The 115343-nt window shown below is 56.1% G+C and carries 96 protein-coding genes and 10 tRNA genes (2 of these 106 cut by a window edge); 26 read left to right on the top strand and 80 right to left on the bottom strand.

The genetic code is table 11. The features are described from left to right. Positions 1 to 675 carry the 5' portion of a phytanoyl-CoA dioxygenase family protein gene (locus ABEA08_RS02920; protein WP_345333143.1) on the bottom strand. Its footprint begins 354 nt before the window's first position, so only the first 675 of its 1029 coding nucleotides appear in the window; its start codon is at positions 673 to 675; its stop codon lies off the left edge, out of view. 160 nt (positions 676 to 835) lie between these two features. Here ABEA08_RS02920 and ABEA08_RS02915 point away from each other — a divergent pair, with 160 nt between their 5' ends. Further along, entirely contained in the window at positions 836 to 1426 is a 591-nt protein-coding gene (locus tag ABEA08_RS02915; protein ID WP_345333141.1) for a pentapeptide repeat-containing protein, read from the top strand. On the opposite strand, the gene ABEA08_RS02910 is transcribed toward ABEA08_RS02915, so the two are convergent. Continuing rightward, positions 1423 to 1845 (bottom strand): CopG family ribbon-helix-helix protein, encoded by a 423-nt coding sequence (locus ABEA08_RS02910; RefSeq protein ID WP_345333139.1) that lies wholly within the window; start codon positions 1843 to 1845, stop codon positions 1423 to 1425. The two genes, ABEA08_RS02915 and ABEA08_RS02910, sit on opposite strands and share 4 nt — an antisense overlap. Before the next feature lie 140 nt (positions 1846 to 1985). Here ABEA08_RS02910 and ABEA08_RS02905 point away from each other — a divergent pair, with 140 nt between their 5' ends. The 10 genes from ABEA08_RS02905 (at position 1986) to ABEA08_RS02860 (ending at position 13665) form a co-directional block, all read left to right on the top strand. Next, positions 1986 to 2891 (top strand): ABC transporter substrate-binding protein, encoded by a 906-nt coding sequence (locus tag ABEA08_RS02905; RefSeq protein WP_345333137.1) that lies wholly within the window; start codon positions 1986 to 1988, stop codon positions 2889 to 2891. Continuing rightward, positions 2891 to 3883, top strand: a complete 993-nt coding sequence (locus ABEA08_RS02900; protein WP_345333135.1) for a FecCD family ABC transporter permease — start codon at positions 2891 to 2893, stop codon at positions 3881 to 3883. The genes ABEA08_RS02905 and ABEA08_RS02900 overlap by 1 nt, the downstream gene beginning before the upstream one ends. A gap of 18 nt (positions 3884 to 3901) precedes the next feature. Beyond that, positions 3902 to 4651: an ABC transporter ATP-binding protein gene (locus ABEA08_RS02895; protein ID WP_345333133.1), complete on the top strand. Its 750-nt coding sequence runs from the start codon at positions 3902 to 3904 to the stop codon at positions 4649 to 4651. Further along, the gene (locus ABEA08_RS02890; protein WP_345333132.1) at positions 4648 to 6570 is read left to right on the top strand and encodes a TonB-dependent receptor plug domain-containing protein; all 1923 of its coding nucleotides are present in this window, start codon (positions 4648 to 4650) and stop codon (positions 6568 to 6570) included. The genes ABEA08_RS02895 and ABEA08_RS02890 overlap by 4 nt, the downstream gene beginning before the upstream one ends. 36 nt (positions 6571 to 6606) lie before the next feature. Beyond that, positions 6607 to 7353 carry a PIG-L deacetylase family protein gene (locus tag ABEA08_RS02885; protein ID WP_345333131.1) on the top strand — a complete coding sequence of 249 codons (747 nt, stop codon included), beginning with the start codon at positions 6607 to 6609 and terminating at the stop codon, positions 7351 to 7353. Positions 7354 to 7922: 569 nt separating this feature from the next. Then, positions 7923 to 8906 (top strand): 5'/3'-nucleotidase SurE, encoded by a 984-nt coding sequence (surE, locus tag ABEA08_RS02880; RefSeq protein ID WP_345333129.1) that lies wholly within the window; start codon positions 7923 to 7925, stop codon positions 8904 to 8906. Positions 8907 to 8920: 14 nt separating this feature from the next. Then, complete coding sequence (locus tag ABEA08_RS02875; RefSeq protein WP_345333127.1) at positions 8921 to 9505, top strand: hypothetical protein; 585 nt, start codon at positions 8921 to 8923, stop codon at positions 9503 to 9505. A 209-nt stretch (positions 9506 to 9714) separates the two neighbouring features. Then, complete coding sequence (locus ABEA08_RS02870; RefSeq protein ID WP_345333125.1) at positions 9715 to 12201, top strand: DMSO/selenate family reductase complex A subunit; 2487 nt, start codon at positions 9715 to 9717, stop codon at positions 12199 to 12201. A 4-nt stretch (positions 12202 to 12205) separates the two neighbouring features. Beyond that, positions 12206 to 12877, top strand: coding sequence for a DMSO/selenate family reductase complex B subunit (locus tag ABEA08_RS02865; protein WP_345333124.1), 672 nt, complete (start codon positions 12206 to 12208; stop codon positions 12875 to 12877). 158 nt (positions 12878 to 13035) lie between these two features. Continuing rightward, entirely contained in the window at positions 13036 to 13665 is a 630-nt protein-coding gene (locus ABEA08_RS02860; protein ID WP_345333122.1) for a TorD/DmsD family molecular chaperone, read from the top strand. A 22-nt stretch (positions 13666 to 13687) separates the two neighbouring features. Here the strand turns inward: ABEA08_RS02860 and ABEA08_RS02855 are convergent, their stop codons facing one another. From ABEA08_RS02855 to ABEA08_RS02760, 20 genes are all read right to left on the bottom strand, one after another. After that, positions 13688 to 14932: a glycosyltransferase gene (locus ABEA08_RS02855; protein WP_345333120.1), complete on the bottom strand. Its 1245-nt coding sequence runs from the start codon at positions 14930 to 14932 to the stop codon at positions 13688 to 13690. A 189-nt stretch (positions 14933 to 15121) separates the two neighbouring features. Beyond that, on the bottom strand, positions 15122 to 15463 hold the full coding sequence (locus ABEA08_RS02850) for a hypothetical protein (RefSeq protein WP_345333118.1): 342 nt from the start codon (positions 15461 to 15463) through the stop codon (positions 15122 to 15124). A 111-nt stretch (positions 15464 to 15574) separates the two neighbouring features. Next, a complete protein-coding gene (locus tag ABEA08_RS02845; RefSeq protein ID WP_345333116.1) occupies positions 15575 to 15847 on the bottom strand; it encodes a hypothetical protein in 273 nt (90 codons plus the stop codon). A 595-nt stretch (positions 15848 to 16442) separates the two neighbouring features. Continuing rightward, the gene (locus ABEA08_RS02840; protein WP_345333114.1) at positions 16443 to 16790 is read right to left on the bottom strand and encodes an MreC domain-containing protein; all 348 of its coding nucleotides are present in this window, start codon (positions 16788 to 16790) and stop codon (positions 16443 to 16445) included. Between the two features lie 128 nt (positions 16791 to 16918). Further along, positions 16919 to 17953 (bottom strand): hydrogenase expression/formation protein HypE, encoded by a 1035-nt coding sequence (gene hypE, locus ABEA08_RS02835; protein ID WP_345333112.1) that lies wholly within the window; start codon positions 17951 to 17953, stop codon positions 16919 to 16921. Then, complete coding sequence (gene hypD / locus ABEA08_RS02830; protein WP_345333110.1) at positions 17954 to 19063, bottom strand: hydrogenase formation protein HypD; 1110 nt, start codon at positions 19061 to 19063, stop codon at positions 17954 to 17956. It abuts the gene before it with no gap. Continuing rightward, entirely contained in the window at positions 19060 to 19338 is a 279-nt protein-coding gene (locus tag ABEA08_RS02825; protein ID WP_345333108.1) for a HypC/HybG/HupF family hydrogenase formation chaperone, read from the bottom strand. The genes hypD and ABEA08_RS02825 overlap by 4 nt, the downstream gene beginning before the upstream one ends. After that, the gene (gene hypB, locus ABEA08_RS02820) at positions 19329 to 20471 is read right to left on the bottom strand and encodes a hydrogenase nickel incorporation protein HypB (protein WP_345333106.1); all 1143 of its coding nucleotides are present in this window, start codon (positions 20469 to 20471) and stop codon (positions 19329 to 19331) included. The genes ABEA08_RS02825 and hypB overlap by 10 nt, the downstream gene beginning before the upstream one ends. Before the next feature lie 2 nt (positions 20472 to 20473). Beyond that, positions 20474 to 20815, bottom strand: coding sequence for a hydrogenase maturation nickel metallochaperone HypA (gene hypA / locus ABEA08_RS02815; RefSeq protein WP_345333104.1), 342 nt, complete (start codon positions 20813 to 20815; stop codon positions 20474 to 20476). Further along, positions 20808 to 21752, bottom strand: a complete 945-nt coding sequence (locus ABEA08_RS02810; protein ID WP_345333102.1) for a hypothetical protein — start codon at positions 21750 to 21752, stop codon at positions 20808 to 20810. The genes hypA and ABEA08_RS02810 overlap by 8 nt, the downstream gene beginning before the upstream one ends. A gap of 673 nt (positions 21753 to 22425) precedes the next feature. Continuing rightward, positions 22426 to 22537 (bottom strand) — tRNA-OTHER (locus tag ABEA08_RS02805). Between the two features lie 375 nt (positions 22538 to 22912). Next, positions 22913 to 22988: transfer RNA gene (locus ABEA08_RS02800), tRNA-Phe, on the bottom strand. Positions 22989 to 23010: 22 nt separating this feature from the next. Then, a tRNA-Phe gene (locus ABEA08_RS02795) sits at positions 23011 to 23086 on the bottom strand. Positions 23087 to 23118: 32 nt separating this feature from the next. Further along, positions 23119 to 23194, bottom strand: a tRNA-Asn gene (locus ABEA08_RS02790). Positions 23195 to 23233: 39 nt separating this feature from the next. Next, positions 23234 to 23320: transfer RNA gene (locus ABEA08_RS02785), tRNA-OTHER, on the bottom strand. A gap of 22 nt (positions 23321 to 23342) precedes the next feature. Continuing rightward, a tRNA-Phe gene (locus ABEA08_RS02780) sits at positions 23343 to 23418 on the bottom strand. A gap of 32 nt (positions 23419 to 23450) precedes the next feature. Beyond that, positions 23451 to 23526 (bottom strand) — tRNA-Asn (locus tag ABEA08_RS02775). 39 nt (positions 23527 to 23565) lie between these two features. Continuing rightward, positions 23566 to 23652 (bottom strand) — tRNA-OTHER (locus ABEA08_RS02770). A gap of 32 nt (positions 23653 to 23684) precedes the next feature. Next, positions 23685 to 23760, bottom strand: a tRNA-Asn gene (locus ABEA08_RS02765). A gap of 46 nt (positions 23761 to 23806) precedes the next feature. Beyond that, positions 23807 to 23882 (bottom strand) — tRNA-Phe (locus tag ABEA08_RS02760). Positions 23883 to 24375: 493 nt separating this feature from the next. Here ABEA08_RS02760 and ABEA08_RS02755 point away from each other — a divergent pair. Further along, complete coding sequence (locus tag ABEA08_RS02755; RefSeq protein ID WP_345333100.1) at positions 24376 to 25950, top strand: ShlB/FhaC/HecB family protein; 1575 nt, start codon at positions 24376 to 24378, stop codon at positions 25948 to 25950. A 385-nt stretch (positions 25951 to 26335) separates the two neighbouring features. On the opposite strand, the gene ABEA08_RS02750 is transcribed toward ABEA08_RS02755, so the two are convergent. After that, positions 26336 to 27025 (bottom strand): nucleotidyltransferase family protein, encoded by a 690-nt coding sequence (locus tag ABEA08_RS02750; protein ID WP_345333098.1) that lies wholly within the window; start codon positions 27023 to 27025, stop codon positions 26336 to 26338. An 809-nt stretch (positions 27026 to 27834) separates the two neighbouring features. On the opposite strand from ABEA08_RS02750, the gene ABEA08_RS02745 reads away from it, so the two are divergent. Next, on the top strand, positions 27835 to 29235 hold the full coding sequence (locus ABEA08_RS02745; RefSeq protein WP_345333096.1) for an MBL fold metallo-hydrolase RNA specificity domain-containing protein: 1401 nt from the start codon (positions 27835 to 27837) through the stop codon (positions 29233 to 29235). 624 nt (positions 29236 to 29859) lie between these two features. Here ABEA08_RS02745 and galU read toward each other — a convergent pair. The 20 genes from galU to cysD all read right to left on the bottom strand — a co-directional run bounded on the left by galU (position 29860) and on the right by cysD (position 55392). Further along, on the bottom strand, positions 29860 to 30810 hold the full coding sequence (galU, locus tag ABEA08_RS02740; RefSeq protein ID WP_345333094.1) for a UTP--glucose-1-phosphate uridylyltransferase GalU: 951 nt from the start codon (positions 30808 to 30810) through the stop codon (positions 29860 to 29862). Positions 30811 to 31292: 482 nt separating this feature from the next. After that, entirely contained in the window at positions 31293 to 32339 is a 1047-nt protein-coding gene (locus ABEA08_RS02735) for an acyltransferase family protein (protein WP_345333092.1), read from the bottom strand. Between the two features lie 85 nt (positions 32340 to 32424). Then, positions 32425 to 34158, bottom strand: coding sequence for an SLC13 family permease (locus ABEA08_RS02730; RefSeq protein ID WP_345333303.1), 1734 nt, complete (start codon positions 34156 to 34158; stop codon positions 32425 to 32427). 586 nt (positions 34159 to 34744) lie between these two features. Then, entirely contained in the window at positions 34745 to 36961 is a 2217-nt protein-coding gene (locus ABEA08_RS02725; protein ID WP_345333090.1) for a polysaccharide biosynthesis tyrosine autokinase, read from the bottom strand. A 13-nt stretch (positions 36962 to 36974) separates the two neighbouring features. Further along, the gene (locus tag ABEA08_RS02720) at positions 36975 to 37412 is read right to left on the bottom strand and encodes a low molecular weight protein-tyrosine-phosphatase (RefSeq protein ID WP_345333088.1); all 438 of its coding nucleotides are present in this window, start codon (positions 37410 to 37412) and stop codon (positions 36975 to 36977) included. Next, positions 37412 to 38524: a polysaccharide export protein gene (locus tag ABEA08_RS02715; RefSeq protein ID WP_345333086.1), complete on the bottom strand. Its 1113-nt coding sequence runs from the start codon at positions 38522 to 38524 to the stop codon at positions 37412 to 37414. The genes ABEA08_RS02720 and ABEA08_RS02715 overlap by 1 nt, the downstream gene beginning before the upstream one ends. 164 nt (positions 38525 to 38688) lie before the next feature. Continuing rightward, complete coding sequence (locus ABEA08_RS02710; RefSeq protein ID WP_345333084.1) at positions 38689 to 39654, bottom strand: DHH family phosphoesterase; 966 nt, start codon at positions 39652 to 39654, stop codon at positions 38689 to 38691. Between the two features lie 533 nt (positions 39655 to 40187). Then, on the bottom strand, positions 40188 to 40781 hold the full coding sequence (gene cysC / locus ABEA08_RS02705; protein ID WP_345333082.1) for an adenylyl-sulfate kinase: 594 nt from the start codon (positions 40779 to 40781) through the stop codon (positions 40188 to 40190). An 846-nt stretch (positions 40782 to 41627) separates the two neighbouring features. Further along, positions 41628 to 43007 carry an undecaprenyl-phosphate glucose phosphotransferase gene (locus ABEA08_RS02700; RefSeq protein ID WP_345333080.1) on the bottom strand — a complete coding sequence of 460 codons (1380 nt, stop codon included), beginning with the start codon at positions 43005 to 43007 and terminating at the stop codon, positions 41628 to 41630. Between the two features lie 25 nt (positions 43008 to 43032). After that, positions 43033 to 44304, bottom strand: coding sequence for an oligosaccharide flippase family protein (locus ABEA08_RS02695; RefSeq protein WP_345333078.1), 1272 nt, complete (start codon positions 44302 to 44304; stop codon positions 43033 to 43035). A 58-nt stretch (positions 44305 to 44362) separates the two neighbouring features. Further along, a complete protein-coding gene (locus ABEA08_RS02690; protein WP_345333076.1) occupies positions 44363 to 45748 on the bottom strand; it encodes a phosphohexomutase domain-containing protein in 1386 nt (461 codons plus the stop codon). After that, the gene (locus ABEA08_RS02685; protein ID WP_345333074.1) at positions 45741 to 47174 is read right to left on the bottom strand and encodes a mannose-1-phosphate guanylyltransferase/mannose-6-phosphate isomerase; all 1434 of its coding nucleotides are present in this window, start codon (positions 47172 to 47174) and stop codon (positions 45741 to 45743) included. Before ABEA08_RS02685 ends, ABEA08_RS02690 begins: the two co-directional genes overlap by 8 nt. A 2-nt stretch (positions 47175 to 47176) precedes the next feature. Continuing rightward, positions 47177 to 48295, bottom strand: a complete 1119-nt coding sequence (locus ABEA08_RS02680) for a glycosyltransferase (protein ID WP_345333072.1) — start codon at positions 48293 to 48295, stop codon at positions 47177 to 47179. Beyond that, positions 48282 to 49334, bottom strand: coding sequence for a glycosyltransferase family 4 protein (locus tag ABEA08_RS02675; protein WP_345333070.1), 1053 nt, complete (start codon positions 49332 to 49334; stop codon positions 48282 to 48284). Before ABEA08_RS02675 ends, ABEA08_RS02680 begins: the two co-directional genes overlap by 14 nt. Before the next feature lie 15 nt (positions 49335 to 49349). Further along, a complete protein-coding gene (locus ABEA08_RS02670; protein ID WP_345333068.1) occupies positions 49350 to 50378 on the bottom strand; it encodes a hypothetical protein in 1029 nt (342 codons plus the stop codon). 190 nt (positions 50379 to 50568) lie between these two features. Further along, positions 50569 to 51465, bottom strand: coding sequence for a glycosyltransferase family 2 protein (locus ABEA08_RS02665; RefSeq protein ID WP_345333066.1), 897 nt, complete (start codon positions 51463 to 51465; stop codon positions 50569 to 50571). Continuing rightward, the gene (locus ABEA08_RS02660; RefSeq protein WP_345333064.1) at positions 51447 to 52373 is read right to left on the bottom strand and encodes a sulfotransferase domain-containing protein; all 927 of its coding nucleotides are present in this window, start codon (positions 52371 to 52373) and stop codon (positions 51447 to 51449) included. Before ABEA08_RS02660 ends, ABEA08_RS02665 begins: the two co-directional genes overlap by 19 nt. A 25-nt stretch (positions 52374 to 52398) precedes the next feature. Then, entirely contained in the window at positions 52399 to 53811 is a 1413-nt protein-coding gene (gene cysN, locus ABEA08_RS02655) for a sulfate adenylyltransferase subunit CysN (RefSeq protein ID WP_345333301.1), read from the bottom strand. 149 nt (positions 53812 to 53960) lie between these two features. Next, positions 53961 to 54302, bottom strand: a complete 342-nt coding sequence (locus ABEA08_RS02650) for a four helix bundle protein (RefSeq protein ID WP_345333062.1) — start codon at positions 54300 to 54302, stop codon at positions 53961 to 53963. Positions 54303 to 54477: 175 nt separating this feature from the next. Next, the gene (gene cysD, locus ABEA08_RS02645; RefSeq protein WP_345333060.1) at positions 54478 to 55392 is read right to left on the bottom strand and encodes a sulfate adenylyltransferase subunit CysD; all 915 of its coding nucleotides are present in this window, start codon (positions 55390 to 55392) and stop codon (positions 54478 to 54480) included. Positions 55393 to 56581: 1189 nt separating this feature from the next. Here cysD and ABEA08_RS02640 point away from each other — a divergent pair. Continuing rightward, positions 56582 to 58411, top strand: coding sequence for a hypothetical protein (locus ABEA08_RS02640; RefSeq protein WP_345333058.1), 1830 nt, complete (start codon positions 56582 to 56584; stop codon positions 58409 to 58411). On the opposite strand, the gene ABEA08_RS02635 is transcribed toward ABEA08_RS02640, so the two are convergent. Further along, complete coding sequence (locus ABEA08_RS02635; protein WP_345333055.1) at positions 58408 to 58680, bottom strand: hypothetical protein; 273 nt, start codon at positions 58678 to 58680, stop codon at positions 58408 to 58410. The two genes, ABEA08_RS02640 and ABEA08_RS02635, sit on opposite strands and share 4 nt — an antisense overlap. Positions 58681 to 58683: 3 nt before the next feature. On the opposite strand from ABEA08_RS02635, the gene ABEA08_RS02630 reads away from it, so the two are divergent. From ABEA08_RS02630 to ABEA08_RS02620, 3 genes are all read left to right on the top strand, one after another. Then, positions 58684 to 60900, top strand: coding sequence for a YjbH domain-containing protein (locus ABEA08_RS02630; protein WP_345333052.1), 2217 nt, complete (start codon positions 58684 to 58686; stop codon positions 60898 to 60900). Between the two features lie 908 nt (positions 60901 to 61808). Then, positions 61809 to 62927 (top strand): TonB-dependent receptor, encoded by a 1119-nt coding sequence (locus ABEA08_RS02625; protein ID WP_345333049.1) that lies wholly within the window; start codon positions 61809 to 61811, stop codon positions 62925 to 62927. A 220-nt stretch (positions 62928 to 63147) separates the two neighbouring features. Next, the gene (locus ABEA08_RS02620) at positions 63148 to 63429 is read left to right on the top strand and encodes a hypothetical protein (protein WP_345333046.1); all 282 of its coding nucleotides are present in this window, start codon (positions 63148 to 63150) and stop codon (positions 63427 to 63429) included. Positions 63430 to 63543: 114 nt separating this feature from the next. Here ABEA08_RS02620 and ABEA08_RS02615 read toward each other — a convergent pair whose 3' ends face one another. Beyond that, a complete protein-coding gene (locus ABEA08_RS02615) occupies positions 63544 to 64608 on the bottom strand; it encodes an MBL fold metallo-hydrolase (protein WP_345333043.1) in 1065 nt (354 codons plus the stop codon). Positions 64609 to 65155: 547 nt separating this feature from the next. Here ABEA08_RS02615 and ABEA08_RS02610 point away from each other — a divergent pair. Then, positions 65156 to 65785 (top strand): TetR/AcrR family transcriptional regulator, encoded by a 630-nt coding sequence (locus ABEA08_RS02610; RefSeq protein WP_345333041.1) that lies wholly within the window; start codon positions 65156 to 65158, stop codon positions 65783 to 65785. An 81-nt stretch (positions 65786 to 65866) separates the two neighbouring features. On the opposite strand, the gene ABEA08_RS02605 is transcribed toward ABEA08_RS02610, so the two are convergent. From ABEA08_RS02605 to ABEA08_RS02585, 5 genes are all read right to left on the bottom strand, one after another. After that, a complete protein-coding gene (locus ABEA08_RS02605) occupies positions 65867 to 66640 on the bottom strand; it encodes a phenylacetate--CoA ligase family protein (protein ID WP_345333038.1) in 774 nt (257 codons plus the stop codon). Continuing rightward, positions 66637 to 66927 carry a response regulator gene (locus ABEA08_RS02600; RefSeq protein WP_345333035.1) on the bottom strand — a complete coding sequence of 97 codons (291 nt, stop codon included), beginning with the start codon at positions 66925 to 66927 and terminating at the stop codon, positions 66637 to 66639. Before ABEA08_RS02600 ends, ABEA08_RS02605 begins: the two co-directional genes overlap by 4 nt. Positions 66928 to 67081: 154 nt before the next feature. Continuing rightward, entirely contained in the window at positions 67082 to 68290 is a 1209-nt protein-coding gene (locus ABEA08_RS02595; protein WP_345333032.1) for a PGAP1-like alpha/beta domain-containing protein, read from the bottom strand. A gap of 222 nt (positions 68291 to 68512) precedes the next feature. Then, positions 68513 to 69865 carry an APC family permease gene (locus ABEA08_RS02590; protein ID WP_345333030.1) on the bottom strand — a complete coding sequence of 451 codons (1353 nt, stop codon included), beginning with the start codon at positions 69863 to 69865 and terminating at the stop codon, positions 68513 to 68515. Between the two features lie 207 nt (positions 69866 to 70072). Beyond that, positions 70073 to 70639 carry a DUF4202 domain-containing protein gene (locus ABEA08_RS02585; protein WP_345333028.1) on the bottom strand — a complete coding sequence of 189 codons (567 nt, stop codon included), beginning with the start codon at positions 70637 to 70639 and terminating at the stop codon, positions 70073 to 70075. A 368-nt stretch (positions 70640 to 71007) separates the two neighbouring features. On the opposite strand from ABEA08_RS02585, the gene ABEA08_RS02580 reads away from it, so the two are divergent. Then, positions 71008 to 71514: a hypothetical protein gene (locus ABEA08_RS02580; RefSeq protein WP_345333025.1), complete on the top strand. Its 507-nt coding sequence runs from the start codon at positions 71008 to 71010 to the stop codon at positions 71512 to 71514. A gap of 54 nt (positions 71515 to 71568) precedes the next feature. On the opposite strand, the gene ABEA08_RS02575 is transcribed toward ABEA08_RS02580, so the two are convergent. Continuing rightward, a complete protein-coding gene (locus ABEA08_RS02575; protein ID WP_345333023.1) occupies positions 71569 to 72954 on the bottom strand; it encodes a CehA/McbA family metallohydrolase domain-containing protein in 1386 nt (461 codons plus the stop codon). Between the two features lie 267 nt (positions 72955 to 73221). Between ABEA08_RS02575 and ABEA08_RS02570 the strand changes: the two genes are divergently transcribed. Beyond that, positions 73222 to 73860, top strand: a complete 639-nt coding sequence (locus ABEA08_RS02570; RefSeq protein ID WP_345333021.1) for a hypothetical protein — start codon at positions 73222 to 73224, stop codon at positions 73858 to 73860. 47 nt (positions 73861 to 73907) lie between these two features. Here ABEA08_RS02570 and ABEA08_RS02565 read toward each other — a convergent pair whose 3' ends face one another. The 3 genes from ABEA08_RS02565 to ABEA08_RS02555 form a co-directional block, all read right to left on the bottom strand. After that, entirely contained in the window at positions 73908 to 74327 is a 420-nt protein-coding gene (locus ABEA08_RS02565) for a hypothetical protein (RefSeq protein WP_345333019.1), read from the bottom strand. A gap of 464 nt (positions 74328 to 74791) precedes the next feature. Continuing rightward, positions 74792 to 76006, bottom strand: coding sequence for a sodium/glutamate symporter (gene gltS / locus ABEA08_RS02560; protein ID WP_345333017.1), 1215 nt, complete (start codon positions 76004 to 76006; stop codon positions 74792 to 74794). 157 nt (positions 76007 to 76163) lie between these two features. Next, positions 76164 to 76607, bottom strand: coding sequence for a DUF3010 family protein (locus tag ABEA08_RS02555; protein ID WP_345333014.1), 444 nt, complete (start codon positions 76605 to 76607; stop codon positions 76164 to 76166). A gap of 232 nt (positions 76608 to 76839) precedes the next feature. Between ABEA08_RS02555 and ABEA08_RS02550 the strand changes: the two genes are divergently transcribed. From ABEA08_RS02550 to ABEA08_RS02540, 3 genes are read left to right on the top strand one after another with little or no spacing between them, the layout of a single operon-like run. Beyond that, entirely contained in the window at positions 76840 to 77130 is a 291-nt protein-coding gene (locus ABEA08_RS02550) for a BufA1 family periplasmic bufferin-type metallophore (protein ID WP_345333013.1), read from the top strand. A 5-nt stretch (positions 77131 to 77135) separates the two neighbouring features. Then, on the top strand, positions 77136 to 77975 hold the full coding sequence (locus tag ABEA08_RS02545; RefSeq protein WP_345333011.1) for an MbnB/TglH/ChrH family RiPP precursor modification enzyme: 840 nt from the start codon (positions 77136 to 77138) through the stop codon (positions 77973 to 77975). Further along, the gene (locus ABEA08_RS02540) at positions 77972 to 78751 is read left to right on the top strand and encodes an HvfC/BufC family peptide modification chaperone (protein WP_345333009.1); all 780 of its coding nucleotides are present in this window, start codon (positions 77972 to 77974) and stop codon (positions 78749 to 78751) included. Before ABEA08_RS02545 ends, ABEA08_RS02540 begins: the two co-directional genes overlap by 4 nt. 44 nt (positions 78752 to 78795) lie before the next feature. Here the strand turns inward: ABEA08_RS02540 and ABEA08_RS02535 are convergent, their stop codons facing one another. The 4 genes from ABEA08_RS02535 to ABEA08_RS02520 form a co-directional block, all read right to left on the bottom strand. After that, positions 78796 to 80733, bottom strand: a complete 1938-nt coding sequence (locus ABEA08_RS02535) for a family 43 glycosylhydrolase (protein ID WP_345333006.1) — start codon at positions 80731 to 80733, stop codon at positions 78796 to 78798. Positions 80734 to 80830: 97 nt separating this feature from the next. After that, positions 80831 to 82366 carry an alpha-L-fucosidase gene (locus tag ABEA08_RS02530; RefSeq protein WP_345333004.1) on the bottom strand — a complete coding sequence of 512 codons (1536 nt, stop codon included), beginning with the start codon at positions 82364 to 82366 and terminating at the stop codon, positions 80831 to 80833. 58 nt (positions 82367 to 82424) lie between these two features. Then, a complete protein-coding gene (locus tag ABEA08_RS02525; RefSeq protein WP_345333001.1) occupies positions 82425 to 84365 on the bottom strand; it encodes a family 43 glycosylhydrolase in 1941 nt (646 codons plus the stop codon). A 69-nt stretch (positions 84366 to 84434) separates the two neighbouring features. After that, positions 84435 to 86369: an alpha-L-fucosidase gene (locus ABEA08_RS02520; RefSeq protein ID WP_345332999.1), complete on the bottom strand. Its 1935-nt coding sequence runs from the start codon at positions 86367 to 86369 to the stop codon at positions 84435 to 84437. A gap of 543 nt (positions 86370 to 86912) precedes the next feature. Between ABEA08_RS02520 and ABEA08_RS02515 the strand changes: the two genes are divergently transcribed. Further along, positions 86913 to 88568, top strand: coding sequence for a hypothetical protein (locus ABEA08_RS02515; RefSeq protein WP_345332997.1), 1656 nt, complete (start codon positions 86913 to 86915; stop codon positions 88566 to 88568). 88 nt (positions 88569 to 88656) lie between these two features. On the opposite strand, the gene ABEA08_RS02510 is transcribed toward ABEA08_RS02515, so the two are convergent. The 7 genes from ABEA08_RS02510 to ABEA08_RS02480 all read right to left on the bottom strand — a co-directional run bounded on the left by ABEA08_RS02510 (position 88657) and on the right by ABEA08_RS02480 (position 98272). Next, on the bottom strand, positions 88657 to 89547 hold the full coding sequence (locus tag ABEA08_RS02510) for a hypothetical protein (RefSeq protein ID WP_345332995.1): 891 nt from the start codon (positions 89545 to 89547) through the stop codon (positions 88657 to 88659). Further along, on the bottom strand, positions 89547 to 90557 hold the full coding sequence (gene parM, locus ABEA08_RS02505) for a plasmid segregation protein ParM domain-containing protein (protein ID WP_345332992.1): 1011 nt from the start codon (positions 90555 to 90557) through the stop codon (positions 89547 to 89549). The genes ABEA08_RS02510 and parM overlap by 1 nt, the downstream gene beginning before the upstream one ends. Positions 90558 to 90958: 401 nt before the next feature. Continuing rightward, the gene (locus ABEA08_RS02500; protein WP_345332988.1) at positions 90959 to 92140 is read right to left on the bottom strand and encodes a lipocalin-like domain-containing protein; all 1182 of its coding nucleotides are present in this window, start codon (positions 92138 to 92140) and stop codon (positions 90959 to 90961) included. Continuing rightward, positions 92140 to 94512 (bottom strand): FtsX-like permease family protein, encoded by a 2373-nt coding sequence (locus tag ABEA08_RS02495; protein WP_345332985.1) that lies wholly within the window; start codon positions 94510 to 94512, stop codon positions 92140 to 92142. Before ABEA08_RS02495 ends, ABEA08_RS02500 begins: the two co-directional genes overlap by 1 nt. After that, positions 94509 to 95177, bottom strand: a complete 669-nt coding sequence (locus tag ABEA08_RS02490) for an ABC transporter ATP-binding protein (RefSeq protein WP_345332982.1) — start codon at positions 95175 to 95177, stop codon at positions 94509 to 94511. The genes ABEA08_RS02495 and ABEA08_RS02490 overlap by 4 nt, the downstream gene beginning before the upstream one ends. 199 nt (positions 95178 to 95376) lie before the next feature. After that, entirely contained in the window at positions 95377 to 97005 is a 1629-nt protein-coding gene (locus ABEA08_RS02485; RefSeq protein WP_345332980.1) for an alkaline phosphatase, read from the bottom strand. A 136-nt stretch (positions 97006 to 97141) separates the two neighbouring features. Next, positions 97142 to 98272, bottom strand: coding sequence for a S41 family peptidase (locus ABEA08_RS02480; protein ID WP_345332977.1), 1131 nt, complete (start codon positions 98270 to 98272; stop codon positions 97142 to 97144). Between the two features lie 284 nt (positions 98273 to 98556). On the opposite strand from ABEA08_RS02480, the gene ABEA08_RS02475 reads away from it, so the two are divergent. After that, positions 98557 to 100461 (top strand): alpha/beta hydrolase family protein, encoded by a 1905-nt coding sequence (locus ABEA08_RS02475; RefSeq protein ID WP_345332975.1) that lies wholly within the window; start codon positions 98557 to 98559, stop codon positions 100459 to 100461. Positions 100462 to 100538: 77 nt separating this feature from the next. Here ABEA08_RS02475 and ABEA08_RS02470 read toward each other — a convergent pair whose 3' ends face one another. Further along, on the bottom strand, positions 100539 to 101957 hold the full coding sequence (locus tag ABEA08_RS02470) for a YfcC family protein (protein ID WP_345332972.1): 1419 nt from the start codon (positions 101955 to 101957) through the stop codon (positions 100539 to 100541). Between the two features lie 245 nt (positions 101958 to 102202). Then, entirely contained in the window at positions 102203 to 103042 is an 840-nt protein-coding gene (locus ABEA08_RS02465; protein WP_345332970.1) for a LysR family transcriptional regulator, read from the bottom strand. A gap of 100 nt (positions 103043 to 103142) precedes the next feature. Here ABEA08_RS02465 and ABEA08_RS02460 point away from each other — a divergent pair, with 100 nt between their 5' ends. Further along, a complete protein-coding gene (locus ABEA08_RS02460) occupies positions 103143 to 103403 on the top strand; it encodes a DUF2798 domain-containing protein (RefSeq protein WP_345332968.1) in 261 nt (86 codons plus the stop codon). A 63-nt stretch (positions 103404 to 103466) separates the two neighbouring features. Here ABEA08_RS02460 and ABEA08_RS02455 read toward each other — a convergent pair whose 3' ends face one another. From ABEA08_RS02455 to flhF, 13 genes are all read right to left on the bottom strand, one after another. Further along, positions 103467 to 105407 carry an alpha/beta hydrolase family protein gene (locus ABEA08_RS02455; protein ID WP_345332966.1) on the bottom strand — a complete coding sequence of 647 codons (1941 nt, stop codon included), beginning with the start codon at positions 105405 to 105407 and terminating at the stop codon, positions 103467 to 103469. 140 nt (positions 105408 to 105547) lie between these two features. Then, the gene (locus ABEA08_RS02450) at positions 105548 to 105958 is read right to left on the bottom strand and encodes a DUF2802 domain-containing protein (RefSeq protein ID WP_345333299.1); all 411 of its coding nucleotides are present in this window, start codon (positions 105956 to 105958) and stop codon (positions 105548 to 105550) included. Further along, positions 105958 to 106452: a chemotaxis protein CheW gene (locus ABEA08_RS02445; RefSeq protein WP_345332964.1), complete on the bottom strand. Its 495-nt coding sequence runs from the start codon at positions 106450 to 106452 to the stop codon at positions 105958 to 105960. The genes ABEA08_RS02450 and ABEA08_RS02445 overlap by 1 nt, the downstream gene beginning before the upstream one ends. Before the next feature lie 4 nt (positions 106453 to 106456). After that, positions 106457 to 107185: a chemotaxis protein CheW gene (locus ABEA08_RS02440; protein WP_345332961.1), complete on the bottom strand. Its 729-nt coding sequence runs from the start codon at positions 107183 to 107185 to the stop codon at positions 106457 to 106459. Continuing rightward, on the bottom strand, positions 107154 to 107960 hold the full coding sequence (locus ABEA08_RS02435) for a ParA family protein (RefSeq protein ID WP_345332958.1): 807 nt from the start codon (positions 107958 to 107960) through the stop codon (positions 107154 to 107156). The genes ABEA08_RS02440 and ABEA08_RS02435 overlap by 32 nt, the downstream gene beginning before the upstream one ends. A 3-nt stretch (positions 107961 to 107963) precedes the next feature. Continuing rightward, the gene (locus tag ABEA08_RS02430; protein WP_345332955.1) at positions 107964 to 108320 is read right to left on the bottom strand and encodes a hypothetical protein; all 357 of its coding nucleotides are present in this window, start codon (positions 108318 to 108320) and stop codon (positions 107964 to 107966) included. Beyond that, a complete protein-coding gene (locus tag ABEA08_RS02425) occupies positions 108301 to 109422 on the bottom strand; it encodes a protein-glutamate methylesterase/protein-glutamine glutaminase (RefSeq protein ID WP_345332952.1) in 1122 nt (373 codons plus the stop codon). The genes ABEA08_RS02430 and ABEA08_RS02425 overlap by 20 nt, the downstream gene beginning before the upstream one ends. A gap of 29 nt (positions 109423 to 109451) precedes the next feature. Beyond that, entirely contained in the window at positions 109452 to 111617 is a 2166-nt protein-coding gene (locus tag ABEA08_RS02420) for a chemotaxis protein CheA (RefSeq protein WP_345332949.1), read from the bottom strand. Between the two features lie 10 nt (positions 111618 to 111627). Further along, complete coding sequence (locus tag ABEA08_RS02415) at positions 111628 to 112353, bottom strand: protein phosphatase CheZ (protein WP_345332947.1); 726 nt, start codon at positions 112351 to 112353, stop codon at positions 111628 to 111630. Positions 112354 to 112367: 14 nt separating this feature from the next. Continuing rightward, the gene (cheY, locus tag ABEA08_RS02410; RefSeq protein WP_345332944.1) at positions 112368 to 112751 is read right to left on the bottom strand and encodes a chemotaxis response regulator CheY; all 384 of its coding nucleotides are present in this window, start codon (positions 112749 to 112751) and stop codon (positions 112368 to 112370) included. 43 nt (positions 112752 to 112794) lie between these two features. Continuing rightward, the gene (locus tag ABEA08_RS02405) at positions 112795 to 113508 is read right to left on the bottom strand and encodes an RNA polymerase sigma factor FliA (protein WP_345332942.1); all 714 of its coding nucleotides are present in this window, start codon (positions 113506 to 113508) and stop codon (positions 112795 to 112797) included. Then, entirely contained in the window at positions 113501 to 114391 is an 891-nt protein-coding gene (locus ABEA08_RS02400; protein WP_345332939.1) for a MinD/ParA family protein, read from the bottom strand. The genes ABEA08_RS02405 and ABEA08_RS02400 overlap by 8 nt, the downstream gene beginning before the upstream one ends. After that, positions 114384 to 115343 carry the 3' portion of a flagellar biosynthesis GTPase FlhF gene (flhF, locus tag ABEA08_RS02395; protein ID WP_345332936.1) on the bottom strand. 486 nt of this gene lie beyond the right edge of the window, so only the last 960 of its 1446 coding nucleotides appear in the window; its start codon lies off the right edge, out of view; its stop codon occupies positions 114384 to 114386. The genes ABEA08_RS02400 and flhF overlap by 8 nt, the downstream gene beginning before the upstream one ends.

Below are 115343 nucleotides of genomic sequence, written 5' to 3'. Positions count from 1 at the left end.
ATCCCAATGCAGATCGGGACCAGGAAAAGGCCAACCCGGCCGCTGAGGAGGGTGAAAACTGCAGCGATCGGCACTGGGCCACAGATCCGCACTGCCCCAAAGTTGAGAGAAGGCTTTACGGATCCGAGCACTGCCACGAATGGCACGCAACGCTGGATGCTGGATCAGCTCCACCATGATCCCGTTGGCTCGGCCATACCAACTGTCAGCGTCATTGGGGGATGCTTGCAGCGTGTGCCAAACAGCCTCCGCAGCCACATCAGCCTGCGCCTTACTGATCGCCTGGCGCAGCACCAGATAACCGCGTGCCTGCCAATGCTGCAATGCCTCCGGCGTCAACACCGGGGCTGCCGCGGTGATCTGCGCGAGTTGACGCTGTACCTCCCTGGACATCTTCGCTGCATCCATAGCAGCATTGAATCGGGACACAGTGGCCTCTACCGGTAGCCCAGCCGTTGCAACGATCCAGCGTTCAAAATCGGCAAAACTGGGTCGTTGCCCATACAGGAACACCAAACATTGATGCAGTCCAATACCGAGTGCATTCATCAATGCCAGATCTCGATCCGCGCGCCAACGGCACACGCTTTGCCCGGCCATTCGATCCCGCCAGAACTCGCCAAGTGCCTCAATGCCTATGGTGCTGGCGTTCGACCCTGTTGCCCCGTTATGCATATAGACAGACTCTCCTTCGTCTCTATTCCATTGCGCCCGTGGCCAACCGAACCTTTGTCCTAACCCAAAAAGGATCAGCCGATCTAATCCAATAGGCCGTTGTTCCCGTTAAGCGAAGCCATTAGCATTGGGGGCACATTTTCTTGAGCCCTGCAGTAGCATGTTTAAACAACACGAATACCAGTCCCAACGGTTTGAAAAGTTGGATCACTCCTACGAGGAACTCAATGACAAACGGTTCGATGACTGCACCTTCATCGACTGTAACTTCAGTGAAGCGACCTTCGACGCCTGCCAATTCATCGACTGCCACTTCATCCGCTGTAACCTCAATCTAGTACAGCTCGGCTATAGCCAACTGCGCGACGTACGTTTTGAGCACTGCAAGCTACTGGGGATCGACTGGACTCGGGTCAACTGGCCCAACTTCCTGTTCAGCGCCCCGGTCCAGTTTGACCAGTGCCTGCTCAGCGAAGGCAGCTTCTACGGACTGAAACTCAATGAGTTACAGATGCTTGAGTGCAAAGCCCACAACCTGGATCTGCGCGAAGCCGATCTCAGTGACGCCGATCTTAGCCACACCGACTTTACCGGCGCCCAGTTTCATAACACCAACCTCAGTAACGCCAACTTTGCCGAAGCGATCGCCTACGACATCAACATCTTCAATAATCCGGTCAAAGGAGCAAAGTTCAGCCGGTTCGAGGCGACCAGTTTGTTGGAAAGCTTGGAGATCGAGTTGCTGGATTAGGCTGGCTGATCATGCATTACGGGGATCAAGTGCAGATGGCAATTCTCCACACCACTAAGGGTCTGCACCTCATTGTTGATCTGCAACAACACATCGGCCGGCCCTTTCAGTGACAGGGTTTCCATCACCTGCAGATCATCCACCGGGATCTGGGTCGAGGCAATCACCCACTCACGCTGCGCCTGCATCACGTCACTGATCCGCCCTATCACCAAATTAGAGCTACGCCGGTAGAGAAACGTGAGTGTTCCAATGCATAGGATCTTCGGCCGATGCATAAGCTCCTTCTGCCGGCTCTGCTCACGTACCAGATCTCGAAACAACTCAGACCGGTTGTTGTACTGTCCCTGCCGCGCCAATTCATCGGCCAATCTCAAAAGATCGGCACTCATAGATAACGTGATCCGCTCAACCGCCATACGCTTCCTGTCGTAACTCCACCAACATCACACGAAATCATTTTTCTTCATACCGGCTAGTAAAACTTTGATATATATCAAATCAATCTCATTTGGGCGCGAACATAATCGGCCAACCATAGAGATAATCAGGGATCTGTGTGCTTCGTCTTTTTCTGCTATTGCCGCTCTGGCTTGTGCCTTTTGGTGTCTGGAGTCAGCTCCCACTGCCACCAACGAGTGCAGATCACTACCAGCGGATCATCAGCCTCAACCAGCACAGCACCGAACTGTTGCTGCAACTAGGCCTGGCGGATCGCATGGTCGGCAGCGCCTACGCCGACGAGGCGATCTGGCCACCGCTGGCCAAACAGTACGCCCAAGTTCCTGTGCTCTCGCGCTATTACCCGAACAAAGAAACCCTACTGCTGCAGCAACCGGATCTGCTGATCGGCGGCTTTGCCAGCGCCTTCACCACGGCCGGGATCGGCCCGCAGCAATGGTGGCAGGCGCGCGGCATCGACTGCTATCTGATGACGCCCCCCGCGGATAGCCCGGCCGATCTGGCCACCCTGTTTGAGCAGATCCGATCCCTAGGGGAACTGCTCGGTGTCGAGCAAGCCGCCCAAGCGGAGATCGCCCGCCAGCAAGCGCAGCTGGATCAGCGCCACACCTTGCCCTATCAACCCACGGTGATCCTCTGGCTCCGTGGCGACGACGCCCCCTACGTCGCAGGCGGAACCGGCTTTGCCCATAACTTGATCGAACAAGCCGGCGCCATCAACGGCGCCGCAGCGATCCCACGCCCATTCGCGACCCTGTCCTGGGAACAGGTGATCGCCGCCCAGCCGGATCTGATCGTACTGGTCGATTCCAACTGGTCACCCGCCAAAGCCAAACAACAGCTACTCAACCAACAAGCCGGATTGAGCCGAGCCTTAGGCCACATTCCAACCCTGAGCCTGCCCTTTTCCGAAACCATGGACGGCGTCCGATCCAGCCAAGGGATCCTGCATCTCAATCAGGCACTCGCCCAACTGCCGACACCCTCAAAGGAGCTCCGGTGATGTTCAATCAATACCGCAACGCCGCCCTGCTGCTGGGCTTGGCACTGTTGCCACTGTCACTGCTGGCCGGACTGATGCTGGGCAGCGTGCCTCTACCGGCAGACACCCTCTGGGCCGTCCTGCAAGGCGATGACAGCGCCGTCTCGGGCCTGATCATTACCGATCTGCGTCTGCCCCGAGTGCTCGCTGCTGCACTGGTCGGTGCCGCACTGGGCCTGGCTGGCGCCCTAGCCCAAACCCTGCTGCGTAACCCGCTGGCCGATCCCTACCTGCTCGGTGTCGCCAACGGCGCCAGTCTGATGGCGGTCATGCACCTGCTTGGCTGGCCGCTGATCACCCTGTTGCCGCTGCCACTGGCGGCCTTTATCGGCGGCTTGCTGGCCTTCTCAATGGTGTGGTTCTGCGCCCGTGGCCGCGGCGATCAGATCAACCCGCTGATCCTCACCCTGTCGGGGATCGCCATCGCCGCATTGCTCTCCGCCTTAACCACACTGGTGATGCTGCTGGGCGATCAACGCGCACTCGGTCCGACCCTGCGCTGGATGCTGGGCTCCTTAGCAGGGGTCGAATTAGGCCAGCTGCCTCTGCTTCTGGTGCTGCTGATCGGCTGTGCCGCGGTGGCGTGGCAACGCCGCCAACAACTGGACGCGCTGCTGATGGGCTGGAACAAGGCCCAGACCCTCGGGGTCAATATTCGCCGTGAGCGCCTGCTCTGGTGCGGGATCATCGTCCTGTTGGCCTCCGCCTCGGTAGCCCTAGCCGGCGCCGTCAGTTTTGTTGGCTTGGTGGTGCCCCATCTGGCCCGGCTGCTGCTTGGCCCGGGTCATCGCGCTCTGATCCCCGCCAGCCTATTGATCGGTGCACTGCTGCTGATCTGGGTCGATATCCTCTGCCGCACCGCACTGGCCCCCGAAGAGCTGCCACTGGGCATTCCCATGGCCGTGTTGGCCGTCCCCCTGCTGCTGTCGCTGTTGCGCAAGCAGGCCCAGTGATCACCGGAACCTCGTACTATGTGTATTGAACTGCATCAATTAACCCTCAACCAAGGCCACCGCACCGTGGTGCAGCCCACCGACTTGCACCTGCACCGGGGCGAAAAGATCGGGCTCATTGGCCCCAACGGCAGCGGCAAAACCACCCTGCTCAAAGCCATCGCCGGACTGCATTCCCCCGCCAGCGGTCGGATCAGCCTCGATTGCCACTGTCTCAGTGGCCTAGCACCGCAGGATCTGGCCCAACAAATGGCCATCTTGTTGCAGGATCAGCCCACGGATCTGCCCCTGAGCGTGCACGACACCATCGAGCTGGCTGCGATGGCACGACCAGATGGACGAGCCGGCCCCAGCGTCGCCGAGCTGCTGGCGATCGCCCATCTCACCCCGCTGGCCCATACTCCGGTCAGCCGCCTCTCCGGTGGCGAGCGACAACGGGTATTCCTGGCTCAAGCGCTGTTTCAGGCGCCGCAGATCCTGCTGCTCGATGAGCCCAGCAACCATCTGGATGTGCGTCACCAGTGGCAGCTGCTACAACACTGCCACGACACCATCGAGACCGTCATTGCCAGCTACCACGACTTTAACCTGGCCGCCGCCTTGTGCGATCGGCTGATCCTGCTGGTCGATGGCGTGATCCAAGCCGACGGCCCACCGCAGCAAGTGCTGACCCCGGCCAATCTCAAGCGGCACTTCGGCGTCGACAGCGAGCGACTCAGCAACGACGACGATGCCCCACATATCCGCGTATTAGGAGCCGTCGCATGATCCGCCCGACTGCATTGACCTTGCTACTTGGACTCAGTACCGCTCTGTCGGCCGCACCGGAACGGCTCCAAGTGCTCGGCCAATCGCTGGACCAACAACTGATGTCGCAAGCCGAGCTGGGCTCTAGCTTGATCATGATCGACGCTGAGCAGATCGCCAGCGCCGGCGCCGTCGACATCAACGCCATCCTCAATCAGTTTGTTCCCGGCCTGTTTGCCCAAGGCAAGGCCGGACGGTATGACGGCGCCTATTACGCCCTACAAGGTAGCCGCGCCAAAGATATTCTCTGGCTGGTGGACGGCAACCGCATCAACAACCGTCTGTATGGCTCCACCTATCTGGACAGCATCAACCCCATGGTGATCGCCCGCATCGAGGTGCTCAAAGGGGGACAGGGTCTGGTGCACGGCTCCGATGCCATCGCCGGGGTGGTCAACATAGTCACCCGCGAGCCCAGCGCCGATGCCGGCGGCCAGCTGCAACTGACCTACGACACCCTCAACAGCCTGGGCATTGGCTTTAGCACTGGCGCCCAGATAGGCGACGTCGAACTGCTGCTGTTTGGCAGTCACGATCGCTCCGACGGCTATGAGCTGTACCGCGACGAAGACGTACACTGGACCGCCGCCGACCATCAGCAGCGCGGCTACCACGTCAACAACGTCGGCGCTAAGCTGGCCTATCGCCCGACAAACACACAGCGCCTGTCATTGCTGGCCCAACACAACCAGGCCGAGCTGGAACGTACCCGGCCCTACGGCACCCTCGCCAGCCACAACCGACGCGAACAAACCCTACTCACCGCCGACTGGCAGGTGCAGCTCAGTGCGGCCACCGCCCTGCAAACCAAAGCTTACTACCACCAATGGGACAGCTTCTATTTCCGGCTGGATCAAGACGATAACGGCGATCTCACCCTCTGGGATAACGACAGCTTCTGGGGCTTTAAAGATCACGGTATTAAGCTGCTGGCCAGCCATCAGCAGGCAGACTCGACGCAATGGCTGGCGGGCCTGGAGCGCCAATACTTCTCCGGGGCTGATGAGGTGATGGAGTTTCACTCCGACAATGAAGCCGCCAGCGCCGCCTTTGTTCAGCTGCAGCCACGCAAGCTGAACAACCGGCTCGCCACCTCCTTTGGCTTACGTTACGACCGGCTCGATGACGGCGAAGATCAGTGGACCGGATCCATTGGGCTGCACACCCCGCTACTGGAAAGCCAAAGCACCGATCTGGCCCTACGCGCCAACCTCGGCACCAGCTACCGCTTGCCCACCGCCGAAGAGCTGCACGCCGTGGCCAAATTTGGCGTGATCGGCAATCGCGATCTGCGCCCCGAGCAGGGGCAAAATCTCAATCTGGGTTTGGAATATCAAGGCAGCGTCTACTGGCAGGTCGAATTATATTGGCGCCGAGTGGAGGATCTGATCGGCACAGTCGCCATCGACGACAACCTGTACCAATACCAAAACCTGGATGGCGAGATCGACAGCTATGGCATCGATCTCAGCAGCCGATTTGATCTCAGCCCTCGCCTCAGTGCAGAGCTGCGTGGCGCCTGGGGGCAAAGCGAAACCCAGGGGCGCCAGCTCGATGGCGTGCCGCAATGGACCGCCCAAACCCGCCTGCACTACCGCGGCGAACGATTTGAGCTGTGGTGGGACCAACAAGGCAATGGTGCCTTTACCGACTATGGCCGCGAAGCCCCGAGCCATTGGCTAACTCACCTGGGGGCTAGCCTGTGGCTGGATCCACTGCAACAACACCGCCTGCTGCTGCGCATCGAAAACCTGTTCGATCAACGCGGCGTTCAGAGCATCTTTAATCCCGGCGGCACCGCCCCGCCCGATCGTCGCGACCCCATCGACGTCCTCGGCGCACCGCGGCTGGCACAACTTCAATATCACTACCGCTTCTAAGCGGAATGACACTCTATTTCAAAAGGGATCCAACGTATGAGCAATACTCTTCTCCTCCTTGGTGTCTACGGCATGGAAATGGTCGAATGCGGCGGCGCATTGGCCCTTAACAAACAGCAAGGCGGCCAATCCCATGCCGCTCTGATGCTGGTGCGTGACGACATGAAAGACGACATCCAACGCGCCGGTGAGGTACTGGGGATCGACAGCATCACCCATCTGGATTTTGAGCGTGGCGGGATCGATCTGCGCCACGAATACAAACAGGCGATCTGCCGGGTGATCCGCACCGTCAAACCGGACATCATCATCACCCAAGATCCCGAGCACAGCTATGAAGATCTGGATCCGGATCGCCGCCCTGCCATGCTTCTGCTACTGGAAGCCATCGCCCTGGCCGGTCGCGACTACGGGCTGGAAGCGATGCCAGAGCTGGCGCCGCACCCAGTACCGACCATCTATTACATGTCCCCCGCCAAAGCCAACTGCAACGTCGACATCGCCGGCGTCCTGCCGCTCAAGCAAGCCGCCATGGCCGAGCTGAAGCTGCAGATGGAGTTCTCAGGCCAACACGCCCGCACCCTACTCGATGCCGCCAACCAGGACGCGCTAATGGGCGGCAGCATCGCCGGCAAGAGCGACTATGAGGTGGGCCGCGCCTTCCAGGGTGCCCTCGACTACGCCCTGCACGTCGGCGCGGGTATCGGCCACCACGGCCGACACGTCCTGGCCGAACCCTACCGCAAACAGGGCCTGTTCGAGCTCAAAAGCTTGATGGTGTAAAGCGCTATAAGCTGCAAGCTATCAGCGGTCAGTAAGGACCGCTGTCTGTCGCTACGCAACAGCTATAGGGCTCCGCCTGGGGCCTTAAGCGACTCCGTCGCAGCCATAAACGCTGCGCGCGCCAAAACCAAAACCACAGCCAAAAACAAGAACACGCTTTGCCGCTCTTGTGGCTCTCGCTGTTACAGATAGCTTAAAGCTGACAGCTGCTCTCCCTACTCCCCCTGCTCTTGCTGCTCTAACCCGGCGCAGCCGATACCGCCGCGACGCAGTCGCCTAAGGCCGCGCGCAGCGCATAAAGCCGTGCCGAAGGCACATGCAGCCAGCGCTTTGCTCTTACTGATAGCTGCTCTTCCTGATAGCTGCTCTTCCTGATAGCTGCTCTCCACAGCCTGTCATCGTCCAAACCAACTAGCCTCAACCCCAGCCATTCCCTTAACTATCAAGCAATAGCCAACAGCAATAACGCTCTCCTCTTTATTGTTCAGCCATACAAAAACAGTTGTGACTGCATCAAATTCCACGCTAGCTTGGCATCAACCTCCTCCAACCGCACAGGAACCCACAGCATGCGAAACCGCCTTCCCCTCCAGACCCGTCGCGTCCTCATTGGAGCCACTTTGGCCCTCTTGGCCCAGCCTGCGTCGGCACTGAACATCCTGCTCACCAACGACGATGGCTTTGAAACCCCCAACATTCAGGCGCTGTACCAGGCGCTCAAGGCCGATGGCCACGATGTGGTGATCGCCGCGCCCTACGTCAATCAAAGCGGCCGCTCCGCGTCCCTGCATTTCTTCAACCCCGTCCTGCCTACATCCGAGGACAGTGAACACGGCGCCGTCGCGGCAGGCGCGCCGGGCGTCGGCACCGCGCCGGACGATCCGGATCAACACTATGTCGACGGCACCCCCGCCACCGCCGTCCTGTACGGCATCGATGTCGTCGCCCAAGCGCGCTGGGGCCAATACCCGGACTTAGTGATCTCCGGTCCGAACGAAGGCAACAACCTCGGCGTCATGGCCAACCACTCCGGAACCATTGGCGCCACCGTTACCGCACTGTACCGCGGCGTTCCCGCCATCGCCGTCAGCGGCCACTCCAGCAGCGGCCGGGATGGCAGCCATGACAAGATCGCCGCCGCGACCATGAAGCTGATCCGTCAGCTGGGTAACGACACCCCGGTGCTGCCCGCCGGATTGGGGATCACGTTAAACCTGCCCAGTCTGGCCGAGATCGACACCGATGAGCTCAGCTACGCCGCCGCTCAGATAGGCGTCAGCGCACAATACGTGCCTAAATTTGTCACCAGCCTGGGGGATGATCCCTTGGTTCAGGGCTTCTTCGGCGAGCATGCCGCCCGCTTAGTCGGCCTGCCCGGTATCGCGCTGGGCCTGCAACCGCAGCTGGACAGCTTAGAAGACACCGCCAGCAACGCCGAAACCGGGTTAGTGGCCGAGGGGATCGCCACCATCAGTACCCTGAACGTCACCTACTCAGGCAACCGGGCGCAAACCGGCTGGGTCGATCTCAAACTGCTCGGTCTGAGCCAATAACGAGGAGATGCACAATGAAATATTGGCCAGCATTGGCGCTGCTTGTGGTGCTGACGGGGTGCAGTAGCGAGGATCCCGCCTCCACCTTTGAGCCCGGCGCGCAATTAGAGCACCTACAAATCGCGCAGGAGTCGGTACAGATCCGCCGATTCGCCAGCGCACAAGACAGCTATGCCGTCTACTACCGCTACCCATCACAGCAAGCCAGCGGCAGTTGGCAGGACTGGGATAACCGCAGCGCCAGCATCGGCGTGGAAACAAGCCTGCTCGACAGCCCCGTCGCTGCTTCCCAGCCCGCACTGTACAGCGAGCTGCCCGTCGGCGAGCTGCAACTGCTGCTCAATGATCAGCGCCTCAGTCTGAGCCGAGACAGCGACGGTCAACTGCGCAGCGACGGCAATGGCTGTCAGCTAAGCGGCGAGCGCCTGGCCGAGTTTGTCGCCGGTGCGGACCAGATCAGCCTGACACTGCAGCAATGCGGTGAACTGGATGGTCACTATCAGGGCGTCCTGTTTGCCGATCCCACCTTGGCCCCGGCCGCGGCCGATCTGATCGTCAGTAACTCAGACACCGTGTTGGATCTCTTGCTGTACCGCTAAGCACGACATCAATCCAGCGTGCCGCCCGATGCGGGCGGTACGCGCATTCCCCTCCGACCGCGCCCTGTTCATATATTTTCATATTTCATCAAACCCCATTCATATCCGGCCCTTCGCCATTCATATCTAATCGATACCCTTACCCTCAGTGATTGTATTTTCCATCAGAGCGTCCCGCGCCATTCCCCGCAGGACCATGAGGAGTTGCCATGCAACGTCGATATTTTCTGAAAATGAGCGCCAGCCTGACCGGCGCCGCGGCCCTGTCCGGCTGCAACCCGTTCGCCGACAAGGCCAGCACCGCCGCCACGCCACTCGCACCGGAAAGCGTCAACTGGAGTGCCTGCCTGGTCAACTGCGGCTCCAACTGCCCGCTCAAAGTCTTCTCCCGAGACGGGATCATCACCCGCATCGAAACCGATCACAGCTTCGAGGATGGCTATGGCAACCATCAGGTCCGTGCGTGCCTGCGTGGCCGCTCGGTGCGCCAGCGCGTCTACGCGCCGGATCGCCTCAAGTACCCAATGAAGCGCGTCGGCCCCCGCGGCAGCGGCCAGTATGAGCGGATCAGCTGGGACGAAGCGCTGGACACCATCCATCAGAAACTCGGCGGGATCATCGAGCAGCACGGCAACGAGTCAGTGTTCTTCACCTACAACTCCGGCGCCTACTACCACTTCGGCGGCAAGCAGAACTACTACCGCCTGATGAACCTGCTCGGCGGTTACCTGGGCAGCTACGGCGATTACAGCTGGGGCCAGATGTATCAGGCCGCCAAGTACACTTATGGCAGCGAAGCACTGGCCTACGCCGGCAGCGCCATGGCCGAGATGAGCAACGCCGATCTGGTGTTGATGCTGGGCTACAACCCGTCGGAAATTCGAATGAGCGGCTCCGGCGAGGCTTATGACTTTCTGATGATGCAGCAAAGCGGCCGCTTCAAGACCATCATCGTCGATCCCCGCTACACCGACTCGGCGCTGGGCAAGGAAGATCAATGGCTGCCGATCCGCCCGGGCACCGACGCCGCAATGGCCGAAGCAATCGCCTTTGAGCTGATCAGCCAAAACCGCATCGATCAAACCTTCCTCGACACCTACTGTCAGGGCTTCGATGAGCGCACGTTGCCCGACGGCGTCCCCTACGCCGCCAGCTACAAGTCGCACATCCTCGACAACACGGATCCCGCCTCCCTGCAACCGGGCCCGAACGCCAAGACCCCAGAGTGGGCGGCGAAGATCACCGGCATTCCGGCGGACACCCTGCGCCAGCTGGCCAAGCAGTTGGCGGACACCGCCGAGTCCGGCCGTGTTTACGTGCAGATCGCCGCCTCCCTGAACCGCCACGCGGCCGGGGAAAACACCATCCGTGCCATGTACATGCTGCCACTGATGCTGGGCCAGCTCGGCCTGCCGGGCACCAATACTGGCGCACTCCCCTCCGGTGCTAGTATGCACGCGCCACGCATGCCGATGGGCAGCAACCCGGTGGACAAGTCCATCTCCTTCTTCACCTGGACCCAGGCGGTGGAGGATGGTGCCAACATGACCGTACTGCGCGATGGCGTAAAAATGCCCGAGGACCAACTCGACGCCAATGGCGACGGTAAGCTCAATACCGGGATCAAAGCCATCATCAACTACGCCGGCAACGCGCTCATTAACCAGCACGCCGACACCAACCGCACCGAGCAAATTTTGCAGGACGAATCCAAGTGCGAATTCATTCTGGTGGTGGACAATTGGATGACCCCGAGCGCCCGCTACGCCGACATCGTGCTGCCGGACGTGACCTGGCTGGAGAGCGAGGATCTGATCTCCCAGGGCTACGCCGCCGGTAACACCGCCACCGTGGTGCAGATGAGCTCCAGCGTCGGCCCCATGTTTGAGTGCCGCAACTCCTACGACGTCTGCACCGAGCTGGCCAAACGCTTCGGGGTGGAAGATGCCTTTACCGAAGGCAAAACCACGCAGGATTGGCTGGATCAATTCTACGCCGAAGCCCAGGCGGCCAACCCGGGTTTGCCGGACAAAGAGGTCATGCTCAAGCAGGGCGTCTACCGTCAGTACCTGCCTCAGGGCAGCCACATCGCGCTGGAGGATTTCCGCAAGGATCCTCAAGCCCATCCACTGGACACCCCGTCAGGCAAGATCGAAATTTACGCCACACCACTGGCCTATAAAGAGGCGCACTGGCAACTGCCCGACGGGCAGCAAGAGCGGGTCACCGCCATTCCGAAATATAGCCCTCACCGCGACGGCTATGAGGACGTAGAGACCCGCCAGCGCTACCCATTGCAGTTGACCGGTTACCACACCAAGGGCCGGGTGCACTCGAGCTATCACAACGTGCCCTGGCTGCGCGAGGCGGTGCAGGACGCGGTCTGGATCAATCCGATGGACGCAGCCGAGCGTGGCCTGAAAACCGACGACAAAGTCCGGGTCTGGAACGACCGTGGCGAGATCGAAGTGGCGGTGAAAGTGACCCCGCGGATCATGCCGGGCGTGGCGGCACTGGGTCAGGGTGCCTGGTTCAAAGGCGGCCAGTTCCAGGGCGGTAAGGTGGATACAGGCGGCTGTCTCAATACCCTGACCTCACAGCAACCGACCCCCTTGTCCAAAGGCAACGGTCAGCACACCAACCTGGTTGAGATAGGCAAAGCGCCGCAGCAAGCCGAAAAGAGCACTGAGGAATAACCCCATGAGACAACCAAAGCAATACGGCTTTTTCGTCGATACCGCCAAGTGCACCGGCTGCAAAACCTGTCAGGTGGCGTGTAAGGACAAAAACGATCTGCCGGTGGGGATCAACTACCGCCGCGTCTACGAGTACGGCGGTGGCGGCTATCAGGTCAATGCCGACAACATCATCGAAGTGCAGGATGTGTACGCTTACTACGCCTCCATCAGCTGCAACCACTGCAGCAAGCCCGCCTGTGTCAAAGTCTGTCCCACCGGCGCCATGCACAAGCGCCGCAAAGACGGCCTGGTGCTGATCGACCAAGCGCAATGCATGGCCTGTGGTCGCTGCCATAAGGCCTGCCCCTATGATGCGCCGCAGATGGACTTTGAGTCCGGCCACATGACCAAATGCGACGGCTGCCATGAGCGCATCGCCGAGGGCCGCCTGCCGATCTGCGTCGAATCCTGCCCGATGCGGGCGCTGGATTTCGGCCCGATGGACGAGCTTAAAGCCAAGTACCCAGATCATCGGGACATCGCGCCGCTACCCAACCCCAAGCGCACTCAGCCCAATCTGTTGGTGCGTGCCAACAAGCACGCCCGCGCCAGCGGCGAGGGTGACGGCGACGTGCTCAACTGGGCCGAAGGGCTGGTCAACTTCCCGTGGGAAAGCAAAGGCAAACTGGGATAAAACCAAAGTCTTATGCGCAGTGCATCGAAAAGACAATGGCAAATCGAACCGGTTTCTTGATCTGGATCGGTTCGATTTTGACCACATTACGCATAATCAAAGCTAACGCGAATTCATCAAGTGGAGAGCCATCTCCACTTATTATTGGAAAAGACACAATGGACAGCGAACTGAGAGCCAACCTACAGGCCGCCGCGCAAGTGTTGTATCACGCCCTGTATCGCGAACCGAAGCTGGATTTCCTCCGAACATTGCAAGGGGCAGGGGCCGCCCGCAGTTGGCCTGACTACGCCCAGAATGCCACCCAAAAGCAGGCACTGGTGCAGTTGGAACGGGCCTTGTCGCAGCCAACAGAGGCATTGCTGGCGCAACTCAAACCCGACTTTGCAGCCCTGTTTATCGGCCCGGGTCCACTCAAGGCGATCCCTTGGGGGAGCCCCTACCTGCATGAGAAACGCTTGCTGTGCGGCCCCTCCACTCAGGCGCTGATGCAGTGGTATCGGCACCATGGCATTGAGGTGAACAGCGACAGCAATGAGCCGCTGGATCACATCGGCCTGCTGCTGTCGGTCATCGCCTTGCTCGTCAGCGATCCCGGTAAAGATCCGGTCCTGACAGAGCTGCTGCGCGATCATCTGCTGCCCTGGTCTGGGCGCATGCTGAGCTTGATGCAGACGCAGGCACAAACCGACTACTACCAAGCCATCGCGGGCCTGACTCAAGCGTTGCTCGACACCCTCAGCAACGCCCTCGCCATCACCACGCCAGAGGTGCGGCTCTACGCCTGACGCCGACGTGTCGGAGCCTGACTTACCCCAACGGCGCAGATCGCGCCGTTTTCTTTACTCTGCGCTGCGCCGCCATCGCCTGCAGAAACAGCGCCGCCAAGGCCTGCGCCTGCTGTCGCACATCATAGCGCGCCTTAACCCGGCTCTCGGCTAAGTCCGTCTGGGCCTGCAACCGCCGTTGCAGCGCCGGCTCGGTCACACTCTGCAACATCATCGCCATCCGCTGCGCCAACGCCTTCGGGGAGCTCGGTGGACACAGCAGTGCCGTCTCCTCATCGACGATCCCCAGCGACCGCATCAGCTCCGTGGTGATCACCGGCAACCGCAGCGCCATCGCCTCCTTCAACACCAGCGGGCCGGTATCCATCCGTCCATCTTCGGTGCGACAAAACGGCAGCACCATCGCCAGATAGCCCGGCGCGTGCTGACGCAGCCACTCACGATCCACCGCCCCCAAAAAGCGGCACCAAGGCGCAAGCTCTAGCCGAGCACATTGCTGACGCAGCGCCGCCGCCAAAGGGCCATCTCCGGCCAGATCCAACCTGGGCCGTTGCGCCGGCGGCAACAGCGCTAGCGCATCGAGCAGATCCGCCACGCCCTTGGTTTCCGATAAGCGCCCCAAAAACAGCAATCTCAAACCGCTGCCCGCCTCGCCCGCCCCACCGCAAAATAGCTCAGTGTCGATCCCACAAGGAATGCAATGCACCCTAGCCGCAGGCGCCAACGCCAGCATATCGGCTTGCATCGCCTCACTGACCGCCACGGCAAAGTCACAACCGCGCAGCTTCAGGGGCAGATCTACTGGCGCCCGATAGACATCAGTGCCATGACCGGTAAAGGAGACCGGCAGCCCCAGCAGGCGCCCAGCGATCAACGCCATGGCGGCGCTGCTATGAACAAAGTGGGCATGAATATGGCGACAGCGCCCCGCGCGCACCCACACCGCCAAACGCAGGCCATGCAGCATCAGTGAACGCGGCCGGATCCCACCTTGCTGTGTGGCCCATTGCCAGGCCGAACGCACCTGTGACCAGCGCCACGGCAGCAAAAACAGCACAAGTCCCAACACCCGCCATAGGCCGATATCCCGGGTACACCCCATCTGCGCCGCGATGATCTCATCGCCCGGCTGACACGCCCCGTCACGTCGCTCAAAACAGATCGGCCGAACAGCGATCCCCTCCGCCGCCAGCGCGCGGATCTCAGCGGTAATAAAGGTTTCACTGATCACCGGAAAGCTGGGGATCACATACGCCACATTTTGCATTTTGCCTCCCAAATGGCCTCGCTAGGCTCGATCGACATCAGGCGCACGCCCGACGGATAGGCCTAACACGCGACTCACGACACCGCCATAGAGGTAGAGCAAGATCCGCGCCGTTCTCGAGGTTTTCCGCCCATAAAAAAACCGAAGCCAAAGCCTCGGTTTCCATCAGCACCAACGGCCAGTCCGTGCTCAGCCATACGCTAACAGGGCAAACGCGATCACCCCGGCAGTCACCAAACTACCCATCAACGCGCCTTGCCACGCGGGCCGCTGTGCCTGCGCTGACGCCAGCGACTGCTGCAACAAGCAAAGCTCATGCTTTAGGTACAGCACCTGCGCTTGCAGTTGCGCGTTCTTCGAACGGTCGCACTCCAACTCGAGCGCCAAGACTCGCACCTCACTAAGCATGTTAGACTCTGAGCTGACCAAACGAAGTGACGGCTTACCCGGTGCCGCACTGCCACGTTGCTGCTCGCGGCGATGGTGCCACTCCATGATCCGCGGGCTCATTCGATAGGTTTTGATATTCATCCCCCCCCCATTCTCATGCCGAACAAAAAACCTTTAAATACAAAGGCTTTTTTGGTGTCACTGCAGTAAGGCTAACAAACCCCCATACAACCAAGTTTGATCCAGGTCACTCTATCGACCGATCCGCAGTAATTGTTCTTCTACCGGCATCGGCAACAGGCGATTGCGACCAAACGAGCCGCTCACCTTCACTTGCCCAGCGGGGCCGTCAGTCACCTCACCGATGATCGCTGCCTCCGCGCCGATCGGATGTACCGGGATCGCCGCCAGCGCAACCGCCTTATCGCCACCGAGGACAAAGCAAGCACCCAACTGCCGCTCAGTCGACACGATGCCGAGCCCCGAGGCGTTGAAAGACAACTCGTAGCACGTGCCGTTATGCACCGTATCGCCGATACCGGTCTGCGATCAGACTGCCCGCATTCTTTGCGCCATCGACTGAACAATCCGCGTGGGCGTGGCCAGCGCCACGGCAACAGGATTAGCAAAAGCCCCCACCCCATCACAGGCCGAGCTCAAAGGGACATCCATCTGCGCCGCGATCGCCTCTTCCCGACGTTTCGCGTCCGTAAAAAACGCTCTGTCTTAAGTCACAGGTGAAGTTCGAGGCGAACATTTTTTGGGGCCACCGAAAGCAGCATCAAGCATTAGTGCGTGGAGACAGATCCCGAGCGCAGCGCTGCCGCTTTTGTCGTTGCCTCTCCATCAATAACGGGGGACGACTTTCAGCCGCTTGCTGGAGTTGGCGTTGGACCACACCTTAAGTGAGAGAGCAGCGAAACGAAGGGGAATGCAGAGGAGCTCGCCTCTCGTAATTTCACAAAGATGGCTAGCCGCCGCCAACACGACATGGGAACTAAAGGCGATGCTAAAGGTTGAGATACAAGACAAAAAAATCGACCCGCAGCTAACTCGGGCACAGCATAAAAAACCGAAGCCAAAGCCTCGGTTTCCATCAACGCCCACGGCCAGTCCGTGCTCAGCCGTACGCTAACAAAGCAAACGCGATCACCCCGGCAGTCACCAAACTGCCGATCAACGCTCCCTGCCAAGCCAGACGCCGTGCCAACGCCGACTCCAGCGACTCCTCCCGCTGCAGCGAGCCGAGCTCGTGCTGTAGGTAAAGCACCTGAGCCTGCAACTGCGCGTTCTTGGAGCGGGCGCACTCCAGCTCGAGCGCCAAGACCCGCACCTCGCTGAGCATATTGAGCTCAGAGCTCACCAATCGCAGCGGCGGACTATTCGGCTCCGCGCTGCTGCGTTGTTGCTCGCGGCGAAGGTGCCACTCCATGATCTGCTGGCTCATCCGGTAGGTTTTATCTTTCATCACCACTCTTCTTCGCGTTATTAAGCCATCGCATTAAAAAACCCCGGTCAATTACCGAGGTTTTTGGGATATCCAAGTGATCATGCTATCAGAGCTTAACCGCGGATAATTTGATTCGCCCCACCAAATCAGCAGATCCGCGGCAACTGTTCGCCCACCGGCATTGGCAGCAAACGCTCGCCACCAAACGGCCCGCTCACCTTCACTTGCCCGGCAGAACCGTTGGTCACCTCACCGATGATCGCCGCCTCCGCGCCGCTCGGATGCGCACGCATCGCTGCCAGTACCGCCTCGCTGTGCTGGGCCGGAACCACGGCGATCAACTTGCCTTCATTGGCCATCAGTAGCGGATCTAAGCCTAAGATCTCACTGACGCCGCGCACCTGCGGATGCAGCGGAATGGCCGACTCCGCCAAGGTGATCCCCACCCCAGCCGAGCTCGCCATCTCATTGGCCACCGCCGCGACGCCACCGCGGGTGGCATCACGCAGCGCTCGCACCGAGCCGGCCGCCAACATCGCCTCCACCAAGCCATTGAGTGGCTGACAGTCGCTTTCCAGCGTACCAGACAACGCCAGCTCGCCCCGCGCCTGTAGGATAGCCGCCCCGTGATCGCCCACCGTACCCGAGACGATCACCTTATCGCCGCTTTGGATAAAACGGGCACCAAGTTGACGGTCGACCGGGACGATGCCGATCCCCGAGGTGTTGATAAACAGCTTGTCGCATGCGCCCTTATGCACCACCTTGGTATCACCGGTGACGATGCGCACCCCAGCTTGCCGCGCCGTTACCGCCATCGACTGCACGATGCGCTCAAGCGTGGCCAGCGCCAAGCCCTCCTCGATGATAAAGCTACAGGACAGATATTTCGGGATCGCGCCGGCCATCGCCACATCATTGACCGTGCCACACACCGCCAGCTTGCCGATATCGCCCCCGGGAAACTCCAGTGGATCGACCACAAAGGAGTCGGTGGCAAACGACAGTCTGTCCCCCGCCAGCGTCAATTCGGCCAGCGGCAACTGGGCCTGATCTTCCATCAAGGCCAACTCACTGTTATCGAACGCCGCGACAAAATGGGTTTCGATCAATTGCTGCATCGCCTGACCGCCACTGCCGTGGGCCAAGGTGATGATCGCGTCTTTCGCTAATACCGTCATTTACACTCCCGCTCGGTATTGATAATAGGCCGCGCAAGCGCCTTCACTGGACACCATCAAGGCCCCCACCGGCATCTGCGGCTTACAGATAGTGCCAAACAAGGGGCATTGGTGCGGCTTAAGCTGGCCACGCAATACCCGGGCACAACCACAGCCTTCCGGCTCCGCCACGCTGGTACGACCGATCCCAAATCGTGCCTCGGCATCGTAAGGACGAAACGCCTCGGACAGCATCAAGCCCGACTCAGGAATGGCCCCCAGGCCACGCCAGTCCGATTCCGGCGCTGGCATAAATACCTCACCCATCGCCTGCTGGGCAATGCGGTTGCCGACACTGGTCACGGCGCGGCGATACTGATTCTCCACCCGCGCCTCGGCGGCGGCGATCTGCTTGACCACCATCGCAAGTGCCTGCAGCAAGTCGAGCGGCTCAAAACCGGCGATCACCAACGGCTTGGCGTAATCCTCGGCAATAAAGTCGTACACCTGCTCACCGGTGATCATCGACACATGCCCCGGCCCGATAAAGCCATCGATGCGAATGCCCGGATCATCCAAGATCGCCCGCAGCGGCGGGCCAATGGTGATGTGATGACACAGCACCGAGAAGTTCTCCACCCCATCCAGCGCCGCCTGTTTCAACGTCAGCGCAGTGGCCGGCGCCGTGGTTTCAAACCCCAAGGCAAAGAAGGCGACCTGTTTGTTTGGATACTCCCGCGCCAACGCCAAGGCATCCAGCGGCGAATACACCACCCGAATATCGGCCCCCCGGCTCTTGGCGTCCTGCAGACTGCCCTTATCACCAGGCACCCGCAATGCATCACCATAAGAGCAGAGGATCACGCCGTGCTCCTCCGCCAGCGTAATGGCATCGTCGATGCGGCCGCGGGGCAGCACGCACACCGGACAGCCCGGCCCATGGACAAACTCAATGTCGTCCGGCAGCAACTGGCCCAGAGCAAACTTAAAGATGGCGTGGGTATGGCCGCCGCACACCTCCATGATCTGCAGCGGCTTGCGGGATGCGGGCACCTGAGTCAACGCCGACTCGATCTGCGCCAACGCCGCCTTCACCGCCGCCGGATCGCGAAACTCATCGACAAACTTCATGCCGGCTCCCTCCCGGCCAGATCAGCCAGCTCATGCTCGAGCCCGCCGATCTCATTGAGCGCCGCCAGGGTTTCCTGCGCCTCCGCCTCGGACAATAATCCCAGAGCAAAGCCAACGTGGATCACCGCCCACTGGCCTACCAACTGCTGAGGATCGCCCGTCGGCCAGATACAGGCCGCATTTGCCAGACGACTTACCCCATTCACCGCCACCGTCACGTTAAAACGCTCAGGATCATCAATGGATTGGATCTGAGCTGGGATCCCTAAGCACATACCGGCACCTGCTTCGCCACCCAAGCCAACCACTCTTCCATGCCTTCCCCTGTCGTGGAGGACAACTGGAACACCTCGATCTCCGGATTGACCTGACGCGCATTGGCGATGCAGGCCTCCACATCAAACTCGACGTAAGGCAGCAAGTCTGTCTTTGTGATCAACATGACATCAGAGGCCGCAAACATATCGGGATACTTCAGTGGCTTATCTTCACCTTCGGTCACCGACAAGATCGCGATCTTATGATCCTCACCCAGATCAAACTCCGCCGGACAGACCAGATTACCGACGTTCTCGATAAACAGAATGCCCGCTTCCTCCAGATCCAGTTGATCCGCCGCCCGGCCCACCATGGCCGCATCCAAGTGGCAGCCCTTGCCCGTATTGACCTGCACCGCTGGCACACCGGTCGCGCGGATCCGCTCGGCGTCATTGGCGGTTTCCTGATCGCCCTCGATCACCGCCAACGAGTAATCCTCTTTCAGTTCATCCACCGTCGTGGTCAGCAAGGTGGTCTTGCCCGAGCCCGGGCTGGACACCAGATTCAGCACCAACAAACAGTCGTTATCAAAGCGGGCCCGGTTTGCATCGGCCAGAGCATCGTTTGCGCCCAAGATATCCATCTCCACCTGCACCATCTTCTGCTGACTCATCCCCGGCGCATGCGCGTGGGCCGGCCCCTGGCCGTAATCCAGCTCGCCGTCGTACTCCTCCGGCTCAAACTCCTCCGCCAGCAATGCATCAAAATCCAGCGTCGCCGACTCAGCGGGCGCGGATTGATGCTCAGGTTGATGAGCATGCTCATGCTGGTGTGCATCTAGGTGGGAATGTGGGTGGGAATGTGGCTGGGAATGTGGCTGGGAATGTTGAGTGGGATCAGCCATCAACTGCTGAGCCTGCTCCACACTGGCCACATGAAAGTGATAATGATGATGCACATCGCCCTGATGCTGATAACGATGCACGGTCTTGTGGATCACCTTACTGCCCGCGGGGCGCGGGTGAGGATGATGGTGGTCATGATCATGCTCATGACCGTGAGAATGTCCTTGGCCCTGGTGATCATGCGAATGTCCATGTTCGCCCTCGATCTTCACATTGCCTTCGGCGCAGCCGCATACTGTACACATAGTTACTCTACCTCTAAGGACTTCACTCGCATCTGGTCGCCGTCATTCACGTGCAACCGGTATCCGCCACAGCCGGGACAAGCCTCACCCCGTTTGGCCAATGGCACCTGACTTTCACAATCAAAACAAAACGCCTGGCCACCGACAGAGATCAGCTCTATCTCCGCCCCGTCCGCCACGGTGTCGCGAAACACCGCCTTCATACCAAAGAGCAACGCCTCCACCTCAACCCCGGCCAACTGGCCGATCTCAAGCTGAACACTTTTGACGCAGCCAAAATCGCCTTCACGGCGCTGTCGCTCGATAATGGCGAGGATCCCCTCCGCCAGCGAGATCTCATGCATCGGCACCTCCGTAGGCCACACGTGATCGCCACTCGACCGCCACATCCAGGCAAGGGGCATGCGCCAACACCAAAAGCGGTACCACCGCCTCGGCCACAGAGCGGGTTTGAAAAGAATGATGGGAAAGGGTTCGACGCAAACTGGTGAGCAGCGCAGGCGTGGGGATCTCTATCTGATAGTTCGCCGCGACACCGCTGGACCAATCGCACTGATGACGTAATTGTCCACGTGCCGCATCCACCTGACCGGGAGCCAACAGCAGCGATTGGCGCTGCGGGTGGACAAAGCCATGCAGCGCTTGGGTCATCTCAGCGCGCAGCGCCTCAAAGCGCCCCGCCAACGACGCCTCATCCAACTGAGTCCGTGCTGCAGAGCCACTCTCAAGCGCCTGAACCTGTGCCGTCGGCGTTATCGCCAGCCCTGCCCAGCCGCGCTGCTCCAGCGCCGCCATTATGGGTTGATAGATCCCACGACAAAACGCCGCCAACATTGGCGCTAGATCGATCCCCTGCAAAGGTTGCACCGATACGCCCGGTCGCCACAGATCGGCAGGCAGCTGAGCTTGCGCCTGCTGCATGGCACGCTGCCAAGCCACCAACGCCTGCATCAACGCCGGTGACTGTGTCAGACACAGACTCGCGGCGCGAAACAACTGCCAGCCATGCTCGCGCATCCACTCAAGCCAAATGGCCTGATCCCGCGTCGCTTCCGTGTCGGCACTCGGTACCACGCCAAGCGCACCCTCTTGCAAACTGACCGCTGCCCGCAACTGCGCCTGACCACATAAGCGGTATAACAACCCAAGCGCATCGCGCACCTGAGCCGGGGTCTTGCCATTGAGTGTCCCAGCCACATCCGGCAGCGCTAACTGCCAGTCCAACTCCAACACCCGATCATCATGCCAAGCCAAACAGAGCTTTGCGGCGCTGACTTCCATGCCGTCTCGCTCCTAGCTATATCCATAGGTCGGACACATCGGCGCAGAAACCGCCAAATGATTGTCCCGAAAGCCCCCATTCTAGAACCCGACCTCGCCCCAGTAACGTGATCGTCATCACCCTGAGCCATGATAAACAATGAGATTGTTCACAGTTCATCGCCCAATCCAGCAGCGGAAAAAAGTGAAGAAAGCTCAACCCAAAGGGCACGAGACACGAGAGCAGTCGTCAGCAGTAAACTGTCAGCGATCAGTCAAAAGGAGCAGTCGTCAGCTTAATGCTGTCAGCGATCAGTCAAAACGGAAGCAGAAGAGCAGAAGAGCAAAGAAGCTGTCAGCGATCAGTCAAAAAGAGCAGCCGTCAGCAGTAAGCTGTCAGCGATCAGCCAAAGCGGAAGCGGAAGCGGAAGCAGAAGCAGAAGAGCGGTAAGTGTTCAGTAGGCATTATGCCTTGACGACGCGCCATATATTGGCACATAAAAATGGTGCCTCGTCACGGCAACGGCAGTAACACCGAAGGCGATCATCGAGGTAGGGACACGCGCTGACTTTAAAATCGGTCAATCCGCTGCTCTACCAACTGAGCTAACCAGCCTGATCGTCCCACCTCAAACCTATGAATCATTATCTGAAAAACGAAAAAGCCCACTCAGATGAGTGGGCTTTCGTAAGATGGTGCCTCGTCCCGGCAACGCCAGTAACGCTGAAGGCGATCATCGAGGTAGGGACGCGCGCTGACTTTAGAATCGGTCAATCCGCTGCTCTACCGACTGAGCTAACGAGGCTTCTGTGCTTACGCACCGAAAATGGTGCCTCGTCCCAAAATCGAGGTAGGGACGCGCGCTGACTTTAAAATCGGTCAATCCGCTGCTCTACCAACTGAGATAACCAGCCTGATCGCCCACCTCAAACCTATAAGCCATTATCTGAAAAAAGAAAAAGCCCACTCAGATGAGTGGGCTTTCGTAAGATGGTGCCTCGTCCCGGCAACGCCAGTAACGCCGAAGGCGATCATCGAATCAGGGACGCGCGCTGACTTTAAAATCGGTCAATCCGCTGCTCTACCAACTGAGATAACCAGCCTGATCGCCCACCTCAAACCTATGAATCATTATCTGAAAAACGAAAAAGCCCACTCAGATGAGTGGGCTTTCGTAAGATGGTGCCTCGTCCCGGAATCGAACCAGGGACACGCGGATTTTCAATCCGCTGCTCTACCAACTGAGCTAACGAGGCTTCTGTGCTTACGCACCGAAAATGGTGCCTCGTCCCGGAATCGAACCAGGGACACGCGGATTTTCAATCCGCTGCTCTACCAACTGAGCTAACGAGGCGTTGTTTCAAGCCGTGGCTCGAAACTAAAAAGTGGCTCCCCTTGCTGGACTTGAACCAGCGACATACGGATTAACAGTCCGCCGTTCTACCGACTGAACTAAAGGGGAACAGATTGTCACGTGTTTAGCCTGACGTCTCAGCAAAAATGGTGCCTCGTCCCGGAACCGAGGTAGGGACGCGCGCTGACTTTAAAATCGGTCAATCCGGTGCTCTACCAACTGAGCTAACGAGGCTTCTGTGCTTACGCACCGAATATGGTGCCTCGTCCCGGAATCGAACCAGGGACACGCGGATTTTCAATCCGCTGCTCTACCAACTGAGCTAACGAGGCGTTGTTTCAAGCCTTGGCTCGAAACTAAAAAGTGGCTCCCCTTGCTGGACTTGAACCAGCGACATACGGATTAACAGTCCGCCGTTCTACCGACTGAACTAAAGGGGAACAGATTGTCACGTGTTTAACCTGACGTCTCAGCAAAAATGGTGCCTCGTCCCAAAATCGAGGTAGGGACGCGCGCTGACTTTAGAATCGGTCAATCCGCTGCTCTACCAACTGAGCTAACGAGGCGTTGTTTCAAGCCAAAGCTCGAAACGAAAAAGTGGCTCCCCTTGCTGGACTTGAACCAGCGACATACGGATTAACAGTCCGCCGTTCTACCGACTGAACTAAAGGGGAACAGATTGTAACCAGTCGTTCGTGCTAAGCACCAACCACTTGAAAATGGTGCCTCGTCCCGGAATCGAACCAGGGACACGCGGATTTTCAATCCGCTGCTCTACCAACTGAGCTAACGAGGCGACGGGGCGCTATTAAACGGATTTTGCCGGATCAAGTCAACTCGATTTTTATCGATTGCTTGAAAGATACTCGAAAAGGCGTTAAGTGAGCGTTGTTTGAGCTAACTGAGCTCTTTAAAGCCCCAATCCCGTTATCTCGGACATCGATAACAGTCAGTAATGTTTCGCCCAAACCCAAAGGAAACGTCCCCCTAAAGCGTTTGGAGGGATAACATAATAAACCATCTCCACTGCAGATCCGTCGGCATTAGACTCGGGTGGCGCAAAAAACAAAAACCTTTCCACCCCAAACCAATGGCTAACAGCATGAAGCCGCTAACGGCTCTTACTCTAAACTAATGGCTGATAGCTAATCGCTAATCGCTAATCGCTAATCGCTGATAGCTGCTCTCGCCCCAAACTGATCGCTGAAAGCTTAGGCTGACGACTGCTCAACTGGCAATAACGCCCGATTTGGCCGACAGTAATAGCTCATTGCGAATGAGGAATTGCTGTGGGGTCGAAACGTATTGGACTGATAGCCCTCGGGATCGCCCCATGGCTATCATTCAAATGTGTCGGGGCAGAACAACAACTGATCACCTCAGAGTGCTTAGCGGAACACTATCAAGTCGTCCGCAACGATGTCTTTGATCCGGATGCCGAAGGCTACACTTGGTTGCACCACTGGGCGAACCGACTCCATATCACCACCCAAGAGGTGGCCGTCAACAACAGTCTGGGAGCATTCCTACCCTGTCCCGATGACGCGGACGACCTGTATGAGATCGAACGCCACCTCCGCTCCAAGCCTTACCTGCGTGACGCCCAAGTCAGCAAAGCAGAACAGGGCAAACCGATAAAGATAGAAACTTGGGACACCTGGTCGTTGTTACCTACCATCGATTTTTCGAGAAAAGGGGGGGAAAACGCCGCCGCAATGGGGATCAAAGACAGCAACTTCCTCGGCCTGGGGATCCATACCGAACTACTCTATTTCTCCGACTACCTACGCAGCGGCTACCTAATCGATCTCTATGCGCCACTCTATCTAGGAAAAAACCTGCAAGCGGGCCTCACCCTGGCCGACACCGATGACGGTGAAAAGATCGCGGTCTCATTGGTACGGCCGTTTGTCAGCCACAACTCCCAACACGGCTTTGGTGTCTACTTCAACAAAGAATCGCGCAACGACACCATTCGCCAAGCTGGCAAACAGAGCAACCAATTTCACCAGCGATTGGAGTCAGCCCAGCTGTGGTATGGGCAACCCTGGGTTCACTGGCCAAATCAGGTGCTACGCTGGCAAGTGGGCCTGTCGCATGATCAGCACAGATTCGCCCCGACCCAAACCACCCGCTTACCGGACGATCGACAACGCACCTACCCGTGGGCGCAACTGCGTTTTCAGCAAGACCGCTATGAAAAACGTCGCAACCTGTTTCTGATCAACGCCGCCGAAGACATCAATCTTGGATGGGATCTGGCCGTAAAGGCGGGGTGGGATCTCAGCGGTGATGGCGGCTGGGTAACGCAACTCCACAGCCATCGGGGCTGGGCGATCAGTCCGAAACACCTCTGGCTCAGCCGCTACTGGCTGCAAGCCGAGCAACAGCAAGAGCGGGGCGACTATCTGTGGATGCAGTGGCGCAATGAACTGTTCTATCAGCTCTCACAGCCCGTACGTCTGTACGCAAAGATCGATTGGCGCCATAGCATCAATAGCTACTTAGACCGGCCCAATACCCTAGGAGGCACCACCGGCTTACGTGGCTACCCACTGCAATATCAACACGGCGACACCATATTGCTGGCATCCGCCGAAGCGCGCTATTACCCCAATATCAACCTTTGGCAGTTGCTGGAAGCCGGAGCCGCGCTCTTCTACGACATAGGCGAAGCCCGGGGCGGCAGCCCCTACCCGGATAACCCAACCGGCACCCTGCAGAGCGTTGGGATAGGATTGCGCTTCTACGCCTCACACGCCGGCAGCAACAACGTCATCCACCTCGACTTCGCCCGCCCAATCAGCGACGACGAACAAGTCAATCAATGGGAATGGCGGGTCGAAGTCAAACAACACTTCTAAAATATCAGCCACAGTATTGCGCTGCCGCGCGGCGATAAAGGGCTGCGCCCTTAGCCGTATGTGCCTTCGGCACGGCGGTATCACTGCGTGGGCCTCATGTCGCTGCGCTCCGGCCGTAGGGCTAACGCCTGGCTATAAGCGCTGCGCGCGCAAAAACCAAACACATAAAGGGGCTGCGCCCTTCAGCTGCTCTTACTGATCGCTGACAGCTGACAGCTGACAGCTGACAACTGCTCTCCGCCGGCGCAGCCGATACCGCCGCGACGCAGTCGCCTAAGGCCATCGCGCAGCGATATACAGCCGTGCCGAAGGCACATACAGCCGCCCGCTTTTTGCTCTTACTGATAGCTGATAGCTGATAGCTTTAAGCTCACCGCTGCTTCCACTAAACCATCGCCATAAAGCTCGGCAACAAATGCCGCTGCCAAGCCTCTTCAAACAATGCACGGCTGTATCGTTGCAATCGATTGACCTTTGCTCGCTCCCATTCTGTCATCGGCCGCTTTTCCACATCCGCACGGCGCTCGATGGCCTGGCGCTGCTGATAAGCCTTATGCTCCTCGCCGTTTTTAACCGCCTCAATCGCCGACAAATGCAGCTGCACCTCAGCGACCAAACCGGACTGTCGGAGCCGAACCAAAACCTTGAGATCCCGATAACCATTTTCCTTCGGATTTAAGAAACGGTTCTCTAGCGAGATCACCTCCACCTGGGAGGCAAGAGCCTGATACGCTGACAACACACCCTCAATGTCGTCCGCCACCAAGGTGGCCCGCGCCAAGTCGGTCAACAATCGAAACTGACCATCCAACTCCGTAGCGATCTTCAGCTCAGCTCGATCCCGCGCCTTAATCTCAGGCAGCACCGTCGTCGAACCACTCAGCAACGCCGCCTGCACCACCAACTGGTTTAACTCATCTTGAGCTGCCGGCGCCTTCGCGTAGATCCGCTCAAACGGCAGATCAGGCTGAAGGATCGAACGCCCCCCCACCGGCTTGATCTGATACAAGGAATCAACTTCCTGTTGATACCGGTGCACCGGGCTAAAACGACTTGCCGGAACCATCGAGCTCATCTCATCTATCTCTTAACCATCCGGTTAGATAACCCTTGGCAAACAGGCCCATTGCGAATCATCAGCAACAGCCCCCTGGCAGGGCAAAAAAAACGCACAGGCTCACGCCTTACTGACACAATTAGAGACAACTCACACGCCCCAAAATGACGACGCGAACAGTGCCACAAAGAATGCTCTGCAAGGATAAATATCGGTAGAGGAACTGCAATTACAGAAGAGCTAACTTTTGAAGTCACAACAATCGAACTGAAGAAAAAGTGATCTTCTCGACGCTAGCGCCAATCAGGACAACAGATCTCTTCCATCCGAACGAGAGCAATAAGATCAAAAAAACCACCTCTCGGTGGTTTTTCATTATTGCCGCTATCAACTTTATACCTAAAAGCTATTACCACTCGCTTTCGGTTTGTCCAAGACGCACAGCAACGGGCACAACCACTACTGCTATAACGCCTAGAGAGATCCAAAAAAGCATATCTACGCCTCCAATTATCGTTATATCTGGCGAATGAGGCTGGTAACAGCCTTCACACCAATCAACGTATCGAAACGCATCCATGACATCAATAGCACATTCAAACTTAAAGAAAGTTATGCATACCACATCTAACTTTTTGCCACAAAAAGCATGATGGTTCTCATTGACTCACGCCCTTCGCGGGATTGCACTGTGCTTTACTCCTTGTACCGAGTAAATATAGGTCAGCCGTCCGTCAATAGCCCGCCTTTATTCCCAAGTGAACACAACTCTGCAAAAACCCACCAGTAACAAGTACTCTACCTGTTCACAGCAAAGGAGTGCGCCCATGTCCATCGCCCCACACATCAGACATCACGGTGCCATCAATGGCGTCACCGGCTCATGCCATCAACTCTATCTCGACCAACGACACAGCGTGCTAATTGACTGCGGCCTGTTTCAAGGCGACGAACAAAGCAATGATCCGCAGCGCAGCGATCTCGCCATCGACTTCGACATCAGCCACATCCACGCTGTCGTCATCACCCATTGTCATATCGACCACGTCGGTCGACTGCCTTACTTGTTAGCCGATGGCTATCGCGGCCCGATCTTCGCCACCCAAGCCACCGCCGCCTTGCTCCCCTTAGTCATTGCCGATGCCCTTAAAGTCGGAGCCACCCGCGACAAACGGCTGATCGACGCCCATCTCAGCCAACTCAAGCGTCAACTTGTCGCCATCGACTACCGCACATGGCACGCGCTTAAGACGCCCACACCAACCAAAATCAAATTCCAGCCCGCCGGCCATATCCTTGGCTCGGCCTATATTGAGATCGACATCAACCAAGGCACGCATCGAGTCGTCTTCAGTGGCGATCTCGGTGCCACCCACACACCACTGCTGCCCGCACCCCGCAGCCCCTACCGTGCTGATACATTGGTGATCGAAAGCACCTATGGCGATCATTGCCACCAAGGGCGCAAACAGCGCAGCAAAGCGCTCAAGCGCACCATAGAGCGCGCCGTACAGGATAAAGGCATGGTCTTGATCCCCGCCTTCAGCATCGGTCGCACCCAAGAACTGCTGTATGAGATAGAGCAGCTACACCATCGAACGACCCATCGACGTTACCCCAGCGCCACAGACCGACTCTGGGCTGAACTGGAGATCATCGTAGACTCGCCGTTGGCCGCGCAATTCACCGAGCAATACCGCCACTTCAAACAACTGTGGGATAAAGAAGCGCGCCGGAAGATCGCGCAAGGTCGTCACCCGCTCAACTTCGACACCCTCTACACCGTCGACAGCCACGCCGACCACCAAGCCACCATCGACTACCTCAGCAAGCGCCAACGACCCGCCGTCATCATCGCCGCCTCAGGCATGTGCGCCGGCGGGCGAATAGTCAACTATCTCGAACAGTTCCTACCCGACCCACGCGCCGACGTCCTCTTCGTCGGATATCAAGCCCAAGGCACACCCGGACGCGCCATACAGACCTACGGCCCCAAAGGCGGCTACGTGATCCTCAATGACAACAAGATCGACATCAAAGCGCAGATCCACACCATCAGCGGCTACTCCGCCCACGCCGACCAAGCCAATCTGCTGAACTTCATCAAACGGATCTACCGCGGGCCACAACAAATCCGCATCGTCCACGGCGACAACCACGCCAAACAAACCCTAGCCAGCAAACTCAAGCAACAACACCCCGACGTCGAGGTCATCATTCCAACCTAAAGACAAAATGCCTTCGGCACGACCTCAATGCGATAACGCTACGGCTGTATTGCGCTAGCGCGCGGCCCTATCACTTCGTGGGCCTTATGTCGCTGCGCTCCGGCGTCATGCGCCTTCGGCACGGTTGTATCACTTCGTGGCTTTATGTCGCTACGCGACGGCCGTACGGCTAACGCCACGCTATAAGCGCTACGCGCGCAAAATCAAAAACCAAAACCAAAACCATAAAGGGCTGCGCCCTTCGGCTGCTCTTCCTGATCGCTGACAGCTGACAACTGCTCTTCCCGCTCTTGCGCCTTTCCCCGGCGCAGCCGTTACAGCCGCGACGAAGTCGCCTAAGGCCATCGCGAAGCGATATACCGCCGCGCGCAGCGCATACAGCCGCCCGCTTTTTGCTCTTACTGATCGCTGACAGCTTAAAACTGACAACTGCTTTGACCCGGCGCAGCCGTTACAGCCGCGACGCAGTCGCCTAAGGCCATCGCGCAGCGATATACAGCCGCCCGCATTTTTGCTCTTACTGATCGCTTAAAGCTGACAGCTTACAGCTGCTCTCCCCCGGCGCAGCCGTTACCGCCGCGCGCAGCGCATAAAGCCACCCGCTTTATTGCTCTTCCTGATCGCTTACAGCTTATAGCTGACAACTGCTCTTCCTGATAGCTGACAGCTGCTCTCCTCCGACTCCCGCGCCCCCAAACCATTCAAAAACTCCGAGAAATCATCGCCGAATTTTGAATCGCGCATGGCGTAGATAACATTCGCCTTCATATAACCCAATTTGTCGCCACAGTCGTGAGACTGACCGGTCATATGAAACGCCTCCACCGTTTCCTGCTCCATCAGCATGGCAATGGCATCGGTCAGTTGGATCTCATTCCCCGCGCCGTGCGGGGTCTTTTCCAGCAGCGCCCAAATGGCGGGCGGGAGAATATAGCGCCCCACCACAGCCAGGTTCGAAGGCGCCTTATCCACCGCAGGCTTCTCAACCACAGCCGACATTCGCGCCGCATCACCCGGTTGCATATCGACACCATGGCAATCGGCGATGCCATACTTAGACACATCCTGCGCCGGAACCGGCTCCACCAAGATCTGGCCACAGCCACCCAGCTCAAAGCGCCGCTTCATCGCCGCCAAGTTCTCGGTCTGTTGATCGGCCGTATACTCATCCAAGATCACATCCGGCAGCACCACAGCGAACGGGTTATCACCCACCAAAGGCTGCGCGCACAACACCGCATGCCCCAAGCCCTTCGCTTCACCCTGACGAACATGCATGATGGCCACGCCTGGCGGGCAAATAGCCTGAACCTCAGCCAATAGTTGACGCTTAACCCGCGCCTCTAATGTCGCCTCTAACTCAAAGGAGGTATCAAAGTGGTTCTCAATGGCGTTTTTAGACGCATGAGTCACCAAAACAATCTCATTAAAGCCAGCCTCAACACATTCATTCACAATGTATTGAATAAGCGGCTTATCCACCAAAGGCAACATCTCCTTCGGAATGGCCTTACTTGCAGGCAACATCCGAGTGCCCAACCCGGCTACAGGAATAATCACTTTTTTCAGACCCATAGAGGTCCCTCTCAGTTGATTTAATGCAATCATAATTTCTAATATATCAATATGGGAAAACCCAACACCTTTCCTAACTGGACAAATAACAATTTAATTCATTGCCTTATTAAAAGGCCATCGCTCTTACATAGCCTGAACCTTAAACATTTACGTGCTCCCAAATTGCCTCCAAACTGTTGTCCCACTTGGCTTTTTACTGCTGAGATTGGTGGCGGTTTGTCGCGATAAAATCAATTACCCAACTTAGAACAGCCCGCAACTGACTTAATTATTTGGATGCCAAAGGTTTCATCACCGACTATTGAATTTGCTTTCGGATTTTCGGCGTCGTGGTCGCGTTTGCGTGAAGCTTAATGTCCATGTACTGCTGTCCTTAGCTGCTGAATGAAACTGGCTACCCAGCCCGAGAGTACAGAAATCTCGCAGCAGAGTAACCAAGCCATTCATCCGGGACTGAACACTTAGTGTTAACAGCGCCATTAATAACCTATCAGCATCCGTGTGCTACGACTACCCTTAAATAGACTCTTTACAATTATTGCGGAACCGATTGAACAAAGCAAAACACAAAACGACGCAATAAAGTATACCAGCCATGATTCCATGGGATAATCTATTTTTTTAGAGAAAGACACAAACAAACTGATAAACCATGGATGGAAGAAGAAAACTGCAAAGCTTGTGGAGGCAATTATATCTAGCACTTTCAAATCACTATGTTCAAAACGCCTAAGAAAAGACATAAAAAACAATATCAATAACGTTTTTTGCATGAGCATCAAATCAACACCTCCATACACAAAAAATCCCTTTGCATAATTACCAGTCTCACCTCTATCGACCGCTATGGCGGCAAAAAAAATGACGCCAACTAGAAGAGGCAACTCCTTACCTTTAAAACATGAAAAAAGCTTTTCTTTATATTGAGAGTAAAGAATCCCGAACAAATAAAAGAAGTTAAAATAGAATAATGAGTGAACTGGATTTATATTATGTTCGGGCCTATGACAAAATAACGAAATAACAAAGCTCACAATCAACACTAAAATTCTTTCTTTCACGCTGGACTTTATGAACTTGATGTATGCCGGAGAACACAAAAACACCAACATAACAAATGGGATATACCAGTATGGGCCCATATGGTTCCCAGTAAGGTAGTACTTCATAACAGTAACGGCCGCGATATCACCAGCACCAAAGAATGTAACGTCAAAGTTTTGGCCAAACGCCCCTTTATTCAACGCCCACAAAGAAAATATTGCTAAAGATGACAAAATAAGATAGGGGAAAAGTACGTTATTAACTTTCCCTTTCATAAAACCATAATACTCGAACTTATTAAAGAAAACATGGTGAAACATGAACCCTGAAATAAATACAAACAAAGCCGTCCCTCCAGTTATTAAACTTTTCAATACCTCTTGGTAAAAATATTGACTCGACGCTCCCAAATTATATGAGTGCCCTAAAACAATAAACATTATAGCAATGGCTCTAAAATAATTTACCGATTTCAAATACATAGTAAATCAACTTCCCTAAATCTAATGTTACGCTATTTTAAAAGGCACAAACACTTGCTGGTTAATTCTTTATGTAATTACCACCTTAGAAATAGAAAAACTGCGGGATCAAAAACAACACCACCGACGAATACACCACAGAGACAGGCAAACCGATCTTAAAGAAATGGCTCAGATGGTAATTACCCGCGTTCATCACCATCAGATTGGTTTGGTAGCCGATAGGGGATAAAAAGCTGGCAGAAGCACCAAAGGCAACCGCCATCACAAACGGCATATAATTCACCCCAAAGCTCTCGGCTACCGCCAGGGCCAAGGGGAAGGAGAGCGCCGCCGCGGCATTATTGGTAACCACCTCCGTCATCGCGAGCGTCAATAAGAAGATCACCGCCAGCGCCGCAATATGGTTCCCCGTCCCCAGCGAAGCGAAGATCTGGCTGGAGATCATCTGCGCCAAACCCGAGCTTTGGAAACTGTCCGCCAGACACAAGGCACCGATGATCACTATCCAGATATCAAACGGGATCCGCCGGCGGATCTCCGCAGGCCGCAACACCTTCAAGATCACCATGACCGCCAAATAGAGCAGCAATCCGGTAAACAGCGACATAACCTTAGCGGCCGCCAGCGACACAAGCAGGCCAAAGCCCACAATGGCAGACCACTCCTGCACCGGTTTAAGCTTTTGCTGTACCTCGGTATCGCTCAAGAAAAAGAAGTTACGGCTCAGGTTACGCCGCTTCTCAAAATCCGGCCCGACAGCCAGTACTAGGCGATCACCCGCCAGCAGCTTAATGTCCCCCAGCTTGCCAGAGAGGTTTTCCCCGCCACGTCCAATCGCCACCACCGCAGCATCAAAGCGAGAACGAAAATCCACGCTTTTTAACGTGCGTCCGACGATAGAAGAGGACGGTGACAGCAGCACCTCATTCAGATTCGAGCTCAACAAACCATTGCTGTGCGCGAACATCTCAACCCCCGGCAGACTCAAGATCTCACTGGCATGCGCGACATCACCGGAAAAAATCATCCGATCACCCGCTTCGATCTTCATCTGAGGCGCCACCGGCGAGATAAGTTGCTTCTTCCGGACGATCTCCACCAGAAACAGCCCTTCCAACGAACGCAGCCCATTTTCCATCACAGACTTACCGATAAGCGGACTGTTGGCCGCCACCTTAGCGTCGAGGAAATACTCAGCACTCTTCCCTTCCGTCACCCGCGCCGTCGGCAGCAAAAAGCTCAATAGCACCACCAAACCGCCGCAGATAAACACCACAGCCAATCCAACCGGCAGGAAGGCAAAGAAATCAAACCCCGGCAAGCCACGCTCTAACAGAAAACTGTTCACCACCAAATTGGTCGAGGTGCCGATCAGGGTCAAGGTGCCGCCAAAAATGGCAAAGTAAGAAAGTGGGATCAACAAACGTTGTGCCGGAAAATCCGGACTGCGACGAACCACGCCGATCAAAGACGCCACCACCGCTGAATTATTCAAAAAAGCCGAACTAATAGAAACCAGCGCGCCCATTCTTAATAACGTCACCCGATATCCGGTACGAAATATCTGTCGACTCACCCAATTCAATATTCGAGTGCGCTCTAATGCCACCGAAGCGATCATCAATAGCAATAGAGAGATCAATGCCATATTGACACTGTGTTCCAACAGCCTTTCCGGACTAATAAAACCAGGTAAATAGAGTAATAAGACACCACCAGAAAATATCCAAGATGGCCGTAGTCGTGTCAAAGCCAACAATGCAAACAACAGCACCGTCAAGCCAGCCACATAATACGGCTGAAGGAATTCATACATCATACAAAACAAGATCCCTTTTATATAATCGCTTCCCGCGGATTTATATCTTTAACATGACAGCCTTATGTCGCTGCGCGACGGCGTTATGTGCCTTCGGCACGGCTGTATGACTTCGTGGGCTTTATGTCGCTACGCGACGGCGTTATGTGCCTTCGGCACGGCTGTATCACTGCGTGGGCTTTATGTCGCTACGCGACGGCCATACGGCTAACGCCAGGCAATAAGCGCTGCGCGCGCAAAAAAACAAACACGCTCTTGCTCTAGCGCCTTTCCCCGGCGCAGCCGTTACAGCCGCCCCACCGGGGCATCCGCTCTTACTGATCGCTGACAGCTTAAAGCTGCTCTTCCCGCTCTTGCGCCTTTCCCCGGCGCAGCGCATAAAGCCGCCCCACCGGGGCATTTGCTCTTACTGATCGCTGATCAACTTAAAGCTTAAAGCTGCTCTCCCCCGGCGCAACCGTTACAGCCGCGCGCAGCGCATAAAGCTGCCCTGCAGGGGCATCCGCTCTTACTGATCGCTTAAAGCTTACCGCTTACCGCTTACCGCTGTCAGCTGACAGCTGACAGCTGCTCTCCAGCACGCTTACTTCGGCGCCTGCGTCCCATATTCATAATGGTAATAACCGTAACTGCCATAACCCCCAGAACGCTTCTCCAGCGCATTGAGGATCACACCATTCACCTGCACCCCATTAGTGGCAAAACGCTGACAGGCATACTCCACTTCCTTGAGCGGCGTCATCATATGGCGGGCAATCATCATGGTCGTGCCCGCATGGCGAGCCACCAGCGCCGCATCGGTCACCGCCAGAATCGGCGGCGTGTCGATAACGACAAAATCGTACTCCTCGCTGGCCCAATCCAACAGCGCCTTAAAGCGCGGATGCATGATCAGCTCCGCCGGATTCGGCGGCAAAGTCCCACGGGGGATCAGATCCAGATTTTCCTGCACCGAAGTGCGAACCGCCTTCTCCATGGAGACCTGACCGGCCAGGTAATCCGACAAACCGTCGTCCCAGTTCAAGCCAAAGGTACGTTGCAGGTAGCCCTTACGCATATCACAATCGATCAACAGCACCCGCTGCCCAGCCAGCGCCATCACTGTCGCCAAGTTGGCGGAAACAAAACTCTTACCTAGGTTTGGCGCCGAGCCCGACACCACCACAATATTATTTTTCGCCTCAAGCATGGCGAAGTGCAAACTGGTACGTAGCCCTCGCAACGCCTCAATGGCCAAGTCAGCAGGCCGGTGGATCGCCAGCAGCGAATGGCCCTGATTGAGCTTACTGTCCAGGTCCAGCTTGCGCTGCTCCTTCTCGATCTTACTCAGTTCGTCACTCACCGGCACCGAGGCATAAACCACCAGCCCCGCTTCCTCAAGCTCTTCCGGCGATTCGATACCGCGGTTCATCGCCGCACGCACCAAAACAAAACCCACGCTCAATACGCCGCCAAGCACCAAAGCCACCGCGACGATCAACGCCTTCTTCGGCTTCACCGGCTTAGGATCGCTCTCCGCCGTATCGACGATGCGCACATTGCCCACGGTGCCGGCCTTCATAATCGAAAGCTCCTGCATGTGGTTGAGCAATGACAGGTAGATCTGCTGATTCACCTCCACATCGCGACGTAAACGTAAAATTTCCTGCTGCGTCTCCGGCAACGACTCCACCACATTGAGCAGCTCAGCCCGACGCACCAACAAACTCTGCTTCTGCTCCTGCAGCGCCTTATAGCTTGGGTGCTCAGCAGTATAGAGGCGGTTCATCTCCGCTTCCTTAAACTGCACCTCAGACAGCTTGGCTTCGATATCCACCAGCTGCTTCAACACCCCTTCGGTCTCCAGCGACACATCCACCGACTGAACCTGCAACTGATAGCGATTGAGCGCCTGCTCCGCAATGTCCAGATCGGCTTTAACGTCCGGCAACTGACGCTGCAAAAACTCCAGCGACTGCTCGGCCTGCGCCGCCATGCGCTTCACGTTCTGCAAAAAGTAGAAATTCGCCACGCTGTCCAACGTCTCGGCGATCTGCTGTGGATCTTCCCCGGTCATAGTCAGCGACAAAATGCCCGAATCCTTGCCACGCTCGCTGATCCCAAGGGCCAAAGACAGATCCTGAATCGCAACAAAACGCGGCTGCTTGACCAGCTCGATGTGCGCGCCGACATGGGTGTCCAGCGCCTGCACCAGCAAGCTCACCTCACCGCGCATCGCGCGCTCACCCACCACACCTTGCAACAACAGTTCATCGGCCGGGCCATACAGACGGTAAGTCTCACCCGCACCGACCTCCAGCGTCAACACCTCACCTTGCAAACTGTCCGGTACCAGCAGCTGGCCTATCTCAATGCGCTCACCGCCCCAGTTGTAGCGAGCAGACAGCCATGCGCCCGCTGGCGTCGTTTCGGCATAGCGCCGTGCCATAAAGCCACCCAATAGCGGGAAGCGCTTAGGCTCAATCAACAACGACAAATCCAGCTCATCCACCGTACTGCCCAGTACCCGGCGAGAACGAATAAGCTCAATCTCCGTCTTAGAGGAAGACTCACTGGCAAACAGGTCGCTCACCCCCTCCAACCCCGGGATCCCGGTCGACTTCTCCTCCACCTGCACCAACGCATCCGCGCGGTAGACCGGCGTCGCCAGCAGCGCAGCTGCAACGCCAAGACAGGTCGCCAGTACCGTGCCTAAAACAATCCATTTCTTGCCATCAGCCAGGGTCGCAAACAGCTTACCCAGATCAATATCATCACTCGCCGCCATGGCGCGTGTTTTTAACTCTAAACTTTGTGTCATTGTCATTCCCAGGCTACTGCCCTAACACTCTGATCCATCCGGCAGCTGCACGCTCCATCATGGAAAAAACATGGTCAAAGGCTTCTTGGCTCTGCCGGTACGGATCGGGGATATCTGCGCCCCCGCTCCACTTGTCCAGCAGGTAAGTCTTGCCCCGCGCCTCCGGCGCCAACTGGCAAACCCCTTTGAGATGAGACTGCTCCATCACCAGGATCAGATCCGCCTGCTGCGCCAGCTCTCGGGTCAACTGGCGCGCACTGTGTGCCGCACCGTCCAAGCCGTGCGCCGCCGCCACCGCCAGCGCCTTCGCATCCATCGGCTTATCCACCAGCGCACCGAGCCCCGCAGAGTGGACCTGCTTGCCCGGCAATCGGGCCTTAAGCAACAACTCTGCGGTTGGGCTGCGGCAAATATTGCCGATGCAAACCACCAAAATATTCTGAAACTGCATTAAATATCCAAGTCGTCGTAGCTGCGACCCAACCAGTACAAGCCCTGCACCGTTGGCAACAATTGCTGGATAATACGGTTCCAGCGCGCCACCGGCGCCGCCGTCACATACACAACGTCCCGCGGCTCAAGCACAAACTGGTCCGCCAGAATAAAGGCCGACGCATCCTTGGCGTGCAACTGATAGATATCCGCCAGACGACCGTCATCCTCACGATTCAAGCGCAACACAAAAATGCCATTGGCATCCGCCTGCCCCTCGTTGATGCCGCCCGCCTCCGTCAGCGCCTCCGCCAGCGTCATGCCATTGCGGTTAAAGGTCACCGCCGTGGCATCGGCCACCTCACCCATAACAAACACCCGCATGCCATCGTTGCGTGGCACATGCACCACATCGTTGTGCTTGAGCAGCATGTTTTGGCTGATATCGCCGTTTTCATACAAATTACGCAGCGACAGCAAACGGGCCTCACCATTGCGGGTCAACGTCACGTTTTCCCAATCGGCGTGCTCGGCCAAGCCCTGAGATAGGTTTAATGCATCCAGCAGCGTCAGCGGCACATTCGTCACCGGCAACTGGCCCGGCGTATTCACCTCACCGGTCATATACACCCGCTGACTGCGAAACGCCGCCACCGACACATCGACCTGCGGCTTCTCAATGTACTTCTCCAGGCGCTGACTTAGGATCTCGCGGATCTCCGTCACCGTCAGGCCCGCCACGCTCACCTTGCCGACATAGGGATAGAAGATGGTGCCATCATTGTGCACCCAGTTGCCGGCGTCCTGAGCGCTTCGAAACGAGCCCGCGGGAATGGTGAGCTCAGGATGATCCCACACGGTCACATTGAGCACATCGCCCTTACCCACGACATAATCGTAAGCAGCGATATCGGCATCGAGTTGGGGATTTAATACGCTATGCACCTGATCCAGCGCATGCGTACGGATCAATGCAGGGGTGATCATCTGGATCTCAACCTGCTCAAGCTCAGGCTCGGACAGATCAACCGTCTCGCTATAAGGCCCGGAAACATGACTGCCAGGCACCAAAGTGCAGCCTGACAAAACCACTAGAGAGGTGGCCGCTAATAACTTTTTATAAATGTTCATCCTGAATCGTCATTTTATTCGTTTCGGTACTGGGTCCGAAAGATACTAAAAAAATGCCCACGACCGAGTCGATCGGGGCATCTGAATTCCATCGCCGTGATACTAACAGCGAATATAACTCACGCAAACCCTCTGGCGAATAACGCACAAACGGCCCCTGTTACTTAAAACTGACGATAATAATCACTCAGCGCCCGATAGAGCGCCTCAATCTTGTCCGCAGGCAATGCATTAATGCCCGCCGCCGCCGCCCGGCCGCCGCCGGTGGCAAAGCCGCTGCACACCACATCCGCCCCCTGTTTATTGTGGATAGGCGCCCGCACACTGACGGTGTAGGTCATATCCTCATTCAAGGTCAGCACAGCGTGGGCTCGGTCCGGCGCCCGATAGGCTAACGCATTGCCCAGCGAGCCGCTGACCCGCCGCGCCCACGCCGCATTGGGCAACAGGTACAACGCGCACACCTCGTCACTCAGCTCCGGCTGCACCGCTCTGGCCTGCGCCATGTCATAGTCATAAGCGCCCTTGAGCACATCAAACGGCGAACCCGCATCATTGATGGCATCGAGGGGATTTGTATAAGGCAGCAACGCCTTATACAAATCCTCCGGCGGAAAATGCAAATCGTCCACCGAACGGCCATACCCGTTGTAGTTGATCAGCGTACCAAACTCCTGCAACTGCTCGATGTCATGCACGGTCAACTGCGTCTTCGCCGCCAACTTCTCCGCCGTCGCCAGCATATTGTCACCAAACGCCGCCGTAATGGCCCAATGGCGATACTTGCCCCGCAGCGCCTTATCCACCAACACACTGGTGCAAGTGTTGGGGTTAAGATCAATCGTCGCCCGCAAATTATCCGACTCAGGAATATCGCCGCTACGATGATGATCGACATAGCGCACCTTCGCCCCCGCCGCCAACAACCGCCGCAACCCCTGCTGGTTTTTCTCCATCGAGATATCCAGCACCGTCACCTCATCACCGGCCCCGGCCTCCACCCGATCCAACAACTGAATATCCCGCTTCACGCCCGTCACCAACACCGAATCCCTCGGCTCAGCCAAACGCAACTGCAATAACGCGATGATGCCATCCGCATCACCGTTAAACACATCAAAAAAAGCCATTACTAAACCTTAAAAAATGGGAACTCGGCCGCTAACGCTCCGACCTCAATGCGCTGACGCGCGGCTGTAAAGGGCTGCGCCCTTCGCTTTATGTCGCTACGCGACGGCCGTACGGCTAACGCCTGGGCTATAAGCGCTGCGCGCGCAAGATAAAAACCATAAAGGGGCTGCGCCCTTCAGCTGCCCTTACTAATCGCTGACAGCTTACAGCTGACAACTGCTCTTCCCGCTCTTACTGATCGCTGACAGCTTAAAGCTCGCCGCTGCTCTTCCCGCTCTTACTGATCGCTTAAAGCTTAAAGCTGACCGCTGCTCTTCCCGCTCTTACTGATCGCTGACAGCTTAAAGCTGACCGCTGCTCTTCCCGCTCTTACTGATCGCTGACAGCTTAAAGCTGACCGCTGCTCTTCCCGCTCTAACTGATCGCTTAAAGCTTACAGCTGACAACTGCTCTCCCCGCTCTTACTGATCGCTTAAAGCTTACAGCTGACAGCTGACAGCTGCTCTTCCCGCTCTTACTGATCGCTGACAGCTTAAAGCTTAAAACTGCTCTTCAAAGCTTCCACAATCCGCTCTGCACAGGTCTCAATATCCGCTTCTGCCGTCTGCACATGGATATCCGGTTGCTGCGGCGCTTCATAAGCCGAATCAATGCCAGTGAAATGCTTAATCTCCCCCGTACGGGCCTTCTTATAGAGCCCCTTGGGATCACGCTGCTCACACACCTCAAGCGGCGTATCAATAAACACCTCAACAAACCGCTCAGCGCCCACCAACTCGCGCACTAATTGACGATCCGACCGGAACGGCGAAATAAACGCGGTTAAAACAACAAGCCCCGCCTCCGCCATCAGATTCGATACCTCACCGATACGACGAATATTCTCAATTCGGTCGGTATCGCTAAAACCCAAATCCTTATTTAAACCGTGACGAACATTATCCCCATCCAGCAAATAACTATGAACAGACAACTCCGCCAACTTACGCTCTACCGCATTAGCAATGGTGGATTTACCCGACCCGCTCAACCCGGTAAACCACAACACCAAAGGCTTATGCCCCTTAATCTTCTGCCGCTCCTCATGACTCACACTCTGGTCATGCCAAACAATATTACTGCTCATAAACATCCTAAAAAGACAAACCAAAGTGAAAAGGCTACGCCTCAATGCGCTAACGCGCGGCTGTATCACTGCGTGGGCTTTATGTCGCTACGCGACGGCGTTATATGCCTTCGGTACGGCTGTATCACTGCGTGGGCTTTATGTCGCTACGCGAAGGCGTTATGTGCCTTCGGCACGGCTGTATCACTGCGTGGGCTTTATGTCGCTACGCGACGGCGTTATATGCCTTCGGCACGGCTGTATCACTGCGTGGGCTTTATGTCGCTACGCGACGGCCGTACGGCTGACGCCTGGCTATAAGCGCTGCGCGCGCAAAATCAAAAACCAAAACCATAAAGGGCTGCGCCCTTCGCCTTATGTCGCTAATGCAAAGGCACATACAGCCGTCCGCTTTTTTGCTCTTACTGATCGCTTACAGCTGACAGCTTACCGCTGCTCTTACCGCTCTCACTGATCGCTTACAGCTGACAGCTTATCGCTGCTCATACCGCTGCTCCTGCCGAAGAACTTTTAACCCTTCACCCATTCATGTCGCTATAAGAAAAAGGCAAATGAACCCAGCCTCTCACCGCATACGTTCATTTGCCACAACCTCGGTTGGAAGCGTCTCTGCTACCCACAGAGCGCTTTCAACTGCTCTCGCTTCCGCTCTACTGATCGCTTAAAGCTTACAACTGCTCTTCCCGCTCTCACTGATCGCTGACAGCTTACAACTGCTCTTCCCGCTCTCACTGATCGCTTAAAGCTTAAAGCTTACAACTGCTTTCCTCGCTTACAGCTTAAAGCTGACCACTGCTCTCCCGCCGCTCTCACTGATCGCTTACAGCTTAAAGCTGACCGCTGCTCTTAATAAGCATTCTTATTCACAAATCCCTTAAACACAGTCAAAAAGATAATCTTCAAATCCAGCCACAACGACCAGTTGCGGATGTAGTTCAAATCACTCTCGACCCGTTTACTCAGATCGGTATCGCCACGCCAACCTTCTATCTGCGCCAAGCCAGTAATACCCGCTTTAACCATATGCTTTTGCATATAACCCGGTATCTCATGCTTAAACTGCTCGACAAATACTGTCCGCTCTGGCCGTGGCCCAACAATGGACATATCGCCTTTCAGTACGTTGATAAACTGAGGTAACTCATCGAGGCTGGTTGCACGGATAAACTTGCCGATCGGCGTCACCTTCATCGACTGCGCGCCGCCCCATTGCACCCCGTCCGCCTCAGAATCCACCGCCATCGAGCGGAACTTCAGCATTTCAAATGGCTTGCCATTCCAGCTAACACGTTCCTGACGATAAAAGATAGGCCCAGGAGAAGTTACCTTTACAGCAACAGCTAATCCAATCATGACTGGGCTAATCAATAGAAGAATAATAGACGCAATAATCTTGTCTTCAATATCCTTGATAATTTGATTCACACCCTTCATCGGGCTAGTAGATACATTAATGACGGGCATGCCAGCAACAGAACTTACTGAGTGATTGATGAGATTGAATCCTGTCAAGTCTGGGATGTAACGAACGTCAGCAGTGACAAACTTCAATTGCTCAATCAATACTGAAGCAACACGCGCATCATGAAGCCCCATAGCAATCCATATCTGGTCAACAGAGTTGTCACGACAGTATTTCTCAACATCATTAAAATCGCCTAAGTTTTTAGTCGAAGTATCCAAATAATTGTCGCCAAAATACCCAGACAATTTATATCCGGTCCACTTTGCACTATTTACTTGTCGAATAGCCGCATCAGCAACATGACCATCTCCAACAACAATAACATGCCGGAGATTCCGACCCTTGCCACGTAAGTAGTTTAACCATTGGCGCACTATGATTCGCGCACAAATTTGGACAGCAGAACCAACCATACACCATACACCAATAAAGAGTGTATATAGTGCCTGATCTACTTCCAAAAACTGAATCGATACAACGGTAAAACTCATAGATAGTATCCACGCACCCAGAGCATTACCGACTTCCTTCAGACGCGGCTCTCCCCGCCATGGTCTATAAACGCCAACAATTGGATAGACAACAACAGTAAAAAGAAAACCAATTATAAGTACAGTGTAGAGTTGACTATTTCCCCAATGAGTATCATTAAGCAACTCGACAACAAAAACTGCGCCCAAGAGTACCGCCAACCAGTCAAACATTCGATGAAGTAGCCACATCAAATTTCGATGCTCTACATGATATCCGCGAATTTCCATATAAATTCCTCACTAGCATCTGAAGCTAACGGCTAAAAATACGCAACGTATTAAACCCAAGCTGTCGATTAACAAAGAAAACCGACAGCAAATTTTGTAAGCCTACAGATATTGATGTAACAGTTGCTGCACCAACAACCCCAAACAATGGAATTGCTAGAGGCAGTCCAATTACCATAAAAATGAAAGCAAACATGAGATTGTTTCTTAGAAACCTCTCATTTCCAGTCATCTGTAATAGATATCCAACAGAGCCAGTGATTACATTTATAAACTGTCCCACTGCGAGGATACGTAAGACCAATGCCCCTTCGCGAAAATCATCTCCAAACCAACTCATGATGAACTCGGCACCAAACCACATAACACATAAAGCAGGTACAGCGACAATAGTCATTAAGCGGCCTGAAAGTATTGCTGTCTGCCTAAGCATAGCCATGTCACCCTTCTCATAACTAGCTGCAAATTTAGGTGCTGCAATAGCATTGACCGCTATCAATATAAAGCTAGTTAACATCGCTGTTCGTTGAGCAGAAGCAAAGATTGCCACATCCTGTGCGGAAGCTATCGCTCCTACAAGGAGTTGGCTTCCCCATTGTAGTGATTGCCCAACGAAGACAATAACAAACAATGAAGGCAAGGTAGGTACAATCAAGGCCTTTACATCTACTGTAGGGCGTGCTGTCGTTGGGCTTGACGTTCGATGCCAATACAACGTAACAAAAACAGCTACTAAGCAGGAAATGGCAAGGTAACGATAAGCCAAGCCTTCTGCACTTACCGATGGAAAAAAAAATAATACTAACAACAAACCTAGCGGGACTAATAATGACTGTGAAGATACAGACATTGCCACCATCTTCTTACCCTGAAAGGCAAATCCGTGTAGCAAGCATATGGACAACGGTATGGAGGCTATTAGCATCAAGCACAAGTTATCTGCCAACTCTGGTTTTGAGAAAACACTTAAGGCTATGTCTTCAACAAAGTAAATCGCAATTGATACAATCACAAGAAGTGCTGGTATTACCCTAGACAAAGCTAAAGTATAAACCTGTGCAATAGCATGTTCATTTCCTTTCTCATTGTATGATGAGATAAAACGAACCAGTGCATTGTCGAAGCCTAATAGGCCAAGTGTCGCCAGTAGCGTAATAGCGCTAAGTGACAGAAAGTAGTATCCAGCCTGTTCAACTCCAAGTTGTCTAGCAATGACAATATTTAGTAAGAAAGCACAGCCTGCCGCAACGACTTTGAGAATAAGGGCAACACTGCCCCCTTTAATGATCTCGCCCAAATGGCCTCCGACGAGGCCGCTCTTAAGTTTTATAAACATAGAAGATATAGCCAAATAATCAGGCTTGTAAAATCTTTAATACTTCCTCGGTTCGCCTCAACATTAACTGTGCGTCAGCACGAGCCTCAACATTAAGACGAACGACCGGCTCTGTATTTGAACTTCGCAAATTAAATCGCCAGTCCGCAAACTCTACGCTGATACCATCAGTCATATCAACCGAGATAGCATCATTTTTATATGCCGCGAATACACGTTCTATTGAGCCCTGAGGGTCTGCGAGTGTGGAATTAATCTCACCAGATGAAGGAAATGCTGAGATTCTACCCTTGACTAGTTCTGACAAGGGCTGTCCCTTAACCGAAAGTAGCTCAGTAACCAGCAACCACGGGATCATCCCGCTATCACAGTAGGCAAAGTCACGAAAGTAATGGTGTGCACTCATCTCACCACCATAAACGGCATCTTCTGCTCGCATTCGGTCTTTGATGAAAGCATGTCCTGTCTTAGACATAATGGCAGTGCCGCTATTTTCGTTAACGACATCGATGGTATTCCAAGTTAGCCGAGGGTCATGAATAACCTTCTCGCCTGGCGATTTTTGGAGAAAGGATTCAGCGAGCAAACCAACGATGTAATATCCTTCGATAAATTCTCCATATTCATCAAACATAAAGCAGCGATCAAAGTCACCGTCAAACGCGATTCCCATGTCGGCTTGATGCTCGATTACAGCGTTACTCGTGTCAGCACGATTCTCTGGCAACAACGGGTTCGGGATCCCATTCGGAAATGTTGGGTCTGCTTCATGATGAACTTTGATGATTTCGACCGGAACCTTCAGCCCTTGGAACCGGCTCTCGATAGCATCGATGACATGGCCAGCTGCACCATTACCGGAGTTGATTACCAGCTTCATAGGCTTTAGCTTTTCGGATTTTACATAAGTAAACAAATGCTCAACATAGTCATCTAAAACCGAGATTGCCCGGTAGCTGGCTGACCGTTGGACACTTCGACTATCCAGTTTGCTGTCGCTCCAGTCTCCACATTCTGCCAATCTTTTAATCTCATTAAGACCACTATCTCCTGAGATAGGACGGCTTCCTTTTTGCACCAGCTTCATACCATTGTAATCAATCGGATTGTGCGACGCCGTAACCTCAATGCCTCCATCAATTCCAAGATGGTTAGTCGCAAAGTAAATCTCTTCGGTACCAGCCATTCCAATATCCAATACCTTAGCGCCACCGTCAATCAATCCAGCTGCCAAAGCCAGTTTCAGGGATTCACTGGTCTCTCGGGCATCGCCGCCCACAACCACTGATTCTGGCTTAACATAAAGGCTAAAAGCACGACCGATACGGTACGCAACGTCCTCATCTAGTTGAGTCCCCAGTTGACCACGAATGTCATAAGCCTTAAAGCAGGTTAACTCAGTCATTGGAACCTCGTCCGTAACGGTCAGAGAAACGAACGATATCGTCTTCGCCTAGGTAGGAGCCTGTCTGTACTTCAATCATTTCCAATGGGATCTTCCCTGGATTTTCCAAAGCATGGACTTGTCCAATTGGGATGTAGGTTGACTCGTTCTCGGAAACAAGGAAGGTTTCTTCGCCGTTGGTCACCTGGGCCGTCCCAGAAACAACTATCCAGTGCTCGGCACGATGATGGTGCATTTGCACAGACAACTTTGCGCCAGGATTGACAGTAATGCGTTTGACGTGGTCGCGCAGACCCATATCAATCGAGTCGTACTTACCCCAAGGCCGGTAAACTTCTCGGTGTAACTGCCACTCTGAACGATTACCCGCCTTCAGCTTGGATACAACAGACTTTACATCCTGAACCTTGTCTTTGTGAGCTACCAAAACCGCATCTTTGGTATCGACGATAACAATATCTTCAAGTCCGACAGTTGCGATTAAGCGCTCACCACCATGGACATGACAGTTACGCGTATCGTGTAGAATGCTGTCGCCGACTACTGCATTACCGTTTTCACACTTATCACTGACTTCCCACAGGGCTGACCAAGAGCCAATATCATTCCAACCCGCGTCGAGAGGAACCACAACTGCATGCTTTGTTTTTTCCATAACCGCATAATCGATAGAATCTTCCGGGCAACGATTGAACGCTTCACCATCAACCCGAATAAAATCCATATCCGTGATAGAGTTCCTAAGTGCTTTCTCGCAAGATTCGGCGATGTCACCGCGATGATCCCGCAACTCTTCCAGATATCGGCTGGCACGGAACAGGAACATACCGCTGTTCCAGTAATACTCTCCAGAATCTACGTAAATTTGAGCAGTCTGAGAGTCAGGCTTTTCAACAAAACGGTTAACCTCAAAGCCATTGTCACACCTTTGGCCACGTTGTATGTAGCCGTACCCTGTGTGGCCACTGTTCGGCATAATACCAAAAGTCACCAAGGCTCCCTTCTCAGCCATAGGGATTGCAGCCTCAACCGCACAGTGGAAGGCATCTTCATCTTCGATAACATGGTCAGCGGCTAAGACAAGCAACAGCGGATCATCATCTTGTAGATTTTCTTGCTCTAAAGCAGCGAGTGCTGCCAAAGCAACAGCTGGCGCCGTGTTACGACCGACGGGCTCCAACATCACACTGCCGATATCTCCAACTTGTCGAAGTTGCTCTGAGACGATAAAACGATGCTCTTCATTGCATATCGTGATAGGAGACTGGCAGCCCAAGCCGGACAGACGTTGTAAAGTCGACTGCAGCATGGTGCTATCACCTTCAAGCGATAAAAACTGCTTTGGATAAAGAGAGCGAGACAATGGCCATAATCGGGTACCAGAGCCTCCAGCAATAATGACCGGAACAATCAATTTCGTTTCCATAGTTAATCAAACTCCCTAATTAACTCTGCCTGTTTACGGACGAAGTCACCAGGAGAATACCGTTCAGCAAACTTCTTCTTGCAATCTTGTGACATTGATGACAACGATCCTTTCTTTAGACTCGAAATCGCCTCAGTAAGAGATTCAACACTCAAGTCAAACACGTGCCCTGTTATGCCTTCATCTACGAGTCCGGGCAAGGCTCCTCTATTGCTAACCAATACAGGAGTCCCATTACGATAAGACTCAAGAACAACTAATCCAAAACCCTCCCACCTCGAGGGGACAACAAGAACGTCTGCCCACCTATAGAACTGATCAATTGTTTTATTTGGCTGCCATCCGCAGAATTCAATGTTCTCTCTATTGGCTTGGTGGCTAAAGTTTCTCAAGACACCAGCACCGACCACTTTGAGATTGATATCACTTCTATCCAGAGACACCATTGCATCTAAAAGTATATCAATACCCTTCTGTTCATCTAGCCTCCCAACAAACAACAGTTTAATTATCGACTCTTCAGAATTAGGAGTATGGGAAGAATTAACAGCGGTGCCATTTAAGTCTTGGATAGCGTCAGGATAATGCTCTAACTCTCTTTCGCTAAAATCTTCGACTGAATTTTCAATAAGCATGCTATTTTTTGAAAACCCAATAGCGGAGGTCTTATCATGTTCATATTGTGATATATTGACAACTTGATCTGGTATAAAACTCATCTTGCGTTCTATTAGCGTTGCAAACCTTCTATAGAAATTGCCCTTTTCCCTAAACATAGCCCAACCATGTGGGCAGTAGATGAACTTTACTTTTGGATTGGCTAACTTAAACAGAGAACACACTACGCCTGCAAAGAAACTGTGAGCATAAATCACGTCAGGTTTCAGATGACGATATGTCGAGAATACTGCCAGAAAAAGAATAATAAGACCTTTTATGCTTCTTCCTCCTCCATGAGTTATTATTTCTCGGCAGTTACTCAGTTCATCAACTTGTTGGCTTGGTATTAAATAAAAAGACTGATGTTTGTCCTCGTCAGCACATATAGACATTAGCTTTAAATATGTTGCTATTCCACCAGTTATCGTCTCAGCAACGTGAAGTACTCTAAAGTTGCTCAAAACTAGATTCCTCCAACTTTAAATTTACAGCTCTAGCGTAATCATCCCAGTTAAAGTCCCTGACCCGCTTTAGGCCCTTCTGCACAAGGCTGTTGACCAACTCTTCATCTACCAACAGCATCTCGATTGCACTTACAATTTCATCTACCGAGTATGGATCTACTAAAATTGCAGCGCCATCAGCCACTTCCTTAATTGCTGAGCAGTTGGATGATATTACAGCGGTTCCAGATGCCATTGCTTCAAGTACTGGAATCCCAAAACCCTCAGCTAAACTAACAAAGCAAAACGCATGAGCATGCCTGTATAAACATGACAACTCTAAATCAGTTGCGTGTCCAAATGCTAAAACTTGGTTACCACTCCGTTTGATATGTTCCTCAAGCTCTTTGGGAGAGCCAAAATTTGACGAACTACCTCCAACTACAACTAAAGTATACCCACATTTATCATAAACCTGACTCCACGCTTGTAAAAGTCGAGTGATATTCTTTCTCTCCTGAGTGACACCAACAAACAACAAGTACTTTTCTGGGATATTATTTGATCTCAAAATTTCCGTATCATCTACCGCTTGTACTGGCGTGAACTTGTTAGTATCTACAGCATTTCCAAGAACAGTAATGTGCTCTTCATTTATACCATATATTTCCGAAATCCTTCTTTGTGAATATCGAGATACTGTATAAATGTGCTTTGAACTTTTAATCACTCTTGGAATAAGAGACTTGTATAGCATAGAGAACGAGCTAGAATACCACTCAGGATAATCTTCATAGAAAGTATCGTGAAGGACAATCGACTGGTTACTATAGAATATCGAGCCTGAATTGCATAAGTTAACAATATGAGCATTCCCTTTTGATATCGCAATTACAGGGAGAATCACACTATCCCAAAAATGTCCCAAAAGACCGGAGGAGAGTATCTTCGGGGGGACTATTATCGTTCCATTAATTCCTTCAGAAACTTCGTTAGCGAATCGCTGGACTCCTGACATTGATTGCTTAATAAATCTTCCATTTATTAAAGTAGACATAGTGTAACCCAACCCCTACCTTGAAGCCCTTGAAAAGATAAACTTGGAAATGCAATATGCAAATGCAAATGCAAACACTGGAAATACTCTCACAGAAAAAATGTAATTAACCCTTAGCAACTCAATAAGTGATATAAAAAAAATAGGGTACATCAAAGATAACCAGCTAAGTTCCGCTGAGATAAAACTCCGATACGTGATTCTTGCTAGAAATCCTATCAAAAAAAACACAACAAATGCTGAGGCTCCATAATCATATATAACGGTAAAAACTCCGCTCATGTTGTTAAATTCAGGGTCGGCAAATCTGTATAAAAAATCTCTTGTCGGATTACCAGGCTCCATATAATTATATATAAGCTCCCCTAGCATGGGTAGCCTATATAATGACTGTAGTGTATAGAATGGCGTATTCTGTCCAGCGCCCAATTCATTTATAAGTCCGGCACCACTATTTAGCGCCAAGTAATAGTACGAAAAAACTCTTGAAGTCACAAACTCAAAGTAATTGTCATATATGTTTATATAGTGATTGACCCAAGTTCTATGATACTCAAATAGTGCAAATAGAATCAATATGCCAGCAATTCCTATCAATGGCATAAGTGATACTATACAACGCGCCTTACCTCTTCTTACTGCTAGACAACCGACAATGACAATTGGTATTACAACTTCAATCAATGCAAGTCTCTCTGACCAAAAGAATGCCCTAAACGTAGTTAACGCAACTAAGATATATAACATTACACGTTGGCTTCTATCTTTATCAGGAAGCAATGCATAGAGGCAACTATATAGAATGGACAGTTGCGTAAGTGTCGTAATTCCCGGCATTGTTTCATATGTTTCCCTTACCTTATATGTTGCCCCTTTATTACCATAAATGACCTCCAAGAGTAGAGAAGGGTTCCTGAGAATATCACCAAACCAGACAATATAAGCAGTAAGCGAAGTATAAAAGAGAACCTTAAGAAGGATTCTTGATTCTTGTAAGGAAATACTCAATCCAGAAACTTTAGGTGAAATGAGTGTTCCTGCCACTAATGACACCATACAGAGTATAGCTAACAAAAACTCATAAGTTGAAAAGTACTTTAGAGTCATGCTTTCCGACAGGATAACATCAGACTGGGAGGAAACGAAAATGACTATAAGCAAAGGAGCCAGAAAAAAAGTAACCAGCTTAGTTGGGTCTATCCACCATACCTTATTCAAAGGTCTAAATGACATTTTATTTCACTCGCTTAACCAGCCCATATAGTTTACCAAAAAAACAGGACAGGTAATATGAGCTCATCTTAGGATTCACCCTGACCATATATAAAATAAATCCAGCGAGGCTTCGGCATATCGATTCTGAATACTTAAGCCCTAATAGTCCATGCTTTTTTAGTAAATAACTTCTAGCAAAGCTGTATTTAAACCCTCTTGTGAGCAAAGCTTTGGCTTCAAATTGCATCGGACTAGGGTGTAAAACATATGTAGAGGTTATATACTTGCCCCACTTTTTCCCCTTCAGAAGTGACAAAACTAAGTCAGGACCTTCATCTGCACCAACCAGCCCATCACTTCCAACACCCATTTCCTCACAAAAAAAATATCCATCATGTTTGAAGAGCGATGCTTTAAAAAAGAGGCTCCACTCAATGGATGTGCTCAATGCATTTGATTCAGCGATTATTTCTGATGTTTTCGGCAAGTTTACAATTTTACCTGTTCGCTCGTCATCGTCTGCATAAACAGACAGAAAATCAAAATCAGAATTCCCTAGTTCTTCACATACCGTCTCTAAACATCTTGAAGGGAAATAGCAATCATCATCTGGGAATGAAATTATTGACACATCTTCGGAAACATATTGCAGGCCAATATTTCTTGCTTTAGAGGCCCCTCTTTCTCCAACCCTACTAATATAAGTTATGTTTAGTAGACCTTTATAACCTTCGATCTCAGACTTTATGTTTGAATATTTATCTTGCCCATTATTTTGATGAACAACTATTACCTCATGTGGTTTATATGTTTGGTCATTAAGGGATGAAAGAAGTCTCGTAAGTGACACCCTTCCCAAAGTTGCGATAATTAGTGATATTTTTTCTCTATTTGATATCAAACTTGTACTTTCCAACTTTTAAGATCCCTGCTCGTTAACTCCTCTAGAAGAGTCACATCGTCTATGAACTCTCTACGAATCTTCTGCTTCAACTCTTCACTTACATCTGATTTGGTTGAAGGCACAGTCAACTTTGATAACAGTTTGGCTCGGACCCCTTTTAGTCCCAATTTCCATGCTACCTTTCTCAAAGATGATACGTACCCATCTAACCAAATTGGATTTCTTTTCATAAACCTAGATATCTTTCTATACTTGTGTTCCTTCGCTTCATTTATCCTTGGAAAGTCAGTTCGCTCATCAATAGGCAATCCAATAAAATTGAGAACCCTCAAATACTCAGTTCGCATATCAGTTTTCATATCGTCCATGAATACTATTAGAACATTTTCTCTTCCAAAATAATTATATAGCCTTTTTAGGTTCTCGCCATGCGAAGCTATGTCTTTATAGAATAGTTTCTTCGGCTCCCTGCAAGCACTTGGAATATTTCTTCCTTCTTTTCTGCTCTGCTGAAGACTCCAAGCAATTTCAAAGGACTCCTCATCTTCTGCAAATGAATAAAGCTCTTCTTTATGTAAAGATATCACCAACTCAGTAGGATCCCGCAACATTACTATTACTTTAGCTTCAGGGAATCTATTCCTTATATTTTCCGCAGCATCTCTAGACCAGAGATAAGATGTTGAAGCGTCAATTTTTACTGACTGTTCTTCTGAAGCAGAGAACAGCTCTAAATAATCTCTCTCGCTTCTAAAAAACAATCCACTATATGATTCTTTTTCATTTAAGTCGGTGGAGAAGTAATTTGGTTCCTTTGGGTCACAGACAAAGACATCATTACGCTCAGAAAGATAGTGCGCCATAGATGTTGTACCACACTTAGGAGCTCCAACAATAAAAACATTTGGCTTTTTATTCAATTATTCATCCCCTTAAAAATTGCCTTTAGCAAAACTTAATGCAGTTCCACTCCGGATAGTTATCTCTTATGAACTTGTTAAGAGCGATTTCGCGGTCTGAATATGACGTAGTCGAATGCTCTAAAGCACTTTCTTGCACAACGTCTGTGATCATACCAGCACCAACCGTGCCATTAGTTAGTTTATCAATGATAACAAATGAGCCAGTACCTGCAGAATCAAGATATGTATCAATGCTAAGTGCATCATTTATAATGACTGAACAAAATCCGATTTCATTTAACGTCAAAGCACTGGCGGACATTTCATTGAATGAGTTCATATCTGTCCGATATATAATATTTTGCACTCGTCCGACAGCTGTCTTCGAAGCGGACTTAATCAAGTACTCCTTGCCAACCTGCAGTGGAGACTCTCCCATCCAAACCACATTGGAATTAAAGCTATCGGTAGAATTTGGTAATTTGCCGGTTTTTGCAATGACATCACCGCGTGAAATGTCAATTTCATCATTTAAGGTTACTGTCACCGCTTGCCCGACGAACGCAATGTCCGAAGTTTGATTAGCAACATAGATACTCTCAATAGTTGACGTTTTGCCAGATGGCATTACTGAGATTTTATCCCCTACACGGATAACGCCAGAGGCGATGGTGCCGCAGAAACCGCGGAAGTCCAGGTTAGGCCGATTGACGTACTGCACCGGCAAGCGGAACGCCTCCAGATTTTTTTCGTCCTGCAACTTTACGGTTTCCAGCAGGGTCATCAAGGTGGCGCCTGGGTACCAATCCATAGCAACGGAGCGGTCAACCACGTTGTCGCCACACAGGGCTGAGATGGGGACAAAGCGGATATCTGGGATATTGAGCTCTTTGGCAAAGGCTTTGTAGTCCGCCTTAATCTTGCGGAACACCTCTTGGTCGTAGCCGACGATGTCCATCTTATTGACCGCGACAATCACATGCTTAATGCCCAACAGGCTGGCGATGTAAGAGTGGCGCTTGGTTTGGGTTTGCACGCCATAACGCGCGTCAATCATCACGATGGCCAAGTCGCAGTTGGACGCGCCGGTGGCCATATTGCGGGTGTACTGCTCATGCCCAGGACAATCGGCAATGATGAATTTGCGCTTATCAGTGGAGAAGTAACGGTACGCCACGTCAATGGTAATGCCCTGCTCGCGCTCGGACTGCAACCCGTCCACCAGCAACGCCAAGTCGAACTCGCCGTTGGTTGTGTTAAAGCGCTTGGAGTCGTTTTTGATGGCGGCCATATGATCTTCAAAGATCATTTTTGAGTCATGCAATAAACGGCCGATGAGGGTGGATTTGCCGTCATCGACGTTTCCGCAGGTTAGGAAGCGCAACAGATCTTTGTTTTCGTGTTGCTTTAAGTACGACTGGATGTCGCTTTCGATAAGGTTTGAGACGTGGCTCATGATGATCCCTTTCAATTCGTATAACACCCATAGCGCGTCTTCCATCCTACCTACAAGCTGTTAGCTTTAAGCTGTCAGCTATCAGTAAGAGCAAAGAGCTTCATGCCGCCATTTGGACTCTATTGGTGTTGTATATTTGGTCTTGTTACTTATCTGTTTAAGCTTGCGATAAGGCCGGACAGCATTGCTGATATCTCTCGGGTTTCTTGCAACCAAGCTTTGGTCACATCTATTGGGAGATAGCCTATCTCGGCTCCAATGTAGATTTGGGTTCTTGCTTCAGCCATTGATGAGCGTGCGATCTCGAGAAACCTGATCTTCTCTTTACTGCTCGTTCTGGTCATACCCTCGGCGATGTTGCTAGGCACTGATAAGCCAGACCGTGTCAGCTGGTCTCGGAAACCAAAGTCTCTTAGCTCTGCCGTTACTCGATATATCTCGCAGGACAAACGCGTCGCTCGCTTCCATACATCTAGCTTTTCGAAGTTCATGTTGTCGTCCTATGTTGAGGAAACAACAAAGTTGAGGAAACAACAAAACTCCTCTTTAATGCTCTTAGCTGACCGCTCAAAGCTTGTGACTGATCGCTTACGGCTTAAAGCTGACGGCTCAAAGCTCTTGACTGATCGCCTACAGCTTAAAGCTGACAGCTCTCACGGAGTGAGCTTAGAAATACCCTTCCATCTTTTTCTTTTCCATCGAGCCGGAGGAGTCGTGGTCGATGGCGCGGCCTTGGCGTTCGGAGGTTTTGGTAAGCAGCATCTCCTGAATGACTTCCGGCAGGGTGGCGGCTTCGGATTCGACGGCGCCGGTGAGCGGGTAGCAGCCGAGGGTACGGAAGCGCACGGTTTTCATCATGGGCTCTTCACCGGGCTCGAGTGGCAGGCGCTCGTCATCGACCATGATGAGATTGCCGTCGCGCTCAACCACAGGGCGCGGCGCGGCCAGGTAGAGTGGCACGATGTCGATGTTCTCTAAGTAGATGTACTGCCAGATATCCAGCTCGGTCCAGTTGGACAGAGGGAACACGCGGATGCTCTCGCCCTTGTTCACCTTGCCGTTGTAGAGGTTCCACAACTCAGGGCGCTGATTCTTTGGGTCCCAGCGGTGGTTCTTGTCACGGAAGGAGTAAACCCGCTCTTTAGCGCGGGACTTCTCTTCGTCGCGACGGGCGCCACCGAAGGCCGCATCGAACTGATGTTTATCCAGAGCCTGCTTAAGGGCATCCGTTTTCATCACGTCGGTGTATTTGGCGCTGCCGTGATCGAACGGATTGATGTTGGCATCGACGCCATCCTGGTTGATGTACTCAATCAACTCCATGCCGACCTTTTCCGCCATGCGATCGCGAAACTCAATCATCTCCTTAAACTTAAAGGTGGTGTTGACGTGCATCAGTGGAAACGGCGGCTTGCCCGGATAAAAGGCTTTGGCGGCCAGATGCAGCATGACCGCTGAATCCTTGCCGACCGAATAAAGCATGACCGGGTTATCAAACTCTGCCGCGACTTCACGAATGATGTGGATGGACTCCGCCTCAAGTTGTTTGAGGTGGGTCATGCGCGTATCTACAGATTGCATATACTTGTCCCAACGGTGGAAAGCGTTTGCACAAAAACACAGCGTTAAAGCAATCACTCAAAACGGTCGCTTTCGAGCCGTTGAAGGCAAGCTTTACCATTGTAAGTGACCACTATCGTTGTGGCATGCTGCTTTTCTTGAATATTGAAAGTGCGTTAGTAAACGCTGGATATGGCTCCGCCCATGAGCTTGGCTCCCATAAGCAAAGAAATGACGTTTTGATGTCTTTTTTAAGGTTTTAATCCGACATGAGCGCGCAAAGCGGCTTTTTGTCTCAAATTAAAACTTCAAGGAGTCTGCAAAGTACCGTCATGGCACATTGAATTTAGCGATATGGAGTGAAGCGAGCGGATTTCGAAGTCCCAGGGAGGGCCATGAAACCGACTTGGCGAGCTGCGCTGCGTGCAATATGCATGCTTATCAGCACCTTACGCAAGGTCTAGGCCTAGGCCTAGGCCTAGGCGCACATTCCGTATGCTAGAGGAGATCCCTTTATTACGGCGATTATCCTATCAATTTGTTCGCAGCGCACAAGCTATGAAATGGTTATAACGTCAATTTCATGACTCCACGTCAAAATAATTTCAGCCTCCTTCCAGCCTTAACTCGACGAATAACCTTCCCCTTCATAGTCCGATTTCTAGTCGCTTCCGGTCGCCCGTGGTTTTATTGGCGTGATCAACCACTCGGTGAACTTCATTACTTTTGTTAACGCTGTGACCGAGACACATCTAGTCGTTTCAACCGCTTCAACCACAATACTCACTCTTATGGTTACGACCTTGCGCCGTGCCACTCCGCGCAAGCCGCAAGACACACATCAATGAGTGCGTAAAGCACACATAAAGAATGGTCATTGTCTTACAAAGACAATGAGAGTTACGCCTCCCGCGCTCTATCCACTGCCACTTTGAGTCAGCCGGTGCAGGCAAGAAACCTAAGTGCCATCCAGCTGTAACCCACTTAGCGATAAGCTGTCTCGGAAAAAACGATAAATTCGAGACACAAGCGATGAACACCGTATCAAAACATAATTCACAGGCACTCAAACACTCCATACCAATTGCGCAGCCTTGCTGAACGCTTTAGGATATTTATGCTATTCAAGTTTTGCGGCCCGTTGGTCGCGCCGAATCCATTCTGCCAACGGGCACAGCAGTAAAATTAGGGACAAACAGGGAGTGTTATCGTGAAACTCACACCGACTCAATCTACGGTGGCGATCTTAATTACCGCCAGCTTTATCATCAGTGGCTGCAGTCGCTCCGACAGCACTGCGCCAGTCGAACCGCCACCGCCGCCAGTAACGCTCTTGGCTCCAGTCACGGTTAACTTTGCCGACACCGAAGGCGGTGTGTTGAATTCGGCCACCTTCACGTTAACCGATGCCGACGGCGAGATGATGACCGGGATTAAGGTGGACGGCGCCGACGCGACCGATACCGGCTACGCGCAAAACGATTATGTTGTGACCCTGTCGCGCGAAACCCGTGATGTTACCGATGCCTTTAGCTTCAATCTGGTCGCCACCGCGCCCGGCTACTTTGCCAATAGCTTAAAAATTGAGATGCCTGCGCTGGCCGACGTCATCGTAGAAGAGGAAGTGGTGGGTGACTACACCACCAAGCTAACCTCTAAACAACCTGCGACCGATGAAGTGGCTGTCATCGCAGCCGAAGAGACAACAACGGCAGGCGAAGATGGCGATGTGGCGGAAGAGATCGTTTTGGAAACCCCTCAACCTGAAGAGGGCGCAGCAAACGAAGAAGCCGTGGCTGGCGGTTCAACCAGCCTGACGGTTCCAGCTGGCACCGTACTGACTGACGCGGCAGGCGCCCCTGTCACAGGTAATATCACCGCCAATGTTATCCACTTCTCTAATGAGCCCAGCGGTGACACGGGTGAAAACTCCGCCCTGGATGCTTTCCCTGGTGGTCTATCGCCAGAAGGCGTGTTAAACGAAGCGGGTCAGGCGGACGATGATTTAGCTGATGTCTCCTTCGTCTCTGCCGGTTTTACCGCAATTGAGATAGCGAATGACGAAGGTCAAGTGGTTAAGGAGCTGGGCGGGCAGACAGTGACGCTTGCAATGACCATCCCGGAAGCCACTATTAACCCAGAGACTGGCGAACCGATTAAGACCGGCGATACCATTCCGCTATGGAGCTACGACGAGACCAGCGGCCAATGGAAAGCCGAAGGGGAAGCGGACGTTCTTGGCTACAACGAAGACACCAAGACCTACAGCATTGAAAAAGCCATTACTCACCTGAGCTACTACAACCTCGACTGGTATGGCGATAACTGTTCGGTCCGAATGAACCTGACTGACGTTAATGGCCAGGCAAACACTCAGCAGATGGGCATCCGCCTGACCCGTCCGGGCGGTGGCTACCGCTTCAGCACGCTGATGAACTCCGCCTTTGGCTTTGATGAATTGATACTGGCTCGTGTACCCAATACCAACTCCGGCCAGATCGTTTCCGGTGACGTATCCTTCTTCAACCCACAGAACCCCGCAGAAATCGGTTTAATCTTGTCCATCACGGATGCAGATGGCAATGCCGTAGACCTGACGGAAGCGGTCGAAGACAACAAGTACGTTGGTCCATTCTGCAGCCTGGATGGCGCTACCGTTCAGATCAACACCGGTGTGTTACCTGAGCCTGCCAGCGTTAACATCAAGATGAACCGCACCTGTCCGGCGCAGAACATCGATGAGTCCGTACCGGGTTATGTCACTCTGTACCGACTGAATGACAACGGCTCAATCCGTAACTATGTTACCGGCCGTTACATCGACGAAAACAGCGTTGGTACTGACGTCACCGGCCTGTTCGACGGTACTCGTTATCGTGCCGATGCCCGCATCTTATTCGAAAATGAAACGGTGCAATTCGACCCGCGTAACTTCCGTGCATCAGCGGACGGCACTGAATTAACCTTTACCTACAGCGACCCATCCGATGCTTGTAATGGCACAGGCGGTACGGGCGGTACGGGCGGTACGGGCGGTTAAAGCAGAAGCCCCGGTTGCGGGGCGGCTGTAAGCTTTAAGCTGTAAGCGATCAGTGAGAGCGGCAAAAGAGCAGCTGTAAGCTTTAAGCTGTAAGCGATCAGTGAGAGCGGCGGAAGAGCAGCTGATAACTGTTCGCTAATAGCTGATAGCTGATAGCTGATAGCTGATAGCTGATAGCATTCAACAGGCTGGCATGATGCCAGCCTGTTTTGCTTTAACCGGGTGCCGAGTTTTACCCGAGAGACAATAACAATTCGATAGGAAGACACAGGATGTCCTTTCAACCGCGCTTGCGCCCGCTTTCTTTGGCGATTGCCTCCCTTTTCGCCGTGCCGGCATTTGCCGCGCCGATGCCCATCAACTTCGCCCAGACCGGCTTTAGCGGTTTGCTGCGCACGCCGCACGCGGAGGTGGTGAACTTTGGTGATATCACCGCGTCGTACAATGTTGAAGACAATATTGTTTATCATCGCGACCATCCATCGGGGATATATCAACAAGGCGCCCATAAGACACTGCTTCTTGGGGTGGGGTTGTTACCCTCGGTTGAGTTTGCCGTACAGAACACCCACAAGCGCTTTAACGGCGAGGGCGGTTATCATGGCGGTGCGGGGAGCGATCTCTCCTACGCCACTAAGATAAGCTCGCGTTACCTCTTTCCCGATTCGCCGTTTAGCTTCGCTGTCGGTATGCAGGACATCACCAAGCGCGGCGATGCGACCTTCCATCAAAATCACTATGCGGTTGCCAGCTACCGCTATGGCCCGCTGCGCTTCTCGTTGGGAGGCGGCAGTGGCGATAAGAAAAACCAGATGGGCGAGGATTACCTCTCAGGCGTGTTTGGCGGGGTTGAGTATCAGGCGTTTGATTGGCTGCAGTTGGTGGCGGATCACGATGGCACCGGCGCTAACGTCGGCCTCAAGCTGAGTTCGCCACAGGGCTGGCTGCCCGACCGCTGGCGACTGGACACCGTTATCCAAGGCTACTCCAACAGCGAGACCCATAACCGAGATAACGGCTATGCCGGGGTGCAGTTAACCATCCCGCTGACCTCCGGCACCCGCTCCAGCGTGGCGGAAAAGCAACGCGCCCAGGCGCGATATGGCGCAAAGGAACCATCTGGCACGCCGCGCTCGTCAGTTTCGCCGCAGTCACCGCCTAAGCCGGATAAAACCCGTCCAGCGCCGAATGCCAATGCAACGCCGAACGCCGAGTCGCACTACTTATCTGCGGTTGAGCGGGGCCAGCTCGCCAATGGCCGTTCGGCTTCGCCGATCCAACCCAATGGCGCAGAGTCCAGTCATTCAGGCAGCGCCATTGATGTCACCGAGCGCTTGCTCAAAGCGCTGGGCGATGAAGGGTTTGAGAATATCCGTATCCAGCAACACGACGGCAAGCTTGCGGTAGCCGCGGAGAATAATCTCTATAGCTGGAATGAGATGGATGCGATTGGGGCGATTTTGGCTCAGATTAGCGATATCTATGCCGATGATTTCGAGTTCTATCTGCTCAACAACCGCATCCCTGTAATGAAGATAGAGGGCAATGGCGATGGCTATGCCGCCTTCCTCGGCGAGAATCACACCGTGGCTGAGCAGCAACTGTCGGTGCAAACCTTTGATGTGGGGCGCGAGTATGGCCAAGTAGGCTGGGACAGCGGTTATCAGTATTCCGGCGCTTGGGTGCCACGCATTAATCTGGCCCCGAACCTACGCTCGACTATTGGTACCGAGTGGGGCGTGTTTGATTACTCGCTCGCGCTGGGCACCAATCTGGTGATGGATATGTGGAAGGGGGCGTCGGTAGATGTCCGTCATCTGTTGCCGGTTTCGGCGTCGGATGATCCCAAGGCGTCAAATCGACCGGTGGCTGAGCATGTCAGCGAGATCGATCGGGCGTTGATCCACCAGGCGGTCTCTCTTCCTTATGGGGTGTTTACCCAGTTCAGTGCGGGCTTGGTCTACAGCGATTACTTTGGGGTACAGAATGAGAGCAAGTGGCAATCTCCCAGTGGTCGCCACGCCTTTCGCTTCAACGGTGGCTACTTTGAGCACCGGGACTTGGATTACACCATGACGCCCAGCCTCGGCTACTACCGTTATGCTAGAGCAGATTGGGATTGGGCATTTGAGGCCCATACCGGCGAATACCTCTATGGCGACAGTGGCTATGGCGTGCGCTCCATCCACTGGTTTGGCGATACGCAGGTCAGCATCGAGTTTAATCAAACCACCAGCACCTTCGCTGGCCTGTACTTCTCCTTCCCGCTCGGGCCACAGCGCAATATGCGCCCGCGCGGCTTCCAGGTTACCGGTACCGACCAATGGCGCTGGGGTTATTACACCCGTGCAGATTCGGGCGTTAACTACCTGAGTCCGTTCTCGATACAGCAGCTTGATCTGCAGCACAGCATCGATAGGGTCTATTTCAACCGGGATAGGCTGTCGCCGGAGTATATCCGGGCGAATGTGAAGCGGTTGAGGGAATAGAAGCGGGGAGAGCAGTTTCAAGCTTTAAGCTGTCAGCGATCAGGGAGAGCGAGTGCCCCTGCGGGGCGGCTGTATGTGCCTTCGGCACGGCTTTATGCGCTGCGCGCGGCCTTAGGCGACTCCGTCGCGGCTGTATCGGCTACGCCGGGGGAGAGCAGCTGTAAGCTGTAAGCTTTAAGCGATCAGTAAGAGCAAAAAAGCGGGCAGCTTTATGTGCCTTCGCGTTAGCGACATAGAGCGAAGGCTGCCGCCTTTTATGGCTTTCGCTTTGGTTTTGCGCGTGCAGCACTTATAGCCCTAGCGTTAGCCGTACAGCCGGAGCGCAGCGACATAAAGCCCACGAAGTAATACAGCCGGAGCGCAGCGACAGAAGGCGAAGGGCGTAGCCCTTTATGGTTTTTTTGTTTTTTGATTTTGCGCGCGCAGCGCTTATAGCCAGGCGTTAGCCGTACGGCCGTCGCGCAGCGACATAAGGCCCACGAAGTGATACGGCCGTGCCGAAGGCACATAACGCGAAGGCCGCAGCCCTTTATAGCTTTGTTTTTTGCGCGCGTAGCGCTTATAGCCAGGCGTTAGCCGTAACGCCGGAGCGCAGCGACATAAGGCCCACGAAGTGATACAGCCGTGCCGAAGGCACGTAACGCCGAAGCGCAGCGACATAAGGCCCACGAAGTGATACCGCAGTGCCGAAGGCACATAACGCGATGGGCGTAGCCCTTTATAGCCGTGCGTTAGCGCGTTAAAGCTTTGTTTCTTTCTTGAATGTACGTCCTTGTCTATGCTGGACAGTAGACTCGCGCGATAGGAAGGAAGTGATGTCAGGGATGAAGACAAATTCTAGGGTTTTACTGGGAGTTGCGTTGTGGGGGGGCTGTTGCTCGATTGCCCACGCAAAGCTAGATGGGAACTTGTACTTCTCACAGGGATTGGCCTATAGCGATGACAATGCGTTTATTGCCGATGAGGGGGAGACTGAGGCGGGGTTGCATGAGGCGATAGCGAACTTTAATTGGCGTCCTCACGCGCGTTTTCGCGTCGCCGGGCAGGGCTACTATCGTAAGCTGGGAAACCTCGACCCATCTGATTGGAATATTGATTACCTGTTTGCCGAATATCGCCTGCCCATTCCCAAAGGCAATCTGGCCCTGTCCGTGGGTCGCAATAAGAATGATCAGGGCTTTTTTACGGCGCAACAAGATACCCTGTTTACCCGTCCTGGCGTGCTGCTTCCGCAGTCGGTCTACCTTTCCTACACACGAGATGGCAGCCTCCACTTAGATGGCGCAAAGCTGAGCGGTAATCACTTCTTTGGCGACCAGCATTTTTCTTGGGACGTCGCCTATGGCGCTCTGGATATCACCGAGAACCTGCTGCGCAACTCGTTTGGCGATGCCTCAGCGGATGTCTCCGATTCACGCAGTTTCAGCGCCAGTGCGCAATGGGTCTACCGTCCTTGGATGACACTCAAGCTGTCCTACTCCGACAGCAAGTTCGATGTTGACCCCTTAATCGCCGGTTTACCTGGCAACAGTAAAAATGAACGTTGGATAGCGGGTTACCGCGGCGAATGGTCGCATTGGGAGTGGATAGCAGAATACGCTGAAACCCCCATCGATGTGAGCGGGCAAGTTCCTGCCATCGTTAATGGCCAGCCCGTTATTGTCGACGGCGCTGCGCTAACCGTCCCCGTCGGCATTAACCGCACCCAACAGGCTTGGTATGTTCAGAGCAACTACCGACTGAGCGAACCTGTCAGCCTGATGTTACGCTATGGCAGTTATTACACCGACAAGGATGACAAAAGCGGGTCAAGCTTCGTAGCTCAGGGCCAACCTGCGTGGGTGAGCTGGAGTAAAATATGGTCAGTCGGTGGCCGTTGGCATATCAACAATGACTGGTTACTGGCGCTAGAGATGCAGCACATCGACGGTCATGGTGTCTTCCCGGTGCGCATGCGCAATGTCGATGGCACCAAGCGCTATTCCCAACTCTACCTGGCCCAATTGGCCTACCGCTTCCAATGGTGATGCCAGTATGAATACGACAATCAAGCGAATTTGGACCAAATCGCTACTTATCAAATATTTACCATCCGCTAAACATCGACTTCAACGCACAGCAGTCGGCCTAGTCACGTGTGCCTTACTATGGGGCTCACTGCCTGTTTCAGCCTCCGCTATTAACGTCGTCACCCATCACCCGGCCGCAGAGCAATTGGCGCGCTCAGAGTTGCGTCAGATCTACACCATGCGCAAGCAGTTTTGGCCCGATGGCAGCGCCATCACTGTCTTGGTCTTGCCCCAGAAAAGCGATATTCACACCCAGTTTTCACGCCAGGTACTCAAGCTGCTGCCTTTTCAGCTGAGCCGTGAGTGGGATCGATTGGTGTTTTCCGGCACCGGTGAACGTCCACTCGAAGTGAGTTCTGAGCAGGAGATGCTGGAGATGCTGGAGCAGCTCCCCAATGCCATCGGCTACCTGCCCGCACAACAGATTGGACAAGAGAGCGACCTGCTGGTGCTGTTCTAACCGCTCAATATCCGAGCTCTCACCTCGGCATAAAGTAAAGCAGGGAGCCACGAGGCTCCCTGTTTTATCTGTGCGACCTTGTCTGCACCATCAGCGCACAGCACACCCCGACTATCATTGGGCCTGCGCCAAGCTCAGTGCCTCTGGGGTTTCCGCCTCCCGCCACCAAACGGTTTGCTCGAACGGTGCGCCGATCTCCACCACTTGGCCCATCATAGGGATCTTCAGGCTCTGCCCGTCCACGTTGGCGGCGGCCAATGCCCGCTCCATCGGCTCATACCAGGCATGCATTCCAAGATCGAAGGTGCCGTTATGGATGGGGATCATCGCCTTACCGCGTAAGTCACGGTGTGCCTGCACACTCTGCTCCGGCAGCATATGAATGCCGTCCCACATTTCGTCGTAGGCACCGGTCTCCATCAGGGTCAGATCAAACGGGCCATAGCGCTCGCCGATCTCGGCAAAGCCGTCGAAGTAGCCGCCATCGCCGCTGAAAAACACCCGGCTGTGCTGGCTAATAAAGGAAAACGATGCCCACAAGGTGCTGTCTCTGTCCCACAGGGTGCGACCGGAGAAGTGCTGCGCCGGCGTCGCCACCAGTTGTGTGCTACCGACGGTCACGCTCTGCCACCAATCCAGCTCGGTCACTTGGCTGGCATCAATGCCCCAGCGGATCAAACGCTGACCCACGCCCAGCGGCGCATAGAAGTGGGTGCCGGTTTGCGCCAGCCGACGCACCGAGGCTTTGTCCAGATGATCATAGTGATCGTGCGAGATCACCACGCCTGCCAGAGTGGGCAGATCGTCCAGTGCCATGGCTGGGGCATGGAAGCGTTTCGGCCCGGCCCACTGCACCGGTGAGGCGCGATCGACAAAAACCGGATCGGTAATGAAATACTGGCTATCCAACCGCAGCAGCACAGTCGAATGGCCCAGACGCACGGCCAAGTCGCCCGCGATGGCATCCAGCTCAGCCTGGGTCGGCGTCAACATCGGCAAGGACTTTGCTGGCACCGGATCAACCCGTTTCTCCAGCAATAAACGTTTGACGATGGCCCCCATATTGCCAGTACCCGACTGAACGTCCGTTGCCGAATTGACGAACTTGCCGTCCCGATATTGGGCGGACGACACCGCCTCATCCTTTGACTTGGCACAAGAGGCAACGCTAACACTCATAAGCAGGACTCCACTAACGACTAAAACCGACTTTAACCCGAACATATTCCACCCATTGTTAGGCTCTCTCACTGTTAACTGCAGATACACTTTTTGTCTTACATATCATCTAATTGCATCGACTTCAAACCCTAAGTCGCGTTGGCGACGGCAAGCAAAGGGGCGAGCCCCTCTGCACTCCCCCTACCGCTGCGTTTCGCTGTCCCCTCGCTTATGGCGTGCTCCAGCAGACACGCTGAAAGTCGCCCTTTTTCAACGACAAAAGCGGCCAGCCGCTTTCAAAAAGGGCTCCGTCCAGCTCCCGGTCTGCCTACACGCACCAACGCTCGGCGCTGCACTAGGCGGCCTAAATGCGGCGTAAACCTCGAACTACGCGATAGGGCTCAACAGTTACTCAAGACACAGCTTTTTGTTATCGACGCACTTGGTGGCTAACACGCTCACATCAAGTAAACTACACGGTGTAGTTTAGTATCTTTTTGGCAAAAGTAAACTGGTCGGTGTAATATCGGTTTATCCCTTCCGATCATCAGCGCTGGAACCCATGATGCAAACCCCTGAACAAGAAACGATAAAAAGCACGCTCAGCCGCAGCGAAAAAAAGCGGGCCGATATCCTCGCCGCCGCCAGCGCCGAGTTTCGCGAAAAGGGATTTGCCGGTACCAGTATGGATGCACTCAGCGCCCGCGCCGAAGTGTCCAAACGCACCCTGTACAATCATTTTTCCAATAAAGAAGCGCTGTTTGAGGCCATTACCGGCTCGCTGTGGGAAGCGCTCCAAGGTGTCCCCTTTCAGCCTGATCAGCCCTTGGTTGATCAACTTAAAGCCATGGCTCGACAAAAAATGGACGTAATTAACCAGCCGGATCACATCGAGCTGACTCGCTGCGTGATCGGCGAATACATGCGTCACGCACAAATGGCACAAAAAGCGATGGCGAAATTAGAGCAAAGTGAGGACGGCGTCATTCGCTGGTTTGAAGACGCGATGGCGGCAGATCAACTGCGTCAGGAAGATCCCCGCTTTGTGGCGCATCAATTCTATGGCCTACTGAAAACCTTCGCCTTTTTTCCGCAGATGATAGCTCACGCCCCAGCGCCAACACCCGAAGAACAAGACAAGATTATCGACAGCGCGGTGACGATGATCCTGGCGCAGTATCAGATCGCGCCCTAACACGGGCGCAGCCGGCGCTCAGCGTCGCAGCTACCCGCGCGCCGCGATGAAGCCATCTTATTGCTGGAGCGCAACAAACGCTTATGAGCGTTGATCCTCGATCACCACACTGTCACGGGGCAGACTGCCACTAGGCACGATGTCCACGCTGACGCCAAGCCGCAACACAGCCCTAGCCTGAGCCACGATCCGGTCGAGATCCAGCCGGGTGTCGGCCTGCGCCTCGCACAGTAGCGTCAATTGATCTTGATGCGCCTGCTGGGTGATCACCGCGCGGATCCGCGCCATGCCGCCCACCTCAACGCGCAACGCTTCCAGCTGGGCCGGATGGACAAACAGCCCCTTCACCTTGGCGGATTGATCCGCCCGTCCCTGCCAGCCACGCAAGCGCAGGTTGGTTCGGCCGCAGGGACTGGTGCCGGACAACCATGAGGACAGATCGCCAGTGGCAAAGCGGATCAACGGGTATTCGGGATCAAACCGGGTCACCACCACCTCGCCGATCTCGCCCGATTCAACCGGCTCGCCAGAGCCTGGACGCACGATCTCAACCAGTAGCTCCTCATCCAGGCTCAAGCCCTGATCGATCCAACTTTCATAGCCGATCAAGCCAATATCGGCGCTGGCGTACGCCTGTAGAACGTCCATGCCCGCGTCACTGAAGCGCTGACGCAGAGCGGGGGGCAGGGCTTCGCCGGTCACTAAGGCGTGGCGAAACGACAAACGCTGACCCTGCGCTTGTGCCTTCTCAAGCAATATGTTCAAAAACGAAGGGGTGCCGCAGTACCCCTGAGGTTGCAACTGGGCGTTGATCGCCAACTGCAACTCGGTTTGACCCGGTCCGGCTGGGATCACACTGCAACCGCAGGCCCGCGCACCGGAATCAAGAATGAAACCGCCACGGGCAGTGCCGGGAAGGTTTGCCGAATGTGCATCAGGGTATTGAATCCGTGCGCACCGGGAATGTTGAGATCCAGCAGCAGATCCGGCAGTGGACTCTGCGCGAGCACGCATTCCAGCGCTTTGGCGGAGTCGGCCTCTCGCACCATCAGGCCGGTGAATTGCTGCTGTAACACGCCGGCGACCGCTTGTCGAAACAGCGGATGATCATCCGCCAGAAGAATAGTGTCAGGTTGAACCATAAAACGTCCCTGTTGCGCGCCAGAGCGCGGGCAGCCAAGACAAGCCACATGGCCACAGAATTGCTGTTGTTATCCCTAAGCTCGGGACGTATATGCCCAACCTAAAAGAAAAGACCGCCAAGCTCAATCCTCAGAGCGATAGCCCGACTGTACCTTATGCCAACCAATCCTTTAACCGCTCAAACACCGTGGGATCGCCCAGCAGATCGTTATGGCCCATGGAGCGCCCGACCCAGCAATGGCTGGGCGGGTACGCCAGCGCATAGTGCGGTAAGCGATGCCGCCCCAGGGCGCTATTGAGACTGACCAAACCATCGCCCACCAGTTGCTCCGAGCGGATCCCGCGCTGCTCTGAGCGCACGGCGGCGATGGCGTAGCAATCCACTCCGCTTGGCAGCGGTACAACCTGGCGCTGATCCTGGCCGAGCACAAAGCGGTCGCGCCCGCCCCAGTCATGCTCGGTAATGTGGCCATATCGCAGATCGGTGATCCCGCGGCTGCGCAACTGGGCCAAACGGGTGAAGGGGGCGGAATAGGGACTGGCTGGCAGCACCACGTCGATCAGGTTGCCGCCTTTCTCCAACAAGGCGCCATGATGCGGCGTGCCTAAGCTAACCATCTTTTGCAGCTGGGCAGGCCAGTGATCGCCCCGCTGCTGTCCATAGTAGACGGCGCTACGGGCGAGCAGGCCGCCCATGCTGTGTCCGACCATCGCCAGCTGCAACGGCACTTCAAGCTGTTCGCTCAACTGCGCCAGCTGCTGCGCCAACTGCTGGCCGTTATCAGAGATAGGACGGCCGGTGTTGTAATAGAGATAGACGGGACACAAACCCAGCGCCTCGGCTAGGGCCAGACCGTGGTTATGCTCCCCCTGCTGCCACAGGTGATCGTTCATGCACAGCCCGTGGATCATCAACAGCATCCGGCCGTTATGCGCTTTGAGGGTTTGTGCCAAGCTCTCGGTCGACAACGCCACACCATCTTGACGCCACTGCATCGAGATGGCCAACGGGTTGTCCCGCGCTTCGAGATGATCGCCCAAGACGCCATTGAGGATGGCGACCAGTCGCTCCCGCTTCGCGGTGCGCGGCTGCGCATCGATGCGCTGACCCAGCTTGGCCAGCGGCTTATCCAAGGTTTTACCCAGCCAGTGGCTGTAGGAGCGGATCCCCCGATAGACATAACGGCTGATCCCACGGGTGCGCTTGCGCTCGACCGGTTGCCGATCCAGCGCCAGGGTCGCGATGGTCTGATGCATCGATTCGACAATATGGGTCACTGCCACAATCGCCTCCACAGTTAAGCGGGTGCTGCCCTGCAGATCGTTCGACGCCCTGTTGTGATTATCCGACTCCGGTTTCATCGCACCCTCCCTTGATGATCATCCCCCTGTACCCAGCGTCTGGCCACAGCCGGCGACGGCAGGCCCGGTAAGGGATCGGCACACCCCCCAACCGGTCATCCATTCAACATAAAGCAGAGTCGATGGCTTTACAGCCCCTGCCGTCAATTAAACCGGCCGGGGCCTTGTGCGGGACGCCAGCCCGATGGCTAGGGGCGCATTACCGGCAGGATAAGACGCTGCCTAGCATTCGGTCGCCGGGCACAGCGGCGCTGCTCGGCCGATACGACGCCAGTACAGGGTCGCACCTATGCCCCACCACAGCAGCAGCAACAGCTGCGATGCGCCGGACAACTGAGCCGGAGAGCCCGGCAGCAGCAACAGGGCGCAGAAGCCCAGTGAGATCAGGATCGACACCACGCCCAGCCAGGCACGCTGACCGGCAGCTCGACGGGCCTTAAAGGCCACCACAGACACATACAGAAAACCGATGGTGATCCCCATTGAGGCCATATCAACGATGTTCAGCAAGAAGTGGCGCCCTAGGAAGATCGAGCCTAAGCCAAACAGCACGCCAAACCACACGCCGACGTACGCTGCGCCGCCGGCGTTCTGGCGGGCAAAAGCCTCAGGCAACAAACCGGCGCTGGCCATGGATGACAACATCCGGGCGCTGACCATCAAAAAGCCGTTGATCCCGGCTAGGATGGCCCCCCCCATCGCCAGCGTCAGCAACAACATGCCCGCCATGCCAAAGTGGCGGAACACACCGTCGCCGGTGGCCCAGGCGGCCGCCTCGGCTTGGCGAGGATCAAACCCATTAAGGGCGAAGGTGGCGTAGTTCACCAACAGATAGAGCAGTGTGCCGATCAGCACGGAGGCGGTCAGCAACAGCGCCACATTGGCGCGACGCGAGCGCAGGTATTTGCTGATCTGCGGAATGGTTTCAAAGCCCACAAACGCCCAGGGGGTGATGGCCACGATCGCCCAGAAGCCGGAACGATCGATGGCAAACACGCCCTCTTGGGCGGTCCAGGCCAACGACGGCGCTTGGTACAGGCTCATGAGGAAAATAACCCCCATGGCGGTGACCATCACCGCGGTGATCCCCAACTGGGAGCTGGCCCCCAGGCTGACCCCGCGCGCATTGATGATCCCAAGCGCCAACAACACCACGGCGCAGACCATGATCTCCAGCAGATACACCTCCCAGCCGCCACTGGTATAGAGGTAGCCGACATGCAGCAGATCATCAGCGACAAAGCGAAACAGCAGCGGCAGCGCCGTGACATTAAGGGCGACGATGGACACATAGCCCAGCGCGACGCCCCAGCCATAGAAGAAGGCGTGTTTACGCCCCAACGAGGCGATGACCCAATCCAGCGCGCTTTGCTGGGCACTCAGCCGGCGCGCGCTCATAAAGGCGTAAGAGGAGGAGACCAGTAGGATCAACAGGGCGCCGAACAACAGCGCCAGGCTGCTGCCAACAAAACCGCCAGCGGGGAGGAAGAGATCGCCGGGCAACACAAACGCGCCCCAACCGATGATACTGCCGACACTGATGGCAAGGGCGTGGCGCGAGGACAAATAATTCAAAACAAAACCTTTGGGTAGCTGCAACCCAAGCACCCTACCTCGCCCCTTGCGCATTAGCCAACCCAGCCGTTTGAATTGAGATCCAGACACTTTTCGTCGCTGACAGCCTCATTCAACACTGCGATCACACCAGTGACGGCGGTATGTCTGCCTCACGACGCCGATCGCACAGGGCTCGCTGAGCGCGATAGCCGGTGGCAACCCAACCTAAGCGAGGGCCTTCGCCACCAAAGCCAAGGCCTCTGGCGGCAGATCCAACTGCAGCGCTTGCTGCTGAGCCCGCTCGGACATCTTGCCCCAGGTCTTCTGCACGATGGCGATGAGCTTCGCCTCCTCATGCCTGGCGGAAAAGGACAGAAAGTCGTGCTCAATGAACACCAGGCAGGCGCAATCCTCAAGCAGCTGCACCTCCGCGTCTCGCTTGATCCCTTGCTTGCGGATGATCCGCGCGGTGCGCTGTTGCGCCGCCTCATCGAATCCCTGGGCTGCCATTACCGCTAACGCCTTGTCGGCGTGCAGCTTGGCCAATTCGGTGCGCCACTGCAGGTAGCCAGTTCGCCCCATCGGATAGGTACTGCGCGGAATGGACCAGCGGCACAAATGCTGGCTGCGCACGGCGATCTGCAGCTCGGCCGAGCCCTGTGGCGCCAAGCGCTTGAGCCAGCGGGTCATGCGCTGGGCATACAAAAGTTCGGCCGGTTGGCCATCGCGCAATGTGGGATCTTGCGCGTGCAGCGCATCAATGGCCAGCAAAGTCAGTTCGAGCTGCGACATAACGTCATCCTTTACGTGGGAACAGCGAGACGGTTGGCCCGAGTCTATCAAACCCGCGTCTCAAACCAGAGTCGCAAACCGGCATTGAGCCATAACCTGACACCGCCCGCCCAGCCCGGTTGCGCCGCCCTGACAGCACATCCAAAGTCTGGGCATAAGAACCGTGGCCCCAATCGCACCCTGAATCCCAGTCAGGGCTATCGTCACGCTTTCACAAAAAAAGCGCCCGTTCGGCGCGCCGCCCTGCCGACGCTACACAGATATGAGATAGTAAGCTCATCAATGACGACTCAAGGAAGAGCGTGACGTACCGGCATGTCCATGCCGCTCATAAGGAGAGGGCCCATGGCCCGATAGTGAGGTTCCCTATGCCGTTGTCCTTCGACCCCCTACTTTGGCTCAGCCTGGGCTTAGCCCTTTACGCCACCGTTCAGATCCATCTTATCTTGCGTCGACTCGACGCCGCACCTGGCCAGTCCGCTGTTCAAGCCAAACCGCCTCAACTCGCAGTGAGCAACAACCCGAGCAGCCCATTGCCCTTCAACCGCAGCGCCAAATTCACCGTGCAGCACCATGCCGTCGCCGCGCGTTACATCGCCCATGCCGATAACGCGTACAGCCTGAAGATCTGGAATTGCGGCCACCATGTGATCAAGCAACTGCGACTGGAGTTGCCGGCCGGGCAAACGGTGCTCTGCGCAGAGACCATCGCCGCACACTTTCCGATGGAGCAACTCAATCAATTCCAATCGATTGATCTGCCCATCAGCGTGGATGACGAGGCGGGGCGCCTACCCGCCATCGCCCTGTCTTGGCTCGACGACCAAGGCCAGCCGCAACACGCTCAGCTCGCCCCAGGCTTAAGCTGGGTATAAAACAAAAAGCCCCAGCGTGCTCGGCACGCTGGGGCTGAGTTTACAAGCAGACGCTTAGCTGCCCTGCCAGAAAATGGGGTTGGTGTAGAACCAGAGATCCTGCCAAGGGTCCAATACCTGCTCATTGACCTGAGGCTCAGGGTATTCGCCACTGGTACCGCGCAAACGGACATAACCATTGCCGTGCTCTCGCGGCAGCGTCACCGTCAGCTCGATATGGCCGTCCTTCACCTGCCAATCTTGTGGGTACAAACGCTGGCTCACCTGAGTCGTGCTATTGCGATCCGCTTGCGCCACCGCCGCCTCGCTGATCGCACCGGTAATGATGTCGATCCGCTTCAGCTCTGGACGATCGCCGTTAAAGTTCGGTCCCTCAGGCAGGCTGATCCGCATCGACAAGCGCAACTCGCTCTCATCCCCCACCGACAGGCTCTGGCCCAAACTGGCTGTTGCGTCATTCGCACCGCGCAGGGACAGATCCAGCCCATTGATCAGATCGCCAAACACCATAAAGCTACGGCCATGGCGCAGGGCATCCATGATGTCCGCCGGCTCATTGCGGGCATAGACATAGGTCTTGGTGTACTCACCCGGCCAGAAGTCCCGCCCTTCATCGCTGACGTGGATATGGCAATCGGAGCCAGCGCTGATCCAGAACTTTTGGCCACTGCCGAGCAGGTGATCCCATGGGCCACCGATCACCGCAGTCATCTGATCAAACCCATTTAGCGTCGGCGACTTGTAGTAGCTGCCACGATTGTCAGTGCCACCCTGGTGGCCCGGCGCCGCCACCATGCCGACAAACACCTCAGGATCGGTCTCATGCCAGATCTTCAGCTTTTCCGGGGTCACCCGCGCCCACTCCCCGAGCCCCGTCGCCTGACGGCTCGGATGGTTTTTGATGATCAATGCCTTTTCCTGCTGCTGGCCCAGATAGCGGATCCCCGCCTGCAGGTGCTCGACGGTATTGCGCTGCCGGGTCAGGCTGCGATCTTCCCGGATAGAGAAGTCGCGCTGAAAGGTCACCATCACCTCGCGCTCATCGGCGTTGATCGGCACCATCACAGTCGCATGCTCCCCGGCGGGCACATCCAACTCGATGCCAAAATACTGGTGCACCTCGGGGACCGCCTGGCGTGCGGCCAGCAGCTCCGGATAGGCTTCCTTGTCGAGTAACTGGCTGTGCTGCGGGCCGCCGTGATCGGTGTTAACCAACCAGGCGAGTCCATATCGCTTGGCAGCCTGCGCGTTGTCCAGATAACTGTGCGGGCTGTCACCGCCCTTGACCGGACTCCAAGGATCCGTGCTCTTGTCCCAGCTCACACTCCAGTGGGTGTGAGCATGGTGATCCCCCGCCAGCCACTGCCGCTCAGCTCCCTGTACCCCGGCGCTCAGCGTCATCGCCAAGGCCAGCGCTACCATCCCATTGTTCTTATTCACAACCTGTATCCCATATGTCAACGCGCCCAACGCATCGGTTGGCACCAATGATGCAGTACCCTAATGGTTTTTAAACAGAATTGACGAGAGCTCGATCAGAACTCATGCAATGCAGGCCAACGCTTCGGACGTTCGGGCGGTGCGCCTAAACGGCCCCGCCATCGACGATGGCGCCCAATCACTGATAAAAGATTGAACTGTGTACAGGAAATATTCAGCCATGGCGGGCACAATAAAGCTTACTGCCCACTGCTGCGGAGATAGCTCATGCTCAGAGCTTCACGTTTATTGACCGGTGCGATCGGCGCACTGCTCATCGTCACCCCTGCCCAGGCCGAGCTGCTCCCAGTCGAGCCGTCAGGCTTCCAACACTTCAGCCTCGAAGCGGGGGTGGATCTCAGTCAGTATCAAGCGATCGCCCTGTTGCCCTGTGACATCAGCTTTCATAAAAACTGGCAACGCAATCAAAACAGCAATGCCCTCAATTCCCGCCGCATGCGTGATCGCGACGTCGAGCAACAGCGGGACAATATGGCCTCAGTGTGCGAACGCAACCTGCGCAAACAATTCATCGACGACGGCTATGAGGTCGTCAGCACTGAGATCAGCGGACCGCAGATCCTACTGGTGAAGCCGATCATCACCGAGCTCGATATCCGCGCGCCGGATCTCAACAGCACCAACATCGAGCGGCAATACGTCAATAATGTCGGCGAGATGACCCTGGAGCTGGGTCTGTACCACAGCGAAAACCGCAAACTGCTGGGCCAAGCCAATGATTGGCAAGAGGGCTGGGATTTTGGCTATCCCAGACAGGTCAATAGAACCACCAATAATGCCGAGTTTGGCCGTATGTTCCGCAGCTGGGCCAGCGCCCTCACCAAGCTGATGAGCCCCGAGTCGTAACCCCAGTCGCAGATCAAAAAACGCCTCAATTTGAGGCGTTTTTCAGTTTATCGATGGGATTGCGCTCGACTGCGCTGCATCCGGGCGATCCGCCACAAGCGCCAAGCGATGGCAAATCGACTCAGAGTAAAGCTCCAGATCAGCGCCATCACGCTGCCTCGGGCGATGAACTCAGATCGCGTCAGTTCCGCCACCATCAAAGACTCCTGGGCCATCCCCGCCACGGTAGCACCGGCGACACCAAGCAAGGTCATGCCGATCATCGCCACCCGATCGCTGCCATTGGGGGCGGCTGGGGCGATCTGCTGCCACTGGCGATCAAACATCGCCATGCCGCTCATCGCCAGATAGTAAAGGCTCAGTCCGCCGCAGATCAGCGTCACAAAAAAATCCATCCCGTCCAGACGCAGCAGCAACAGAAACAGGGTGGTCAGGGCCGCAATGGCCAGTTTGAACTTGATGGACATAGAAGTGCCGGTACAGTCTTACCGTAAAAAATCGAAGGGGCCATGCTATCCGGCCCCCCTGTGCAGCTCAAGCAAAACCGAACCGACACTGAGTTTGGCTTAGCCACACTAAAGGGCTATGTCTGAGTTAACTGTTGAACGTGCCCATCAGGTTATTTTGCCGAGTAAAGCTGATGTTCCCTGCTTTTACGCCGACTTTGAGTCGCCCGAACGAAAGGGATATAGGCAAGGTCGCAGGCCAGGATGGCCGAAGTGGTGCGTGGAGACAGGGATGTCGACTCACGCCAGTGCCGCAGAAACTATCCCTGAAAGAGAGGGTTAGCGACGAAGGTCGGCAAAGGGAGAGTGCAGATAGGGCTTGCCCTCTTTGCTTGCTGTCGCCAACGCGACAAGGCGACGGGCGCTAGGGTTCGCGAACCAAAAATAGCGATAATATGCGCCGCAGCTAATTGCGACGCAGCCCATTAGAGCCCGACAAAGAAACCAATGACGATGGCATTGACGATATCGATGAAGAAGCCACACACCAGCGGCACGATAATAAAAGCCTGATGCGAGGCGCCGTATTGGCGCGCCACCGCGGTCATATTGACGATGGCTGTGGCGGTCGAGCCTAGGGTAATGCCGCCGAAACCGGCACTGATCACCACCGCATCGTAGTTGCGGCCCATAAAGCGATAGACCAGCAAAATGGTGAATAGGATAGACAGGGTGATCTGCAAGCCCACCGCCACCGAGATGTACCCCAGCAAGCCCTCCAGCTCCCACAGCTTTAATCCCATCAGCGCCATGGTCAGAAACATGCCCAGACAAACATCGGAGATCAACGCCAGTCCCATCTGCCCCTGCGCCTGCCAGCGGCCCGGGGCCTTCTTCAGCGCCCGAGCGACATTGCTGATCACGATCCCCGCCATCAGGCAGCTGACAAAGGTGGGCAGATTCACTCCGGCCTCCTCCAACGCCTCATTTAAGCCATAACCCAACATCAGGGTGATATTGAGCCAGAGCCAGGCCCAGAGAAAGCCGTAGTAGCTCAACTGGCCCTGCTCGCCATCGCCATGACTGACACCGATATCAAGCTCATGGTCATCCGAGGGCTCGATGTTATGACGTTGGATCAGATAGCGGGCGATCGGTCCGCCGATCACGCACGCAGCGATCAGGCCCATGGTATTGGAGGCGATCCCCAGCTCCATGGCATTGGCGATCCCCAGCTCAGAGACAAAGCGCGGCGCCCAGGCGATCGTGGTCCCCACCCCGCCGGTCAGGCTGATGGAGCCGGACATCAGCCCCGCTTTCGGATCCAGCCCAAACGCGCCGGCCACCCCCATCGCCATGGCGTTTTGCACAATAATGAAGCCCGACGCCAAACCCAACAGGATAAACAGCGGCTTACCGCCATTGAGCAAAGATTTGATGTCCGATTTAAGACCGATCCCAGCAAAGAAATAGAGCAACAGGATATCCCGCACCTGCAGCTCAAACTCGACCTGACGGCCAAAGCCGTAATAGAGAATGGCAACCGTAGCGGCGCAGACAAAACCGCCGATCACCGGCTCCGGAATGGAGTAGCGGCGCAACAGCTCAGAGCGAGTCGTCAGGTTTTTACCGACAAACAGCAGCAGAATAGCCAGAGTAAAGGCAACAAAAGGTGGGACGGTGATCAACTGAGGTTCCATCAGCTCACGCTCGCTTAACCGGAGTGTGCCTTTAACATAGAGGATCGGCCAAGCAAACAACAGGTTCGACGGAGGGCCTTGAAGGCTAGGGAGCCATAGCGCAAACCACAGGTACAAAAAAACCGGGCATCAGCCCGGCTTTCTCTGCTTCACTCGCTTACTCTTCAGGCTGGCCGAAGATCTGCTCATTGTGGAAAGCATACGCCGCTTCAAACGCTGGCTTCTGGAACTTCTTCAGCCCCATGGCATCGAAATCCGCCATCGGAGGGTTACGCTTGAGCTGCGCTTTAATGGTACCCGGGCTGATCAGGGACACATCCTGCTCGCACAGCTGTATCAAGGCTTCCAACTTAAAGCTGGCCGCGCTGCCGGCAAACTTGCCCTTGTGGTGGCGCTCGATGATCACCACGTGATCCACCTTGTAATCTTCCATCAGCTTCTGGAAGGCAAAGTAGAACTTACGGGTGGCTTCCGTCTCGCCGATCTTCGGTGCCGGCATGGATTGCTGGCGACAATCCGGCAGGTAGAAGCTCTCCACCTTATAGTCCAACAGACACAGCACGGCTTCCGCGCCTTTTAACTCAACACCACAAACTCTCATGTCTCACCCGGTGATCTTCAATAATGGCCGCCATTGTAGCCGAAAACCGCCACAGATCGCGCACTATCAGTTGAAAACGTTGCCGAGATAAAGAACAACGGCGCAGAAGCCAACCCAACTCATATTCTCGGTGATTTTAATTCAAGAACAAACGCGTCTAACACAAACGCAAGCAAACCCCACCGATCCCGCTCTATGTTGAAGACACTCCGTCAACCGAAAGGAACAAGAGATGAGCCACTCCACTGCACTGAAAACCACGCTGGCCGGCGGCGTCGCCGCCAGCTTTACCCTGGCCGCCACTCAGGCTTTGGCGGTGCCAGATCAGCCCAAGGCCTGGGAGAAATGCGCCGGTGTCGCCAAAGCGGGGATGAATGACTGTGGCGCGCTGGATGGCAGCCATGGCTGCGCCGGGCAGGCCGAAATGGACAACGATCCGAACGAGTGGGTCTACGTACCGCAAGGCACTTGCGAGAAGATCGGTGGCAAGGTTGCCAAGGTGAAGCCCGCCAAGGCCGAGTAACGCCGATGCGCGCATTGCCACCCCACGCCAGCATCAGCCTGCGGGAGACCCATCTGGCCCAATTGCTGGCGCAGCGTCCGCCCCTGCCCTTTATTGAGGTGGTGGCGGACAATTTTCTCGCCCTGCGCGGCCCCCATTACGCCGGGCTGCGCCAGCTCTCAGAGCACTACCCCATCCTGCTGCACTGTGTCGGCTTCTCCTTCGGCTCGGCCCAGCCACCGGCTCCCGACTACACCCGCAAGGTGGCGACCATGGCGCAGGAGCTTGGCGCCCTCAATGTGACGGATCACCTCAGCCTCAGTGCCTTAAACGATGAGTTCATTCACGATCTACTGCCGATCCGCTATCACCCGGATAGCCTCCAGGCCCTGTGCGATAATCTGAGTCGGGTGCAGGAAGCCCTGCCCGTCCCACTGTTACTGGAAAACCCTTCCCGCTATCTGGCCTACGCCGACGATGAGATGAGCGAAGGGAACATGATGACCAAATTAGTGCAGCGCACCGGCATTGGTGTCCTGATGGACATCAACAATCTGTATGTCACCGGCCATAATCTGGGGCTGTGTCCCCAAGCCATGCTGGCCGACTATCCGCAGGAGGCCATCGACCTGTATCACCTGGCGGGGCACCACGCCCAGCCGCCCCTATTGGTAGACAGCCACAGCGCCGCGATCTGCCCCGAAGTCTGGCAGTTGTATGAATATGCCATCACCCAGATCGGCCCCCGTCCCACCATCATCGAGTGGGACAACCAACTCCCGCCACTGCCAACCCTGATAGAGCAGGCGCAGCTCGCCCAAGCTTACCTTCAGGCCGCGCCTGTACTGGACGGAACGACATCGTGAACCCAGATCCCCTGCGTCATTTTCGCCAGTTCGGTGCCCAGGGCTTTGCCCCCTCGGCCGATCCCGCCGCATTGGCGACCGCACTTTCCATCTACCACAACAATCGACTCGGCATACGCCGCCGCGCCGTCAGCCTCAGCTACCCGCTGACCGAACAGCTGCTGGGTAAGCCCCTATTCCGGCCGATGCTCAAGGCCTTTTGCCATCAGGCGAGCATGCCGCACGCCCTCGAGCACAGCGGCGCCGGGCTACTGCACTGGCTCCGGGCCCAACCGCAAGGGCCAGCGCTGTTTGCCGACTACCCCTTCCTACCCAGTCTGCTGCGTTGGGAATGGGCCCATCATCTGGCCTATCACAGCGAACGCTACGATCCCGCCTCGCACGAGCGCTGCGATCTCTGGTTGCGACATCCCAGCGAACCGCCACCGTGGCGATTGCATCCGGCCCTGTCGGTGCTCAGCTCACGCTATCCCTTAGCGGCGATCGTCGCTCGGCTCACGGCACTGAGCCAGGGACGTGCAACCGAAGGGCTCGCCATCGAACGAGGCGATCGGCGCTGCTGGGCAGTCTGGCCAACACTGGACAACACCGCCGTTGCACAGCTCACACCGGCGCAGCGACGCTTGTTGCGCTGGCTGAAACCCCCTCAGCCCGCCAGCCTCACGCCGGAGTTGTTCAGCCCCTTGCCGCAATTGCTCAAGCGCGGTTGGCTGGTAGCTCGAAACGATTCAGCGCCAGTGCTCCGCGATTTACATTCCTCTTTGTTTTTCTCCTAAACTAAGCGCCACCCGTAGGTGGCGCAATGGTTCATGCAGGCAACTCAGTCAGCGCAGCGCACCTTGCCTAACTTGGACACGCCAGTTTCGTTAAAGGCCTCGATGGCGAAGCAGTAGCCACTGTGCAGGTTGAGCGAGCGGATCTCCTTTTTGCCCTCCAACTCACCGACAAACTCGTCATGCCAGATCTGATAGGTGTGGTACAGCTTGTCCTTGGCATGACCGAAGCGGATGTTGTAACCCACGGTTTCCTGGCCAGATCCCTGTTTGGCATCGCTTTGCGGCGTCCAGGACACCACAGCGTTGCGGCGATCGCCTTGGCGTTCCACCTTGAGGCCCTTCGGCGTCTTCGGTGCCTTGCCCGGCGCGTTACCAAACACCCGGATCGCACTCAGCGCCAGGTGCTCGGTAGGCACATGCAGGTTCTCAAACTTAACGAAACGCGCCTCTACCGGCTCATCCAACTGAATATAAGGGTTGGCCCGGTTCTCCTGAATGGCGCTGTTGTCCGCCACTACGGTCCACTCTTCGCCATCGCTGGACAGGCTCACCCGGTAGTGGCTGTAGACTCGCGCCTTGTAGTCCTTCAAATCGCTCTCCCGTGGCATCAGTGGCGTCAACTTCTCGGCGTCGACCAGATGATCCGTGTAGTTGAGCTGAATGGCCCGTACCGTCTTCTCGCCCTGCAGATCCATCACAATGTGTTCATCGCCATTGCTCTGGGCTAGCCAGTAGCTGCGCGGTTCCTCGTCACTCAGCCGTGCCGCTTCGTGGCCTTCAACCTCGGAGCTGGCGCTCACCGGCTTCTGGTAGGAGAGCAGCATCCAGCCGGTGAACAACTCGGTGGGATCCTGATACTCGCCGGTGGGCGCATACTGAGGGAAGTCGGCGAAGCGGCTGGTGCTGTAAAGTTGGCCGTCGGCGTCGATCGCCCCCGGCAGCATGACCAGACGGCGCTCAAACACCCAGTTCACCCCCAGCCAGCTGGTGCCGGAGCGCCAGACGTTGCCGTGTTCGTCGCGGAAGGTGTTGCCGTGGCCCGCGCCGTGGACATAGCCGCCTGGCTTGTAGGACACCGGATTGTGCTCCTGATAGACAAAGGGCCCCAGTGGCGACTTGGCGGTGTAGACCCCGTCACCGTAGACATTGTTGTCGGTGCCCGGCGCGGCGTAGGTCAGGTAGTAGGTATCGCCATCCTTGATCAGCTCAGGGCCTTCGCCGTAGGGGCGACGCTCCTCGGCGCGGTGATCCCAGCCCATCCGCTCCCAGCCGTGTTGATCCGGGTACAGATGCACGAAGGAGCGCAGGAAGCGATCCACCTTGATGCCATTTTTCTGGGTTTCGTTGAGCTTGGCGCCATACAGCGGGTGCAGGTGAGAGCTGCCCCAGAAGATATACCACTGATCGCCCTCATGGTAGAGGGCCGGATCCCACAGGTGCTTGTCGCCCACGTTGGGGAAGCCCAGATCCTGCTCCAGCATGCGCCATTGGCCGCTGCGCGCGTCCTCACTGACAAACAGCTCCGGCTTGCCGCCACGGCTGGAGGCCATCAGGTAGATCTGGCCGTCCTTCACCGCCGCCGCAGGGGCGATCATGTCCTTGTAGATGTAACCTGTGTCCGCCTCGGTGCGAATGCCACCGGAGTTGCGCTCCCGCTCGCTCTTCTCATTGAAGTAGCTCACCGGCCAGTCGCCCTGAGGCACGATGTGCTCCCAGCTCACCATATCTGCGGAGTAGTAGTAGCCGCGATTATGGGTACCAAACAGGTAGTAGCCGCGCTGCTCGCCCTCGGCGTCCAGGTGCACCATCACCGGATCGGCGCCCATACGGGCATTGAGCCCGGCTACGCCCGGATAGGCCATCCGCTGCTCGATCACCTCGGCGTATTGATATTCCACATCCATGGGGTTGATGTAGGTGCCGGCGCTGACGCCACCACTGAGCAGGCTAAGCGCCACCGCGCTCATTGAAAATGTGTTCACTGAATTCACCAGTCATAACGGTAATTGGCGGGCCCGCTTGGGTGCAGGCCCGCGTGGAAAATCGGCGTGTAAACGTCGCCAACAGGCACGATGTGCCTTAACGTTTGAGCTTGGGTAAGGTCTCCTTGAACTGCAGTTTGGCCACATAGGCCACCGACTCGGCCATCCCTTGCGGCCAAGTCAGGATCAAGGCGTCCTGCTCCTGGCGCCAACTGATAGCCTGGCCATCCAGCGTGCGCACCGATGCGATCCCCGCCATATCAAAAGCCGCCGCATTGAGGCTCGTCACCCGGACCTGCCCCGCCTCGGCCATCGCCAAGGCAGTGACGTACAAGGTGTCGTTGGCCTTATTGCGGGTAAAGCGGATGTCTTCGGCACCGTAGTTGTACCCGTGACGCTTGAGCTGAAGGCGGTTTTTCGCCGTGCGGACGGTCGGCCCTTCCCCGTGGATCTGATAGGGTCGGGTCTCATAGATCGCCTCCCCATTCATGGCCAACCACTGTCCCATCTCCCTGAGCACAGTGCCGTACTCGTCCGGCACCGTTCCATCGGCACGGGGTCCGAAGTTGAGCATCATGACGCCGTTCTTACTCACGACATCGATCAGGGTGTGGAGCATCTCGGTGGTGGACCAGTAGTCATCCACCTCGGAGTAGCTCCAGGAGTGCTTACTGATGGAGGTGTCAGCCTGCCAGACATGATCGCTGACTTGGTTGCGTCCCCCCCGTTCCACATCCTGAATGGCCACGCTACGGGGCAAAGTGCGCCCCTTGAAGTTCATCACTACATTGGGATCGCCAAATTCGCCCTTACCCTGAGCGATCGCCGCATTGTAGTAATAGGCCAGGAAGCGTTCCCGCTGCCCCTCAAACGCCTCAAGCATGCTCGGCCGGTTCCAGCCCCAGTCGAAGTAGTAGAGATCCGGCTGATATTTATCCACCAACTCCGCCGTGCGGTTCCACCAACGGTTCATGTACCACTCGTCCGGCTCTCCGCCGTGGCTGTACAGATCTTGATATTCCGGCGCCCAGTCACCGCCGTACTCAAACAGATGCTCGTAGTAATCCAGGTTATGGGCGAAGTGGTTGGTCACCCCCACCTTCATACCGCGCGCCCGCGCCGCGGTGAACAGTTCATCGACGATGTCCCGTTTCGGCCCCATCTCGACCGAGTTCCACTGGGTGTGATCACTGTCGTACATGGAGAAGCCGTCATGGTGCAGAGCCACTACCGAGTAAAATTGGGCCCCGGCAGCCTCTGCCAGATCGATCCAGTGATCGGCATCGAACCTCTCGGCGGTAAACAGCGGGATAAAATCCTTGTAGCCGAACTCGCTTGGCGAGCCGTAAGTGGCCTTGTGGTGCGAATGGTGCCCGGCACTGTCGCTGGTGTCGTACATATGGCGGGGGTACCACTCCGCCGCATGACGGCCACCAAACGCCGGTACTGAGTAGGGCCCCCAGTGGGCCCAGATCCCAAACTTAGCATCCTGATACCACTCCGGTGCCTGATAGTGACTCAGTGAGGCGATGTTCGCCTCATAAACTGGCTTACCACTGTCCGCCGCAGCCAGCGCCGGCGCCAACAGCAGCGCCAGGCTGCTCAATACACGGCGGGAAAAAACACGTTCCATGATGATCCTTTCCTTTGTTGTTGCTCTGATTTTGATCACGACCTCAGCCTGATCCGGGTTAATCGACGCAACGCACCTTGCCCAACTTGGACACGCCGGTTTCGTTGAAGGCTTCGATGGCGAAGCAGTAGCCATTGTGCAGATCCAGCGATCGGATCTCCTTTTGCCCCGCCAGCTCACCGGCAAATTCGTCGTGCCAGATCTGGTAGGTGTGGTACAGCTTGTCCTTGGCCACACCAAAGCGGATGTTGTAACCCACGGTGGACTGCTTCGCCTCGGACGGCGTCCAGGACACCAGGGCGCTGCGGCGATCGTCCAGACGCTCTACGGTCAACCCTTTCGGTGGTTTCGGTGCCTTACCCGGTGCATTGCCAAACACCCGCAGGCCGTTGACGGCCAGATGCTTCACCCCGACATGGACGTTATCGAAACGCACATAGCGGGCCGATACCGGCTCGTCCAACTCGACATAGACGTTGGCTCGGTTTTCCTGGGTGTCCAGGTTGTTGGCCACCTCGGTCCAGGACTCGCCATCGGTGGACACCGACAGGCGATAGTGGGTATAGAGCTGCGCGTCATAAGCATCGCGGCTGACGCCGGAGCCAGGCAGCGGCGCGCGATACGCTTCGCCCTGCACCAGATAATCGGCGTAGTTCAGTTGGATGGCGCGCACCGTCTTCTCGCCCTGCAGATCGACAGTGACAAACTGGCTGTCATTGTTGTCGGCAGCGACCCAGAAGTTGCGTGGGTTCTCGTCGGTGACGAAGGCGGCGTCGAAGCTTCGATCGTTCTGTGGTGCCAACGTCGAGCTGGCGCTGGCCGGCTTGTTGTAGGAGAGCAGCATCCAGCCGCTGAACAGCTCGTTGGGATCCTGGTATTTACCGGTCGGCGCATGGAACGGGAAGTCGATAAAGCGGGCGGTGGAGTACATCACGCCATCCTTGTCGATGGCCGAAGGCAGCAGCACGTTGCGCCGCTCAAACACCCAGTTCACTCCGAACCAGTTGGAGCCGGAGCGCCACAGGTTGCCATGGGCATCCTCGAAGGTGTTGCCGTGGCCTGCGCCATGGACATAGCCGCCGGGCTTGTAGGACACCGGGTTGTGGGCCTGATACTCAAACGGCCCCAGCGGCGATTTAGCAGTGTAGACGCCATCGCCGTAGACGTTGCCATCGGTGCCGGGACCGGCGTAGGTCAGGTAGTAGGTATCGCCACGCTTATACATCTCCGGCCCTTCGATGTAAGGGGCGCGGTTGTCGTGGACGTGGTCAAAGCCCATCCGTTCCCAGCCATGCACGTCCGGATGGGCCGTGATCACCGGTTTGGCGAAACGATTCAGCTCGAGGCCGCGCTGGCGATGTTGGTTGATCTTGGTGCCCCACAGCGGGTGCAGGTTGGAGCTGCCCCAGTAGACGTACCACTGATCGTCCTCATGGTAGAGCGCCGGATCCCACAAGTTGGTGTCGCCCACCACCGGGAAGCCCAAATCTTCCGAGGCAAACTCCCACATCCCAGAGGCAGGGTCATCCGACACCAGCAACTCGGTCTTGCCGCCATTTCGGTGGGAGGCCATCAGGTACACCTGACCGTCTTTGGCCAGCGCCGCCGGGGCGATCATGTCCTTCCACTCCAGACCGGTGTCGGGATCGATGATGGTGGTGCCCGCGTCCTTTTCCTGGCCCGGGGTGAAATAACTCACCGCCCAAGGGCCGGCAGGAGTGATGTGATCCCAGTGGATCAGATCCATCGACATCCAGTAGCCGCGGCCCTGACTGGCGAACTTAAAGTAACCCTGAAACTCGCCATCCACCTCGTGCTTGATCACCACGGGATCGGCGCTTTGCCGGGTCACCAGGCCCGGGGCCTTGATGAACTGGCGCTTTTCGGAGATCCGTTCGCCGTACTGATACTCGACGTCCATCGGGTTGATCAAGGTGGTGCCCGCCAGCGCAGAGGCACTGAGCAAAGAGAGCGTGATAACAGAGAGCGACGTTTTCATGTTGTCCATCCAAATAGCAAAGCGCACCGGCCTGGGCCGGTGCGCTAATGAGAGGAAAAATACGGGGGCTCAGTCGACGTGCTGACCCATCTTCTGGGTGCTATCGGCGCGATCGATCACCAAACTGGCTTGGGTGCCGTCCGCCAGATCCACCCCGTCGATCAGCGACTGCACGGTCAGGGTGTAGCGGCCCTTGTCGTTCAACAGCATATGACCGAACTCCTGCGGCCCCGGCTGGCTTTGAGCTGGCAGGGTCACGCGGAAGCCGCGATCGAAGCTCTTGTCACCTTTGAGCATGTGCAGTTGCACCACGCCACCTTCGTGAGCCGGCATATCCAGCACCAGATTGTAGTGGCGCTCGGTGTGACGAATGCGGACATTGCTGCTCAGCAGGTGGGTCTCACCGTCACGGGCTTCCAACGTCAGGGTCTGGGTGGTCGGCAGATAGTGATGGCCGTGCTCATGCCAGGACAGATCGAAACCGGTCAGCTTAAAGCCGTACACAGGACCGATGGCATCGACGTTCAGCTCGGCGGTCTCCAGCACCAGGTTACCGGCATCGTTGATGCGGGTGCTCACTTCGCCATTCCCTTCGCTTAAGCCCAGCAACTCAGCTTTGGCACGCCAGCGCTTCTTGTCGACGGCGGTGGCCTTCAGCTCGATGTCCTGGCCCGGCTCCCAGCCCATGGCAAAGGCGTAAATGGTCTTGCCATCTTTGGATTGGGTGTAGCGGATGTCTTCCGGACGGTACACGGTCGGCGCGTGGGCCTTGGAATCCTTGGCTGCGTAGTGACCGCGATCGTTGGCGGACAGGCCCTCACCATAGGTCAGCCAAGGGCGGGTGTCGTAAATGCCTTCGCCGTTGATCTCAAGCCAGGCGCCGATATCTTCAAGAATGGTCACCTGCTCGGCAGGGATGGCACCGGTATGATCCGGCCCAACGTTCAGTACCATGATCCCGTTCTTGGAGACCACGTCCACCAGGTAGTTCACCAGATCGGACGACTTCTCCAGGTGCGGGTTCTTGTGGTTAAACCAGGCGCCGGTGGAGGTGTCGGTCAGCCAAGGGAACTCGGACATAAAGCTCAGGCGGCCGCGCTCTAAGTCCAACATGGAGTAAGGCAGCTGATGCCCTTCGTGCTTCTTCTGCGCCACGGTAGGCTGACTTTGGCCGTAACCCAGGGCTTCGTTGTAGTAGTTGGCGTACATCTGGTGCTGGATATCCCAGTCGTGCCAGCCCAGGCCGAAATCGAAGTAAATCATGTCCGGCTGGTACTTGGCGGTGTACTCATCCACCTTGGCCAGGAAGATCTCCTGGTTGGCACGGGAGATCCAGCGAAACTCCGGGGTGCCACGACGTACCGGCTCGACGAACTCGCCGTACAGATCCGGTGCATCGGCACCATCGTAGTTATGGGCAAACTCGAAGAAACGCGGGGCAAAGCCGTGGTGGAAGGAGGAGAAGAAGTACATCTCTTCGCCTTTGATGGCCTCAGCCAACTCACCGGCGATATCGCGTTTCGGGCCCATCTCTACGCTGTTGTAGGGGGAGATCTCGGAGTCCCACAGCAGGAAGTTGTCGTGGTGCACTGCTACCGGTCCGGCAAACTTGGCCCCCGCGGCAGCAAACAGCTCGGCCCACTGCTTGGCATCGAAGTTGTCGGCGGTAAAGCCTTCGATCAGATCCTTGTAGCCCACCTCGGCCGGATCACCCCAGTGCTTCTTGTGGTGTTTCTGGATGTAGTGGCCATCTTCATACATATGGCGGCCATACCAGCCCATCGGGCGCTCAGCATCCTGAATGGCGTGGGTTACCACGCCCCAGTGGGTATAGATCCCGAACTTGGCGTCCATCAGCCACTGGGGATCCTGGTACTGGGCATTGAGGGATTCGTGGGAAGGTTCAAACTGACGTGGGCTATCCGCGGCAATGGCTGGAGCCACGGCCAGATTGGCCGCGATGAGGGCAGGCAACAGGGCCGGCACCAGAGGCAACTTTTTCATCGAATTTCCTATATCGCGACCCGGTGCTGAGCACTCAGGGAACGGTCGCTTTGTTGTTTTTAATGGCACTGCCACCGCGCAGACATCAAACGGAATGAGGGCAACAAGGAGATCATTGTCACTTCAATGGCAGACACACAGTATTCGTGCCAATAGTCGGCTCATTTTTGTGACAAAAATGGACTGGGAACCAGAGTCTTGACGTTTATTTACAACAACTTGTGCTGCATATCCAAATCCCCCCTCGAGTGCCGATCAACGGCATCCGCAATTTAACTGATGGGGTTGGACATCGCGCAGATAATACAAAAGTTCCAGTACCAAAGGCTTGGCGAATTATCTGGTAACAAAGGAGGATTCGCTTCTGGGTGATGTATCATCATTGCCACCTACATTCAGCCGATTTGCTGAAAATTCTCACCATTTCAGAACCACGCTGTTGCCGTCGCACTGCTCTGCCACACCGCTGCAAAACTGTGAGGCTTACTGCTCCGCAACGGCCCCAGCAACCCGACAATCCAACCTCGATGAAACCAATACACCATGAGAAAAAGAATCTGGCTGCTCAGCCTACTCTCGCTGATCAGTGGCTGTAGTGACAGCGAAACCACACCAACCGTCGACCACATTGAACTGTCCGTGGCGGATCCCTTGATCTGGCACACCCGTGAGCAGGTTATGGTCACCGCACACCTCAGTGATGGCAGCCAAACCCAGCTCACAGACGGTGTGACCTACCACAGCTCTAACCTTGATATCGCGTATTTCCAGCAAGAGCAGCTTTGGGTCATCGGCACCGGTGAGGTTGAACTCAGCGCCCACTATGCAGGGTTAGAGCATAGGTTGCAGCGTCAGGTGTTACGCAGCAGCCATGATTGGAGCCAAGATCCTGACGCAATGGTGATCGCCGATCACTATTACCCAAAATGCTTTGCTGCCGAATTGCAGGCAAATCTGGACTACTTCCGACACGACATCGGCATTGAAGTCGGCACCGGCATTCCCCACGAAAACCTCAAGGTGGACCACAACAACATCCCCTACGGCAAAGCCAATTACACCAACATCTCCGCCATCGGCCTTTATCTGAATGTGCTTGTTGAGGTTCAGCGAGCTGGCTCACCCACAGCCGCTGAAAAGATGGCGCAGGTACTCCGCCAACTGGAGCAAGCGCCCCATCTCGATGGCCTATTCCACTGGTTATACCGATTTGAAAATGGGGTGCTGACGACCACATCCAATGGTGGCATAGTTTCCGCCGTCGACAACGGCAACCTGGCCTCTTCTCTGGCCAGCCTCGCTGGTGCCTTCTGGCAGCACTCAGATCCTGTGTTGGCCGAGCTGTCTCAGCGTTCTCACGCTCTGCTGCAACGACAACGCACCGGCTGGAGTCGTTTCTACGATCCCGACAAGGGGATGCTCCGCGCGGCTTATCGCTATAACACAGACGATCCGGATCAAGCTCCCGGCTTTCAAAACTATCATATTGACCGCAAAACCAATGAGAGTCGCACTGCACCGATCTGGGCAGCCCTACTCACACAGGGTATGGGGGATGAGGCCGTTCCTATCGATGCCTTCACCAACATGAAGTTGTTCACCACCGAGTACCTAAACGCACAAGGTCAAACCACAGAGCCAGCTTTGGCCTGGAATGGCGGCATCTTTCAGGGGCTCGCGCCACAACTTTGGTTTGACGAAGCCAGCCTCATGCCCGATTTCCAGATGTGGATTGATTTCTCACAAGCGCAATATGAGTTTGCCGAACAGCATCGTATCCCGCTGCTGAGCTCTGCCCCAACCGTTGAGGACGGATATGACTCATATGGGCTCGATGTGGTCTCCGAGGCCTATATGCGCAATCCTGCGAATAGCAGCCAAGATACGGTCGGCACGCCGCATGCGAGTGGCCTCTCCTTTATGGTTGAACCGGATCGGGCATTAACCCACCTGATGGGCCTGAAAGACCAATACCCGCAGATCACCAGCGTGGCTGGCTGGTATGGTGCCATCAACGCGCAAGGCGAGATGTCCAGCAAGCTTATCGCCTGGGATCAAGGGATGTTTGTGGGCGCCTTCTTTGCCGATGCCATCCGTCAGGATGTAGCGCACTACATCGAACAGATCGAGGGCACCGAGGCATTACATCAGATGTATACCAGCATGATTTCAGACGGCACCTTATTGCCGAAAGAGTGACGCCGAATACAACAAAGGCCCTGGATCATCAGGGCCTTTTATGGGCTTCATTGCGAGCGAGTGAGGTGTCACTCCTCTTACCGTGCGGTTACCAGACGCCCTTCTTCTTCACTTTTGCGGCACTGGCCAGCTTGGCATCCAGATCACTGCTCTTACCCGCCGCCGAGGTGATCGTGTCCGCCGACGATAGCTGCTCGATCAGCTTGGTCTGTTTCACCAGCTGCCGTCGTAACTCACGGATCTCATCCTGCAGCGCACTCTGGCTTTGCAGCAATTCGGAGCCGTGCGCCTCGGACTGGGCGCTGAGCTGCTGCGCCACCGTCGTCGCTAACGCGTGCGGATCGGCCTTCGACTCAAACTGCGGCGCACTGGATTGGATCTCACTGAGCTGTTCGATCAACTGGGTACCGAATTGAGCACAGAGCAGATCCATATCCAGTTCCAGCGGTGCCGGGGCTTCCGGCGTGGGCAGCGCCGCAATCACCATCTCAGCAATATCGGCGCTATCCAGTGCCGCAACCGGCTCCGCGGGCGTCGTTAGCATTGTTGGCAATCCCGCCAGCACCTGCTCAGCGATCGCACTTGTGTCGAGCTCAGCGGCCGCTGCTGGCTCTGGCGTCATCGCCAACATGGCTTTCAACTGCTGCCACTGACGATCACACAAGAGTGCCGACACCGGCTCCGTCGACGCACCACTGTGCACCCCATTGGCAGCCAGCAGGTGCAGCAGGGTTTCCCCTTTGACCTTATCGGCACTGAAGCAATCCGCCAGCTGACGGGGCAGATCGCCCGACAGCTGATTGAGGTACAACCCCGCCAAATAGATCTCGCGGTGGAAGTTCGATTGAGCCGTTTTCAGTTGATCGGCGTCGTTGTAGCGCTGACGCAGGCCCTGCTGCCACGCCTTAAGGGTGGTCACCGTGTGCAGATCCGTCGCCTTATGCTCCGGCTCGACGTGGAAACTGGCGCTGATCCGCATCAGGCTGCGTCCGCGTCTTCAGCGTGGTAGCAGCAGATCTCCCGCGCCAACGCCGATTGCGCTTGTGACACCAGCATCACCTTGTCGCCCAGGGTCGCGTACGCTTCGCGCACCGCATCGGCGATCAGCGGCGCACCGCCGCCCACCAGATACACCCGGTTTGGGTTGCGGGCGAAGATCTTGGCTTCATAGGCCACCGCCGCGCCCAGCTCCTGGATCTTCTCTTCGATCTTCTGCAGCACCCAGTCGATCTTGGACTCGTCGTTGACCACCTCAGAAACAAAGTCACGATCCTGGCGGCGTTTCACCAGCTCGGAGGCCACCAGGTAGCTGGCGTCGCTGTCCGCCGCCGCCATCGCCTTGCGCGCCGCGTCGGTCACCATGCATACGCCGATATCGGCATTGCCGTACACCGCCGAAACCTCGTCGAACTCGCCGACCACCACGCCCATATCCAGGGTGGTGCCACCCAAGTCGATCACCAGAGATTTGGTGAACTCGCTCACGCCGGAATCCACCAAGGTGGTCAGTACCGCCGGCAGACTCTCCGGCATCACTTCCACATCGACGATCTGAAACAGCTGGCCCCTATTGAGGCTGATATCACGCATCAGGTTGGCTTTCTTACGGGCAATATTGGCTTCGTTGCGCTGGCAATCATCGGCGTTGTAATACTCGGTGATCGGCAGGGTCACCACGATGGACACCGGACACGGCTCGATGCCGGTTTTGAGCAGCGCATGATGCACCGCCAGCAGATTCAAATCGTCGTACTGATACTCGACATGTGTGGTCGACAAGGCTTTGTCGGAAGTCGCGTCATAGGTGTATTTGGTCGCGCCGATCGCGTAGTTGAAGACCCGTTTGTCCGACAGCAGTGCGGCGCTCTTCCAATCCTTACGGAAGGAGTTGGCGGAGATCAGACTCTTCAGCTCACCATTGTCGATCCAGCTGATCTTCACATTGGTGGAACCATCATCGATGGCAAATTTCAATTTAGCGGCGGTCATGGCGACTCTCATAATTAACGGTGAATGGGCGACCCAGTGCGCCTGAAAGGCGACCAAACTACCGTCAAAACAAAGGGATCTCAGCTCTTTTCCTGTGGGAATGTGAGCCGGATTCGTCATGCCATTTTCTTGTCGCCAAAGTGCCAAATTGACGGCGCAAATTGCCAATAAAAACGCCGGTATCGCTCATCTATACAGCACTTTTCACGCTTTTCCGTCGTCCCCCAAAAACACATTAGCCCAATGAAGTTCATTGCCCTTATCGTCAAAAGCCTTGTCTGCCAGCGCGCCAAATAGGCACCCAAAACACCGCGGCGGTCCGAGTGGTGTCAATATTAGCTGGGATACGGCAAGGCGCATGGCCTTGCCTTACGCATTTCAGCCTGCGCGAGAAGCGCCCGTTAGTGCCGACTGTAGCCCGTCATCTCGATAAAGCCCACCCCTCGCTGGCTGCCACTTTCACCATCGAGGATCCGAACCGGTCCCTCCCAGTAGGGAAATGCCAGTTGGTTGCGCTGATCACTCGACAGGGTTTCCACCTCCAGTTGCCAGGGGTTTGCGAGTACCTGTGGTGCATCGATCCCCACCTGCCAAGCCACCGGATAGCGGCCGTCATCCAGTTCGGACCAGGCCGTGGCGCGCCAGTCGATCTGGTGATGATCCAGCGGGTGCAGGGCACCGTCTGGCGTGACAATGGATCCGGCGCAGTTTCGCAGCGACGGATCCGCGCCCTGCTCGGGCCGCATGCAAAACGTCATCAACGCCTCACCGCTGTCCAACTGGGCACTAAGCCAGTCCCAACCGGCAAAGCGCGGATCCAGAAACTTGGATGACCACTCCCGATCCAGCCATGCCGTACCGGTAACCGGAAACCAGCCGTCGTCACTTTTAAGATGGCCGGACACCTTCAGCAAGGGGTAGCTGTAGTAGAAGGAGGCCAGAGAGCCGTCGGCACTTTTCTGACTGTAGCCGTCCTCACCATGGCGCACCAATGGGCTGTCATCGAGCACCAGCGCCATGGCAAATTCATCCTGCTGAGCCACCAGGTTCAGTGGCAAAAATTCGGTGTCTCGGCTTTGCAGCAGCCAATTATCCAACCAGGCACTGAACGGCGCCGCCCGCACCCCGGCTTGCGCAGTTTGCGGCTCATTGTTGCCACCTCGGCCCCAACGCTCCCAGGCGCGGTGTTTGCCCAACCCCGGCGGCGGCGACCAACCGAGGTGACCCATATACCACTGCCCCTGCCACCAATCACTCGCGGCTGCATTCGCCACCGCATCCACCGCAGCATTGGTCGCCTCATCGTTCACCGGCTCACCGGCAAAACGAAACAGGGTCCACTGCACGCCATGCTGACGGCCTTGCTCATCAAACAGATTGGCGGTGATGTACCACCACTCGATGCCATAGTCATTGTGTGCGCCATGATCTTGAGGAAACTGCAACGGCGTGCCCGGCCGCACCGCCTTGCCCCTCGCTTCGCCCATCGGGCCCACCGTATGCTCAGACTTAGGCTGACAGGCCATCAGTATTGTCCCCACTAACAGCGCCAACCCCACCCATTGCAAGGTACGCCAGTTCATCATGCCTCCTCCCGCGTCAGCTCGGCTGCCACGCTGCGTCGGGACTGCCACCAAATAGGGCCGGTCGCCACCAAAATGAGCAAGCCACAAGCCATCACCAAACCGGACAGCCACTGGCCACTGCCCAGTTGCACTGGCATGCTCCAACCAAAGGCCAAGGGATTGACCTTACTCACCAACTGCCAGCCCAGCAGCACGCCTGAGCCTGTGGCGATCAACGCCACCAGCCCCATCTGACACACCAACTGCAGCAGTCGGGCCTGGGTGATCTGCGCCCGCACCATGCCCAAGGAGGACACCACCGCCTGCTGCCGCTCCCAACTGCGCTGTTGCGCCGCCAGCGAGGCGAACCAGGAGATCATCGCCACCACAAGTGTCAGCCAGGCTAGCGCATCAGTAATGACAAACGTCCTGCGAAACAAGCCATTGGCCTGCTCGCGCAAGGTCCGTTGCGCGAGCAGGCTGGCTTGCGGCAAGCCTAGCTCTTGTTGCAACTGGCGAAGCGTGGCGGACAGATCGATCCCCTCATGCAAGATCAGCGAGTAGCCGTCCGCCGGTGCACTGCCAAACGCCTGAGCCAAGCTTCGCATCCACACCGTGACTTCGTCGCCCGGGTTACCGTAGTCGTAGTAGATCCCAACCAACCGACAGACCATCATGCGCTCACCGCTGTGCAGCGTCATGGCCTGCCCCAAAGACAAGCGATGACGCATCGCCATCGGCTCATTGGCCAGACAGCCACTGCCGTCCGCCAGCGCCTGCCACCAATCGGGCTCGATTTGGGTAAAGGTCAAGAACCGCCATGGCTGTCCGGTGCCGTTATACCCCATCAGGTTGACCGCGCCTTGTCCAAACCGTCCATCGCGCTGACTGCGCTGCTGCAATCGCGCCACCTCAGGCATCGCCTCCAGCCTAGGTTTCAACTGGCGCAAGGTGGCATCATCCGCATACAGGTAGATGTCGGCATGCAGCCGGGTGTCCAAATACTCCCCCAGCGCCTGCTCAAACGAGCCCACCAAAATGCGGGTGGAGATGGCCGAGGACAGTGCCAGCGTGATCGCCACGATGGGGATCACCAAGCGATGACTGGCACCGCGCAGATCCCACAGCGACCAGGCTAGGGGCGCGTTGGCATAGGGCGCCAAACGGCCGAGCAAAGCGGCGCCTAGATTTAGTAATTTCGGTAGGACCAACACGGTCAGCAAAACGGTACAGGCCACCAGTGCCAACGCGCCGTTTTGATCCTGCGCCTGCCAATTCAACCAAGCGCCAAGCGCCAACAACACCGCGATCGCGCCCCAATGCCAGCGACGCCCGGCCCCCGCGGCGCGCAGCAGATAGACGATCATCAGCATCAGCGCGCCAAACAGCACAATAAAGCAGAACAGTGCATGGCCCCAGTTCCACGCCAACTGCAGCGGTTTCTCCATCTCATACAGGGACACCAGGGTGTCGGACACACCGGGGCCAAGAAAGCGGGCCAGCCAGATCCCGAGCAAGCTGCCGAGCAAGGCCGCCAGCGCAGACCACAGGCCCAACTCCATTGCCAAGGCCGATAACCACTGGCGCCGAGTAAACCCCAGCTGATGGAGGATCTTTAAGCTGTGCAGACGATGCTGCACCAAGCGCTCTAAGGCATGAAACGCCAGCAGCAAGCCCACTAGGAAACTCAAGGTCGACAGCGCCGTCAGGTTCAAACTGAATGCTTCCAGCAGGTTATTGTCCCCGGCCTGAGTCATTTCCCGCAGCACCAGCCCGGACTCGATCTCCTTGTCGATCCGCCGCTTAACCCACGCCAGCTCGCTGTCCGTCAGGGTCGGCAGCTCAAGGTAACTGAGCCAAGGGCCGGTCTTCGCCAGCGCTGCCGCTTGCGAGATGTCCAACAACAACCAGGGCCCGACGTCACTTTGCAAGGCCAGTTGAGGTAATGGCGCGCCGCTGTCACTCAACAGCGTCTGCCCGGCCAGCCAGCCCCGTTGCGCCGCCACCTGCATATCGACGATGGTGCGCCAGCCCGACTCGCCACGCAGATAGCCCGGTGGCAGCTCGACCCCGCGCAGGCGAACCACACTGCCATCCGCTAACCGCACCATCTTCTGCATCACCGGCCGCGCAGCGATGCCGGCCCGGCGCAGATCCAAGTAAAGATCCTGATGAATGCGATGACCGGACAGCAAAGACTGCAGTCGCCAAGGGTAATGGTTTTCCAGGCCCTGCTCCGCCTGGGTGAAGCTGGACTTGGCGGCGCGATTGAGCGCCTCGACCCCGGTCAGCAGCGCGCCAGCGAGGGTCAGTCCCAGTGCCAACCACAAATAGAGCCAGCGGTGACGGCGCATGTCGCCCAGGCTCAGGGCGATAAAGTCTTTGATCATACGCCGGCCTGCCAATGCAGCCCCTGATCGCGCAGATAGATGCGGTGGGGAAATTGCTCGGCCAGCTCCCGACTGTGGGTCACCATCAACAAGGTCGCATTCTGCGCTTGCGCCAAGCTGCGCAGCTGATGCACCACCTCCCGGCTGTTGCCCTCATCCAGGTTGCCGGTGGGCTCATCGGCCAAGATCAATTTCGGCTGGTGGATCAACGCCCGACATACCGCGACCCGTTGCTGCTCGCCACCGGAGAGGCGATCCGGCGTTCTATCCAGCATGCGCGTCAGGCCAAGCGCCTGGGCCAATGGCTCTAACGCATCGGTGCGGTCGTGGCCAAATTTGAGTTTGTGGGGCAACAGGATATTGTGCCGCACCGTCAGTGCCGGCAGCAGTTGGAAGCCCTGAAACACGATGCCGATCTCGCGCCGGTAACGGGCCAACTCATCACTGCTGAGCCGGTCGAGTTGATGCTCACCAATGCGGATAGCGCCGGATTGAATGGGCTCCAGTCCCGCCAACAGATTCATCAACGTGGTCTTGCCGCTGCCGCTGTCGCCGAGCAGCGCACAGTGCTGGCCCTGCTTGACCGTCAGATCGACGTCATGGAAGATGGTTCTGAGGCTATCGCCATCCTGGCGAGTAAAGCGAAGCGACTGGATCTGGATCATAGTGTGCCCCTACTGCGTCCTTACGTTCAGTGTACGCAGCGGTTCACGGCAGAATAAAGCGTAATTGCATTCGAGTCGGGTTTTGTTGCATTAACTAAGACTTGTACTGCTTATCACAGCGAGCGGATCACCCAGATAGCAACCACCCCCGCATTGGCGGGGGTGGTTAAATTCGTCGAGATCACCGAGGTGACGCGGTTTAAGGCATGGCCGCCACGCGCTCGGACAGGCCCAGTGCCTGATCGATGATATGGAATATCACGTTCTGCTCCAGTGTGCCCCGGGCCAGTTGCGCCCCCGGCCCCACCGCATGCAAGATCACATCTTCGCCGGCGTGGGTTTCACTGTCCATCGGCGTCACAGCGCGCTGCCGGTAGTCCGGTGCCATTACGCTCTCCTGAGTCAAACTGGCGGTGGGGTAGTTGGCCCCCGGTCCATTGGCGTACGCCAAAGTGGTAAAGGGCTGCTGCTCCCCATCAAGCATCGGCTCATGGCCGCCGTCCTCGGTCGGGCGTCCAGCCAATCCTAAGATCGGATTTCCGATCGCCGAATACCCCGCCATGCTCAGCGTGTGGGAGTGATCCGCCGTCACCAGCACCAGGGTATCTTCCCCCACCGCCGCCATCACCGCGGCCACCGCCTCGTCCAGCTCAATCACCTCATGCAGGGCACGATGGGCGTTACCGGCATGGTGGCCGTGATCGATGCGGCCGGACTCCACCACCAGCATGAAGCCCTGGCCGTCCTGCGCATCACGGGCCTGCAGCAACTCCAGCGCTTTGCTGGTCATCGCTTCCAAACTGGGTTGGATGCTGCGTTCGCTCTCAGAGGCCAGGCGGTCAACCCGGTAGGCGTTATGTGATGGCGCAAACAGACCCAATGCCTGGGTCTTGCCATCCGCCGGCAAAGCCTCCATTGCAAGCAAACTGTCCACGTAGATAGAATCCGCATGTCGCTGCTGCCAGACTTGAGTGAGGTCGCGGCCATCCTTGCGCTTACCGGTCACGCCCGGATAGATGGGATCCGCCTGCTCTTTCGGCAGAAACTGCTGGCGACCACCGCCAAAGGCCACATCGAGACCGCGACCATAATCAAACTCGACCAGCTGGGTGGCAATATCGACGCAGCCGACCTGCTTACCCCAATTGGTGATGTCGCCATCGCTCTCATAATTGCGATCCGGCGACCAGGCGTAAGTGGCCGCCGGGGTCGCATGGGTGATCCGGGTATTGGTCACCACCCCGGTGGCCATTCCGGCTTGGGCCGCCATCATCATGTTGGTCATCAAGCGGTGCTCGCCAAAGCTGGCACAGTCGCGCCGCGCCACTTGCTCGGACACACTCAAGACCCCGGCGCGGGTCTTCACCCCGGTGACGATGGCGCTCATGGTCCCGGCCGAATCCGGCACCTGGGCATCGGTGTTGTAGGTTTTCACCATGGCGGTGTAGGGAAATTCGTCGAAACTGAGCATGTGCCCTTCGCCGTTCTCACCCTGCAACTGGCCCGCCAGGATCCGCGCGGCGGTGATGGTGGTAACCGACATGCCATCGCCGACAAACAGCACCACATTGCGTGCCCGCTCGGTGATTGGGGTCAGCGCCTGCAGCTGCGCCACCTTATCCTGACCCTGCTGATACCAGGGATCGGTCTCATCTAAAGTGCGTCCGTCCAGCCCCAATTGGCCAGTCACTGGCGTAGCCGGCGCGTCGAATTGCGCTTTCATCTGGGTCGCGGCCGGTGCCGGAGCGTCCCCATGCCCTGCACCTTGCGGCGAGCAGGCAGTTAACAACATGACACTAACCAGCGCCGCCAATGGAGTGCAATTCATACCTCTGTACATCCTTCTTTTGATCCACACCTTATCGGTCGATGCGCGCAACTTAGCACGGCCAAATGACAACCCGATGGCGAAGAGGGCTTTAATCGAACTTGCCGCCCTAGCGCGCAAGTCGAAGCCAAAGGCGCTAGTCGGCGTCTGCCATCACCGGCTGCAAACTGCCGCCCTCAAGCCAGCGCCGCACCTGTTCGATTTCCTGCTCGGGATCTTGTGGCTTGGGCAAGTAGATGTCCGGGGCAACACCAGCAATATCGACGGAATATTCCGGTAATGCCATGCGGCGCGAACTGGCGTAAAACAGCTCACGCTGCTCCGAGGGCAAGATCCAGGGCACCATATTGGAGTAATCCAGCGCGCCGATGGTAGGACGCCCCAACAACTTGACCGCAAACCCCTGTCGCGCCATCAACGCAAAGCTTTCGCAAGAGCTACCACAGCCTTGATCGATCAACACCGCCACCCGCTGTGGCTGCGACGCTGCTGCGGGCACGCGAAACGTACGCATGCTGTCCTCACCGGCTGTGGTGTACTGGCCATGCGGGGTCTGTGCCAGTGCCGCGATGCGTGGTTCCACCATCCGCTGGCAACTGGCTAAATCATCCATAAAGCGCGCGCACATTGCGCCATAGCCGTCGAGAGTGTTTGAGCTTGATAGCAGCTCAATCCCGGGTAAGTAAAGTTCATCACTAAGCAGATAAGGCAGCAGTGGCTGGAAACTGCTGTCCGTACCGCCACCGTTATTGCGAATATCGATTATCCAATTGGGGTAAGCCGACAGCGTCGTTTCTTTCTCGGTCATCAACGCCGCTAGCGCCTCACCTTGAGCATGAGCAAAACCGGGCAGAGTCAGCAACAGAGTATCCTTGGTCAAAGGCTCTATGGTGGGCGTCGAAGTGGTTTGCGCCTGCCAGCTTTCCTCCCAACTCGGGCCGCCATCGTGCAGTGCCATCAACCACAAATGCGTGCCGCGATACGCCTGAAGATAGCGATTAAGCACTTTATCGCACTCCGAACGGGTCGAGACTCGATCCGCCGCCGCGCGGGCCTGGGTCATAGCATGGGTAAAGTGCTTACGCCCTTTCTGCTGGAGGTGATCTGTCGCACCGGTATCATTTTCCAGCAGAAAATCGGGCAAGGCGGCGAGATCGCGCTGGCACTCCATCACTAGACTCTCTTGCTCAGTGTCCAAACCCAACCGGCCCAGCATCACAACGGCGACCCCGGCAACCACGATGCCACTCACCCACTTCCAATTCATCGCGCTTTCCCGGCCGTAGACAAAGGTCCAGCTTAAGCCGGTCACAGGCTCAACCCTCGGCCGCAGTCAGCCTCGATTGCATTAATGGCTCGGGTGTCACGAAAATGCGTACCACAACCCTACAACCAGCCGCCACGGCGCTCAAACCGGGCACCCGCATTGTGTTGCCGGTAACCAACTTCGTGCGTCCGTCGTCATATCATTGCTCGTTCACTCGATAAGCTCTCTTGCACAACCACTCAGACAGGATCCCCTGAATGTTCAGACGAATAAGAGCCATCGGAATGGCCCTATGCTGTCTGCTCCCGTGCTCGTTAATGGCGCAAAGCTCGGTAGCCGATTTTGTTTCTCTGCCCAATTACTCCCAGCTGCAACTCTCCCCCAGCGGCCAATATCTGTCGGCACTGCGCTTGTATGGCGACGATCAAGTGCTGGTGGTGACCGATCTCAAAGCCCGCGAGACCCAAGGGGTATTGCGCGTCGATAACCTGCAAAACAAACTCAATTGGTATCACTGGGCCAGCGACGACACCCTGCTGTTCAGCGTGGAAACCATCCGCCGTGACAATGATGCGCGCTACGCCATCCGCCGCCTGCAAAAGATGACGCTGGGCAAGGACAGTCGTCCTCGTCCCGTGGTGCGACTGCGCGACACCCACGGTCAGATCGGCCTGGTCCACACACCGCAATTCACCGATCGGGTGATCGATTTTCTGCCGGACGATCCGGACCATGTACTTCTCGCGCTGGATCTGGACACCCCCAACCTGCCGGCGATCTATCAGGTCAATATCCACAATGGCCGGGAGAAACGCTTGCAGCCGGCGCGCGATGGCTATGATCGCTGGTGGACCGACCGTCAACATCGCATCCGTCTGGGCTACGGCCGCAATAAAAAGCAGGAGTATTATCGGCTCAATGACATCGACGGCGATGGCCACCGAACCCTATGGGATAACGATCCGGAGTTTAAACGCTCCCTCAGCATTCTCGGTTTCGGGCTCGATCCCAACGAGCTGTACATCTCTGCCCCCCACGAGAAGCGCCGTGCCGTGTTTAAGGTGGATCTGACCTCCGAGTCACTGGAGCGCACCTTGGTGTTAAGCGATCCCCAGTACAACCTGTATGGCTCCCTGCTGTACTCCCCGGTCTCCGGCGAAGCCGTCGGTCTTTCCGCACCGGATCGAGTCCACGGTACACGTTACTGGAGCAAGGAGTACCTCAGCCTGCAGCGGGCACTGGATAAGGCTCTGCCCGATGACAACAATGCCCTGATCGCCTTCTCCGCAGATCAGCAAAAGTACATTCTTAAGTCACGCACTCGGATAAGCCCAGGGGATTATTACCTAGGGGATCGCAGCAAAGGCAGCCTGGACTACATCGGCAGCGAGTTGCCCGGTGTCACCGACGCCAACTTTGCCGGCCATCAACGCACCCAGTTTGAAACGCTGGAAGGGCGCGTCTTCGATGGCTACCTCACCCTGCCTATTGGCTACGATGGCAAACGGCCGCTGCCGACCCTGCTGTTGCCCTTTAACGGCCCCGCCAGCAGCGTGCCGGGCAGCTATGACAAATGGTCGGCGCTGCTGGCCAGCCGAGGCTTTGCGGTCTATCAGCCGGATCTCAGCTTCCAGATCAGCGACGGCAGCCACACCACCGGCCGGTTGCTGGGCGAGCGGGGAGAGCAACTGCAGCATGAGCTGATCGACATCATGGATTACCTGATCGAGACCGGCGTCGCCGATCCCAAGCAGATCTGCCTGATCGGCCGTGGCAACAGCGCCCTGCTTAACCTGCTGACCGCCGCGCAGTATCCGGATCGGGTTCACTGCACCGCCAGCTTCGGCGCCATCACCGACATTCCCATGCTCCGCAGCCAAAGTGAATCCTTTGTCAACGGCGACATCGTTCGTCGCAATCTGGATCACAGCAAGCCGCGCCATCGCAGCCACTCGCCGGTGAACCTGGCCGACAAGCTGAGCCAACCTCAGCTGCTGGTTCATGGCACGGACGATCGCATTGCCACCATAGAGCACAGCGAACGTCTGCATCAGGCGCTGCTCCGGGCCAAGCAACCGGTTGAGCTGGTGACACTGGAAGCCAGTGACACCGCGCTGGAAAACCAGACCCACCGGGTCCAGGCGATGAGTGCCCTGGTGGCCTTTTTGGAGAAAAACCTTACGCTCTAGCCAGCGCTAAGATCCCCAGCAAAAAAACGCCCCGGCGATCGCAGGATCACCGGGGCGTTTTGCTCAGAAGCCGACGCTTAGAACGGGCCGAGGCCGATCATCTGACCGATCACCACGGCCACCAGCGCCACCACGGTCCACAGCGCAAACAGCGGCAGGAAGAACTTGACCCAGGTGCCGTAGGGGATCTTGGCCAGGGCCAGTACCGCCAGCAGGCCGCCATTGGTTGGGTAGATGTAGTTGGAAATGCCGTCTCCCAGCTGGGAGGCCAGCGCCGCCACCTGACGGGTCACGCCGCCCATGTCCGCCAGCGGTACGATGATCGGCATGGTGATCACCGCTTGGCCAGAGCCCGATGGGATAAACAGGTTGATGATCGCCTGCGACACATACATGGCCACAGCAGACATCAACTCATTACCGCCGATCAAAAACTGCGACAACCAGTGAATGATGGTGTCCACCACCATGGCGTCTTCCATGATGGTCATGATGGCACGGGCGAACAGGATGATCAGCGCCGCCACCAGCACATCGCTACAGCCACGGGTCCAGTAGTCGCAGATCTTGTTCAGGCTCAAACCGCCGACCAGGCCGGAGATAAAGGCCGCGGCAAAGAAACAGCCGGACATCTGATTAAAGCCAAAGCCCATGGTCAGGGTGCCGTAGATCATAAAGCTCATGATGGCGACGAAGGTCAGGCCGGCCGCTTTTTCCCGGCTGTTCAACGCCTTGACTTGCTCAGCCACGTCATAGGTAACGCCGGAGTTGGCCACTAGGCTTTGACTGGGATCGGCCTTGACCTTCTGCGCATAGCGCAGCACGTAGGCCATGCCGGTCAGCAGCATGAAAATGCCGATAATGGCGCGATACCACATGCCGGAGTAGAGCGGCAGCTCGGCGATGTCATGGGCAATACCGGTAAAGAACGGGTTGGCCAGAGCGGCAGCGAAACCGGCACAAGAGGAGAGCAGGACGATCCCCAGTGCGGTCATGGCGTCATAGCCCAGCTTGATGCAGATGGGGATCATCAAGGTAATGAAGATCACATCCAGCTCACGCATGCCGGTGAACGTGGTGTTGAGATAGATGGCCAGCATCACCACCGGAGCGATCACCCACAGGCCCTTGCCCGCGGTCTTTTCGGTCAGACCATAGACGGCGGCATCGAGCACGCCCATGTACTTAAGCACGCCAAACGCGCCGCCGACGAACAGCACCAAGCCGATGATCCCAGAGGCCTGAACAAAGCCCTTATAGAAGGACTCGAAGAAGGCGGCGATGCCGGCAGGGTTGGACTCGATGAAGGCAAAGCTGGCGGGATCGACCAAGGTACGGCCATCCACCACCACGCGCTCGAACTGACCGGCAGGCACCAAATAGGTCGCTACCAGTGCCACCACAACCATGATGATCAGCGACAGAAACGGGTGATTCACTTCTTTTGGCGCAGCCGCGCCCGCGGCCGGAGCGCTGGCCGTTTGAGTAACTTGCATATTATCCCCTTATGAAAAGCGCTGACGGCGACATCAAACTCAGTGAACAGGCACTGAAATGCAGGCCGTAGCCTGTCATTGGTCGGGAAAAGTCCACACAACCGGATGAAGCAATATGGGGTGTCGGCAGAGGGTGCCGTCAGCAAAAGCGGGCAAGTTTGCCAGAAAAGCGGCCAAGCGCCTAGTCTGCCGCCCTGCCATTGTCCTAAATGTGACCAAGCCCCGGCGAAGTCGTGAGCACCAGATCAGTCGAGCAGACGTGCGATCAACAAGCTCATCGCTTTGGGCTGGTGAACCCGTTGCTGATACATGACAAACGCCTGACGCTGAGGGATCTGCAGCTCGGGCATTACCTCGACCAATCCCGCGTCCGGTAACATCTGATAGGGGATCAGCACCAATCCCAGATCCGCCTGTGCGGCCCGGATCTTGGCGCGCAGATCGTTCACCACCAAACGTCCGCTCAGCGACAACAGCTGAGTTTCCCCATCCAGCGTGAACGCTTGCTGGCGCTCATCAAACTGACGGATCCAATCGTGCGTCATCAAGCCATCCAAGCTCGTGGGCGTGCCTTTCTCGCGCAGGTAGTTTGGGCTGGCGAACAGGCCCACTTCGGACTGAAAGAAAGGACGGGCAATCAACTCGGAGCTGCGGCCGAGCTCAAACCCTATCACCAGATCCCGATCCGTTTCTGGCGTAGCGCCCTCCAGGCTCAAACTCAGCTCCACCGTCACGTCCGGGTAGTCGGCCAAAAAGCGCTCCAGCAGCGACGCAATGCGCATCTGGTAAAGCGTGCTGGGGACCGTCAGCCGGAGGTGGCCCTCCACCTTGTGCCGGTTTTCCATCAGCTGAGTCAGCTGAAACTGCACCTGGGCCAGCTCGCCGCTCAGCCGTTGATAAAACTGCATTCCCGTCGCCGTCGCCACCAGCTCACGTCCCTGCCGCTCCAATAATCGCACATCCAGTCGTTGCTCCAGCGCCGCCAAACGCCGCGATAAGGTCGATACCGGGATCCCCGATCGCTCGGCGGCTTTCAGTTGCGAGCCGGCGCTGACCACCAGACAAAACAGCTGGAGATCGTCCATGTTTCCAAATGTGGGATCCACGGTTGCAAATGTCCCTATATTTTCCATTTACGGGCCAGTGTAGGGTGAATAGCTCGAAACAGGAAGCCTCGGAGGCGCAATGAAAGATCCACAATTTTGGCTGACCGCCATCCTCAGCTCGCTCATTATGGGTCTGTTTATGTCCGGTCTGATGACGCTGCTCAACCTCGGCCTCTGCGAACACTTCTTTGCCGCCTGGCGCCGCAGCTTTTCCATTGGCTGGCCGGTGGCGCTGCTGTTTAGCGTGCTGATCTTGCCGACGGTCCGGCGCGGTGCCGAGTGGCTGGGCCAACGCTTATTGCCTCAATCCGACTCCGCCTCCTTGCAGAGCGATCCATAAAAAAACGCCAGCCGGAAAACCGGCTGGCGCAGTGCGATACCGCCCGAGTGACCGATATAGACGTCAGTTCTTCAGATGCTCATCGAGAAAATCAACAATGGCCTGCATGGTCTCAAGCCGATGCTGTTCATGCCACAAATGGTGATCGCCGTACTCCAACTCCAGGTAGCGTACGGGTTTCTTTTGTCGCTGCAGCGCCTTGTGCATATCCCGACTATGGGCGACGGGCACGATATCATCATCACTGCCATGAATGAGTAGGATGGGCGTCTCGATCTGCTTAGCATGTCGTACCGGTGAATTGGCCCGGTTGCGCTTACGATCGGTACCCAACTGTTTACGCACCACCTTTTCATTCGAAAAGTGACGTGCATCGCTGACCAGTTTCTCCAGATCGCTGACTCCGGCAAAACTGACAGCACAACGAAAAGTGTCACCATGCTTGACCGCAGCCATCAGCGCCGCATAGCCCCCATAGCTGGCACCAACAATGCAGATCCGCTCGGGGTCCGCTAAGCCCTGTTCCACCAAGTAATGGGCCGCGTCCTGCAGATCATCCTGCATCTCCGCCCCCCATCCGGCGATGGCCGCATTAGAAAAAGCAAAGCCACGCCCGCTGGATCCACGGAAGTTGGGCTGTAGCACGACATAGCCCTGATTGGCCAATAACGCCGACCAATAGTCAAACGACAGTTTGTCGCTGCCAGCAGGGCCGCCGTGGGGCAGGATCACCGCGGGCACAGCGCCATCCTCTGCTTGCACCATCGGCCGGGTCAACATGGCATCGAGCTCAAGACCATCACGGGCCTGATAGCGGACCGCTTCCTTACCACTGTGATTGGTTGGGTTCACCTGTGGGTAACGACTGCCAATGTAATCAATGGCATTTGTCGTCCGATCGCCCAGATAGTAGTGGCCGGGATCGGACTCCGAGGAAGAGAACAGAATGTACCGGCGGAGACCTCGTGTCTCAGCCAAAATCCGATTGTGGTGATCCGGTAAGGTTTCATCGAGGGACGCCTGCAGCATTTGATAGTCGCTATCCCAATAGTCAATGCCGTTTCCGTCGATCCCATGTCGGATCCCAACCGCTTTGCCGGTTTTGGGCGAATAAACCAAGCCACCGTCGATGTCGTAGTCCGGGTGGGAGTAGAACAGCGTCATCTCGGGCTCCGCCTGACTCACATCAGCACGAAACACGGCGTAGCGCCCTTCGTGTTCGGCCCGCAAATAGAGAATGTTGGGATTGAGGTCAAAACCTAACACGTCGATCTCTGGGGCATTGAACAATTCGTACTCCCAAAGTATGCGGTAATTGTCGCCCCCCTCGTCATACAAGCGAACAAACATCTCGGTATCACTGCGCCCCAAACCAATGCGGATCCGGCCTTGTCTATCAGCAACCCAAGTGTAGATATCCGATTTGGCGCGCAACACGCGATGAACCCGACCGGAATTGAGGTCCAGTTTGTAGACACTGGGATGATTGGCCACATCTAAAGCCAGGTTGATTAGGATGTGATCGGGCTCATCCGGCAACAAGCTAATGACGCCATCAGCCAGTTGTGGCAACTGACTGCCCTGAATATTGCGTAATCGGATGGCGTTTCGCGGCTCGTCATCCTTACCCAGAGTCATCACCTGCAGCCGAGTAACCGAGTACTTCACACCACGCTGATGTCGAGTCGTACCAACACCAAACAATATGGTTTCGTCATTGGCCCACGCATACCAGTCAAGGGTTGTCTTTAGGTTATCGGCATAAGCGAGACTTTCGCCTTGTCCGGTGTTCAGATCGATCACCATAAGAACTTCAAAACCCTGCTCTCCCTTTAGGAAAGACAGATAGCGACCGTCGGGGGAGAGCTGGACACTGCTCACCAAGGGCAAAGAAGCAAAGGCTTCAACAGGCAGGGGGCTGGGAGCCGGAGTCTCCGGCTCTTGGCCACTGCTTGGCATAGCAACAAGCAGCAACCATACGACAAAATGCCAAAGTCTGATCACATCAAAACCCTTATTTCTTTTTGATGAAACCCTACTGAAAGAGAGGCTAAAGATCACCAATCATAGAAAGTCACAGAGCCCAAAAACAACAAAACCGAAGCATATGCTTCGGTTTGTAAACAGTGCAGGGCTTCCTCTGGCTACTGGCTCCGTCGATGCAGAGTCACCAGCAACTGCGCTTCCGCCCGGGGCAGCTCACACTCACGCATGATCTCCTCGACATCGGCCCCCAGCTCCACCATCTTCATCGCCCGATTGTACAGCCGGGCCTCCGGATCGTTTTGCTTTACCTCGTCCTGGCGGGCGCTCAGTAACTCAAGCTCCTGCTCGAGCTCCTTCACCCGACGACCCACGCCGAGGGCACCGGTTCGGATCTCTGCCATCTCCCGCTGCAGATGGTCATTGGTGCTCTGTGCCGCCTTCTGCAGCAGCTTGAGGGCATCACACTTGCGCTCCAACTGGGCAAAGCGACGATGGCTCCACCACAACAGGACCGACAGCAATACCGTCAGACCAACGGCCACCAAGGCTAATGGCAGGATCCAATCCATCACAGGGCGGCTAACTCCATCCACTCTTCACCACTGAGCAGCTTTTCCAGATCGACCAAAATCAGCAGCTTATCATCGCGATGGCACACGCCCTGAATGAACTTGGCGCTCTCTTCATTGCCCACGTTCGGCGCGGTGTCGATCTCGGAGCTCTTGAGGTACACCACCTCGGCCACGCTGTCGACCAAGATCCCCACCACCTGATCTTCCGCTTCGATGATCACGATACGGGTGTTATCGGTGACCTCAGCGTCACACAAACCAAACCGAGCACGCGTGTCGATCACCGTCACTACGTTGCCGCGCAGGTTGATGATCCCCAGCACGTATTGAGGTGCCCCAGGGACCGGCGCAATGTCGCTGTAACGCAGCACTTCCCGCACCTGCATCACATTGATGCCGTAGGTTTCATTTTCCAGTTGGAAGGTTACCCACTGCAGCACTTCATCATTTTTATCCAGCGCCTCAACGGCATTCGTTTGTTGCATGGCCATCCGCTTAGGACTCCTTCAAGTTAATATCTAAACCCGCATCCAACAGGTCAACCAGCTCTGGTACATCCAGAACCACGCACATACGCTTGCGCACCACCCCGGCCAGATAGCGTCGCTTATCTTCCGGTTTGCGCCAATTGACCTCATCCTTGGACAAAGGCTCGGCATTGACCAGAGCCTCACAGGCCAAGGTCCAGCGGCTGTCGCCCAGTTGCACCAAATACTGATAATCCGGCGTCTCGGCCGCGGACCGATCGGGCATCAACCAACGGGCACTGTCGACCACATAGTAACGCTCATCCCGCTCCGTCTGAACACCCAGCATCCAGCTAGGTTGCCCTGGCAGCTTGCTGCGGCTCGCCACCCGCTTAATGCCGCCGAGCAGTTGCAGTGGCACCGCCAGCGTGAGCCCAGCCACCTTAAAGTAAAGGCAGGGAAACTCGCTGTCGAGTTGTGCCCGCCAATCCTCCGCCACCGGGCGCAGTGCCGGTGCCGACTCGACGCTCGGTGCCAAGGGCTGCTCAGGCGCTGGCTGTGCCATCTCAACCACCACCGGTGCACTCGCAGGGAAACCGTCGGTTTCCGCCGCCTGCGGCGCCCAGCCGTCGGCTTGCTGTTGTCGCGCCTTTTCCAGCAAGGCGCCGACTCGAGCCTGGTGCAGTGTCGGCGCCTCTGGCGCCGTCAGCAACACATCAAAATAATCATCGACCGCTTGCTGCGCGTCGCGGGACATTGGCCTGGCCTCGTTCTAACAGTGCATTCAAAAGCTCATTGTATGCGCTCACCCCGCGGCAATCACCCGCAAACTGCGGCGCCGGTAAATGGGCGAGACTGGCGTCACGTAATCGGGTATCGACCGGGATCACCGAGTGCCACAACGCGCCGGGATAGGTGCGTGCCAACTCTGACAACGCCAATAAAGATGCCTTGGTTCGACGGTCGAACATGGTCGGCACGATCAGATAGGGCGGCACCCGGCGACCGGCTTGCCCCATCCGCTCCAGCGTTTGCACCATGCGCTCGAGCCCTTTCAGCGCCAGGTATTCGGTTTGCACCGGCACCACGATCTGCTGACAGGCGGCCAGCGCATTGACCATCAAGACGCCAAGAACCGGCGGACAGTCGATGATCACCGTATCGTATTGGCCTTGCAGCAGACCCACCACCCGATCGAGGATGAAGCCCATGCCCGGCTGATTGCCCAGGCTGCGATCCAAGGTGGCCAACGCCGTAGCCGCTGGCATCAGATCCAACCCGGCCACCGAGGTCGGCACGATCGCCTGCTGACAACGGGCTTGCGTCAGATCCTCATGATGGTGAAACAGATCAAACAACGACGCCGGCAGCTGCTCAGGATCCAATCCTAAGTAGTAGCCCAGCGAAGCGTGCGGATCGGTATCGATCATCAGCACCCGCTGGCCTTTGGCCACCAACAGCCCCGCCAAAGTCACGACGGTGGTGGTCTTGCCCACCCCACCCTTTTGATTCACCACGGTCCAGACGCGCATGGGTTACTCCACTGTGGCGGTGTAGCGAACCGCACCGTTGGGCTGCTGCATTACCGCAACGCCGTCCTGCTGTTGCAGCACTTGCGCCTGACCCGACTTCTGCGCCTCCAACGCCAGCGCCTGCTGCCGCTGATAGTGCGCTAAGCGGCTGCGCAGCTGTTGATTCTGCTCCAGCACCCCGAGCAGTTGTTGATGCTGCTCACTCGCGGCCTGATGCTGTTGTGCCAGTTGCTCGCTCAGCTCTTTGGCGTGAACATGTTTATCCAGTGCCCACACCAGGGTCACTAGGGTAAAAATGCTTAACGCCGCACACAGCAGTGGAAACAAGCGGCAACTCCAGTTACAACCGTTGGGTTTCACGAAGGATCGCCTCCGACATCTTATCCAAGGGAATGGAGTGGCTGGCTATCCCTTCCGCTGCAACCGCCTGTGGCATGCCATAGACCACGCAACTGGCCGCATCTTGTGCCCAGATATTGGCGCCGAGGCGTTGCAACAAACGACAGCCCTCACGGCCGTCGGCGCCCATGCCGGTCAGGATCACCCCCAGTACATCACCGCCAAACACCCGCGAGGCGCTGCCAAAGGTGATATCGACCGAGGGCTTGTAATTGATCTTGTCATCGCCGTCGCGCACCACCAATCGGCTGTTGGCCGCGCTGCCGTCCACCAGCATCTGTTTGCCACCGGGCGCCAGATAGGCGACACCGGGGCGCAACCGCTCACCGTGCTCGGCTTCCTTCACCTGGATCGCGCACAGCCCATCGAGCCGCTGGGCAAACGCCGGCGTAAAGGCCGCAGGCATATGCTGCACCAGCAGGATCGGGTGGGGATAGTTGGCCGGGAATTGGGTCAGGATGGTTTGCAGCGCCACCGGGCCACCGGTTGAGGTGCCGATCAGCAGCGCCTTATAGTGCTTACCGCTGGCTCGGCCCGGCAACTTAACCTGCCCCACCTTTGGCACCGCACTGCGCGGCGCAGCGGTCGGCGTGGCCGGCGTGCTCAGCCGCGCGGCGGTACGCGCCAAAGGCCGCGGCGGGATCGCCTTGCTCAATGCGCCGAAACGCTGACGGGCAATGGCGCGAACACGCTGCTGCAACAGGCTGGCCGCCGCCTGACGATCGTTAGCGATGTCCTCAAACCGCTTGGGCAGAAAATCAGCCGCACCGGCATCGAGTGCATCGAGGGTGGCCCGCGCGCCGTCGTAGGTCAGCGATGAGAACATCATCACCGGCACCGGGCTGTGCGCCATGATCGCGCGGACCGCACTGATCCCATCCATCACCGGCATCTCAATGTCCATGGTGACCACGTCCGGGCGCAACTGACGCACCTTTTCAACGGCATCCTTGCCGTTTACCGCCGTATCAATCACTTCCAGCCCCGGATCTGCGTCCAGGATCTCAGCCACGCGTCGGCGGAAAAAACTAGAGTCATCAACGACCAAAACCTTGATGGTCATCTGTTTCCTTATTCCTCTGTGCCCCACGCTCAACGGCGTCGGGCGTAATGTTTCAGCATGCCGGGGACGTCCAGGATCAGCGCAATGCCGCCGTTGGACGTGATGGTCGAGCCCGCCATTCCGGGGACGCCGTGCAGCATGGCGCCCAGTGGTTTGATCACCACCTCTTCCTGGCCGATCAGGCCATCCACCACAAAGCCAACCTGGGTGTTGCCAATATGCACGATCACCACGTGGCCCTTGCCTTCCCGCTCGGCACGACCGGCGCCCTTGCACAACCACTTATCGAGGTAGAACAGAGGGATGGCCCGTTCGCGAACCGTAATGGACAACTGACCATCCACCACGTTGGTGGTACTCAGATCCATATGGAAGATCTCCGATACGCACGACAGCGGCAGCGCAAAGCTTTGCTGGGCCACCTTCACCATCAGGGTCGGCATGATCGCCAGCGTCAGCGGCACCTTGATCTCAATAATGGTGCCCTCACCGGGCGAGGAGTCGACGGTCACCGAGCCGTTAAGCTGGGCAATGCGGGTTTTCACCACATCCATGCCGACACCGCGGCCAGAGATATCGGAGATCTCGGATTTGGTGGAGAAGCCCGGTGCGAAGATCAGGTTATAGGCGTCAATGTCCGACATGCGGGCGGCGGCATCGGCTTCAAGCACACCCCGCTCAACCGCCAGCGCTTTGAGTTTGTCGGCGTTCATGCCGCCACCGTCATCGCGAATGCACAGCAGGATATGATCGCCCTCCTGCGCGGCCGACAGCAGGATGGTGCCTTGGCGAGGTTTGCCCGCCGCGACGCGCTCCTCGGGCATCTCAATGCCATGGTCCACCGCATTGCGCACCAGGTGCACCAAGGGATCCGCCAGCGCTTCGACCAGATTCTTATCCAGATCGGTCTCTTCGCCCTCCAACTGCAGTTGGATCTCCTTGTCGAGCGAACGCGCCAGATCGCGCACCACCCGAGGGAAGCGGCCAAACACCTTTTTGATCGGCTGCATCCGGGTCTTCATCACCCCGCCCTGCAGATCGGCGGTGACCAGATCTAAGCTGGCCAGCGCCTTGCTCATCTCCTCGTCATCCCGCTCGATACCTAGGGTCAACAGTCGATTGCGCACCAACACCAGCTCTCCGACCATGTTCATGATCTCGTCCAACCGGGCGGTATCGACGCGAACCGTGGTTTCCGCTGGGGTGGTGGCCGTGCTGCTCTTGCGCGCCGGCTTAGCGGGTGCGCTGACTGGGGTTGAGTTCGAGGCCGGGCTTGATGGCGCGGCGACAGGCGCTTGTGACACAGCCGCTTGCGGTGCCTGACCGCTGCCGTGCAGATCGTCCAGCAGTTGCTCGAACTCATCTTCCGAGATCAACTCCGACGACGTGGCGTTGGCAGCGGGGCTTGCCGCCACGGGCTTGGCCTCAAACCGGCCTTTGCCGTGCAATTCGTCCAGCAGAGACTCAAACTCATCCTCGGTGATCTCATCATGGCTCGCGGCTGAGCTGGGCGCCTCGACCGGCTCGGCAGCGGACGCCACTGAACCGGACGACGTATCCACTTGCGGCTCGGTGCCAAACTGACCGGCTCCGTGCAGCTGATCGAGCAATGAGTCAAACTCGTCCTGACTGATGTCGGTCTCGGGCTGGACACCGTCGGTCAGACTCGCAAGCATCTGCTGGTAGTCATGCTCGCTGAGCGCATCGATCCCACGGGGACTGGGCACCAGTTGGCTCAGCGGCACGGTATCCACCATAGGCGCTGCCACCGGTGGCGCAGTCGCCGCGGCAATCGGCGCTGGCACCTCACCGCTGGCACAACGCTCCAGCGCCGCCAGCATGGCCGGATCAGCCGCTTCGGGCGTCTCGCCATTCTGCAAGCGGGTAAACATGTCATTGACCGCATCCAACGATTGCAACACCAGATCCATCAACTCAGCGGTCACCGTGAGTTGATCATTGCGCAGCAGATCAAAGATGTTTTCTGCGCCATGGCAGGCATCCACCATGGCGTTCAGGCTGAGAAAGCCCGCGCCGCCCTTGACCGTGTGAAAGCCACGGAAAATGGCATTAAGCAGATCAGAATCTTTCGGGTTCTGTTCCAGATCCACCAACTGCGCCTGCAGTTGCTCCAAGATCTCGCCCGCTTCTACCAGAAAGTCCTGGAGGATATCGTCGTCGAGGTCAAATCCCATAGCCTAACTCCTAAAATCCAAGGCTGGACAGCAAGTCATCCACCTCGTCTTGGCCGTTCACCACTTCCTCGCGGTTTTCTGCCGCAACGACCGGTCCCTCAGCCAAGACAAGATCACGTTGTTTCATTTCCTGCTCTGGCTCTCCAAACATGGTCAGCATCTCAACCAAGGAGAACTCCACTTCCCGCACCAGCTCGATCACCTTGCGGATCACCTGTCCGGTCAGATCCTGGAAATCCTGTGCCATCAACACTTGATTGAGCAGATCCTTCAGTCGTTCCAGATCGCCCCCCGTGTCTTCCAGCAGACCATCGACGTCATGACACAAAGATTTAAACTGCGCCAGATCCAGCTCGCGTCGCATCAGCTGATCCCAACGGGGTTTCACCTGCAACAACTTGGACTGCAAGGCGTCCGCCAGCGGCAGACTCTCCTCGACCGCATCCATGGTGCGGTTGGCCGCCTGCTCGGTCATGTCGATCACATAGGTCAGCCGCTCTTTGGCGTCCGGGATCTCCTGGTTGGCCAGCTCCGCAATGCGGTCATCCAACTGAAAATCCCGCAGCGCATCGTGCAACTGACGGGTCAGTTTGCCGACTTCATCAAACAGATGTTGATTGGTGTCCACATTGGCCTGACGGATCAGCAGGTTTGCCGCCTCCGTCTGTCCCTGTTCCAGCATCTGAACCAGGGCTTGTGCGTCCTCTAACGAGATCAACGCCGCTTGTTGTGTCATCCCGACATCCTTGTTCAGTTAAGACGCTCGAACACTTTGTCCAGTTTCTCTTTCAACGTCGCCGCGGTAAACGGTTTGACGATGTAGCCATTCACGCCCGCTTGCGCCGCGGTGATGATCTGCTCACGTTTCGCTTCCGCCGTCACCATCAGCACCGGCAGATGCTTGAGGTTGTCATCCGCGCGGATGGCCCGCAGCAGATCGATCCCCTGCATGCCCGGCATGTTCCAATCGGTCACAACGAAATCAAAGTCGCCGTTTTGCAGCATCGGCAACGCCGTTGAACCATCATCAGCTTCCTGCGTATTGTTAAAGCCCAAGTCACGCAGCAGATTCTTGATGATCCGACGCATCGTTGAAAAATCATCAACGATCAGGATCTTCATGTTCTTGTCCAAAGTCCCCTCCAATGAGGCCATCTAATAACAAATTATCAGCGTTTCACGCGGTCCATGCCCGCAATTTGGTTTTCAGTCGCACCATGGCTTGACTGTGGATCTGGCTGACTCGGGACTCACTGACCCCCAAGATCAAGCCGATCTCCTTGAGATTCATCTCTTCGTCGTAGTACAACGACAGCACCAGCGCTTCGCGCTCTGGCAGCGTCTTGATCGCCGCAGCCAATGCCTGGCGAAAGCGCGCATCGGCCACCGAGCCAAAGTTATCCGCAGCGTCATCGGTGGGACCCAATGCCTCTTCAGAGACACTAAGATCTTCAATACCAATAATTTTCCCGCAGCTTACATCATTGAGAATATGATGATACTCCTCCAGCGAGAGTTCAAGCGCTGCGGCGACCTCGCTGTCGGTGGGATCGCGCCCCAGCACCTTCTCCAATTGCTCGACCGCTTCGCTGACTCGGCGGCCATTGCGATGCACCGAGCGCGGCGTCCAATCGCCCCGCCGGATCTCATCGAGCATGGCGCCGCGGATGCGGATCCCAGCAAAGGTTTCAAAACTGGCCCCTTTGCTGGCATCGAAATTGCCCGCCGCTTCCAGCAGACCAAGCATGCCGGATTGCAGCAGATCGTCCAGCTGCACACTGGCCGGCAAACGCGCCAGCAGATGATGCGCGATGCGCTTTACCAATGGGGTATAACGGGCGACGATCCCCGCCCGATTATCAAACTGGGTATAGGCCGCCGCCTTATTCACCAACCGCCTCTCCGTACATATTGCGCCGGATCAGCCGCTCAACGAAGAACTCGAGATGGCCGCTGGGGTTTTGCGGTACCGGCCAGGCCACGATCTTATTGGCCAGGCCCTGATAGGCGATCGCCGCCGGGGTGCGCGGGAAAGCCTCCACCACCACCTTTTGTTGACGAACCGCTTTACGCACATTCTCATCGAATGGGATGGTCGCCACCAACTCCAGTGCCACATCGAGGAAACGATCGGTCACCTTGGACAGCTTGGCGTACAGCTCCATACCTTCGCGCAGACTGCGCACCATGTTGGCGACAATGCGGAAGCGGAACACCCCGTGCTCACGAGACAGCAGCTTGATCAACGCATAGGCGTCGGTGATCGAGGTCGGCTCGTCGCACACCACCACCAGCACCTCCTGCGCCGCCCGGGCAAAGCTCAGTACCATGTCTGAGATCCCCGCGGCGGTATCCACGATCAGGCAATCAAACTGACTCTCCAGATTGGAGAAGGACTGGATCAGAGCGGCGTGTTGCGTCGGGGTGAGCTCCACCATGCCTTGAGTGCCGGAGGCGGCCGGAACGATATTGATCCCCTGCGGTCCCTCCACCAACACTTCCTCCAGCGTGCACTCGCCTGCGAGCACATGGGACAGGTTATATTTGGCACGAACACCCAACATCACATCGACATTGGCCAGTCCCAGATCAGCGTCCAACACCAGAACCCTCTGGCCCTGAGCCGCCAACGCCGTTGCCGTATTGATGGAGACATTGGTTTTACCTACGCCGCCTTTACCGCCTGTGACGGCTATCACTCGGATCATGTTTTCTTGTTTCTGTACCATCTTTCTCAGCCCGCTCGCTTGATCCTGTAGAAACCATTCAGTCATACAACCCCACCATACTCGATGCGTGTTGTTGCGGCTGCTCTGGTGATGCAGCGCCCTCTTCGGTCAAAGCCCGTTGGGCCAGATAATGAGGGTCAGCCGTCCGGAGATCTTCCGGTACCCGTTGTCCATCCGTCAGATAGCATACAGGCAATTGTTCTTGAAGTAGCACACTCAAAGCCTCTCCAATACTGTGGGCTTCGTCCAACTTGGTGAAGATGCATCCTGCCAAATCAATACGTCGGAAACGCTCCACCGTTTCTTGCAATACCCGGTACTGTGCCGTTGCCGACAACACCAAGTACGGTTTAATAGATAACTTAGTGGCACCGGTCAGTCGCTCCAGTTGCTCCACTAAGCGCATGTCCCGTTGGCCCATGCCCGCGGTGTCGATCAGCACCAAGCGACGACTGCGCAACTGGTACAACACCTGCTCCAGCTCATCGACACTGGCGGCACTGCGCACCGGACACCCCATGATCTTGCCGAAGGTCGCCAACTGCTCCTGGGCCCCGATCCGGTAGTTGTCTGTGGTCACCAGCGCGACCTGCTCGACGCCATAGCGCGCCGCAAAGCGCGCCGCCAGCTTAGCGATGGTGGTGGTCTTGCCCACCCCGGTCGGGCCAACCAGCGCGATCACCCCGCCTTCCTCGAGCATCGCTTCGTTACCACACACCAAGGCGTCGGCCACCAGCGCAGGCAACCGGGCCAGCACATGATGCAATTCACCCTGTTGCGGCAACAGCTGGGCAAAGTGCTCCGCCACCTCGCGATGAAAACCGAGATCGCGCAGCTGCTCGATCACCATATTGCGGACAGGCTCGGTCCGGGCCATGTCCTGCTGCATCAAGTTTGAGACCTGATGCTGCAACAGTTGCCGGATCGACGCCATCTCTTCGCGCATGGCGCTCAGCTCGGCTTGCCCCTGGCCGGTGCTCGCGCGCGCAGCGGGTTG

It is taken from the genome of Ferrimonas pelagia (genome assembly GCF_039543565.1).
GTDB classification, from domain to species: Bacteria; Pseudomonadota; Gammaproteobacteria; order Enterobacterales; family Shewanellaceae; genus Ferrimonas; species Ferrimonas pelagia.
The sequence above is the reverse complement of the archived record's forward strand: the minus strand, read 5'-3'. Positions and strand labels throughout refer to the sequence as shown.

Bases quoted from the DNA above. Each gene is read 5' to 3' on its own strand.
- ABEA08_RS02915 (WP_345333141.1), top strand. From the start codon at position 836: ATGTTTAAACAACACGAATACCAGTCCCAACGGTTTGAAAAGTTGGAT.
- ABEA08_RS02910 (WP_345333139.1), bottom strand. From the start codon at position 1,845: ATGGCGGTTGAGCGGATCACGTTATCTATGAGTGCCGATCTTTTGAGA.
- ABEA08_RS02900 (WP_345333135.1), top strand. From the start codon at position 2,891: ATGTTCAATCAATACCGCAACGCCGCCCTGCTGCTGGGCTTGGCACTG.
- ABEA08_RS02895 (WP_345333133.1), top strand. From the start codon at position 3,902: ATGTGTATTGAACTGCATCAATTAACCCTCAACCAAGGCCACCGCACC.
- ABEA08_RS02890 (WP_345333132.1), top strand. From the start codon at position 4,648: ATGATCCGCCCGACTGCATTGACCTTGCTACTTGGACTCAGTACCGCT.
- ABEA08_RS02885 (WP_345333131.1), top strand. From the start codon at position 6,607: ATGAGCAATACTCTTCTCCTCCTTGGTGTCTACGGCATGGAAATGGTC.
- surE (WP_345333129.1), top strand. From the start codon at position 7,923: ATGCGAAACCGCCTTCCCCTCCAGACCCGTCGCGTCCTCATTGGAGCC.
- ABEA08_RS02875 (WP_345333127.1), top strand. From the start codon at position 8,921: ATGAAATATTGGCCAGCATTGGCGCTGCTTGTGGTGCTGACGGGGTGC.
- ABEA08_RS02870 (WP_345333125.1), top strand. From the start codon at position 9,715: ATGCAACGTCGATATTTTCTGAAAATGAGCGCCAGCCTGACCGGCGCC.
- ABEA08_RS02865 (WP_345333124.1), top strand. From the start codon at position 12,206: ATGAGACAACCAAAGCAATACGGCTTTTTCGTCGATACCGCCAAGTGC.
- ABEA08_RS02860 (WP_345333122.1), top strand. From the start codon at position 13,036: ATGGACAGCGAACTGAGAGCCAACCTACAGGCCGCCGCGCAAGTGTTG.
- ABEA08_RS02855 (WP_345333120.1), bottom strand. From the start codon at position 14,932: ATGCAAAATGTGGCGTATGTGATCCCCAGCTTTCCGGTGATCAGTGAA.
- ABEA08_RS02850 (WP_345333118.1), bottom strand. From the start codon at position 15,463: ATGAATATCAAAACCTATCGAATGAGCCCGCGGATCATGGAGTGGCAC.
- ABEA08_RS02840 (WP_345333114.1), bottom strand. From the start codon at position 16,790: ATGAAAGATAAAACCTACCGGATGAGCCAGCAGATCATGGAGTGGCAC.
- hypE (WP_345333112.1), bottom strand. From the start codon at position 17,953: ATGACGGTATTAGCGAAAGACGCGATCATCACCTTGGCCCACGGCAGT.
- hypD (WP_345333110.1), bottom strand. From the start codon at position 19,063: ATGAAGTTTGTCGATGAGTTTCGCGATCCGGCGGCGGTGAAGGCGGCG.
- ABEA08_RS02825 (WP_345333108.1), bottom strand. From the start codon at position 19,338: ATGTGCTTAGGGATCCCAGCTCAGATCCAATCCATTGATGATCCTGAG.
- hypB (WP_345333106.1), bottom strand. From the start codon at position 20,471: ATGTGTACAGTATGCGGCTGCGCCGAAGGCAATGTGAAGATCGAGGGC.
- hypA (WP_345333104.1), bottom strand. From the start codon at position 20,815: ATGCATGAGATCTCGCTGGCGGAGGGGATCCTCGCCATTATCGAGCGA.
- ABEA08_RS02810 (WP_345333102.1), bottom strand. From the start codon at position 21,752: ATGGAAGTCAGCGCCGCAAAGCTCTGTTTGGCTTGGCATGATGATCGG.
- ABEA08_RS02750 (WP_345333098.1), bottom strand. From the start codon at position 27,025: ATGAGCTCGATGGTTCCGGCAAGTCGTTTTAGCCCGGTGCACCGGTAT.
- ABEA08_RS02745 (WP_345333096.1), top strand. From the start codon at position 27,835: ATGTCCATCGCCCCACACATCAGACATCACGGTGCCATCAATGGCGTC.
- galU (WP_345333094.1), bottom strand. From the start codon at position 30,810: ATGGGTCTGAAAAAAGTGATTATTCCTGTAGCCGGGTTGGGCACTCGG.
- ABEA08_RS02735 (WP_345333092.1), bottom strand. From the start codon at position 32,339: ATGTATTTGAAATCGGTAAATTATTTTAGAGCCATTGCTATAATGTTT.
- ABEA08_RS02730 (WP_345333303.1), bottom strand. From the start codon at position 34,158: ATGTATGAATTCCTTCAGCCGTATTATGTGGCTGGCTTGACGGTGCTG.
- ABEA08_RS02725 (WP_345333090.1), bottom strand. From the start codon at position 36,961: ATGACACAAAGTTTAGAGTTAAAAACACGCGCCATGGCGGCGAGTGAT.
- ABEA08_RS02720 (WP_345333088.1), bottom strand. From the start codon at position 37,412: ATGCAGTTTCAGAATATTTTGGTGGTTTGCATCGGCAATATTTGCCGC.
- ABEA08_RS02715 (WP_345333086.1), bottom strand. From the start codon at position 38,524: ATGAACATTTATAAAAAGTTATTAGCGGCCACCTCTCTAGTGGTTTTG.
- ABEA08_RS02710 (WP_345333084.1), bottom strand. From the start codon at position 39,654: ATGGCTTTTTTTGATGTGTTTAACGGTGATGCGGATGGCATCATCGCG.
- cysC (WP_345333082.1), bottom strand. From the start codon at position 40,781: ATGAGCAGTAATATTGTTTGGCATGACCAGAGTGTGAGTCATGAGGAG.
- ABEA08_RS02700 (WP_345333080.1), bottom strand. From the start codon at position 43,007: ATGGAAATTCGCGGATATCATGTAGAGCATCGAAATTTGATGTGGCTA.
- ABEA08_RS02690 (WP_345333076.1), bottom strand. From the start codon at position 45,748: ATGACTGAGTTAACCTGCTTTAAGGCTTATGACATTCGTGGTCAACTG.
- ABEA08_RS02685 (WP_345333074.1), bottom strand. From the start codon at position 47,174: ATGGAAACGAAATTGATTGTTCCGGTCATTATTGCTGGAGGCTCTGGT.
- ABEA08_RS02675 (WP_345333070.1), bottom strand. From the start codon at position 49,334: ATGTCTACTTTAATAAATGGAAGATTTATTAAGCAATCAATGTCAGGA.
- cysN (WP_345333301.1), bottom strand. From the start codon at position 53,811: ATGAGCCACGTCTCAAACCTTATCGAAAGCGACATCCAGTCGTACTTA.
- ABEA08_RS02650 (WP_345333062.1), bottom strand. From the start codon at position 54,302: ATGAACTTCGAAAAGCTAGATGTATGGAAGCGAGCGACGCGTTTGTCC.
- cysD (WP_345333060.1), bottom strand. From the start codon at position 55,392: ATGCAATCTGTAGATACGCGCATGACCCACCTCAAACAACTTGAGGCG.
- ABEA08_RS02630 (WP_345333052.1), top strand. From the start codon at position 58,684: ATGTCCTTTCAACCGCGCTTGCGCCCGCTTTCTTTGGCGATTGCCTCC.
- ABEA08_RS02620 (WP_345333046.1), top strand. From the start codon at position 63,148: ATGCGCAAGCAGTTTTGGCCCGATGGCAGCGCCATCACTGTCTTGGTC.
- ABEA08_RS02615 (WP_345333043.1), bottom strand. From the start codon at position 64,608: ATGAGTGTTAGCGTTGCCTCTTGTGCCAAGTCAAAGGATGAGGCGGTG.
- ABEA08_RS02610 (WP_345333041.1), top strand. From the start codon at position 65,156: ATGCAAACCCCTGAACAAGAAACGATAAAAAGCACGCTCAGCCGCAGC.
- ABEA08_RS02600 (WP_345333035.1), bottom strand. From the start codon at position 66,927: ATGGTTCAACCTGACACTATTCTTCTGGCGGATGATCATCCGCTGTTT.
- ABEA08_RS02595 (WP_345333032.1), bottom strand. From the start codon at position 68,290: ATGAAACCGGAGTCGGATAATCACAACAGGGCGTCGAACGATCTGCAG.
- ABEA08_RS02585 (WP_345333028.1), bottom strand. From the start codon at position 70,639: ATGTCGCAGCTCGAACTGACTTTGCTGGCCATTGATGCGCTGCACGCG.
- ABEA08_RS02580 (WP_345333025.1), top strand. From the start codon at position 71,008: ATGCCGTTGTCCTTCGACCCCCTACTTTGGCTCAGCCTGGGCTTAGCC.
- ABEA08_RS02570 (WP_345333021.1), top strand. From the start codon at position 73,222: ATGCTCAGAGCTTCACGTTTATTGACCGGTGCGATCGGCGCACTGCTC.
- ABEA08_RS02565 (WP_345333019.1), bottom strand. From the start codon at position 74,327: ATGTCCATCAAGTTCAAACTGGCCATTGCGGCCCTGACCACCCTGTTT.
- gltS (WP_345333017.1), bottom strand. From the start codon at position 76,006: ATGGAACCTCAGTTGATCACCGTCCCACCTTTTGTTGCCTTTACTCTG.
- ABEA08_RS02555 (WP_345333014.1), bottom strand. From the start codon at position 76,607: ATGAGAGTTTGTGGTGTTGAGTTAAAAGGCGCGGAAGCCGTGCTGTGT.
- ABEA08_RS02550 (WP_345333013.1), top strand. From the start codon at position 76,840: ATGAGCCACTCCACTGCACTGAAAACCACGCTGGCCGGCGGCGTCGCC.
- ABEA08_RS02545 (WP_345333011.1), top strand. From the start codon at position 77,136: ATGCGCGCATTGCCACCCCACGCCAGCATCAGCCTGCGGGAGACCCAT.
- ABEA08_RS02530 (WP_345333004.1), bottom strand. From the start codon at position 82,366: ATGGAACGTGTTTTTTCCCGCCGTGTATTGAGCAGCCTGGCGCTGCTG.
- ABEA08_RS02525 (WP_345333001.1), bottom strand. From the start codon at position 84,365: ATGAAAACGTCGCTCTCTGTTATCACGCTCTCTTTGCTCAGTGCCTCT.
- ABEA08_RS02520 (WP_345332999.1), bottom strand. From the start codon at position 86,369: ATGAAAAAGTTGCCTCTGGTGCCGGCCCTGTTGCCTGCCCTCATCGCG.
- ABEA08_RS02515 (WP_345332997.1), top strand. From the start codon at position 86,913: ATGAGAAAAAGAATCTGGCTGCTCAGCCTACTCTCGCTGATCAGTGGC.
- ABEA08_RS02510 (WP_345332995.1), bottom strand. From the start codon at position 89,547: ATGCGGATCAGCGCCAGTTTCCACGTCGAGCCGGAGCATAAGGCGACG.
- parM (WP_345332992.1), bottom strand. From the start codon at position 90,557: ATGACCGCCGCTAAATTGAAATTTGCCATCGATGATGGTTCCACCAAT.
- ABEA08_RS02500 (WP_345332988.1), bottom strand. From the start codon at position 92,140: ATGAACTGGCGTACCTTGCAATGGGTGGGGTTGGCGCTGTTAGTGGGG.
- ABEA08_RS02495 (WP_345332985.1), bottom strand. From the start codon at position 94,512: ATGATCAAAGACTTTATCGCCCTGAGCCTGGGCGACATGCGCCGTCAC.
- ABEA08_RS02490 (WP_345332982.1), bottom strand. From the start codon at position 95,177: ATGATCCAGATCCAGTCGCTTCGCTTTACTCGCCAGGATGGCGATAGC.
- ABEA08_RS02485 (WP_345332980.1), bottom strand. From the start codon at position 97,005: ATGAATTGCACTCCATTGGCGGCGCTGGTTAGTGTCATGTTGTTAACT.
- ABEA08_RS02480 (WP_345332977.1), bottom strand. From the start codon at position 98,272: ATGAATTGGAAGTGGGTGAGTGGCATCGTGGTTGCCGGGGTCGCCGTT.
- ABEA08_RS02475 (WP_345332975.1), top strand. From the start codon at position 98,557: ATGGCCCTATGCTGTCTGCTCCCGTGCTCGTTAATGGCGCAAAGCTCG.
- ABEA08_RS02470 (WP_345332972.1), bottom strand. From the start codon at position 101,957: ATGCAAGTTACTCAAACGGCCAGCGCTCCGGCCGCGGGCGCGGCTGCG.
- ABEA08_RS02465 (WP_345332970.1), bottom strand. From the start codon at position 103,042: ATGGACGATCTCCAGCTGTTTTGTCTGGTGGTCAGCGCCGGCTCGCAA.
- ABEA08_RS02460 (WP_345332968.1), top strand. From the start codon at position 103,143: ATGAAAGATCCACAATTTTGGCTGACCGCCATCCTCAGCTCGCTCATT.
- ABEA08_RS02450 (WP_345333299.1), bottom strand. From the start codon at position 105,958: ATGGATTGGATCCTGCCATTAGCCTTGGTGGCCGTTGGTCTGACGGTA.
- ABEA08_RS02445 (WP_345332964.1), bottom strand. From the start codon at position 106,452: ATGGCCATGCAACAAACGAATGCCGTTGAGGCGCTGGATAAAAATGAT.
- ABEA08_RS02440 (WP_345332961.1), bottom strand. From the start codon at position 107,185: ATGTCCCGCGACGCGCAGCAAGCGGTCGATGATTATTTTGATGTGTTG.
- ABEA08_RS02435 (WP_345332958.1), bottom strand. From the start codon at position 107,960: ATGCGCGTCTGGACCGTGGTGAATCAAAAGGGTGGGGTGGGCAAGACC.
- ABEA08_RS02425 (WP_345332952.1), bottom strand. From the start codon at position 109,422: ATGACCATCAAGGTTTTGGTCGTTGATGACTCTAGTTTTTTCCGCCGA.
- ABEA08_RS02420 (WP_345332949.1), bottom strand. From the start codon at position 111,617: ATGGGATTTGACCTCGACGACGATATCCTCCAGGACTTTCTGGTAGAA.
- ABEA08_RS02415 (WP_345332947.1), bottom strand. From the start codon at position 112,353: ATGACACAACAAGCGGCGTTGATCTCGTTAGAGGACGCACAAGCCCTG.
- ABEA08_RS02400 (WP_345332939.1), bottom strand. From the start codon at position 114,391: ATGACTGAATGGTTTCTACAGGATCAAGCGAGCGGGCTGAGAAAGATG.